This window comes from Acetobacteraceae bacterium (genome assembly GCA_004843345.1).
In the GTDB taxonomy this organism is placed as follows: domain Bacteria; phylum Pseudomonadota; class Alphaproteobacteria; order Acetobacterales; family Acetobacteraceae.
On record CP039460.1, the window covers coordinates 115,344 to 230,686 of the forward strand.

The 115,343-nt window shown below is 41.6% G+C and carries 112 protein-coding genes, 7 tRNA genes, 1 other RNA gene and 1 pseudogene (2 of these 121 cut by a window edge); 61 read left to right on the plus strand and 60 right to left on the minus strand.

Translation table 11 applies throughout. From position 1 onward, the window contains the following. Window positions 1-45, minus strand: a tRNA-Leu gene (locus FAI40_00540); it reaches 40 nt to the left of the window's first position. Window positions 46-314: 269 nt separating this feature from the next. On the opposite strand from FAI40_00540, the gene FAI40_00545 reads away from it, so the two are divergent. Further along, on the plus strand, window positions 315-761 hold the full coding sequence (locus FAI40_00545) for a hypothetical protein (protein ID QCE33950.1): 447 nt from the start codon (window positions 315-317) through the stop codon (window positions 759-761). 83 nt (window positions 762-844) lie between these two features. Then, window positions 845-2,194, plus strand: a complete 1,350-nt coding sequence (locus tag FAI40_00550; protein ID QCE33951.1) for a DEAD/DEAH box helicase — start codon at window positions 845-847, stop codon at window positions 2,192-2,194. On the opposite strand, the gene FAI40_00555 is transcribed toward FAI40_00550, so the two are convergent. The 8 genes from FAI40_00555 to FAI40_00590 form a co-directional block, all read right to left on the minus strand. After that, window positions 2,191-2,535 carry an iron-sulfur cluster assembly accessory protein gene (locus tag FAI40_00555; protein QCE33952.1) on the minus strand — a complete coding sequence of 115 codons (345 nt, stop codon included), beginning with the start codon at window positions 2,533-2,535 and terminating at the stop codon, window positions 2,191-2,193. The two genes, FAI40_00550 and FAI40_00555, sit on opposite strands and share 4 nt — an antisense overlap. A 19-nt stretch (window positions 2,536-2,554) precedes the next feature. After that, window positions 2,555-2,911, minus strand: a complete 357-nt coding sequence (locus FAI40_00560) for an SUF system Fe-S cluster assembly protein (GenBank protein ID QCE33953.1) — start codon at window positions 2,909-2,911, stop codon at window positions 2,555-2,557. Then, window positions 2,908-4,152, minus strand: a complete 1,245-nt coding sequence (locus FAI40_00565) for a cysteine desulfurase (protein QCE33954.1) — start codon at window positions 4,150-4,152, stop codon at window positions 2,908-2,910. The genes FAI40_00560 and FAI40_00565 overlap by 4 nt, the downstream gene beginning before the upstream one ends. Further along, window positions 4,152-5,387, minus strand: coding sequence for a hypothetical protein (locus FAI40_00570; GenBank protein ID QCE33955.1), 1,236 nt, complete (start codon window positions 5,385-5,387; stop codon window positions 4,152-4,154). Before FAI40_00570 ends, FAI40_00565 begins: the two co-directional genes overlap by 1 nt. Continuing rightward, entirely contained in the window at window positions 5,387-6,214 is an 828-nt protein-coding gene (sufC, locus tag FAI40_00575; protein ID QCE33956.1) for a Fe-S cluster assembly ATPase SufC, read from the minus strand. Before sufC ends, FAI40_00570 begins: the two co-directional genes overlap by 1 nt. Further along, window positions 6,211-7,677: a Fe-S cluster assembly protein SufB gene (sufB, locus tag FAI40_00580; GenBank protein QCE33957.1), complete on the minus strand. Its 1,467-nt coding sequence runs from the start codon at window positions 7,675-7,677 to the stop codon at window positions 6,211-6,213. Before sufB ends, sufC begins: the two co-directional genes overlap by 4 nt. Next, window positions 7,674-8,099, minus strand: coding sequence for an SUF system Fe-S cluster assembly regulator (locus FAI40_00585; protein ID QCE33958.1), 426 nt, complete (start codon window positions 8,097-8,099; stop codon window positions 7,674-7,676). The genes sufB and FAI40_00585 overlap by 4 nt, the downstream gene beginning before the upstream one ends. A 173-nt stretch (window positions 8,100-8,272) precedes the next feature. Then, on the minus strand, window positions 8,273-9,409 hold the full coding sequence (locus FAI40_00590) for a DUF445 family protein (protein ID QCE33959.1): 1,137 nt from the start codon (window positions 9,407-9,409) through the stop codon (window positions 8,273-8,275). Window positions 9,410-9,498: 89 nt separating this feature from the next. Between FAI40_00590 and FAI40_00595 the strand changes: the two genes are divergently transcribed. After that, entirely contained in the window at window positions 9,499-12,255 is a 2,757-nt protein-coding gene (locus tag FAI40_00595; protein ID QCE33960.1) for a phosphoenolpyruvate carboxylase, read from the plus strand. Window positions 12,256-12,286: 31 nt separating this feature from the next. Here FAI40_00595 and FAI40_00600 read toward each other — a convergent pair whose 3' ends face one another. The 3 genes from FAI40_00600 to FAI40_00610 form a co-directional block, all read right to left on the minus strand. Next, window positions 12,287-12,883 carry an isochorismatase family protein gene (locus FAI40_00600; GenBank protein ID QCE33961.1) on the minus strand — a complete coding sequence of 199 codons (597 nt, stop codon included), beginning with the start codon at window positions 12,881-12,883 and terminating at the stop codon, window positions 12,287-12,289. Further along, a complete protein-coding gene (locus FAI40_00605; GenBank protein QCE33962.1) occupies window positions 12,870-14,099 on the minus strand; it encodes a pyridoxal phosphate-dependent aminotransferase in 1,230 nt (409 codons plus the stop codon). Before FAI40_00605 ends, FAI40_00600 begins: the two co-directional genes overlap by 14 nt. 80 nt (window positions 14,100-14,179) lie before the next feature. Continuing rightward, window positions 14,180-14,270 (minus strand) — tRNA-Ser (locus FAI40_00610). A gap of 214 nt (window positions 14,271-14,484) precedes the next feature. Here FAI40_00610 and rplU point away from each other — a divergent pair. The 3 genes from rplU (at window position 14,485) to obgE (ending at window position 16,237) form a co-directional block, all read left to right on the plus strand. After that, entirely contained in the window at window positions 14,485-14,799 is a 315-nt protein-coding gene (gene rplU / locus FAI40_00615; protein ID QCE33963.1) for a 50S ribosomal protein L21, read from the plus strand. 31 nt (window positions 14,800-14,830) lie between these two features. Then, window positions 14,831-15,091: a 50S ribosomal protein L27 gene (locus FAI40_00620; GenBank protein QCE33964.1), complete on the plus strand. Its 261-nt coding sequence runs from the start codon at window positions 14,831-14,833 to the stop codon at window positions 15,089-15,091. A 108-nt stretch (window positions 15,092-15,199) separates the two neighbouring features. Beyond that, window positions 15,200-16,237 (plus strand): GTPase ObgE, encoded by a 1,038-nt coding sequence (gene obgE / locus FAI40_00625; protein QCE33965.1) that lies wholly within the window; start codon window positions 15,200-15,202, stop codon window positions 16,235-16,237. Between the two features lie 20 nt (window positions 16,238-16,257). Here the strand turns inward: obgE and FAI40_00630 are convergent, their stop codons facing one another. After that, window positions 16,258-16,530, minus strand: coding sequence for a DUF2312 domain-containing protein (locus FAI40_00630; protein QCE33966.1), 273 nt, complete (start codon window positions 16,528-16,530; stop codon window positions 16,258-16,260). Window positions 16,531-16,701: 171 nt separating this feature from the next. Between FAI40_00630 and zwf the strand changes: the two genes are divergently transcribed. From zwf to FAI40_00760, 26 genes are all read left to right on the plus strand, one after another. Beyond that, entirely contained in the window at window positions 16,702-18,141 is a 1,440-nt protein-coding gene (gene zwf, locus FAI40_00635; protein QCE33967.1) for a glucose-6-phosphate dehydrogenase, read from the plus strand. A gap of 82 nt (window positions 18,142-18,223) precedes the next feature. Beyond that, window positions 18,224-18,608: RNase P RNA component class A (rnpB, locus tag FAI40_00640), an RNA gene on the plus strand. Between the two features lie 233 nt (window positions 18,609-18,841). After that, window positions 18,842-19,318: a division/cell wall cluster transcriptional repressor MraZ gene (gene mraZ, locus FAI40_00645; GenBank protein ID QCE33968.1), complete on the plus strand. Its 477-nt coding sequence runs from the start codon at window positions 18,842-18,844 to the stop codon at window positions 19,316-19,318. Then, window positions 19,312-20,304 (plus strand): 16S rRNA (cytosine(1402)-N(4))-methyltransferase RsmH, encoded by a 993-nt coding sequence (gene rsmH / locus FAI40_00650; protein ID QCE33969.1) that lies wholly within the window; start codon window positions 19,312-19,314, stop codon window positions 20,302-20,304. Before mraZ ends, rsmH begins: the two co-directional genes overlap by 7 nt. Then, window positions 20,301-20,912, plus strand: a complete 612-nt coding sequence (locus FAI40_00655; GenBank protein QCE33970.1) for a hypothetical protein — start codon at window positions 20,301-20,303, stop codon at window positions 20,910-20,912. The genes rsmH and FAI40_00655 overlap by 4 nt, the downstream gene beginning before the upstream one ends. Then, a complete protein-coding gene (locus FAI40_00660) occupies window positions 20,909-22,714 on the plus strand; it encodes a penicillin-binding protein 2 (protein QCE33971.1) in 1,806 nt (601 codons plus the stop codon). Before FAI40_00655 ends, FAI40_00660 begins: the two co-directional genes overlap by 4 nt. A 14-nt stretch (window positions 22,715-22,728) precedes the next feature. Then, window positions 22,729-24,204 (plus strand): UDP-N-acetylmuramoyl-L-alanyl-D-glutamate--2,6-diaminopimelate ligase, encoded by a 1,476-nt coding sequence (locus FAI40_00665; protein QCE33972.1) that lies wholly within the window; start codon window positions 22,729-22,731, stop codon window positions 24,202-24,204. Continuing rightward, the gene (locus FAI40_00670) at window positions 24,204-25,625 is read left to right on the plus strand and encodes a UDP-N-acetylmuramoyl-tripeptide--D-alanyl-D-alanine ligase (protein QCE33973.1); all 1,422 of its coding nucleotides are present in this window, start codon (window positions 24,204-24,206) and stop codon (window positions 25,623-25,625) included. Before FAI40_00665 ends, FAI40_00670 begins: the two co-directional genes overlap by 1 nt. Beyond that, a complete protein-coding gene (locus FAI40_00675) occupies window positions 25,615-26,700 on the plus strand; it encodes a phospho-N-acetylmuramoyl-pentapeptide-transferase (protein ID QCE33974.1) in 1,086 nt (361 codons plus the stop codon). Before FAI40_00670 ends, FAI40_00675 begins: the two co-directional genes overlap by 11 nt. Window positions 26,701-26,732: 32 nt before the next feature. After that, complete coding sequence (gene murD / locus FAI40_00680; protein QCE35699.1) at window positions 26,733-28,109, plus strand: UDP-N-acetylmuramoyl-L-alanine--D-glutamate ligase; 1,377 nt, start codon at window positions 26,733-26,735, stop codon at window positions 28,107-28,109. Between the two features lie 3 nt (window positions 28,110-28,112). Beyond that, complete coding sequence (locus FAI40_00685) at window positions 28,113-29,261, plus strand: cell division protein FtsW (protein QCE33975.1); 1,149 nt, start codon at window positions 28,113-28,115, stop codon at window positions 29,259-29,261. Beyond that, window positions 29,224-30,414, plus strand: a complete 1,191-nt coding sequence (murG, locus tag FAI40_00690; GenBank protein ID QCE33976.1) for an undecaprenyldiphospho-muramoylpentapeptide beta-N-acetylglucosaminyltransferase — start codon at window positions 29,224-29,226, stop codon at window positions 30,412-30,414. Before FAI40_00685 ends, murG begins: the two co-directional genes overlap by 38 nt. A 2-nt stretch (window positions 30,415-30,416) precedes the next feature. Continuing rightward, window positions 30,417-31,883: a UDP-N-acetylmuramate--L-alanine ligase gene (locus tag FAI40_00695; protein ID QCE33977.1), complete on the plus strand. Its 1,467-nt coding sequence runs from the start codon at window positions 30,417-30,419 to the stop codon at window positions 31,881-31,883. Window positions 31,884-31,896: 13 nt separating this feature from the next. Beyond that, window positions 31,897-32,757 carry a UDP-N-acetylmuramate dehydrogenase gene (gene murB / locus FAI40_00700; protein QCE33978.1) on the plus strand — a complete coding sequence of 287 codons (861 nt, stop codon included), beginning with the start codon at window positions 31,897-31,899 and terminating at the stop codon, window positions 32,755-32,757. A gap of 14 nt (window positions 32,758-32,771) precedes the next feature. After that, window positions 32,772-33,731, plus strand: a complete 960-nt coding sequence (locus FAI40_00705; protein ID QCE35700.1) for a D-alanine--D-alanine ligase — start codon at window positions 32,772-32,774, stop codon at window positions 33,729-33,731. A 55-nt stretch (window positions 33,732-33,786) separates the two neighbouring features. Then, window positions 33,787-34,593, plus strand: a complete 807-nt coding sequence (locus FAI40_00710; protein QCE33979.1) for an FtsQ-type POTRA domain-containing protein — start codon at window positions 33,787-33,789, stop codon at window positions 34,591-34,593. A gap of 78 nt (window positions 34,594-34,671) precedes the next feature. Further along, window positions 34,672-36,006 (plus strand): cell division protein FtsA, encoded by a 1,335-nt coding sequence (ftsA, locus tag FAI40_00715; protein ID QCE33980.1) that lies wholly within the window; start codon window positions 34,672-34,674, stop codon window positions 36,004-36,006. A 66-nt stretch (window positions 36,007-36,072) separates the two neighbouring features. Next, a complete protein-coding gene (gene ftsZ, locus FAI40_00720; protein ID QCE33981.1) occupies window positions 36,073-37,527 on the plus strand; it encodes a cell division protein FtsZ in 1,455 nt (484 codons plus the stop codon). Window positions 37,528-37,558: 31 nt separating this feature from the next. Continuing rightward, window positions 37,559-38,002: a hypothetical protein gene (locus tag FAI40_00725; GenBank protein ID QCE33982.1), complete on the plus strand. Its 444-nt coding sequence runs from the start codon at window positions 37,559-37,561 to the stop codon at window positions 38,000-38,002. A gap of 2 nt (window positions 38,003-38,004) precedes the next feature. After that, window positions 38,005-38,565, plus strand: a complete 561-nt coding sequence (locus FAI40_00730; protein ID QCE33983.1) for a hypothetical protein — start codon at window positions 38,005-38,007, stop codon at window positions 38,563-38,565. Window positions 38,566-38,649: 84 nt separating this feature from the next. Next, on the plus strand, window positions 38,650-39,618 hold the full coding sequence (lpxC, locus tag FAI40_00735; protein QCE33984.1) for a UDP-3-O-[3-hydroxymyristoyl] N-acetylglucosamine deacetylase: 969 nt from the start codon (window positions 38,650-38,652) through the stop codon (window positions 39,616-39,618). A 94-nt stretch (window positions 39,619-39,712) separates the two neighbouring features. Beyond that, window positions 39,713-41,293 (plus strand): outer membrane protein assembly factor BamD, encoded by a 1,581-nt coding sequence (locus tag FAI40_00740; GenBank protein ID QCE35701.1) that lies wholly within the window; start codon window positions 39,713-39,715, stop codon window positions 41,291-41,293. A gap of 47 nt (window positions 41,294-41,340) precedes the next feature. Continuing rightward, entirely contained in the window at window positions 41,341-43,083 is a 1,743-nt protein-coding gene (gene recN / locus FAI40_00745) for a DNA repair protein RecN (protein ID QCE33985.1), read from the plus strand. Next, a complete protein-coding gene (gene ligA, locus FAI40_00750; GenBank protein ID QCE33986.1) occupies window positions 43,080-45,203 on the plus strand; it encodes an NAD-dependent DNA ligase LigA in 2,124 nt (707 codons plus the stop codon). Before recN ends, ligA begins: the two co-directional genes overlap by 4 nt. 20 nt (window positions 45,204-45,223) lie before the next feature. Beyond that, entirely contained in the window at window positions 45,224-46,579 is a 1,356-nt protein-coding gene (locus FAI40_00755; GenBank protein ID QCE33987.1) for an HlyC/CorC family transporter, read from the plus strand. Window positions 46,580-46,707: 128 nt separating this feature from the next. Then, on the plus strand, window positions 46,708-47,073 hold the full coding sequence (locus tag FAI40_00760; GenBank protein ID QCE33988.1) for a hypothetical protein: 366 nt from the start codon (window positions 46,708-46,710) through the stop codon (window positions 47,071-47,073). Window positions 47,074-47,127: 54 nt separating this feature from the next. On the opposite strand, the gene FAI40_00765 is transcribed toward FAI40_00760, so the two are convergent. Together FAI40_00765 and FAI40_00770 are read right to left on the minus strand one after the other, a co-directional pair. Next, window positions 47,128-47,415 carry a hypothetical protein gene (locus FAI40_00765; GenBank protein QCE33989.1) on the minus strand — a complete coding sequence of 96 codons (288 nt, stop codon included), beginning with the start codon at window positions 47,413-47,415 and terminating at the stop codon, window positions 47,128-47,130. A 20-nt stretch (window positions 47,416-47,435) separates the two neighbouring features. Further along, on the minus strand, window positions 47,436-47,780 hold the full coding sequence (locus FAI40_00770) for an alkylphosphonate utilization protein (GenBank protein QCE33990.1): 345 nt from the start codon (window positions 47,778-47,780) through the stop codon (window positions 47,436-47,438). A gap of 185 nt (window positions 47,781-47,965) precedes the next feature. On the opposite strand from FAI40_00770, the gene FAI40_00775 reads away from it, so the two are divergent. Continuing rightward, window positions 47,966-48,559 (plus strand): hypothetical protein, encoded by a 594-nt coding sequence (locus FAI40_00775; protein ID QCE33991.1) that lies wholly within the window; start codon window positions 47,966-47,968, stop codon window positions 48,557-48,559. Between the two features lie 54 nt (window positions 48,560-48,613). Here FAI40_00775 and FAI40_00780 read toward each other — a convergent pair. The 10 genes from FAI40_00780 to FAI40_00825 all read right to left on the minus strand — a co-directional run bounded on the left by FAI40_00780 (window position 48,614) and on the right by FAI40_00825 (window position 53,687). Then, window positions 48,614-48,690, minus strand: a tRNA-Arg gene (locus FAI40_00780). 62 nt (window positions 48,691-48,752) lie between these two features. Continuing rightward, window positions 48,753-48,829 (minus strand) — tRNA-Pro (locus FAI40_00785). 102 nt (window positions 48,830-48,931) lie between these two features. Continuing rightward, window positions 48,932-49,008, minus strand: a tRNA-Arg gene (locus FAI40_00790). Between the two features lie 43 nt (window positions 49,009-49,051). Beyond that, window positions 49,052-49,128, minus strand: a tRNA-Pro gene (locus FAI40_00795). 62 nt (window positions 49,129-49,190) lie between these two features. Further along, window positions 49,191-49,679 (minus strand): xanthine phosphoribosyltransferase, encoded by a 489-nt coding sequence (locus tag FAI40_00800; GenBank protein QCE33992.1) that lies wholly within the window; start codon window positions 49,677-49,679, stop codon window positions 49,191-49,193. Between the two features lie 137 nt (window positions 49,680-49,816). Beyond that, the gene (locus FAI40_00805) at window positions 49,817-50,539 is read right to left on the minus strand and encodes a DNA/RNA non-specific endonuclease (protein QCE33993.1); all 723 of its coding nucleotides are present in this window, start codon (window positions 50,537-50,539) and stop codon (window positions 49,817-49,819) included. Then, window positions 50,536-51,432, minus strand: coding sequence for a hypothetical protein (locus tag FAI40_00810; protein QCE33994.1), 897 nt, complete (start codon window positions 51,430-51,432; stop codon window positions 50,536-50,538). The genes FAI40_00805 and FAI40_00810 overlap by 4 nt, the downstream gene beginning before the upstream one ends. Window positions 51,433-51,522: 90 nt before the next feature. Beyond that, entirely contained in the window at window positions 51,523-52,320 is a 798-nt protein-coding gene (locus tag FAI40_00815) for a hypothetical protein (GenBank protein ID QCE33995.1), read from the minus strand. A gap of 18 nt (window positions 52,321-52,338) precedes the next feature. Then, complete coding sequence (locus FAI40_00820) at window positions 52,339-53,058, minus strand: hypothetical protein (protein QCE33996.1); 720 nt, start codon at window positions 53,056-53,058, stop codon at window positions 52,339-52,341. Next, window positions 53,055-53,687 (minus strand): hypothetical protein, encoded by a 633-nt coding sequence (locus tag FAI40_00825; GenBank protein ID QCE33997.1) that lies wholly within the window; start codon window positions 53,685-53,687, stop codon window positions 53,055-53,057. Before FAI40_00825 ends, FAI40_00820 begins: the two co-directional genes overlap by 4 nt. 142 nt (window positions 53,688-53,829) lie before the next feature. On the opposite strand from FAI40_00825, the gene FAI40_00830 reads away from it, so the two are divergent. Further along, a complete protein-coding gene (locus FAI40_00830) occupies window positions 53,830-54,474 on the plus strand; it encodes a hypothetical protein (GenBank protein QCE33998.1) in 645 nt (214 codons plus the stop codon). Window positions 54,475-54,487: 13 nt separating this feature from the next. Here the strand turns inward: FAI40_00830 and msrA are convergent, their stop codons facing one another. The 3 genes from msrA to proB form a co-directional block, all read right to left on the minus strand. Continuing rightward, window positions 54,488-55,027, minus strand: coding sequence for a peptide-methionine (S)-S-oxide reductase MsrA (gene msrA, locus FAI40_00835; protein ID QCE33999.1), 540 nt, complete (start codon window positions 55,025-55,027; stop codon window positions 54,488-54,490). Window positions 55,028-55,120: 93 nt separating this feature from the next. Next, window positions 55,121-56,389 (minus strand): glutamate-5-semialdehyde dehydrogenase, encoded by a 1,269-nt coding sequence (gene proA / locus FAI40_00840; GenBank protein QCE35702.1) that lies wholly within the window; start codon window positions 56,387-56,389, stop codon window positions 55,121-55,123. A gap of 20 nt (window positions 56,390-56,409) precedes the next feature. Continuing rightward, complete coding sequence (gene proB / locus FAI40_00845; protein ID QCE34000.1) at window positions 56,410-57,516, minus strand: glutamate 5-kinase; 1,107 nt, start codon at window positions 57,514-57,516, stop codon at window positions 56,410-56,412. 235 nt (window positions 57,517-57,751) lie between these two features. Here proB and FAI40_00850 point away from each other — a divergent pair, with 235 nt between their 5' ends. Then, window positions 57,752-58,360, plus strand: a complete 609-nt coding sequence (locus FAI40_00850; protein QCE34001.1) for a TerC family protein — start codon at window positions 57,752-57,754, stop codon at window positions 58,358-58,360. Window positions 58,361-58,452: 92 nt separating this feature from the next. Further along, on the plus strand, window positions 58,453-59,076 hold the full coding sequence (locus tag FAI40_00855; protein ID QCE34002.1) for a histidine phosphatase family protein: 624 nt from the start codon (window positions 58,453-58,455) through the stop codon (window positions 59,074-59,076). 67 nt (window positions 59,077-59,143) lie between these two features. Here the strand turns inward: FAI40_00855 and FAI40_00860 are convergent. From FAI40_00860 to FAI40_00885, 6 genes are all read right to left on the minus strand, one after another. Next, a tRNA-Val gene (locus FAI40_00860) sits at window positions 59,144-59,218 on the minus strand. A 133-nt stretch (window positions 59,219-59,351) separates the two neighbouring features. After that, window positions 59,352-61,475 (minus strand): S46 family peptidase, encoded by a 2,124-nt coding sequence (locus FAI40_00865; protein QCE34003.1) that lies wholly within the window; start codon window positions 61,473-61,475, stop codon window positions 59,352-59,354. Between the two features lie 94 nt (window positions 61,476-61,569). Continuing rightward, window positions 61,570-62,034 (minus strand): hypothetical protein, encoded by a 465-nt coding sequence (locus tag FAI40_00870; protein ID QCE34004.1) that lies wholly within the window; start codon window positions 62,032-62,034, stop codon window positions 61,570-61,572. 127 nt (window positions 62,035-62,161) lie between these two features. Beyond that, window positions 62,162-63,163, minus strand: a complete 1,002-nt coding sequence (locus FAI40_00875; protein QCE34005.1) for an energy transducer TonB — start codon at window positions 63,161-63,163, stop codon at window positions 62,162-62,164. 5 nt (window positions 63,164-63,168) lie between these two features. After that, window positions 63,169-65,070 carry a hypothetical protein gene (locus tag FAI40_00880; GenBank protein ID QCE34006.1) on the minus strand — a complete coding sequence of 634 codons (1,902 nt, stop codon included), beginning with the start codon at window positions 65,068-65,070 and terminating at the stop codon, window positions 63,169-63,171. 50 nt (window positions 65,071-65,120) lie between these two features. Then, the gene (locus FAI40_00885; GenBank protein ID QCE34007.1) at window positions 65,121-66,095 is read right to left on the minus strand and encodes a hypothetical protein; all 975 of its coding nucleotides are present in this window, start codon (window positions 66,093-66,095) and stop codon (window positions 65,121-65,123) included. A 32-nt stretch (window positions 66,096-66,127) separates the two neighbouring features. Between FAI40_00885 and FAI40_00890 the strand changes: the two genes are divergently transcribed. Then, window positions 66,128-67,348 carry a DEAD/DEAH box helicase gene (locus tag FAI40_00890; GenBank protein ID QCE34008.1) on the plus strand — a complete coding sequence of 407 codons (1,221 nt, stop codon included), beginning with the start codon at window positions 66,128-66,130 and terminating at the stop codon, window positions 67,346-67,348. Between the two features lie 27 nt (window positions 67,349-67,375). Here FAI40_00890 and FAI40_00895 read toward each other — a convergent pair whose 3' ends face one another. After that, complete coding sequence (locus FAI40_00895; GenBank protein QCE34009.1) at window positions 67,376-68,668, minus strand: serine hydroxymethyltransferase; 1,293 nt, start codon at window positions 68,666-68,668, stop codon at window positions 67,376-67,378. A gap of 203 nt (window positions 68,669-68,871) precedes the next feature. Here FAI40_00895 and FAI40_00900 point away from each other — a divergent pair, with 203 nt between their 5' ends. The 3 genes from FAI40_00900 (at window position 68,872) to FAI40_00910 (ending at window position 70,736) form a co-directional block, all read left to right on the plus strand. Next, the gene (locus FAI40_00900) at window positions 68,872-69,207 is read left to right on the plus strand and encodes a hypothetical protein (protein ID QCE34010.1); all 336 of its coding nucleotides are present in this window, start codon (window positions 68,872-68,874) and stop codon (window positions 69,205-69,207) included. 89 nt (window positions 69,208-69,296) lie between these two features. Continuing rightward, a complete protein-coding gene (hemB, locus tag FAI40_00905) occupies window positions 69,297-70,298 on the plus strand; it encodes a porphobilinogen synthase (GenBank protein QCE34011.1) in 1,002 nt (333 codons plus the stop codon). Between the two features lie 12 nt (window positions 70,299-70,310). Further along, window positions 70,311-70,736, plus strand: coding sequence for a DUF91 domain-containing protein (locus FAI40_00910; GenBank protein ID QCE34012.1), 426 nt, complete (start codon window positions 70,311-70,313; stop codon window positions 70,734-70,736). A gap of 45 nt (window positions 70,737-70,781) precedes the next feature. On the opposite strand, the gene FAI40_00915 is transcribed toward FAI40_00910, so the two are convergent. From FAI40_00915 to FAI40_00940, 6 genes are all read right to left on the minus strand, one after another. Next, entirely contained in the window at window positions 70,782-71,132 is a 351-nt protein-coding gene (locus FAI40_00915) for a hypothetical protein (GenBank protein QCE34013.1), read from the minus strand. Between the two features lie 12 nt (window positions 71,133-71,144). Beyond that, window positions 71,145-71,486, minus strand: coding sequence for a Grx4 family monothiol glutaredoxin (gene grxD / locus FAI40_00920; protein QCE34014.1), 342 nt, complete (start codon window positions 71,484-71,486; stop codon window positions 71,145-71,147). 33 nt (window positions 71,487-71,519) lie between these two features. Further along, a complete protein-coding gene (locus FAI40_00925) occupies window positions 71,520-71,762 on the minus strand; it encodes a BolA family transcriptional regulator (GenBank protein QCE34015.1) in 243 nt (80 codons plus the stop codon). A gap of 23 nt (window positions 71,763-71,785) precedes the next feature. Then, the gene (locus tag FAI40_00930) at window positions 71,786-72,217 is read right to left on the minus strand and encodes a hypothetical protein (GenBank protein ID QCE34016.1); all 432 of its coding nucleotides are present in this window, start codon (window positions 72,215-72,217) and stop codon (window positions 71,786-71,788) included. Between the two features lie 21 nt (window positions 72,218-72,238). Continuing rightward, window positions 72,239-72,976 (minus strand): phosphoribosylaminoimidazolesuccinocarboxamide synthase, encoded by a 738-nt coding sequence (locus FAI40_00935; protein QCE34017.1) that lies wholly within the window; start codon window positions 72,974-72,976, stop codon window positions 72,239-72,241. Between the two features lie 110 nt (window positions 72,977-73,086). Beyond that, window positions 73,087-74,433 (minus strand): adenylosuccinate lyase, encoded by a 1,347-nt coding sequence (locus tag FAI40_00940; protein ID QCE34018.1) that lies wholly within the window; start codon window positions 74,431-74,433, stop codon window positions 73,087-73,089. Between the two features lie 144 nt (window positions 74,434-74,577). Between FAI40_00940 and FAI40_00945 the strand changes: the two genes are divergently transcribed. Next, window positions 74,578-75,174, plus strand: coding sequence for a TerC family protein (locus FAI40_00945; GenBank protein ID QCE34019.1), 597 nt, complete (start codon window positions 74,578-74,580; stop codon window positions 75,172-75,174). Between the two features lie 52 nt (window positions 75,175-75,226). Here FAI40_00945 and FAI40_00950 read toward each other — a convergent pair whose 3' ends face one another. The 7 genes and pseudogenes from FAI40_00950 to FAI40_00980 form a co-directional block, all read right to left on the minus strand. Next, on the minus strand, window positions 75,227-75,664 hold the full coding sequence (locus tag FAI40_00950; protein QCE34020.1) for a type II toxin-antitoxin system RatA family toxin: 438 nt from the start codon (window positions 75,662-75,664) through the stop codon (window positions 75,227-75,229). 59 nt (window positions 75,665-75,723) lie between these two features. After that, complete coding sequence (gene lipA, locus FAI40_00955; GenBank protein QCE34021.1) at window positions 75,724-76,695, minus strand: lipoyl synthase; 972 nt, start codon at window positions 76,693-76,695, stop codon at window positions 75,724-75,726. A gap of 72 nt (window positions 76,696-76,767) precedes the next feature. Further along, complete coding sequence (lpdA, locus tag FAI40_00960; GenBank protein QCE34022.1) at window positions 76,768-78,177, minus strand: dihydrolipoyl dehydrogenase; 1,410 nt, start codon at window positions 78,175-78,177, stop codon at window positions 76,768-76,770. A 59-nt stretch (window positions 78,178-78,236) separates the two neighbouring features. After that, on the minus strand, window positions 78,237-79,484 hold the full coding sequence (locus FAI40_00965) for a pyruvate dehydrogenase complex dihydrolipoamide acetyltransferase (GenBank protein QCE34023.1): 1,248 nt from the start codon (window positions 79,482-79,484) through the stop codon (window positions 78,237-78,239). Window positions 79,485-79,488: 4 nt separating this feature from the next. Further along, a pseudogene (locus FAI40_00970) lies at window positions 79,489-80,460 on the minus strand (pyruvate dehydrogenase complex E1 component subunit beta). Between the two features lie 53 nt (window positions 80,461-80,513). Further along, window positions 80,514-81,536 (minus strand): pyruvate dehydrogenase (acetyl-transferring) E1 component subunit alpha, encoded by a 1,023-nt coding sequence (gene pdhA / locus FAI40_00975; protein ID QCE34024.1) that lies wholly within the window; start codon window positions 81,534-81,536, stop codon window positions 80,514-80,516. Between the two features lie 217 nt (window positions 81,537-81,753). After that, complete coding sequence (locus tag FAI40_00980) at window positions 81,754-83,673, minus strand: hypothetical protein (GenBank protein ID QCE34025.1); 1,920 nt, start codon at window positions 83,671-83,673, stop codon at window positions 81,754-81,756. A gap of 205 nt (window positions 83,674-83,878) precedes the next feature. On the opposite strand from FAI40_00980, the gene tpiA reads away from it, so the two are divergent. The 6 genes from tpiA to FAI40_01010 all read left to right on the plus strand — a co-directional run bounded on the left by tpiA (window position 83,879) and on the right by FAI40_01010 (window position 89,376). Beyond that, window positions 83,879-84,688, plus strand: coding sequence for a triose-phosphate isomerase (tpiA, locus tag FAI40_00985; GenBank protein ID QCE34026.1), 810 nt, complete (start codon window positions 83,879-83,881; stop codon window positions 84,686-84,688). Between the two features lie 53 nt (window positions 84,689-84,741). Continuing rightward, window positions 84,742-85,044: a preprotein translocase subunit SecG gene (secG, locus tag FAI40_00990; GenBank protein QCE34027.1), complete on the plus strand. Its 303-nt coding sequence runs from the start codon at window positions 84,742-84,744 to the stop codon at window positions 85,042-85,044. A 15-nt stretch (window positions 85,045-85,059) separates the two neighbouring features. Continuing rightward, window positions 85,060-86,694, plus strand: coding sequence for a CTP synthase (locus FAI40_00995; GenBank protein QCE34028.1), 1,635 nt, complete (start codon window positions 85,060-85,062; stop codon window positions 86,692-86,694). Continuing rightward, window positions 86,691-87,515 (plus strand): 3-deoxy-8-phosphooctulonate synthase, encoded by an 825-nt coding sequence (locus FAI40_01000; protein ID QCE34029.1) that lies wholly within the window; start codon window positions 86,691-86,693, stop codon window positions 87,513-87,515. The genes FAI40_00995 and FAI40_01000 overlap by 4 nt, the downstream gene beginning before the upstream one ends. A gap of 130 nt (window positions 87,516-87,645) precedes the next feature. Then, window positions 87,646-88,935, plus strand: a complete 1,290-nt coding sequence (locus FAI40_01005; GenBank protein ID QCE34030.1) for a phosphopyruvate hydratase — start codon at window positions 87,646-87,648, stop codon at window positions 88,933-88,935. Between the two features lie 93 nt (window positions 88,936-89,028). After that, window positions 89,029-89,376, plus strand: coding sequence for a septation inhibitor protein (locus tag FAI40_01010; protein ID QCE34031.1), 348 nt, complete (start codon window positions 89,029-89,031; stop codon window positions 89,374-89,376). Between the two features lie 50 nt (window positions 89,377-89,426). Here the strand turns inward: FAI40_01010 and rpmG are convergent, their stop codons facing one another. From rpmG to uvrC, 4 genes are all read right to left on the minus strand, one after another. Further along, window positions 89,427-89,594, minus strand: coding sequence for a 50S ribosomal protein L33 (gene rpmG / locus FAI40_01015; GenBank protein QCE34032.1), 168 nt, complete (start codon window positions 89,592-89,594; stop codon window positions 89,427-89,429). A 151-nt stretch (window positions 89,595-89,745) separates the two neighbouring features. After that, complete coding sequence (locus FAI40_01020; GenBank protein ID QCE34033.1) at window positions 89,746-90,372, minus strand: hypothetical protein; 627 nt, start codon at window positions 90,370-90,372, stop codon at window positions 89,746-89,748. Between the two features lie 29 nt (window positions 90,373-90,401). Further along, a complete protein-coding gene (pgsA, locus tag FAI40_01025; GenBank protein ID QCE34034.1) occupies window positions 90,402-90,995 on the minus strand; it encodes a CDP-diacylglycerol--glycerol-3-phosphate 3-phosphatidyltransferase in 594 nt (197 codons plus the stop codon). After that, entirely contained in the window at window positions 90,995-92,914 is a 1,920-nt protein-coding gene (gene uvrC / locus FAI40_01030) for an excinuclease ABC subunit UvrC (GenBank protein ID QCE34035.1), read from the minus strand. The genes pgsA and uvrC overlap by 1 nt, the downstream gene beginning before the upstream one ends. A gap of 110 nt (window positions 92,915-93,024) precedes the next feature. Here uvrC and xth point away from each other — a divergent pair, with 110 nt between their 5' ends. After that, window positions 93,025-93,822 (plus strand): exodeoxyribonuclease III, encoded by a 798-nt coding sequence (gene xth, locus FAI40_01035; GenBank protein ID QCE35703.1) that lies wholly within the window; start codon window positions 93,025-93,027, stop codon window positions 93,820-93,822. Window positions 93,823-93,853: 31 nt separating this feature from the next. Here xth and FAI40_01040 read toward each other — a convergent pair whose 3' ends face one another. Both FAI40_01040 and guaB read right to left on the minus strand, forming a co-directional pair. After that, complete coding sequence (locus FAI40_01040; GenBank protein QCE34036.1) at window positions 93,854-95,230, minus strand: RsmB/NOP family class I SAM-dependent RNA methyltransferase; 1,377 nt, start codon at window positions 95,228-95,230, stop codon at window positions 93,854-93,856. A 50-nt stretch (window positions 95,231-95,280) separates the two neighbouring features. Beyond that, entirely contained in the window at window positions 95,281-96,756 is a 1,476-nt protein-coding gene (guaB, locus tag FAI40_01045; GenBank protein QCE34037.1) for an IMP dehydrogenase, read from the minus strand. A gap of 300 nt (window positions 96,757-97,056) precedes the next feature. Between guaB and FAI40_01050 the strand changes: the two genes are divergently transcribed. Next, on the plus strand, window positions 97,057-97,452 hold the full coding sequence (locus FAI40_01050; GenBank protein ID QCE34038.1) for a hypothetical protein: 396 nt from the start codon (window positions 97,057-97,059) through the stop codon (window positions 97,450-97,452). Window positions 97,453-97,555: 103 nt separating this feature from the next. Beyond that, a complete protein-coding gene (locus FAI40_01055; GenBank protein ID QCE34039.1) occupies window positions 97,556-98,101 on the plus strand; it encodes a hypothetical protein in 546 nt (181 codons plus the stop codon). Window positions 98,102-98,160: 59 nt separating this feature from the next. Here FAI40_01055 and glk read toward each other — a convergent pair whose 3' ends face one another. Both glk and FAI40_01065 read right to left on the minus strand, forming a co-directional pair. Beyond that, window positions 98,161-99,165, minus strand: coding sequence for a glucokinase (gene glk / locus FAI40_01060; GenBank protein ID QCE34040.1), 1,005 nt, complete (start codon window positions 99,163-99,165; stop codon window positions 98,161-98,163). Window positions 99,166-99,228: 63 nt separating this feature from the next. Further along, window positions 99,229-100,035 carry an SDR family NAD(P)-dependent oxidoreductase gene (locus FAI40_01065; protein QCE34041.1) on the minus strand — a complete coding sequence of 269 codons (807 nt, stop codon included), beginning with the start codon at window positions 100,033-100,035 and terminating at the stop codon, window positions 99,229-99,231. Between the two features lie 156 nt (window positions 100,036-100,191). On the opposite strand from FAI40_01065, the gene FAI40_01070 reads away from it, so the two are divergent. Next, the gene (locus FAI40_01070; protein QCE35704.1) at window positions 100,192-101,337 is read left to right on the plus strand and encodes a hypothetical protein; all 1,146 of its coding nucleotides are present in this window, start codon (window positions 100,192-100,194) and stop codon (window positions 101,335-101,337) included. Between the two features lie 26 nt (window positions 101,338-101,363). Here the strand turns inward: FAI40_01070 and thiL are convergent, their stop codons facing one another. Beyond that, a complete protein-coding gene (gene thiL / locus FAI40_01075) occupies window positions 101,364-102,341 on the minus strand; it encodes a thiamine-phosphate kinase (GenBank protein QCE34042.1) in 978 nt (325 codons plus the stop codon). 32 nt (window positions 102,342-102,373) lie between these two features. Next, a complete protein-coding gene (gene nusB / locus FAI40_01080) occupies window positions 102,374-102,865 on the minus strand; it encodes a transcription antitermination factor NusB (GenBank protein QCE34043.1) in 492 nt (163 codons plus the stop codon). 129 nt (window positions 102,866-102,994) lie between these two features. On the opposite strand from nusB, the gene FAI40_01085 reads away from it, so the two are divergent. Beyond that, on the plus strand, window positions 102,995-103,600 hold the full coding sequence (locus tag FAI40_01085) for a hypothetical protein (GenBank protein QCE34044.1): 606 nt from the start codon (window positions 102,995-102,997) through the stop codon (window positions 103,598-103,600). Window positions 103,601-103,610: 10 nt separating this feature from the next. Here the strand turns inward: FAI40_01085 and FAI40_01090 are convergent, their stop codons facing one another. Beyond that, window positions 103,611-104,567: a Gfo/Idh/MocA family oxidoreductase gene (locus FAI40_01090; GenBank protein ID QCE34045.1), complete on the minus strand. Its 957-nt coding sequence runs from the start codon at window positions 104,565-104,567 to the stop codon at window positions 103,611-103,613. A gap of 165 nt (window positions 104,568-104,732) precedes the next feature. Between FAI40_01090 and secD the strand changes: the two genes are divergently transcribed. Next, on the plus strand, window positions 104,733-106,271 hold the full coding sequence (gene secD / locus FAI40_01095; protein ID QCE34046.1) for a protein translocase subunit SecD: 1,539 nt from the start codon (window positions 104,733-104,735) through the stop codon (window positions 106,269-106,271). A gap of 8 nt (window positions 106,272-106,279) precedes the next feature. Next, window positions 106,280-107,209 (plus strand): protein translocase subunit SecF, encoded by a 930-nt coding sequence (gene secF / locus FAI40_01100; protein QCE34047.1) that lies wholly within the window; start codon window positions 106,280-106,282, stop codon window positions 107,207-107,209. A 39-nt stretch (window positions 107,210-107,248) separates the two neighbouring features. Here secF and FAI40_01105 read toward each other — a convergent pair whose 3' ends face one another. Then, a complete protein-coding gene (locus FAI40_01105; GenBank protein QCE34048.1) occupies window positions 107,249-107,581 on the minus strand; it encodes a hypothetical protein in 333 nt (110 codons plus the stop codon). Between the two features lie 188 nt (window positions 107,582-107,769). Here FAI40_01105 and FAI40_01110 point away from each other — a divergent pair, with 188 nt between their 5' ends. The 7 genes from FAI40_01110 to FAI40_01140 all read left to right on the plus strand — a co-directional run. Next, window positions 107,770-108,000, plus strand: coding sequence for a 50S ribosomal protein L31 (locus FAI40_01110; GenBank protein ID QCE34049.1), 231 nt, complete (start codon window positions 107,770-107,772; stop codon window positions 107,998-108,000). 33 nt (window positions 108,001-108,033) lie between these two features. Beyond that, entirely contained in the window at window positions 108,034-108,618 is a 585-nt protein-coding gene (locus FAI40_01115; GenBank protein QCE34050.1) for a DUF1013 domain-containing protein, read from the plus strand. Window positions 108,619-108,718: 100 nt separating this feature from the next. Continuing rightward, on the plus strand, window positions 108,719-110,908 hold the full coding sequence (locus FAI40_01120) for a DNA helicase II (GenBank protein QCE34051.1): 2,190 nt from the start codon (window positions 108,719-108,721) through the stop codon (window positions 110,906-110,908). A 28-nt stretch (window positions 110,909-110,936) separates the two neighbouring features. Continuing rightward, window positions 110,937-111,845, plus strand: a complete 909-nt coding sequence (locus FAI40_01125) for a 50S ribosomal protein L11 methyltransferase (protein ID QCE34052.1) — start codon at window positions 110,937-110,939, stop codon at window positions 111,843-111,845. A 118-nt stretch (window positions 111,846-111,963) separates the two neighbouring features. Then, on the plus strand, window positions 111,964-112,416 hold the full coding sequence (locus FAI40_01130; GenBank protein ID QCE34053.1) for a DUF805 domain-containing protein: 453 nt from the start codon (window positions 111,964-111,966) through the stop codon (window positions 112,414-112,416). 574 nt (window positions 112,417-112,990) lie between these two features. Continuing rightward, window positions 112,991-114,769 (plus strand): aminopeptidase P family protein, encoded by a 1,779-nt coding sequence (locus tag FAI40_01135; GenBank protein QCE34054.1) that lies wholly within the window; start codon window positions 112,991-112,993, stop codon window positions 114,767-114,769. Between the two features lie 5 nt (window positions 114,770-114,774). Further along, a protein-coding gene (locus tag FAI40_01140) for a hypothetical protein (GenBank protein QCE34055.1) crosses the window boundary here: on the plus strand, window positions 114,775-115,343 show its 5' portion. 1 nt of this gene lie beyond the right edge of the window; 569 of the gene's 570 nt are visible here — the first part of the coding sequence; its start codon is at window positions 114,775-114,777; the stop codon is cut by the window's right edge — 2 of its three bases fall inside, at window positions 115,342-115,343.

The following is a 115,343-nucleotide window of genomic DNA, read 5'->3' on the forward strand; positions in this document are numbered from 1 at the left end:
ACCAGAACCTAAATCTGGCGTGTCTACCAATTTCACCACATCCGCTTAAATCATTAATGCGTACTGAAGCATTCTTCCCGAAGAGAGATAGCTGTTTCAGAAAAAAAGCACAACCCTAAACTAAAGAAAAATATTTGCATAATGAAATATTTTCTGCATCAAACTTCATCAAAACCCTTCATTTGTCAAATAAAAAAAGTTATAGTCAACCATACAATCAGGCTAGATACTATAATTTGCATTTGCTGAATCTATACTATCATAAGTTCACTCTGGATTATTATAACTTACTAAGTAGAGAGATATTGACAATTATGATCACAGGAACTCTGTGGAGCATCGCCTTAGGAACTCACCTCCTTTGCATGGCTTATTGGATTGGCGGAGGATTAGTCGTTTGGCGCTCAGATCTTCTGTCAGAGCGATCCCTTTCTGGCGTTCAGAGTCTCTCTTTAAGATTTCAAAATTATGCGCGTTATTATAGAACCCTTTGGCACGTTATGCCTCTTTCTGCCCTGACAGGTATTGCTCTAGGGATTCGCTTGGGAGAGCCTCTTCCTGCAATCTATCACCTCATGACACTTTGTTGGATTGTCATGACGGCTCTATTTTGTTGGGTTTACTTTTCTCCCTTAAGAGAATTAAAACGTGCCCTTCAGATGAAGCCTGCTTCTCTCCTCCGCATACGTAAGGCAACTCTATTGATGATTTTTGTAGGAATCATTGCCACTTGCGCCGGCGCGTTTCGGGAACTAATTTAAAATTTGGAAAATATTACGATTTCTCAGTTTATAGCTTGGGCTATGTAGCGTAATTTGTTTCAAGCTAGGACACTATCTATTACATGACTAATTTTCACGCCCTTGGCCTAAAACCAGAATTATTAAAAGCACTAGATGATTTAGGACATTCGGTACCTACGCCAATCCAAAACCTTACTATTCCACATTTTTTAAACGGAAAAGATGTTTTAGGCATTGCGCAAACAGGAACAGGCAAAACAGCAGCATTTGTTTTGCCTATGCTTGATAATCTAGCATCTGGCAGGGCTCGGGCACGTATGCCCCGTGCGCTTATTTTAGAACCTACACGTGAATTAGCGTTACAGGTCTCTCAAAATCTAACTCAATATGGAAAATATCTTTCTCTCTCACATGCGCTCCTTATTGGTGGTGAATCCATGGGAACTCAGAAAGAGATTCTTGCGAAAGGGGTCGATATTGTTGTTGCAACACCAGGGCGTTTATTAGACCTTTTCGAACGAGGGGCTCTGCTGTTAACACAAAGCAATCTTCTTATTGTCGATGAAGCTGACCGTATGTTGGATATGGGCTTCATCCCTGATATCGAAAAAATTGTACGCTTTCTTCCTAAAACAAGACAAACCATTTTTCTCTCAGCAACCATGACACAAGCTATTCGAGAAATTGCGGGAAATTTTTTAAATAACCCAGAGGAAATTACAGTAACACCTCCTTCCTCAAAAGCCACCACTATTGAGGAAACCGCTTATCTTTTATCAAATAAGAGTGCAAAAACACGTTTCTTACGGCATCTCCTTGAAACGGACAAACCCACTGCTGCTCTTGTTTTCTGTAATCAAAAAAAAGAAGTTACGAACTTACACCGACTTCTCCAGAAGCATGGCTTTTCTGTTGGTGCATTACATGGTGATTTATCACAAGACCTCCGCTTTAAGACCTTAGAGCAGTTTAGGAATGGTGAAATTCCTCTTCTCATTTGCTCGGATGTTGCAGCGCGCGGAATTGATGTCGATGAATTATCTCATGTGTACAATTATGATCTGCCTCGCAATCCAGAGGACTATGTTCATAGAATTGGACGAACGGGAAGAGCAGGACGAAAAGGCTGGGCTAAAAATCTGCTTTGTAAGCAAGATACGCCTCTTTTAGAAGAAATTAATAAACTGACTCAAAAAGAGATCACACTCATTGACCAGCAACCTGAAGCGCAAAAAGAAGCACCTATCTCTCAAGAGAAAGAGATAATGAATGAACCTTCCCAGACCGCTTCTCGGAAATTCTCAAAAAAACCACACAACAGAAAGAGCGTACCCCCTTCAACTCTGAGTGAAGAAAATACGCCCTCCTTTTTAAGAGCAGAACAAAGTTTTAAATCTTTTAATCTAGAAGATGAAACGCTTCCTGCATTTTTGAAAATATCCGCTCTTTAAGCTGAAAAACTCTTACCACAACCACAACGGCCTTTTTCATTCGGATTTTCAAAAACGAAGCCCGATTCAAGGAGGCCTTTTCGATAATCCATCAAAGTGCCAGCGACATATAAAAAAGCAGCTGGATCTACCAAGAATTTTACCCCGTGACTAAAAAAAGTCTCATCTCCATCTTCTGGAGCTTCTACAAAATCTAACTGATAAGAATGGCCTGAACATCCTTTTGAATTTACAGACAAACGAAGCGTTCTTCCTTTTTCTTCATTTTCATATAAGTATTTTAATCTGTCCGCTGCAGCTTGAGTCAGACTGAAAAGCTCTGTCTTCGATTCCTCTGACATTTTTATATCCTCATTCCATTTAAAATAAATTTAACGCTAATCGGGCGGCATCACTCAGGCGGCTCATGTCCCAAGGAGGATCCCAAATGAGTTTAACCTCAACCTCTTTAACATTTTCAACCGTCTCAACCGCTTCCTTTACCATTTCTGGTAATTCTTGAGCACTTGGGCAATTCGGAGCCGTCAAAGACATCTCCACAACGACTTTTCCATCATCATGAAGATCAATCGCATAAATTAAGCCCAAATCATACACATTAACAGGAATTTCAGGATCATAGACCTCTGAAATAGCCTCAATAACAGCGTCTTCATTTATATAAGAAGAAGATTTTACATCAGCATCTGACGTTACAGAATTCTCCTGAGAAGTCATGCGAGGATATTCCTTATTTTTACCAAGGAATCTGCAAGTGCATCAATTTCCCCAGGCAGTGTATAAGCGCCAAAACTTGCACGGACACTCCCTTGAATACCTAGGCGATGCATCAATGGCTCTGCACAATGTTGCCCTGCTCTAACCGCAATTCCAGATTGATCCAACAAAAGAGAAATATCATGGGGATGAGCGCCTTCTATCAAGAAGGACAAGACAGGACCTCTTTTTGCAGGCTTCCCTAAAATACGAAGCCCCTCAATCTCTTCCAATTTCTTCGTTGCATAATTCAAAAGCTTCTCTTCAAAAGAGAAACGATCTTTCATCTCATTCTGAGAAACAAAACGTAGCGCAGCACCTAGACCAATAACCTCTAAAATGGCAGGCGTCCCGGCCTCAAAACGATGCGGTGCATCCGCCCAAGTCGCTTTCTCAAAGCTAACATTTCGAATCATATCTCCCCCCCCCATAAAGGGTGGTAAAGACTGCATCAGATCGTATTTTCCCCAAAGAACACCAACGCCCGTTGGTCCATAAATTTTATGTCCAGTAAAAGTAAGAAAATCCGCTCCAATCTCATCGACATTCAAAGAATTATGAACAATTGATTGAGACGCATCAAAACAAATTTTTGCACCTGCTTGATGAGCAATTTCTGAAAGTTGGCGTGCAGGCGTTAATGTCCCCAAAACATTTGACATATGCGTAACGGAAGCTAAGGCAACTTTTCCATCAGAAAAAAGCTTCTTATAAGCCTCAATATCAATATCCCCATCATCGGTAATTGGCGCTACCCGAATTTCAATATTTTTACGATCTCGCAGCATCAGCCAGGGAACAATATTTGCATGATGCTCTAATTCTGTAATAACGATAGCCTGTCCTGGGGAAAGCGTCTCGCCAAAGCAATGTGCTAGCAAATTGAAGGCTTCTGTACTATTGCGCGTAAACACAATTTCACGAGAATCTTTACTTCCTAAAAATTCAGCTACCTGCTCTCTTACAGCCTCAAACGCTGCGCTTGTCCGCTCACTCATCTGGTATAATCCACGATGAATATTCGCATAACAATGACGCCCCATTTCCTGCATGATATCTAAAACCATTTCTGGCTTCTGAGCTGATGCGGCACTGTCCAAAAAAACAAAAGGATGATTGTTTATTTCCTGAGATAAAATTGGAAAAAAATTCCTAATTTTATGTACATTTTCAATTTCTTCAGTCGAAAATTCTGTAAACATTAAAGGTCTCTTTTCTCTTCCGTACCAAAGATCTCTTCGTCTCCACCTCCCAAAAATGGAAAGACATGCGCTTGAGCCCAGAAACGTATCTTTTCATCAGAAATACGATCTAGAACTTCATTCACAAAAGAGAATAATAAAAGACGTTTTGCTCCCCCAAGGGAAACACCTCTGGATCGAATATAAAAAATATCCTGATCATCCAAAGCACCAACCGTCGCTCCGTGGCTACATTTCACATCATCCGCAAAAATCTCAAGCTCTGGCTTTACATCAAAAATCCCTTTATCTGATAACAGCAATGCATCTGATTTTTGATGCGCAGAACTCTTATTTCCTCGTTTTGAAATTGCAGATTTTCCTTGAAAAATTGCATGGCCATTACCAGAAACAAGCGTTTTTAAAGATTGCTGTGATTCTGTGTGATTTGCTTCGTGCGCAATAGAAACATTAAAATCCACAAGCTGATTTTTGCCAGAAAGCTGTAAACCATTTGTTTCTAAAAAAGCATTTTCAGCTTTTAATTCTGCCCGCACCACTTCTCTTGCGAAAGCACTGCCTTTTGCCAAAAGAGTAAAACTCACACGAGCAGATTTTTCTAAAGAAAAATCTGTCAGAGATAAAGAGGCAGCCTCAGATGCATTTAATTGAGCCTTTGTCCAAAAAAGAGTAGAGGATTTTTCACACTTAACCTCGACAAGTGCATTTTCTAAAAATTCCCCATCTCCAACATGCACTTCGCACACGGAAAGCTTCTGCCCCTCTATTGTTTGCAAGACAACAGAAGGATGAAAAGAAACACTTTTACCTTCGTTTAAAAAAAGCAACTGGAGTTCGCTTAAATCCACACGAGAAGAAACTTTTAATAAAAGCTGTTCTTTCCTAAAAACATCGTTCAATCTTTCTTCAAAAGAAAAGCTCTTCTCCGATACCCTTTCCTCTTTTTTAACCTTCCAATCTCCACCATCCTCTAAAAAAGAAAGAGAAGAAATAAAGTACCCGTTAGCAAAAACCATACGATTTTTAACTTCTGGTAAATCCAACAAAAAGATTTTTTCAGCAATACTTTCTTCTTCCGGATAGACTGGTTCTGCCCATGCTTTTTTATCTAAAGAAGACAAAGATGCGTAATGATAGGCTTCTTCTTTTTTTGTTGGCCACGCATTTCCAAGCAACTCTGCTTTTTTACCAGCTCTTAGTCTAAGCTTACGCCAATTTTCTGAAAAATCATTCATTATCGGGCTTCCAAGAAGGATTTGTAACCATCTTTCTGAATGCGCTCTGCTAACTCTATTCCCCCCGAATGTACAATTTTTCCTTTGACCAAAATATGCACTTTCTTGGGTTGAGTATATTCCAATAAAGCATGATGATGCGTAACAATTAGAGCCGAGAATTTTGGACTTTTCAGCTTATTAATACCATCAGCAATAATTTTCAAAGCATCCACGTCAAGACCACTATCAGTCTCGTCCAAAATTGCAAACGTTGGCTGAAGCAAACGCATCTGCAAAACCTCATTACGTTTTCTTTCTCCACCAGAAAAACCAGCATTTACACCACGCTTAAGCATGTCAGGAGACATTCCAAGATTTTTCATCTCCTTGCGGACTAATTTCAAAAAATCAACTGGCGCTATTTCTGGTTCACCACGCTCTTTTCGAACGGCATTGACAGCGGCGCGTAAAAAAGAAGCATTGCTAACACCTGGCAATTCAATCGGCGACTGAAATGCCATGAATAATCCCGCAGCCACCCTCTTTTCTGGAGGCAGTGAAAAGAGATCCACATCTCCGAGAGATGCCTTTCCCTCTAACAGTTCATAGCGCGGGCTTCCTGCCAAAACATTTGAAAGCGTTGATTTTCCAGAACCATTTGGCCCCATAAGCACATGAACCTCACCAGCAGGAACATGCAAATTAATCTCTTGTAAAATAATGCGATCTTGGGGATTTTCTTCATCAACATCTGCAATAAAAGAAGCCTTGATCTTTTCAAGAACTAAATCTCCTTGTGCAGGAAATACAAGATTATCCGTAGTGAGGTTTACTTTTTCGCTCATCCGACGCTTCCTTCTAAACTTAGCTGTAATAACTTTTGCGCCTCAACAGCAAACTCCATTGGTAACTCCTGCAAAACTTCACGGCAAAAACCATTCACGATAAGCCCAATGGCTTCCTCTTCTGAAAAACCTCTTGCTCGACAATAAAACAACTGTTCGTCTGAAATTTTAGAAGTGGTCGCCTCGTGTTCTACCTGCGCCTTCTGATTCCGCCCTTCTATATAAGGAACTGTATGTGCACCACAATTTGAACCCACCAGTAAAGAATCACATTGCGTGAAATTACGTGCGCCATCAGCACGCCTATCCATCCGGACACGTCCTCTATACGTGCTATCCGAATGCCCCGCAGAAATCGTCTTCGCAATGATCGTGGATCGACTTCTAGGGCCTAAATGAATCATCTTGGTTCCCGTATCTGCCTGCTGATAACGGTTAGTCACGGCAACAGAATAAAATTCTCCACGACTCTCCTCACCTGCTAAAATACAAGATGGATATTTCCAAGTAATAGCAGATCCTGTCTCTACTTGTGTCCAGGAAATACGGGAGCGTTTTCCTTTAGCTAAGGCTCTTTTGGTCACAAAATTATAGATACCTCCCTTGCCATTCTCATCGCCTGGATACCAATTTTGTACTGTTGAGTATTTTATAAAAGCATCATCATGCGCCACAAGCTCTACCACAGCTGCATGAAGTTGATTTTCATCTCTTTGCGGTGCGGTACAACCTTCCAAATAAGAAACCTGCGCTCGTTCCTCCGCAATAATAAGGGTTCGCTCAAATTGTCCTGTATTTCGTGCATTAATTCTAAAATAGGTTGAAAGCTCCATCGGACATTTCACACCTTTGGGAATGTAGACAAAAGAGCCATCCGTAAAAACAGCAGAATTTAAGGCACTAAAGAAGTTGTCTCCTTGAGGCACAACTTTTCCAAGATATTGCCTGACAAGCTCAGGATAATCTTGAATAGCTTTAGAAATTGGACAAAAAATAACCCCTGCTTTTTTAAGCTCTTCCTGAAAAGTAGTTGCCACTGAAACACTATCAAACACGGCATCAACAGCAACTTTAGGACGATCTCCAGCACCCTCTACGCCTGCTAAAAGCTCTCTTTCTTTTAAGGGAATCCCTAACTTTTCATACGTACGCAAGAGTTCTGGATCAACTTCCTCTAAAGATTTTGGCGCCTTCTTCTCCTTGGGTTTCGCGAAATAATGGATATCTTGATAGTCTATCGGCTTATATTTAAGACGTGCCCAATGAGGCTCTGTCATTTGTTGCCACAGATGAAATGCTTTTAAACGCCATTCAAGCATCCATTCTGGTTCTTTTTTACTTTTAGAAATAAAAGTAATTGTTTCTTCATTAAGACCTTTAGGGGCATAATCAGTCTCTATCTTTGTCTCAAAACCCCACTCATACGAATCTTTCTTAGCCGTGAACTGCTCTGAAGAACTCATGATGCTGACCTCTCAAATGCAAAACAAGCATCCTTCGTCAACTCTTCCAAGCTAACTTCTGAAAATAAATTGAGCATTTTCTGATTCAAAACATCCCAACAACCATTTAGAGGGCAAACCTGCTCCCTAGGGCATGCGCCCCCCCGACAACACGAAACCAGATTAATCGGACCGTCAATAATTTTAATAACATCTTTGACTGAAATCTCTTTTAACGGCGCTGACAAAAGATAACCGCCACAAGCACCACGGCGGGATTCAATCAAGCCGCCAGCAGCCAATTCTTTAAGCAACTTTGCTGTTGTTGGTAAAGAAATAGAGGCATCTACAGCAAGCTCTGCGCCCGTTGTCATTTCCCCTCTTTTGGAAAGAATTACCAAAATAACGATAGCATAATCTACAAGTTTAGAGGGTCTTAGCATTAGTTAAGTTTTTTCCAATAAAAATATTTAAAGTTCAATTCTATGTTCTATGAACAACCTTCTTCTTAACACAAAAGAAAATAAAATTCTTTAGCTCTCGAATAAGATTTTCAAAAAATACTAAAATAGTACTATTTAAAAAGAAAGCAAACAATGTCTGCCAGAAAATACTATCAGTTCAACAAAATTTTAACAGATAAAATAAGTCCCTCGATAAAAGAAGAAGTTAAAAAACCAACAATAGCGCCGTTCACTCGAATATACGCCAAATCGTTCCCCACGGCATTCTCTAAGCGGGTTGAAATATCCTCTCCGCTCCATTTTTGCATAACCGATTGCAGAAAAAGAAACGCATCCTCCCTTAACTTAGGAAGATAGTTCATTACGGTCTCTGAAATATACTGGTCAATAACCTTCTCAAAATGGAATAGATCAACAAATTCTTCCATTTTAGTTTCAAGGGAGAGTAGCTTTTTTTCTTTCAAAGAGGGGGCTAAAAACAAGCCTTTCGCTTTATGATCCTTCTCACCTTGCTGTTGAAAAGAAGCCAAGAAATCTTTTCTTTTCTGAGAAAACTGTTCCGAAAAAACAAAATCATTAAAATTGAATTTTTCCAATTCTTTCTCCAAAGCCTCGACAACACGTCTGCCGATAGAGCTACCTACTGCCCATCCAATGAGAGATCCTCCTTGTTCTTTAACACGTTGCTCCACATAAGAAACGATTTTATGACGATGTTTTTGCACATTGAATTTAATCAGTTTTGCAATGAGTACAGCATTTTCTTGCGTAAAAAGCACCTCTTCCAAAAAATACTTTTTAGCTAAAAAAGAACTTTTATCCTTACCTTCAAATAAATGAGACAAATTACTGGAAGATTCTTTAGAAAATAAAAGCTGAAAAAATTTTTGATGAATCTTTTTAGAAAGATTTAGTTTTTGAACAATAGAGAGAACTTCCGTTTCATTCAAAAACTCCCTAACCACAAAATGTGCAATATTGTCAGCAATTTTATCCTTGTTTTTAGCAATAATATTCGTGTGAGGAAAAGGAAGACCAAGGGGTGACCTGAATAATGCTGTAACAGCATACCAATCCGCAAGAGCACCTCCCAATCCACCAAGCGTTCCACCCTGAAAAACATATAAAAGAAGCGCTAAAAAATGATTTTTAGGGACAGGTAAACAAAAAGAAAAAATGGCAAGAACTGCTAAAAAAATCAGTAAAAAATTTGCAAAAAATTTTGGGGTTAATTTCTGCATACAATAAAGTACCGCCCTCGCTTTACATATTTTAGATTTTAATTTCATCAAGCGAACAGATGCTTAATCTAAAAAAATCTGCTAAAATCCTCTGTAGCATTTAATAATGTCACCTTATCCATTAAATTTTTCCGTTGATGAAAACTATGAACTTACCTGATCTTAAACAAGCACTGCTAACCTCCTCTAATTTCACAGAGGCTTGCAATCTTTCTTTTGAGACACTTCAATCCCCTAATGGCATAGAAAATATTGCTGCACTTATTCGAGATTTACGAGACCAACAAAAAAAGATCAGAGCAAAGAAACTTCATTTTTATAGCAAAAACAAATCGATAAAACAGGAGGAAAGAGTTCTTCTCCTAAGGGATACAGCCGCTTTTCTTCTAAACAACACAACGTCTTTAGAGCAGCTTGAGAGTGCAAGGGCCTCTGCTGTTTTTACGGCACACCCAACCTTTGCTCTTAAAGACGAAGTCTATGAAGAACTCACAGCTCTCGCAGATAACCCAGATCAAAAAACGGCACATCGAGAAAGTGACCGCCGAAGTGCCCCTCCTACGCTACACGAGGAAGAGCGACTTTCATTAACAGCCATTTCCAGAGGAAGAGATGCACTTGATCTCTTAAACCTAAATCTTATTCAACAAGCAAAAACACATTCATCCTCGAAAGAAGAATTTTTACCTTCTCCCCTTCTTTTTGCAACATGGGTTGGCTTTGATATTGATGGACGAAACGATATTAGATGGTGGGATGCCCTTAGCTATCGGCTTCTTCTAAAACGCGCACAGCTCGAAAGACTCTTAAAACAAATCACATCTCTCGAAACAGACGTCGAAGAAAAACAAAGTTTTATCCTTCGCTTGGATGAAGCTTTGGTCGCATTGGACAAACAGATTTCAGCATGCCCAAAAACCAAAAATGCCGAGACGCCGTCCTTAGACGAAATTCAATTATTTTCAAAAGCGCTTACAGACGTAACAGAAAAAAGCCTTCTTAAAGCGAGAGACTTAACGCCTTTCTTTGATGCCCTTTCTAAAAAACTTCCCAGAGAAAAGAGTGAAGAGCTACAAAGCTGGAAGGCTGCTTTCCTCTCTCATGGCCTTGGGCTTGGCTTAATGCAGGCTAGAATTAACGCAGCTCAACTTTATAATATCGCACGCACACGTTTGGGACTCTCAGACGATCCTACCATCCCTTCTCATAGACGTGTTCTCATTGATCATATCAATCATGCGCTAAAAGACCTTTCGCCTGTTGCTATCAATCTTGGCTCCATCCTTGGCGAACCAAGTGCAGCAGCCAGAATGATGATGACAATGGCTCAAATTTTAAAACATATTGATCAAGATTCCCCCATTCGCTTCCTTATCGCAGAAACAGAAAGTGGCTACACACTTCTTGCCGCTCTGTGGCTTGCACGCTTTTTTGGAGTTGACGATCGTAAGATTGAAATTTCACCTTTATTTGAAACAGAAACAGCTCTCGAGAATGGCGGTGCGATTCTAGAAGAGGCCTTTAAATCTCCACATTGGCGCAATTATATCGAAAAAAACGGCAAACTTTGTCTTCAGTTTGGATATTCTGACTCTGGACGATACGTTGGACAACTTGCGGCAACCCCACTAACAGCCCGCTTAAAGTTAAAATCAGCCGAACTTCTAGAAGAATATAAACTTGGCAAAACTGAACTTGTCTTTTTTGACACGCACGGTGAAAGTATTGGTCGTGGAGCGCATCCTAAATCGTTACATGATCGTTTGAACTACTTCACCCCACCTTCTTTAAAACAAAAATGGGGAGAGACTGAGATCAAAATTCGGACAGAGAATGCTTTTCAAGGTGCTGATGGGTATCTTCTTTTTGGCTCTCCGCAGCTTGCGGCAGACGCTGTCTCAACCATTGTAAGCTTCGCTTATCCACCTATATCTAAAAATCCAAAAGAAATCCTTGATCCTATTGAAAAGAATGGCTCTATTATTGGAGACTTTTTTGAAACAATCGCACGGAGCATGGCTGATCTTATAAAAGATCCTGGATATGCTGCCCTCTTAGGAACTTTTGGAAATTCTCTTATTGATGCAACAGGCTCCCGAGCTGCCTCTCGTCAAGGAAATAAAGCCCCTAAAATTAATTCTCCTCGACAGCTTAGAGCCATTCCAAATAACGCTATTTTGCTTCAGCTTGGTTGGTGGGCGAATATTATTCACGGCTTAGGCTCTGCTGTGCAACGTCACCCTGAAGCTTTTCAAGAGTTTCAGGAAAAATCACCACGCTTCCGCCTTCTGATTGATTTTGCAGAACAAGCGCTTGCGCATTCAGACCTCGATGTTCTAAGGGGCATCACGACATTGCTTAATCCTGGCCTATGGTTAGAATATGCCGAAAATTCAAAAGATGGAAAACGTCGCAACCAATTCTTAGAAATTGCGAGTGGACTTGAAAAACTTAACGTGTGGAAAGATGCCTCAGCAACCTTTAGGCGCTTGCAAAGAGATTATATCTCTCTTGATAGCGCTGTTGAGAATATTCCTCATATGGCGAAAGAAGAAAAAATTCTCCACGCTGTCCGTATTGCCTTAATTAAAGAAATTTGGCTTTTAGGAACACAAGTTCCATATTTTGGACCTCAAGATGGACTCTCTCGTGAAAGTGTAACAGAAAGAACGCTTTTACTCGACATTCAGTCTCTCCTTAAGAATCTAAGATCTTTATTTCCAAAACTGCCTATAAAAAATACGCATCTTGACTTTGGTGAGGACGGAGAAGTTACAAACAGCCAAGGCTTTCTAAAAGAGAATCAAACAATTCTTGATCCTATGGAGAAATGCTTCAATCTTCTACGTGAATGCGGTGTTGCCATACAGCATGCAAATGGCGCATTTGGCTAAAACCTTCATTTAACAAATCAATAAGGGATGGTTATAAAATGACCGCCCCTTTTGATTCTAATTTTTTATGAATTTTTGCAGTTTCTTCTTCAAAGATTGGCCGAATAAGATCTTTCAGAACAAAGACATTAAATTTATTCCGAAGGGCATCTAGAACTGTTTCTTTAACGCAATACTCTAAAGCAATTCCACAAATAAACAGATCTGAAATTTGTTTTTCATTTAATCTGTCCAAAAGCTCTGTCTGTTGTCCAGGTGCATTATAAAAAGCAGAATAGCTATCCGACTCTTTTAATCTTCCCTTACGAATAACAAAATCAAATTTTTCCTTTTTTAAAAGAGAAGGAAATTCAAATCCCTGCGAGTTCTCAACACAATGAACAGGCCACCCACTTACACCATTATTTTCAAAAGAAACATGATCTTTCGGATGAGCATCTTTGGAGGCTATTTTAAGTGCAAAACGAGGAGAGATAAGCGCTTCGTTAATCAATGGAATAATTTCACTACTTTTAGGAACAGGCAATGCTCCCCAAGGCATAAAATCATTTTGCATATCCACAACGAGTAAAGCGCTATTCGAAGACATAACCAACCTCTGTGTTTTTAGATTTTTACTTTTTAGCATGCTTTTTTCGGTATGTTTCTAAAAAACTAGAAATACGTCCAATCGCAACTCTTAAATCAGCCTCGTGTGGAAGAAAAACAATTCGGAAATGATCTGGCTTATGCCAATTAAATCCCGTTCCTTGAACAAGCATGACCTTGGTAGCCTCTAACAATTCTAAAAAGAACTTACGATCATCCTCAATCGGATACACTTCAGGATCAAGTTTCGGAAACATATACAAGGCAGCATGCGGCTTGACACACTCAACACCGGGAATATCCAAAATCAACTCATAAGCAAGATCACGCTGACGACGCAAACGCCCTCCCTCACCAACTAAATCTTGAATGCTCTGATAGCCACCTAAGGCCGTTTGAATCGCCCACTGCCCTGGTACATTTGAGCAAAGCCGCATATTTGAAAGCATATTCAAGCCTTCAATATAATCCCTAGCCGCTTTTTTATTCCCTGACACAATCATCCAACCAGCACGATAGCCACAAGCTCTGTATGATTTTGAAAGCGAATTGAATGTCAGTGTTAAAACATCTGTAGAGAGAGAGGCTAAAGAAATATGAGTCAAACCGTCAAAGAGAACTTTGTCATAGACCTCATCTGAAAAAATCACGAGGTTAAACTCTCGTGCTATTTTCACGATTTCCTGCAAAATAGACACAGGATATAAAACTCCCGTTGGATTGTTGGGGTTGATAACAACAATCCCCTTTGTCCGTTTTGTAATTTTAGAACGAATATCTTCTAAATCAGGAATCCAACCTTTTTCTTCATCACAAAGATAATGGACAGGATTTCCACCAGAAAGGCTCGTAACAGCTGTCCATAAAGGATAATCTGGCATTGGAATGAGAAGTTCGTCTCCCTCATCCAAAAGGGCGTTTGTTGCGATTGCAATTAAATCAGACGCCCCATTCCCAATATAAATATCATCCAAAACAACATCTTGAATATTTTTCTGTTGCGAATAATGCATTACTGCCTTACGGGCTGCAAAAATTCCCTTGCTATCAGAATAACCTGCTGAATTTGGAAGATTGCGTATCATATCCAGCTGGATTTCCTCAGGCACTTCAAATCCAAAAGGCGCTAGATTACCAATATTAAGCTTGATAAGGCGTTGCCCCTCCTCTTCCATCTGCTTGGCCCGATCCATAATCGGCCCACGAATATCATAAAGCACATGTGACAGTTTGGAGGATTTTTTAATCGGCTTCATAAAGATTCTAGCCTTATTTCTAACTCAAAAACTTCAAATAAAAGGTTTAAGGAAAAACAAATCAATTTATTCAAAGATATTGGCGGAGAGAGAGGGATTCGAACCCTCGGTACCCCAAAGAGGCACAACGGTTTTCGAGACCGCCCCATTCGACCGCTCTGGCATCTCTCCGCAATGAGGGTCTATTTCCCTTTCTTCTTAGCGTTCTCCACTTTAGAAATCAAAAGGTTTTGCTCTAATCTTGACCTTTTTATTAAAAAAAAATAAAATTCATCTAAATACTGCTAAATTCTCTATTCATGAGCTTTTTGGCCAATAATCAAAAGAAGAAAGTTAAAGGTTTATTCATTAACCCTTTCTTTCCCTTAATTTTTAAGGAAATTTTATGTTTGCAGTTATCCGCACGGGTGGAAAACAATATCGCGTTCAGCCTGGTGATGTTGTTAAAATTGAGAAAATTGAAGGTGAAGCTGGCGATACAGTCACATTAACCGATGTGCTTATGGCAGGTGAAGGTTCAGACCTTAAAATTGGTGCTCCTGTCCTTGAAGGTGCTTCTGTTACAGCGGAAGTTCTCGGGCAAGATCGTTTAAAGAAAATTATTGTTTTCAAAAAACGTCGTCGTCAAAATAGCCGTCGCAAAAATGGTCACCGTCAACACACAACTGTGTTGAAAATCAAAGACATCAAAGTCAGCTAATTCATTTAGGTAATTTTAAGGAGTTCCCCTCATGGCACAAAAAAAAGCAGGTGGTTCAAGTCGTAACGGACGCGATAGCGCTGGTAAACGACTAGGCGTTAAAAAATTTGGCGGTCAAGTCGTCGTTGCTGGCAACATCATTGTTCGTCAACGTGGCACAAAAATTGCTGCTGGCAAAAATGTTGGCGTTGGCAAAGACCACACGCTATTTGCGTTAGTTGATGGGCAAGTCGCTTTCCAACGCAAAAAAGAAGGTAAGGTTCACGCTTCTGTTATCACAGCAGCTGCCTAAAACTTTCAAAGCAGTTTTTTAAACCGGTCTTCCTTACGTTCTCACGTTTAAAGACCGGTTTTTTATTCTCCCCCCTACCAAAACGAACTCCTGTCTGGAAAATTTCCAATGAAATTCTTAGATCAAGCAAAAATTTATGTCCGTTCTGGTGATGGCGGAGATGGTGTTGTCGGTTTTCGTCGTGAAAAATATATCGAATATGGCGGCCCCGACGGCGGAGATGGCGGCCGTGGCGGCGATATTATCTTTAAGGCTGTTTCAAACCTAAACACCCTCATTGATTTTCGTTATACACAGCACTTTAAAGCACGCAAAGGCGGTAATGGTGCTGGATCAGACCGCACAGGAAAAGCCGCTGAAGATATTGTTATTAAAGTTCCCGTTGGCACACAAATTCTCGACGAAGACCGCAAAACAGTTCTGGCAGATTTTACAGAACCAGATCAAACACTTCTCCTCTGTCGTGGTGGAGATGGCGGTCATGGGAATGCACATTTCAAATCCAGCACAAACCGTGCACCACGCCGTGCGGATAAAGGTTATCCTGGAGAAGAAATGTGGGTATGGCTTCGCCTTAAACTCTTAGCAGATGTCGGTTTAGTTGGCCTTCCGAATGCTGGAAAATCGACTCTTCTTTCAGCTTCCTCACGTGCTAAACCAAAAATTGCAGATTATCCCTTTACCACACTTCACCCTCAACTTGGTCTCGTCCGGACAGACATCAATAAAAGCTTTGTTATGGCAGATATTCCTGGACTTATTGAAGGTGCTAGTGAAGGAAACGGTCTTGGTGACAGATTTTTAGGACATGTTGAACGCTGTGCTATTTTAGTCCATCTCATTGATGCCACCGCCCCCAATCCTATAGAAAGCTGGAAACTCATTCGCAATGAATTAAATGCCTATGACAATTCTCTTTCTAAAAAAGAAGAAATTGTCGTTCTTAATAAATGCGATGCAATCTTAGAAGAAGAACTTAAAGAAATTCAAGAAGAACTCGAAAAAGCAACTAAACAGAAAATTTACACAATTTCAGCCGCAACAGGTCTTAACGTCCAACCTCTACTCTATAAACTTCAAAGAAAAGTTGATGTATTCAAGGAAAATGAACAAACCATCATTATAAATATGAAAGAGGGGGAATAACCCCCCTTTTCTTTGAGAGATTACATACCAAGGGCGTGGCGATAAACATCAAGTATATTCTCTTGCTCTTCAATCTCTGCTGGAGGCTGTTTACGCATCCGAATAATGGTTCGAATCGCCTTAACGTCGAATCCTTCTGACTTTGCTTCTGCAAAAATATCCTTAATATCTTCAGCTAAAGATTTTTTTTCTTCTTCAAGGCGCTCAACACGTTCAATAATGGAACGTAAACGATCTACGGCAATCCCCCCTACATCTGCTTTCTGCTCTTCGCCACCATTCAGCACATCCATAATTTTTTACTCCAACACATAATAAAATTATTATTTTCTCTATTAGCAGAAAAAAGCATTATCTGTTACCTTGCCTGCAGGTAAAGCATAAAACATTCAAACTAAAAATTTCTGATAAGAAGGATTCGACCAACTTATCATCTTCCACTTTTAATAATTTGGGATTTACTTATGACACTGCTTCCTCCTGCGTCTCCCTTCGATATCGTTATTTTTGGCGGAACTGGAGATCTTGCTTTAAGAAAACTTCTTCCAGCGTTCTTCCGTCAGCTTCAAGATAACAACATTCCAAAAAATTCCCGCATCATCTGTGCATCCCGCGCTGAAATGACAACGGAGCAGTACCGATCAGACGTATCAAAGGCACTTGCTAAATTTTACCCTGCTTCTTCCCATAACGAAAATACACTTAAATCTTTTCTAAAACTTATCACTTACGTTGTTCTTGATGTTGTTGATTCTAAAAATCAAGGCTGGCAAGAATTTGTAAATCTTTTTTCGAAAACCTCTGCAGAAAAAACAAGAATTTTTTATTTTTCAACAGCGCCAGCTCTTTTTGCTCCCATTAGCGAAAATCTATCACTGCATAAATTAATCACGCCAGCAAGTCGTGCAATTATGGAAAAGCCAATTGGCAGAGACCGTGAAAGCGCAAATGCAATTAATGATGCTGTTGGTAAATATTTTCCAGAGGACTGTATTTTCCGTATTGATCACTATCTCGGAAAAGAATCCACTCAAAACATTCTTCAATTCCGTTTTTCTAATCCACTTATTGATGCTATCTGGTGCGGAAAATATATTAAAAATATTGAAATTACAGCAAGTGAGACTGTTGGACTTGAATCTCGTGCCACATATTATGACACCTCTGGTGCGGCAAGGGATATGATCCAAAACCACCTTCTCCAGCTTTTATCACTGTGTACGATGGAGCGTCCAAAATCACTCCAAGGTGACGACATCCGTAATGAAAAAATCGCAGTTCTTAAGGCTCTCCATCCTCTGAGCCCAAGCGAAATCAAAACAAACTCCATTCGGGGGCAATATATCGAAGGAACTGCCGAAGGTCAGGCAGCCCCAGCTTATGCGACAGAACTCGGTAAAAAAAGCCAAACAGAAACATTTGCGGCTATTCGCAGTACAATCGACCTTCCTCGCTGGAAAGGCACAACGTTTTGCTTAAAAACTGGCAAACGCATGAATGAGAAAAGGACAGATATCAAAATCACATTCCATAATGATGTAGATCTCTTCCCTAATGCGCCTAAAAATAAAATGATGTTGGATCTTCAAGAAACGAATGACATTACGCTTCAGCTTAATGTCCGTTCCATCGGATTCTCTCAAAATCATGATGGACTACGTCCTCTTACACTTGAAGGAAGCTACTCCCCCCCAGCTGGTGTAAGGACACCAAGTTCTTACGAGACACTTATCATGTCTGCCATTCATGGCGACAGAAGCCTATTTGTCCACCGTGAGGAAGTTGATGCCGCTTGGAAATGGATTGAGCCCATTTTGAATTCTTGGGAAGTCAATGTTCCAGCCCTACTTTATTATCCAGCTGGTAGTTCTATTCCTCGTTTTGCTGATTCAAATGACGCTTAAAACGTTCTAAAATAGACTAGAAAAAGGGATTTTGCAGGTTTTTGCTTGTAAAATCCTTTTTTTTCTCTAAATAGGATAGTGGCCAGATAGTTGAGTGACTGCTGTAGAGTTTATAACTTTATAGAGGAAAGTCCGGGCTCCACAGGAATACGACGCCGGTTAACAGCCGGCAGAGGCAACTCTAGGGATAGTGCCACAGAAAACAAACCGTCTGTTTTTTAGTTTCAGATAAGGGTGAAACGTTGCGGTAAGAGCGCAACGCGACTCTGGTAACAGAGTTGGCAGGGTAAACCCCGTCGGGTGCAAGACCTAATAGGAAAGATAAATCTCCATTATGAGAGATTGAGGGTATTCCTGCTCTTCTTTCGGGTTGGTCGCGTGAGAATGGTCGCAATACCATTCCAAGATGAATAGTCACTTCATCCTCATAGGGTGAACAAAACCCGGCTTATAGACTATCTGGCTTTTTTTCAAGAATGATTCTTTTTTACAACAGTAACTTATGAGAGCGCAATAATAGCGCTTTTCTGTTATCGCATTCTATTTTCTTAGAAAAGGAAGGACATTTTTTAGCTGTTTTCTGCATATTAGAGCCCATTCTTGGTTTGACTTCCCATAAAATCCCATGTTATCCCAATAAAGGCGGTGGGATCGTAAGCAATGGGTGCTTACGCACGGGCTTAAAAAGGCTCTTAACGGTATGTTTCTTGGAACGCATTGCAACCGATTTGACGCAAAAGGACGGATTTCTATTCCGGCTCCCTTTCGTGCCGTCCTGAAGAAATATGCTGTCTCTGGCCAGTCCTTAATGATCTTACGCCCCTCACATATTCATCCTTGCATCGAAGTCTGGTCATCAGAACGTTTCCTGTCTCAAACAATGCCTCTCGCTGAATATGATCCCTTCTCCGAAGAACATGAGGATTTATCCACCAGCCTCTATGCTGAAGCTTATCCATTAGATAGTGATAAAGAAGGACGGATTATTATTCCTGAATCACTTCAACGTCATGCACTTCTCGAAAAAGAAGTTGCCTTCATGGGGCTTGGACGCATTTTTCAAATTTGGAATCAGGGCAACGCCCAAAAACGTCAAAAAGAAGCGCACTTAAAAGCAAAAAGCTTAACACTCCGAAATCGAACCTCTCTAAAAGAACAGGAGAGCGCGAGATGCTAAGAAATGCTCTCCAAACAGGACATATTCCAGTTCTGCTCCATGAAGTCCTCGAAGCCATTCCACCTAAAGAAGATGCGCTTTATTTAGATGGCACTTTTGGTGGTGGTGGTTACAGCTATGCGCTTTTAAAACGCTTTTCAACGAGTAATCTTATCGCTATTGATCGTGACCCAACGGCTATCAAACGTGCTGATGAGTTTAAACAGGCATTTCCAAACCGTTTTTTAGCCATTGAGGGCACTTTTGGTGCCATGAAGAACTATTGCACTGATCTTTCTTGGTTCAAGCAAAGCCCTCGAAATGGATTTGATGCTATCGTGCTAGATCTTGGCCTCTCCTCTTTCCAAATTGATGAAGCCGATCGCGGTTTTTCCTTCAAAGAAAATGGTCCTTTGGACATGCGTATGGGCAATAATAAAAAAAGCGCTGAAGATATTATCAATCAGGCCTCAGAAGAGGCATTAGCTGATATTTTTTACTATTATGGAGAAGAGCGTTGCGCAAGACGCATTGCTCGCAAAATTGTTCACATGAGAAATGAAGCTCCAATTAAAGATACTGTGACACTCGCAGAACTTGTTCGCTCATGTCTCCCGCCTTCCAGAAACAAGAAAGACCCTGCCACCCGGAGCTTTCAAGCCCTTCGTATTGCCGTAAATGATGAGCTAAATGAAATTCAAAAAGCACTGGAAGATGCGCCTACAATGCTTGCAGAAGCTGGCATTTTTGCAGTTGTAAGCTTTCATTCTCTTGAAGATCGCCTTGTCAAAAAAGCTTTCAAAAATCTAACCACATCAGAAAAATCACACTCTCGCTATCTACCAATATCGCACTTACCAACAAAAGCATCTCTTTGGGAAATCCCTCAGGGCTATCCTGTTTCTCCTTCTCAAGAAGAAATAAAACTTAATCCTCGTGCACGCAGTTCTCGCTTGCGCATTTTGAAAAAACGTTCAACAACCTCCACAAGAGGACATAAATTATGAATAAAGTTGGCTATTGGTTAACAGGACTTACAAGCGTCTTCTGTTTTTTTTCCCTTTGGAATCTCTACCAAACAAAACAACAGACAAAACTAGTTGAATCTCAAATTGCACAAGTCCAAAAAGAACGTCTTGCTGCGAATTCTCGCACTGCCCTTCTCAAAATGGAATGGGGTGTTTTAAATCAGCCAGATCGCCTTGAAGATTTATCAAAACGTTTCTTGCCCAATCTACGCCCCACAGAAACAGAGCAGTTTGCACAATTAGAACAGGCTGGGAAACGTCTGCCGTCAATATATGAACCAGACACTCTTGGCAGACAAATCATGCTTGCGGGTAAGCATTCTAAAAATGAAGACTCCATAAAGCCGTCGGAGAATATTGCTCTTGCCCGCAATACAATCTCTGCGCCGCCTGCGACAATCGTTAAACACGAAGAAGACGGTGGGTTGGATGCCGCTATTAGTGATTTAGCAAAAAATAACACGCAAGAGCATATACGCTCCCTTCCTGTTTCACACCGTTCACCAGCAAGGGAAGATGAATCATATCACCAACTCCTAACGGCATTTCAACAAGATACATCCCCAAAAATGCCAAATGAACTATGACAAAAAAGCCGTATTCTACCTCTCCTCTTTTTTTAGAGAAAAAACGCCTTCTTGGGGTTTCTTGTGCTTTTTTGACTATATTTTCTGTGCTTTCTTTAAAAACAGCATGGATTTCTCTCTTCTATCCTCTCCCGCCCCCCTCTGAGACAAAAATAAATCCACCTGATTCTTCCCTAGATAACGATCCAAGCTCTGCAGTCTCCTCTCTAAATCTTCCTCATATTCAAAGGGCTTCTGTCACAGATCGAAACGGGCAAACACTCGCGGCCTCCTTGCCAGTTGTGAGTTTATATGCACATCCAGATGAACTGATCGAAATTAAAACAGTTGTTCGCCAACTCAAAGAAATTCTACCTAACCTAGATGTAAAAAAAACAATTTATCATCTTGAGAATAATAGAAAATTTGCTTACATAGCTCGCAATTTAACTCCTAAAGAAGAAGTAAAAGTCAATAACCTAGGAATTCCAGGGCTATATTTTGAAAATAGCGAAAAACGTCATTATCCACTTGGACATGTTGCTGCGCATGTTATTGGAGGCGTAGATATTGACGATCATGGCATTTCAGGGATCGAGAAATATTTTGATGAACGTTTATTAACAGATCGTACGCCTCTGAGACTTTCTCTTGATGTCAGGGTGCAAGAAGTTGTGCGTTCAACCTTGATAGAAGCCATTCACAATTTTAACGCACTTGGTGGCTGTGCCATCGTAATGGACATTCATACAGGCGAAATTATCGCAATGGTCAGTGCGCCCGATTTCGATGCCAATAATCTTAGCAAAACACCGATGGATGTACGGTTCAATCGTGCCGTTACAGGTGCTTATGAACCTGGATCTACTCTAAAGCTTCAAACGGCAGCTATGGCACTTCAATCTGGCAAAGTTCATATTTGGGATCGTTTTTCAACCAGTCCTATTCACATCGGGCGTTTTAAAATCTCTGATTTAAGTACAGATCATTTTGCGCCATATCTCAGCTTTCCTGAAGTGCTTGCACATTCTTCAAACCCAGGTGCCGCACATATTGCGCTAGACGTTGGTGAAGCAGCACAACAAGAATGGTTCCAAAAAATTGGCTTTCTTAGTCGTGTACCCATTGAACTTCCTGAAGCGGCTAGACCACTCTTCCCGCCTCCAGAAAGATGGAAAACAACAACTGTATTAACCGTTGGGTTTGGGCACGGTATTGCAGAACCTCCCCTTTCTATTTTGCGTGGTGTTTCTACACTCGCAAATGGCGGTATACTCGTCACGCCGACATTGATTCCACTAAAGGATAAGCCAAACGCTTCTCAGCCTATTCGTGTTATGTCTCAAAAAACATCTGATATTCTTCGTAAAATTATGCGCCTGGACATTACTCAGGGTACGGGAAGAAAAGCTGAAGCTTTAGGTTACTACCCAGGCGGAAAAACGGGAACAGCCGAAAAAATTGATGCTCACGGCCGCTACATGAAGCACACAAATATTACAGCTTTCGCAGGGGCTTTTCCTATGAATGATCCAAAATATTCCGTCTATATTATGTTGGATGCACCTCAAGGAAATGAATCAACACATGGCTATCAAACAGCTGGTTGGATTGCGGCACCTGTTTTTTCAAAAATCGTATTACGTATTGCGCCAATGCTTGGCATTTATCCAAATTTCACAGATACTGATCAAATAGAACAATCTCTTTCCATCCCGATGCAGCCTTCTGCTCCACAAGGTGTCCGTGCACTTGGCCCAGGATATGATCCCGGAGAAAACCGTCTCGAATTGGAATCTTCTAAAAAAAATCATAATCACTAACCCCATAGCACATCATGCAACTTTCCTCTCTTATTCCTTCCAATCTCCTTCCAGATACCTATAAAAACGTAGAAATTTCTTCAATTTCAAGCGATAGCCGTGAAATCCAAAAAGGAGCACTTTTTTTTGCACTTTCTGGTACAAAACTAGATGGAACTGCCTTTATTCAAGAGGCTATATCAAAGGGTGCTGCTGCCATCGTCAGCGAAAAAGATTTTTTGCCTCAAGAGGACATCCCAATCGTTATTGCAAAAAATGCAGCTTCTTTGCTTGGGATATGTTCTTATAAATTTCAAGCCCCCTTACCCGACCACATTATTGCTATTACAGGGACAAACGGCAAAACAAGTACAGCAGATTTTATTCGACAATTATGGGAACTTAAAAAAGAAAACAGTGCCTCCATTGGAACGCTTGGAATTAAAGCAACAACTGGAGATATTCCCTCTGCTCAAACAACGCCTCCGCCAACTTTACTTGCGAAATATCTCCATCAGCTGAAAAAAACTGGCGTTGAGCATATTGCTCTCGAAGCTTCTTCCCATGGTCTTGTTCAAAATCGTTTAACAGGTCTGACTTTTGAGGCTGCTGGATTCAGTAGTTTCAGTCGAGACCATCTTGACTATCACAAAACAGAAGAAGCTTATCTCAATGCAAAACTCACTCTTTTTAAAGATCTTCTAAAGCCCGGTGCTCCGGTTGCCGCTTCAACGGCCTGTGGAGAAAAAGTGCTAACCACGCTTCAAAAGATTGCAGAAGAAAAAAAATCAGACTTTCGCACAATCGGAAAAAACGGAAATTTCTTTAATATCCTTAAAATCAATCCTCTTGCAGATGGGCAAGAGCTTTTCATTTCTTTCAAAAAGAATAAACCAATTTCCATTCACCTTCCTATTCCTGGTTTATTCCAAGCACAAAATGCCCTTTTAGCAGCAGCCCTCATCTGCCCAAATCATACAACCACACAAGATGCCTATGAACTTTTACAACTTTTCTCCCGATTAAAACCTATTCCTGGCAGAGCAGAATTGGCTGGAAAAACAGAGAACGGTGCAGCTGTTTATATCGACTATGCCCATACACCTGATGCCATAGAACGCATTATAGAATCCCTTCGCCCTCATCTCTCGGAAAAAGGGCGTTTATTCATTCTCTTTGGCGCAGGCGGAAATCGAGATTCTGGAAAACGACCTTTAATGGGAAAAGCTGCAAGCCTAGCAGATATCTCCATTGTAACTGATGATAATCCGCGTTTTGAAGATCCTAAAAGAATTCGAGAAGAAATTCTTTCTGGTTATCCAAAAGCAATCGAAATCGCAGGGCGAAAAGAAGCTATTTCTTATGCTTTAAAACAACTTAAATCTGAAGACATTCTTGTCATTGCTGGAAAAGGACATGAAAAAGGTCAGGAAGTTAATGGTAAAACGCTTCCCTTCGATGATCTTCAGACCGCACGCCAAGAAGGCAAACTTATGCAAGGTAATTTTTAATGTCAACTTTATGGGACAGCGCTTCGTTAAGAGAAGCCACACTTGGTAAACTCAAAGCTGATGTCCATCTTAAAGGCATTTCCATTAACAGCTTAGAAGTTGAAAAAGGAGACCTGTTCATTGCCCTGCGTGGTGGGAAAAGAGATGCACATGAATTTATCTTGCATGCTTTAGAAGCTGGAGCTTCTTGTATTATGGCAGACAATCGCCATTTTTTGGAAAAAAATGGCCTTCTTGAGAATGAAAATATCTTGCTGGTTGAGGACTGTTTTGAAGCTCTCCATAGAATGGCACTTTTTTCACGAAAACGTTTTCAAGGGTATGTCATCGCAGTCACAGGAAGTGTTGGAAAAACAACAACAAAAAATATACTTTTTGAAACCCTTTCCGCTTATGGAAAAACTGTTGTTTCCAAAAAATCTCTTAATAACCATTTAGGAGTTCCGCTTACCCTTATTTCGATACCAGAGGATGCCAAATTTGCTGTCCTTGAAATTGGGATGAATCATCACGGTGAAATTCTTCCGTTAGCACAAATGGTGCAACCTCACATGGGCATTATTACAACCATCAACAAAGCCCATGCTGGAAATATGGGAGGGGAAACTGGAATTGCCTCTGAAAAAGCAACCTTATTTCAAAGCTTACCTAAAGATGGCATTGCGCTTTACGGCGACTTTCCGGAGAAAATAAAAAATATTATTGAAAAATCTATTCCCAAAAACGTTAAAAAATACACCATTGGTAAAAAGAAGGAAAATAATTTTTATCTACACAATGAAAGGCTTTTTTCTGACCAAAGCTATGGTATTCTCGAATATGAAGGACAGTGCTTTAATCTCGAAGTAAATGCCCCTGGCGAGCACCTTCTAGAAGATGCCACTCTAGCCATCAGCGCTATTCTCGCCCTTGATTTAAACCCCTCAGAAGCTTTGAAAGCCCTTCAAAACTTTAAACCGAGCTATGGGAGAGGTGAGAAACATCAGCTTCAAAATAATATCACGCTCATTGACGAGACACACAACGCCTCCCCAGCAAGTGTCCAAGCAGCTATAAAAACCTTATCATTGCAAAAAGCTAACCGAAAAATCGCTATTTTAGGGGATATGCTGGAATTAGGAGAATTCTCTAAATCAGAACATCTCTCTCTTGCACCTCTTCTAAAAAAAGAAAAAATTATCCTTTTTGCCTGTGGTCAAGAAATAAAACCTCTTTTTGATAGCCTACCAATAGAATTCCAAGGTGGATACGCTCCCTCTTCTGACTTACTCATTGCGCCTATTCAAAAATATTTAAAAACTGGAGACTATATTGTTGCAAAAGGAAGCCACAGCATGAAAATTGATAAAATTGTTGAGGCATTGAAACTTTATTTTTCTCTAAATACCAAAGAACAAAGAAACAGCCGCCATGCTATATGAAATTGTCCAAAATTTTTTCCCTCATCATGGCGGTATTGCAAATCTCCTCCATTACATCACCTTCCGTGCAGGGGCGGCCTGCTTAACATCTCTGATCATCGCCCTTTTTGCAGGTCCTTCTTTCATTCTCTTTTTAAAATCTCTTGGCAAACAACCCATCCGAGAGCTTGGACCTGAACGTCACATTTCAGAAAAAGCAGATACCCCCACAATGGGGGGGCTTTTAATCTTATTTTCAGCACCATTAAGTCTCTTTTTTTGGGGAAATCTTCATAATGGCTTTCTTTGGGCGGCTATAATCGCATTCTTAGCTTTTGGACTTATCGGATTTTGGGACGATTTCCTTAAAGTTGCAAAAAAAAATACGAACGGCGTCCCCGGACGTATTCGTCTCTTATGCGAATTTGCTATTGCTGGGGGAATTTCTATTTGGATTGAACTTTTAACACCGCATGAACTTAGGAATGGAGTAGCAATTCCTTTTCTAAAAGATGTCGTCATTCCCTTAGGTACTTTTTTTCCCATCTTTGCAATGGTGTTCATTGCGGGATTTGGCAATGCAGTCAATTTAACCGACGGCCTTGATGGTTTGGCGACTGTTCCAACAATCATTGCAAGTCTGGTTTTTGCAATTATTGCCTATAATATCGGCAATCGTATTTTTGCAAATTATCTCGGCGTTCCCTTCATTCCAGGTACGGGAGAACTCACTGTCTTCTGTGCGGCTCTTATTGGTGCTTGTCTCGGCTTCTTATGGTTCAATGCACCGCCTGCAGAGATTTTTATGGGAGATACTGGATCACTTGCATTAGGTGCCGCCTTAGGAACGATTGCTGTTGCCGTAAAAAATGAGCTCGTTCTATGCCTTGTTGGAGGTATTTTCGTCGTTGAAACACTGTCCGTCATCTTACAGGTTTTTTGGTTCAAACGAACTGGAAAACGCATTTTCCTAATGGCTCCTCTTCATCATCATTTTGAGAAAAAAGGATGGGAAGAGCCCAAAATTGTTATTCGTTTCTGGATTATTGCGCTTGTTTTAGGATTGCTGGGATTAGCAACCTTAAAACTTCGCTAATTATAAAAGACACAAGATTGAAAGATTATAATATGGATACCCTGTTCTCTAAATCCCTTTTTCTGGGAGAAACATATGTTGTTTATGGTTTAGGGAACAGCGGTACCTGTGCAGTTAAAGCACTCTTAGAGATGGGAGCCATAGTCTTTGCGTGGGATGATTCTCCAAATTTTAATTCTCAAAAATGGCAAGAAAATCTCAGTGATAAGACAGATTCAAATCTAACCTTATCACCAATTATCTCTCTCCCGGAAAATGCTAAAGCTCTGATCCTTTCTCCTGGAATTCCACATACCTTTCCAAAGCCGCATCCTGTTGCCTTATTGGCTCGCAAAAAGCAAATCCCTATTCTTTCGGATGTCGAGCTATTCTATCAGGCTGTTCGCAAATCAGGCTCTCAAGCACGCTTCATTGCCATTACTGGAACGAATGGAAAGTCAACTTGCACAGCGCTCTTAGAGCATATTTTATCACAAGAAAATGATGAAGTTATTGCTGGTGGAAACATCGGAAAATCTGTCTTCTCACTGCCACGTCTCGGAGACCATGGGATATACATTCTTGAAATGTCTTCCTATATGCTAGAGCGTTTAAAAACTTTCAAAGCTGACGCCGCTGCGTGGACCACCTTTTCTCCTGACCATCTTGATCGTCATCAAAATATTGAAGGTTATCGCTTAGCCAAAAGAAATGTTTTTAATAACATGTCTTCCCCATCCATCGCTGTTTTTGGAGAAAAAGCAAACTGGAGCATTGAAGAAACAGAATATTTAAAAACAAAAAATATACGCTCTATGTGGGCCGAGGATTTCCCAGAAAAAGATCTGCCAACTACACCCTATTTACCGGGAAAACATAATCGGCAGAATCTCGCTTTGTGCCTTTTTATCGCACAATATTTTGGCCTTTCAAAAGAAAGTATCGAAAAAGGAGCTCGCACATTTGAAGGTCTTCCACATCGTTTAAAATGTATTGAGAAAATCAATGATATTCTTTTTGTAAATGACAGCAAGGCCACAAATTTCGAAGCGGCTCTTCCTGCACTTACCGCTTGGGAAAATATTTATTGGATTTTAGGTGGAATTGCCAAAGCCAACGGTATTGAGGGTGTTGAAAAAGTCGCTTCACATATTAAACATGCTTTTGTAATTGGGTGTGACGCCGAAAAACTCGCAATGACTTTGCAAAAAGCAGGAATTGCCCATACTTTTTCAAAAACCTTGGAAAAAGCCGTAGAAGCTGCCTACATAAAAGCAAAAGAAAATGGCAATGGAACTGTTTTACTCTCTCCTGCTTGCGCTAGTCAGGATCAATTTCGTAATTTTGAAGAGAGAGGTAATATTTTTACAAAAATTTGTGTAAAAATAAAAAAATCTCTTGAAATAACAGCGTCGCAGGATAATCACTAACAGATGGGCAAACTGACAAAATACTTTCAAAATTGGTGGACAAGAGACGTCGATTATTGGTCTCTTGCCTGTATCTTTGTCATTACATGCTTTGGCTATATCTTGATGCTTGCAGCAAGCCCCGCGGTTGCTATTCGCATTGGAGCACCTGCCCATCTTTTCATCATCAAGCAAACAGGTTTTCTGATTGCTGGGTGGATTTTAATGATATCTGTCGCTCTCCTTCCCCCTCGTATTGTCTTAAAATGTGCCTTTGTTGGGACTGCTTTAGGTATTCTGGCGACAGCTTACACACTCTTTCATGGAATGGATATTAAAGGCGCACGCCGATGGATTGATCTCCCAATCATGTCTATCCAGCCTTCTGAATTTTTAAAACCTTGTTTTGCTGTGACGTTAGGTTGGATTCTAAGTCTCTGCAAACCGACCTCATCTTTCCATGTTCAGTTAAAATGTTGGGGAATGGCAGGCGGCTTATTTTTACTCATCGCTTGTTTGTTAGTCGCACAGCCAGACATTGGAATGTTATGCGTTATCGCAGGTATTTTAGCTATTGAATTCTTTATTGATGGCATCTCCCTTGCTTTTTGCGGAATAATCACCGCAACAGGTGCTTTTTTTCTCTTTCTTGCTTTCGAACTTCTTCCCCATGTTCATTCAAGAATAGAACGATTTATACATCCTAAAAACGGCGACCATTACCAAGTCGATATGTCTTTGCGCGCTATCAGGAACGGCGGAGCCTGGGGAATGGGGCCTGGTGAAGGCGAAGTCAAAAATCTGCTCCCAGATGCCCATGCCGATTTTATCTTTGCTGTTGCCGGGGAGGAATTTGGCCTCATTCTTTGCCTCATTCTCATCTCCCTATTTGCCTTTTTAATTATTAGAATTCTTCTTTCACTCATTAAGAAAGAGCAAAAATGGGAAATTTTAACCGCAGCTGGACTTATTTCTGGATTTGGCTTTCAAGCTTGCGTAAACATAGCGTCAACAATTAACCTCATTCCAACCAAGGGAATGACTCTTCCCTTTATTTCTTATGGTGGCAGTTCTGTTCTTTCCGTAGGACTGACTTTAGGAATGCTTTTATCCATAGCAAGAAGACCCATCATCATTGATGCGTTTTCAGGAACTCCATCAGAGAGGAACTAATACTGTGACATCTCATTCCTCCTCCCACAATATCATCCTTGCAGCAGGTGGCACTGGTGGACATCTTTTCCCGGCTATGAGCCTTGGAAAAACCCTCGAAGAAAAGGGATACACCCCCATATTCCTCATTGATAAAAGAGCAGAGGTGAAATTTCAGGAAAAAAATGCTTCAGACTGGTCTTTTTTTGTTATCAAGTCCGGTGGAATTGTCGGGAAAAATTTGTTTACCCGAATGAAAGGCGCTTTGCAGCTTCTATTGGGAACAATACAAGCGGCTTTCATCCTAAGACGTTTAAAGCCTGACGCTGTTATCGGTTTCGGGGGGTATCCTTCTCTTCCACCCCTTTTAGCAGCACGACTTCCCTTCTTCAAAAAGACAATCCCACTTGTACATGAAGGAAACGCCGTTGCTGGAACAGCTAATCGCCTGTTAGCTCGATTAGGAGCTAGGGTTTGCCTTTCTTTTCCAGAAACGAAAGGATTTTCTGATAATGCGGCTTCTGAGTATATCGGAATGCCTATACGCCCTGAGCTAGATGACCTTTCTAACAGATACCCTTATATCCCTCCTTCAACAACTGGTGAAATTCATCTCCTTATCGTTGGAGGATCCTTAGGCGCTTCTGTTTTTTCAACGCTTATTCCACAAGCACTTGAGGCTTTACCGAATGAAATCAGAAGTAAAATTTATATCTCTCAGCAAGCGAGCGAAGATTTCATTCCTCAACTTACAGAAAAATATAATAAGCTTGGCATTCATATCAAAAAAATCGTTCCTTTTTTCCACGATATGATTGAGCAAATCTCTGAAGCCCATCTTCTCATCAGTCGCTCTGGCGGAGGCACTGTTGCCGAAGTCATTGCGGCAGATCGGCCCGCAATCTTCATCCCTTTACCCACAGCTGCCGCAGATGAACAAACTGTAAATGCTAACTTTTTAGTAAAAAATCAGGCAGCATGGCTTATACCGCAGAGAGAACTTTCCGAAAATCCGCAGCAGCTCACAGTGCTCCTCAAAGAGATTTTTGAAAATACTCAAATTCTCGCTCAAACAGCAGACCATTTAAAGATACTTGCTGCCCCAAAAGCAACCGAACGGTTTACAGATTACATCATCTCTCTTATTTCACATTCCTCCAATCCATCTGAGTAAAAATGACTTCTCTTTTTTCTTCCTCCAATCAAACAGATTCCTCACAACTGTTCGGACGTCCATCCCTTCCTTTTTCTGTCGGCATTCTCCATTTTGTTGGTATTGGCGGTATCGGGATGTCTGGTATTGCAGAAGCTTTTCATCTCCTAGGCTATCAAGTCCAAGGAAGTGATCAAAAAGAAAATGCGAATACACAAAGGCTTCAAAAATTGGGTATTTCTGTTTTTATTGGCCATAAAGAAGAACATGTTGAAAATGCAGATGTCATCGTCGTCTCAACGGCAATTCCTTTAGACAATCCTGAAATAAAAAAAGCACGCACACGTCTGCTTCCCATCGTCAGAAGAGCTGAAATGCTCGCAGAACTCATGCGTTTACGCTGGTCTATTGCCGTTGGTGGCACACATGGAAAAACAACGACAACCAGCCTGATTGCGTCCGTTCTAGAAGAGGGAAATCTTGACCCTACCGTTATTAATGGCGGCATTATCGAAGCATACGGCACAAATACCCGAATGGGGAAAGGCAATTGGATGGTCGCCGAAGCAGATGAAAGTGACGGCTCTTTTCTTCGCCTTCCTGCCGTCGTTGCTGTTGTCACCAATATGGATCCTGAGCATTTAGATCATTGGGGAAGCGCCGAAGCTATGGAAGCAGGCTATGACCAGTTTGTCTCCAACCTGCCTTTTTATGGTTTTGCAGTTCTGTGCATAGACCATCCAAATGTCCAAAAAATGATTCCACGCCTCTCTGACCGCCGGATTATCACCTATGGCTTTAGTCCGAATGCTGACATTCAAGGGCAAAATATCAAAGCAGACACATACGGCTGTACGTTTGACGTTATCGTAAAACCGCGTGATGGCTCAAGCCCCCGAAACATCGGCCCGCTTCACTTAAATATGCTTGGAAAACATAATGTGCTCAATGCCTTAGCTGCGGTTACCGTGGCCATGGAAATGGACATAGATCCAACAGTTTTGCAAAAATCATTTGAGAAATTCAAGGGCGTTCAGCGTCGCTTTACACGGATAGGCAATTGGAATGGCGCTGAAATTATCGATGACTATGCACATCATCCAATCGAAATTCAGGCTGTTCTTGAAGCGGCAGAACAAGCTGGGGCAAAAAGAATTATCACCGTTATCCAGCCTCACCGATATTCTCGATTAAAAGAACTTTTTAATGATTTCTGCGCATGCCTGATGAAATCAGATATTGTCATGATTAGTGATGTCTATGCCGCAGGGGAAACACCCATTAAAGGTGCAGGAAGAGATGAACTCGCAGAAGCCTTAAAAACGCAGGGACACCGCCATGTCATCACCTTTTCCTCTCAGGAAGAATTACCGGCGCTTATCGCTAAAGAAGCACAGGAAGGCGATTACATTATGTGTCTAGGGGCTGGAACAATCACCAAATGGGCACATGACCTCCCAAATCAATTAAAACATCTTGCCTCGAAATAAGAGAGAAATTCTAATGAGTGGTAAAATAATTGAAAATTTTCCTCTCGGAAAAAGAAGCTGGTTCGCAACTGGCGGAAATGCTGAGAAACTTTTTGTTCCAGAAACACTTGAAAATCTTCAGGAATACCTATCAAGCACCTCACAGCCTCCTATTATTTTGGGTGCGCTTTCAAATACGCTGATACGTGATGGCGGTATTAAAGAAACGGTTATTCGCCTCGGAGGCGATTTTAGAAGCTATTCTTTTGAAGAAGAAAGTATCATCGTCGGTGCGGCTTGCCTTGATATGACGCTTGCAACCGCAGCAGCCGCTGAACAAAGAACTGGTCTTGAATTCCTTTCAGGTATTCCTGGCAGTCTCGGCGGTGCGATTGCAATGAATTCTGGCGCTTTTGGCAGTGAAATAGCGAACATTCTGGACTGGGTTGAAGTCGTTTTACCAACTGGAGAATCTTTGCGCCTTTTGGCACACGAGATTGGCCTTTCCTACCGTAGCTCAAAATTACCTGAAGGGGCCATTGTCACAAAAATGCGCCTTCATGCTCCTCGTGGGAATCCAGAAGAAATTTCTGAAAAAATGAAAGAAATTAAATTACATCGAAAAACAGCCCAACCTACCAAGGTCAAAACTGGCGGATCAACTTTTAGGAACCCAGAGGGGCATAGCGCTTGGAAATTAATTGATGATGCAGGTTGTCGTGGCAAGCGGCGTGGCGGTGCCATGATAAGCGAAAAGCATTGTAATTTTCTAATTAATCTTGGAGATGCAACAGCTCAAGACCTTGAGTTTTTAGGAGACGAGGTTCAAGACCTTGTTAAAAAACAATCAGGCATTCTTCTACACTGGGAAATTAAAAGAATAGGTCAACGATGACAAACCCTCAGCCAATCCATATTGTTATCCTCTCTGGCGGCAACAGCAGCGAAAGGGAGATCAGCTTATCCAGCGGTAAGGCTGTATCAAAAGCACTTTTAAGTGAAGGCTTTAAAGTTACCTTTCTTGATCCTGCCTGCTCTCTTTTTGAATTAGTCCAACAGCTTCAAACGCTCAAACCAACCGCTATTTTCAATGCCCTGCACGGAGGAGATGGTGAAAATGGAGTCATTCAAGGGCTGCTTGATCTCTCCGGCACTCCCTACACGCATTCGGGAGTTTTAGCTTCCTCCACCTGCATGGATAAAAAAATTTGCCGAGATATCCTTATCGCAAATGACCTTCCTGTACCGCCAGGACGCCTCCTTTCACAAGAAGAGCTTGCAGAAAAAGCACCTTTCAATTCAGGCTATGTCATCAAACCTGTTGCGGACGGTTCGTCTGTTGGTGTTTCTATCTTTCAAAAAGATGATGCTGTAAAACGAAAAAAAATTGCAGCAGAATGGAATTATAACTCTGCGATTTTGGCAGAAGCCTTTATTCCAGGCCTTGAATTAACAGTGGGGGTTCTTGACAAAAAAGCGCTCGAAGTTACAGAAATACGCCCCCAAAAAGAAGGCGATTTCTATAGCTTTGACGCAAAATATCTCCCTGGAGGCTCACAGCACCTCCTGCCTGCGCCTATTCCTTCCGATGTTCGGGAAAAAGCTTTTGAATTCGCCCTCAAGGCACACAGTGTCTTAAATTGCGCAGGTGCAAGCAGAACAGATTTCCGTTTTGATCCAGAAACAAACACACTGGCTATCTTAGAAGTGAATACACAACCGGGCTTAACGGATACTTCTCTATTGCCAGAGCAGGCAAAATTCGCAGGGATTAGCTTTCCAGAACTTTGCAAATGGATGATTACCGACTGCTTAAACCGTTTTAAATCACTTCCAAAAAATTTTCAAAAACAGCCAATCTTTAACTAAAACTCGAAATCATGCCCTCTTTCATTCAAAACAATCATTGCAAGGAACTTTATAAATGAAGCAATGGCGCACGAAACTTGCGATAGTTGTTTTGATTATTGTTGGCTGTGTTCTCTGTTGGCTTGAAGACCCAGCTTTAAAAAATATCGGTAAGCAAGGGACAACAAATTTAATAGAAAATTTTTACACCATCACGGATACAATCAATCCTAAAATTGAAAATGTTGAAATCCAAGGACGTCATCTAACAGAAAAAAATGATATTTTTGAGGCTCTTTCACCGCCTTCAGAAAAAGAATTTCGGAGTTTCTCTGTGTCAAGAGCAAGAGAACGACTTTTAAAATTGCCTTTTGTTGAAAATGCTGTTGTTCAAAGAGCGCCTTTCAGCAGAAGTGTAACCGTCACACTCTCTGAGCATTCCCCCATTGCTGTTTGGCAAACGAAAAAACAACTCTTGTTAGTCGATACGGATGGGACAACTCTTGTGCCTCAAGAAGATTCACGGGTAGACCGCATTTTACAACAAATGCCCCTCATTGTTGGAGATGATGCAAACCTCGCAGCAACAAGCTTTATTCCTCTTTTCAACGCTGCCACAGATCTGAAAGAAAAAACGACTGCCCTTGTGCGTATTGGAAAAAGACGCTGGGACGTCATTTTAAAAACAGGCCAAACGATTAAATTGCCAGAGACAAAGGAATCCGCAGCGCTTAAAAGATTTTCCTTTGCAGAAAAACAGCTAAAACTAACCGAACGCCCTATCTCTGTCATTGACTTAAGATTGCCAGATAGAATTGTCCTAAGAATCCCAGATAAAGCAGAACAAGAAAAAATAATAAAAGAATCCCTTAGCCTTGAATAAATAGCAGTGCGTCAATAAGATAACGCTCAAGTCTTCCGCAGATATTTTTTGAGAACTTAAAGTCTAACAATCGCACTCATGAATCAGTCCTTCTCTCCGTTTGCTTCTCAATCCAGAACAAAATTAGCTGAAAATGCTGGTGGTTGGACTTTTCTAAAGAAACGAAAAATCCAAGCGGCAATTGATATTGGCTCGAACAAAATTGCCTGCCTTATTGGACGTGCCTCCTCTAAGGATAGAGATGTAATCGAGATTCTTGGTTGTGGCTGGGTTAAGGCCGAGGGTGTTATTGCCGGCGATATTGTAAATGTTCCAGTCGCCAAAAAAGCGATTCTAGCCGCCTATCAAGAGGCCGTCAGGCAGGCAGGCGCTGCACCTAAACGAAAAGAAGTTGCCGTAAATCTCTCTTGTGGGGATCCTTATTCTCACTATATTTCCACTTCTGCTCTTTTAGGAGGAGAAGAAGTTTCCAATCGAGAGATTAAACAACTCTTAGATGCTGCCAGAAAAAAATGTAATCAGCATAAAGATAGACTTGTCCGCTTATTCCCCATTTCTTACAAAGTTGATGGTAAGAGGGAAATTGAGACACCTATAGGGCAGCCATGCCACACACTTGATGCAACCTTTTTGGCGGTCATTACCTCTGACCAACCTTATCGCACACTCAATAAAATTCTTGAACAAAGCAATATCTACCCTGCGCCATACCTTCCCTCGGCTTTTGCCTCTGGACTAGCCTCTTTGCGGCAACAAGAACGTCAATCGGACACTTTACTCATTGATTTAGGGGCAGGCACGACTTCTTGGGTCTTTTTTTCACAAAATAAACCAAAGGGCCTAGGACAAGTTCAATGGGGTGGAAATTATATTACCAAAGCCCTTGAAGATGAATTTGGCATTCATTTTGCTGCGGCTGAAAAGCTCAAAACACGTTACGGCTGCCCTAAATTCGGTCTTGAAGACGAAACACTCGTTGAGTTACCTAGAGGCTCAAATAAACCAAATGATTGCGTCAAACGTTCTGAGATTTCCTCTTTGATTCTGGTCTGCTTAAGAAGAATTCTTTCTTTAGTTATCAAGGATATTGCCTGCCTGCCGGGTCTAAGTAAAAAAAATGCGCCGCCGCCATGGCGAAAAGTGGTTATTACAGGGGGGGCTTCGTTGCTTGAAGGAATCGAAGACGAGGTGAATGATCTTTTTAACGTCCCTTGCCGACTGGGAGGGACCGAGAATACGCAAGGTATTCCAAAAAAAATGCTTCGCTTTTCACCGTCTTTCTCTTGCGCCGCAGGCCTCTTAGCTTGGAGACTTGGCGTCGATAGAAATTTTGGCCATATTGGTTTACAAGGAATACAACGAGATGATGGAATAATAGAACGAATTCTTCGCTTTATTCAAAACGTAGAATAGGCCAATATAGCTTACAAACAGAGTGAATCTGTATTTTTTCAGTTTTTTGCACTAAGAGTTTCAATTATGAGTCTTGAACTTCAACCCCCTTCCACCTCCTATGGAGATAATCATTCATCAATCGGAGGACTTCGTGCCGATGCCGCTCGTATTGTTGTGATGGGCGTCGGTGGCGGTGGCGGAAACTCTGTCGGCTTTATGGTGGATCAAGGAATTCAAGGGGCTGAGTTTGTCATCGCCAATACGGATATGCAGGTTCTCCTGAAATCCAGCGTCAAAGAACATATTCAGCTAGGCCCCCATGAAACACGTGGGCTTGGTGCTGGTGGAAAACCTGAAGTTGGAGAGTTGGCCTCTCGGGAAGTTGAAGACGATATTGCCAAACGCCTCAAAGGAGTCGATTTGCTCTTTCTCACCGCAGGAATGGGCGGTGGAACGGGAACTGGCGCGACCCCTGTTATTGCCAGTATTGCAAAAAAACTGAATGTTCTAACCACAGCTATTGTTACAAAGCCTTTTGCTTGGGAAGGTAAACAAAAAGCTAAAATGGCAGAAGCCGGTATCAAACGCCTCCGCGAAAATGTTGATACGCTTATCGTTGTGCCAAATGAAAATCTCGAAAAAGTAGATCCCAACAATAAGGACCTTACGATTGAAGAAGGTTTTCAGATGTCCAATCAGGTGCTTCTCGACAGTATCCGTAGTGTTACGGATATTCGTCAGAAAGTTGGTTTGATCAATATCGACTTTAAGGATTTAGAGACCATCCTTCAAAATGGAGGTGTTGGTCTTGTTGGAACAGGCCGAAGCTTTCCAGATGATCCAACAGAGGACCGTGCAATTCTTGCTGCAGAACGTGCTATCAATAACCCTCTTCTGGAACGTAGCAATATCCAAGGGGCACAAAATCTTCTCGTTCACGTGAGATCTCGCAAGGGGGATTTACGCCTAAAAGAAAATACAAAGGCAATGGATTACGTTCAAGAAGCTGTCAAAGGTGACCTTCAAGGAAAGTTCATTTACGGTATTTTTGAAACGGATGAAGTCGAAGAAGGCTGCATTGAAATTTCAATTATTGCAACAGGACTTGATGCTGGTGAGCTAGATGCGCCGATACAGCCTACCGAAGAAAAGGAATATAATTCCTCTTATGCAGGACTGCGTTCAAACAGCTATGCACCGACACAGCGTCCCGCAGCGCCTGCGCATACACCAAGTAGCTACCCTACTCCTTCAAAACCTCATTATGAGCAACCACATCAAGCTCCCGTGCGTCCAGCTGAACGGCCTATGCCTATTCCCGAACCGCCAAAAGTTGAGGAAAGCCCCTCAAGAGGTTTCTGGGGGATTTTCAGAAAGCCACGCCAGCAGGCACCTGCACCGGCGCATCCTGTAAAAACAGATAATTCTGCATTACCACAGCGTCCAAGACGGGACATTAATGATGTTAAAGATTCTGAAACACAAGAGGCAAAAATGCCTGATTATCTTTCCAATCTTCCTGACTCTTCAAGGAATTAGTCCCTCTTCTTTTCGTTAGAAAGTTCTTCTCTTGTCTAAGCGCATTTCTCCTGACAACATTCGTGCATTTTCCGCTGCGTTAAAATGTCTTTGTGAAACGGAGAAATGCCTTATTTCTATCGATATTAAGGATTTAGAAACCATCATAAATGATGGTGGAATTGGTTTCTTTGGCGTTGGACAGAGTTTACCTGATGATCCAAGAGAAGAACGGACTATTCTAGCGGCAGAACGTGCGCTGGACACTTCCATTCTTGAGCGCCGAGATCTTCACGGTGCCCGAAACCTTATTGTGCTTGTCAGAGCCCGTAAGGGAGATTTACGCCTCAAAGAGAACACTAGAGCGTTAGATTATATTCAAGATTCTTTCAAAGAAGAGATTCAAGGAAAATTCGTTTACAGTATCGTTGAAACGGATGATGTCGAAGAAAATTGCGTCGAGATTGCCATTCTCGCAAGCTTTGGTCAGAAGTAAAAATGCCTCCTCTTACACTTTCACCGCCTCCTTCAGGTTTAACAAACCAAACATTCGTCGATACTGAAGCTCTTCATCACGCTACGGATATTTTTACTTTGGATTTCCTGCGTGATATCTGTCAGACCTCTGATGAATCTCTTCTAAAACAGATTCAAAATGTCATCCTAAGTCATTATTCACGATCTAGCTCTTTTGGCGTTAACTTTAGAAAAGACCTAGATGAAGTTCTTATTATGGGAGGAAAGATAGGCTTTTTTGTTGGACAAAGCCTACCTGATGATCCAACAGAAGACCGTGCAATTCTTGCTGCAGAACGTGCGTTAAATACTCCATTACTTGAACACCGCACTATTCATGGCGCTCAAGGAATCATTATTCTTACAAAATTTCGTAAGGGGGATGATTATATACGCTTAAAAGAGCTCATCAGAGCAAGGGATTATATAGAAGAAGATGCTGTCAAAAATGACATTCAGCGGCAAGGTATTTTTCAGATTCTGGAAATGGATGAGATTGAAAAAGGTTGCATTGAAATTTCAATTATCGCCACTTTTTCATAAAAACGAAAACACATAACAAAACTTGACGTAGAGATTAAAAATACCCGATTATTTATACCGCAAAATCTGCTGATATTTCTCTCTATGGCCAAGCTTAAAAATTTATTTGGAGAACCACCTTTTTATATGCCCTTTCCCTCTTCCCCTAATCTGCCATCCTCTTTTCAATCCACCATTGAAAAAGGATTTTCTTTTAGTGGCGAGTCTCTCCATTCCGGACAAAAATGTGAAGTTTCTTTAGCACCTAGCAAAGAAAATACGGGCATAAGATTCTATAATACGGATTATCCGGAACACGGTTTTTTCTCTCTGAGCCCTGCCTGTTTACTGCCAGGAAATTTAGCAACCATCATTGCACATCCAGAGCATCCAGAGGCACGCATCTCCACAACCGAGCATTTTCTTGCGGCTCTCCGTGCGTTTGAGCTTGATAATCTCGATATCACAGTTTCTGGTGGTGAAATCCCTATTCAAGATGGGTGTGCCGCATTCTTTTCTCAAAAACTCGCTCAAGCGGGACGCAAAGAACTTCCAGCTAAAAGAAAATGGATCAAAATTTTACAGGAAGTTCACATTGCCCATGAGGGGGCTGAAACGGCTCTTTTCCCCTCTGAATATCCACAATTTCAGATTGAGATTGATTTTCCAGCGCCTGCAATTGGAAAACAAGGAATGTCCTGCTTTCTCGATGCTGATTTTTTTACAAAAGAAATTGCGCCAGCACGAACCTTTGTGAATGCAGATCAGTTAGAACAATTACGCCAGATGGGGCTTATCAAAGGCGGAACGCTTGATAATGCTTTGGTCGTTGATGGGGATAAAATCGTAAATCCAGAGGGCACACGTTATCCAAACGAATTTGCACGCCACAAATTACTTGATGCGATTGGAGATCTTTATTGTGCAGGTCTTCCGATTCTAGGGCGGTTTTCTGGAAAAAAAAGCGGGCATAATATTAACCGCATGCTTCTCCAAAAGCTTTTTTCAGATTCTCATAATTATGAGATAGTGGAAGCTCCTCCGCTTTATCTGCCCTCTTCTCTTAAAGACTAATTGTGTGTCGGTAAAAAGTTTCATTCTGTTTCCCTCTGATTGGTTTTGTTCCCAAAAAAAACCTTTCCGTCCGGCTCTTTTTCTTTTTTCTGCTATGACGGCCATCTCTCTTGCAGGATGTGCCGAAGACGCCAAGGAAACAGCTAGAGAAACTTTTGCAACACATCATTTAGATGCTGAGGCACTCTACAATTACGGCATTGATGCGCTTCGTGGCGGTCGTTACAAACTCGCCAGTACACAATTTGAACAACTTCAAAAAGACTACCCTTATTCTGGTTATGTTGCGAATGCAGAGCTAATGGAGGGCTATGCCTATTATCTGCATGGAGACTACCCCCAATCTGTTCAACAGCTAGAACGCTATCTGCAACTTCATCCAACGAGTGCAGATGCGGCCTATGCCTTCTATCTTCGTTCTCTTTGCTATTATGAGCAAATTGCCCCTGTGAGCCGAGATCAGCTCGGAACAGCAGAAGCCATGGAAGCGCTTCAAGAAGTGGTCACACGTTTCCCTGAAACCTCTTATGCTCGAGATGCACAGCTTAAAATTGATCTTTGCCGAGATCATCTAGCAGGAAAAGAGCTTATGGTTGGACGTTATTATCAGCATCAAAAACAATATCAGGCGGCACTTGGCCGTTATCAGCGTGTTGTGCAAGATTTCCAAACAACAAACCATGTTCCCGAAGCGCTTGAGCGTTTGGTTGAAGTTAACCTCAACCTCGGCCTTTTGGGAGAGGCGCAAATGGCTGGGGCTGTTCTTGGCTATAACTATCCTGGCAGTGTCTGGTACAAAGATGCCTATGCCCATCTGAAACATCAAAAAGACCTTCTCCCCCCAGCAGATGCCAATAAAAAACCAACAGCACCAAGTAATGGCGGATTACAGGTTTCTGAAAGTATTGCTGCGACAAGTCTAGCCCCCATCACCTCTGGTGCACCTTCTACACCGGGTAAACGGCCACCTCTTAACTTGCCAGGCACAAGACCTATTGCAGAAAGCTATGCACCTGACGGCGGATTATTTACAATTCTGGGAGACGGCCTCTCAGATGGTCTCGACTGGTTCTTCGATTTAGCGCCCCCACCTCCAGGATCCGCCGAAGCAGCGCAAAATGCTGCCTGGGATGCGGCACATAAACCAAAACCTAAAGAAAAACGCCGTCAACCGGGTGTCCTCATTCCAACACATCCAGAAAACAAACTTGTACCAAGTGGTAATCAAGAAATTATCCGCAAACCGAAAATGACTGATTCTGCCGAAAATACACCGCAAACAGGCGATAACTCTCAAACACCTGTACCTTTTGCAAATGCTGGCCAGTCTGAGAATCTGCCTCCACCACCTGCGCCACCTTCCTACCCAACTCAAAATGGAGAAACCTCTTTGGCAGAAGGGAGTACACAGCCGCCTATGCCGTTCCAGCCACAAGAACCAGCAACAGCGACCCACCCTATTCATTCCGAAAACCTAGATGCTATCCCAGCTTCGAAAGTCCCCGGGCAATATGAAGACCTGCCACTTCCACCAGCACCGCCTTCGTATCCCAATGACGACACCGCAAGTACATTAGCAAGCGGAAATTCATGGGCACAGATGATTTCACCAGATGAACAAACTGCACATCAAACGCTTTCAAAAACGAAGAAAAAAGCTGTACAAAAAAAATAAGATTAAACGCTAGTCATACACGCCTTAGAACAGGTAAAATCTAAAGAATGCTTTCCTGTCTTTCTGTCCGTAATATTTTGCTCATTGAATCGCTAGACCTTTCTTTTGAGAAAGGCCTGACGGTGCTTACTGGCGAAACAGGGGCTGGAAAATCAATCCTCTTAGAAACACTTTCCCTTTTAATGGGAGCTCGTGGAAGCGCTTCTTTAATTCGCCCAAAAGCGGATCAAGGCACTGTTTCCGGATCTTTCGAAATTCCTAAGAATCATCCCGTTTGGCAACAATTAAAAGCACACGGTATCTCTGTCTCTGATGAGGAAGATAGCTTTTTAACAATCCGCCGTGTTCTTGAAAAAGATGGCCGTTCCCGCGCTTTTATTGCAGATCAACCTGTCAGCCTAACGCTGTTAAAAGAAATCACTTCCTCCCTAATGGAAATTCAGGCGCAGCATGCCCAAATTCGCTTAATGGATCCTTCTGTTCATTTAGAGTTATTGGATCTTTATGCCGAAAATGAAAAACTCAAAAAATCAGTTAAAACGTTTTGGGAGAAATGGCAGGATATTTTACAGAAAAGAAATCATCATTTAAGTCAAATCGAAAAAATAACACGGGAAAAAGAGTGGCTTGAGCATACAATAGAAAGCCTCGAGCGGCTTTCTCCACAGCCTCAAGAAGAAAAAGAACTCACGGAACTACGTATTTCTCTTCAAAATCAAAATCGACGTGCAGAAGCCATTGCCCAAGCCGAACGGGAATTAAGAGGAAGCGGGAAATATCAAGGCGCTTCTGCGACAATACGCAATACGATGCGCATTATTGAACGCCTTCTGCCAGCAGCTACCCTTCAAGAGATTGAAGATAATCCCACCACTGATAAAGCTGACGATTCTTGGGAAGTCAGAGCGCCAGAAATTCTCTCTGCGCTGGGAGAAGCAGATAATGCCTTAGCAGAGGCTGAAAACCTTCTCAATTTTCTTGGAAATGACCTCATCACAGATACACATCTTTTGGAAGAAACAGAAGAACGCCTTTTTGCCCTCCGTGCAGAAGCCAGAAAACATAATATAACGGTTGAAAATCTGGCTTCCTTCTTAGAAGAACTTCAAACAAAGCTTTCCAGCATTGAGAATGCGCAAACTTATCAGGAAAGCCTAGAAAAAGATCTTTTAGCAGCCCAAAAATCATATCATGAATCGGCAGATAAACTCTCAACCTCACGCGCTAAAGCAGCGCTTGCCCTTGGGAAGACCGTAAATAAAGAGCTTCCCTCTTTAAAACTAGAGAACGCAATTTTCGAAGTGAAGCACACAGATCTTCCAGAGGCAAAATGGGGGCTTAATGGTAAAGACTCCATCGTCTTTACCGTCGCTCCTAATCCAGGCCTTCCAGCTGCGCCCCTTGGGAAAGGTGCTTCTGGTGGAGAACTTTCACGTTTACTGCTTGCCTTGCATGTGACCTTAGCAGAGAAAGAATCTACAGGATGTCTTATTTTTGACGAGGTAGATTCTGGCGCAGGTGGTCCAACGGCTGCGGCTATCGGTAATCGTTTGCATCGTATCGGAATGCAAAGGCAAACGCTTGCTGTAACGCATAGTCCACAAGTTGCAGCCTATGGAGATGCGCATTATCGCATTTCAAAAATTCCAAAAAAAGGTTCTACCAGAACAGAAATCACCCCCCTTTCCTCTGAAGAGCGCCTTGAGGAAATTGCACGCATGCTAGCTGGAGAAACCATTACAATTTCTGCGCGTGAAGCCGCAAAAACGCTTCTTAGGGAATCCTTATGAAATCTATCTCAAAAAAAATAGATCCTCTCATTCTTCAGAAATATAAAAGTCTCGAAAATCAAATTTCAATTTGGAACACAAAATATTATCAAGAAGATGCCCCTCTTGTTTCCGACGCAGAATATGATCAAGCACGCCGTGAACTTGTCCGTCTCGAAGAAAAATATCCCCACTTAAAAACGCCAGATGCCGTTACAAATCAAATTGGCGCGCCCCTTCAAGGACGTTTCCCAAAATATAAGCACAAAATTCCAATGCTTTCTCTTGGAAACGTGTTTAATGCTGAGGAATTTGCAGATTTCATTGAACGTGCGCAACGCTTTTTAGATCTAACACCAGAAGAAGTTTCAACGTTAGAACTTGTGGCCGAGCCAAAAATGGACGGTCTCTCCATAAATCTTATCTATGAAAAGGGCATCCTAACCTCAGCAGCCACCCGTGGAGACGGTACCATGGGAGAAGATGTCACAGCCAATATCAAGGCGCTGCAAATTGTTCCTGAGGAAATTACCTCTCCCTTCCCCGAAATATTGGAAATTCGAGGGGAAATCTATATGAAAAAGTCTGATTTCCTAACCCTAAACCATCAGCAAGAAACCCTTGGTAAAAATATATTTGCGAATACACGAAATGCCGCTGCTGGCTCTTTAAGACAATTAGATCCTTCAATCACAGCTGCACGTCCCCTTTCTATTTTTGCCTATGCGATTGGCGCAGGCCAAGAAAAAATTGAGATTTCGACACAAGAAGAACTTCTTAAAACCCTTGAAAATTGGGGTTTTCCAACAAATCAACTTTCTCAAAAGCTTTCTACGCCGCAAGAAGCCTTATCCTTCGTGAAAACACTGTCTGAAAAACGTCCTTTTTTGGATTATGATATTGATGGCATTGTTTTCAAATTAAATGATCTAACGCTTCAAAAGAGACTCGATTTTGCAGGAAGAGTTCCTCGCTGGGCAACAGCGTGGAAATTCCCAGCGGAACAGTCCATAACACGAATTAAGAAAATTGAAATTCAAGTCGGTAGAACAGGCGCATTAACACCTGTTGCACATTTGGACCCTGTTAATGTTGGTGGTGTGATGGTTTCCAGAGCCACTCTCCATAATGAGGACGAAATCAAACGCTTAGATGTCCGTGAAGGCGACCTCGTCTCCGTACAGCGTGCAGGCGATGTTATTCCTCAAATTCTCTCCCGTATTGAGGAACAAGAAGGACATAACCGAGCTACAGCTTTTGAATTTCCAAAGACTTGCCCCATCTGCCACGCCCATGCCGAACGTCCCGAGGGCGAATCTGTTTGGCGCTGTACTGGTGGGTTGACCTGCCAAGCTCAGGCAGAAGGACGATTGGTTCATTTTGTCTCTCGTAATGCCTTCAATATTGATGGATTGGGAGAGCAATCTATCAAACTCTTCTTTCAACTGGGTTTCCTTTTAAAACCTGATGATGTTTTTCATTTAGAACATAAAAAAGAGGAAATTGCGGCCTTAGAAGGATGGGGAAAACAATCCACAACAAAACTTTTTTCTGCCATTAACCAAAAACGCAAAATCTCTCTCAAACGCTTTATTTACGCTCTAGGAATTCGCCAAATTGGAGAACATAATGCCCGGTTATTAGCCGAACATTATGAAAGCTACTCTCATTGGAAAAAATCCATGCTAAAAGCGGTTCAAGTAGATTCACCTGAACATCTTGAGCTACAATCTATTTTAGGTATTGGCCCTCTCAATGCTCAGGCTCTCGTTGAATTTTTTTCAGAATCACACAATCTCGCTGTCCTGCAAAATCTAGAAGAAGCTATTAAAATCGAAAATGAAGTACCTTCATCACAGCAGGCGCTTTTGGCTGGGAAAACCATTGTTTTTACAGGTTCAATGCAAACAATGACACGAAGTGAAGCTAAAAATACAGCTCAGCGTCTTGGCGCACGTGTCTCTGACAGCGTAACATCAAAAACCACTCTCGTTGTTCTTGGCGAAAAGGCTGGATCAAAAGAAACAAAAGCTCGAAAACTTGGAATTAAGCTTCTTAACGAAAAAGAGTGGCTGAAATTCTTACAAACAGAAAATTTAACACTTCTTGAAACAGAAGAAACAGATACAAAAACTCCTTAAAGGATATAGAAAGCACAAATATGAATTCTTTTTTAAATAATCCTCTTGCTCTAGGCCTTGCTGGGCTATTTGCAATGATTGCGCTTATTGGGCTTTCCATTCTTATTGCGCTTTCTGAAATTTCTTTTGCTGCCGCAAACGCTGTTCATCTCAAGGCCTTAGCTGATACGGGTGATAGAAGAGCGATCAACTTTCTAAAGCTTCGTCAAAATAGCGGTAAAATTCTAACCGTTTTGCAAATCTGTTTAAATGCTGTTGGTGTTTTGGGCGGTATTATTGGCGATGCCATGATTGGTCCTTCTCTCGCTGAAGGAATTGAAAAGCTCGGATTTTCTCATGTACTAAGCTACCAAATTGGCGGCGTAATCGCCTTTATCTTTGTAACAGGTCTATTCGTTTTATTTGCAGACCTTTTGCCAAAACGTATTGCCATGAGCATGCCAGACAAAGTTGCTCTCTCCGTTGGTTGGTTTCCAGCGTGGGCACTCATCGCCTTATACCCTTTTGTCATTGTCTTTTCTCATTTATCTGACTGGCTCTTACGTCTCTTCAAAATACCGGCAACAGCAACCCATCAAGTAACGCCAGAAGATCTTAAAGCTATCCTTATTGAAGGCGTAAACACGGGGGCGCTTTCTACAGATGAGCATCAAATGATTCAAAATGTCTTGGCTCTGCAATATCGTTGCGTCCCATCAGCTATGACACCACGTGATGAAATTATTTACCTAGACGTTCAAAAAAGCCTTGAAAGCCAACGCCCTCTCGTTCAGGCGCATCCTTACTCCCGCTATCCACTTTGTTCTGGCAGTCTCGATAAGGTTTTAGGATCTATTCGTTCTGAAGATGTTTTAGCGGCTGTCGTCGATGAAACGACCCCTCTTGCTGAAAAGGTTGAAAAAACAAAGGGTGGCTTGCGTGCGATGAGAAGAGATGTTCTTTCTCTTCCTGAAAGTTTAAATCTATGGGAAGCTTTAGCGCAATTCGATAAAAATAATACAGGATTTGCACTTATCATAAATGAATATGGCCTTGTTGTTGGTATCATCACCTATAAAGATATTTTAGGCGCACTCACACAAGGACTAGCAAATCCCTTTGAAGAACAAATCATTGTAAAAAGAAATGAAAATTCTTGGCTTGTTGAAGGGGCTGCGCCGACAACAGATGTTGCACAAGAGCTCGAAATTGATCTTTCAGAAGCTGAGGAACTTTTTGAAACAATCGGTGGTTTTGTCACGCATAAGTTACGCCGTACGGCAAGAAAAACAGATCGTGTTGAAGCCAGCGGCTGTCGTTTTGAAGTCGTTGCCGTTGATGGTTTTCGTATTACGCAGCTCTTGGTAACCCGATTATCTGCACCAGAAATTGAATAAATATTGACTTCTTTTTTCCTCGCTTGAAGAAAACTTAAAAGCATAATATGATTCTAAGAATAGTTAACTACATAAAGAACAGGCCTTATTGATATCTGGGCCTGTTGCTTTAAAAAGGGAGGTTTCCTTTGTCTAAATCATTTAAAATTTTTGCTGTTGCTGGCGCTTTTTTACTCGCTGCTCCTCTTGCTTTCGCTGGTAGCGTACACGCTTCTCCAAGTGATCGCGCCCTCAATGAAGGCGATCATGGCAACGCTCTGGTTGGATGTCATGGTGAACATGGGAAGCACATGTTCCTACACAAAGCATTCAAACATGGTTTTCCAATGAATGCACATGGTTGCTACTATGGCAGCCCATTTCCGTTCTCTCTTGGTTCTAAAATCCAGATTAAGCACGGACATTACCTAGAATGCGTTGCATCCAAAAATGCGCCTATCTCTGAGGAAAATCCTCTGCATTGGCAATCAACAAAAGAATTCGTTGCAAAATAATTTAAGCATTTCATGTTAAAAAAAGCCTCCTTATTCAGGAGGCTTTTTTTATAACTATTTTAAGGTAAGATTTGCGCTCTTAGGCTGAGCCTTCTGTACATTTTCCCGATCACTGTCATCCAAAGAAACAGAATGACAAGCAAAATAACTCTGAACGCTCACAATTCTTAAAGCTTGTCCTCTTCCCGAACGCAAATTCTGATTACCGACTTCAGCAACGGCTTCACAGCTTGAAGAGCTGTTAAACCAATGTGGCCCTGGGAGATCATATACCGTTGCAACTTCTCCACCGGTGATATGCGTCAACAAAATTGCTGGCATCAAAATAAACTTCGTGAACATATACGGCCTCTTAAAAAGCGTTAAGCTTTACGGACAAACTCCGATTTCAAATCCATATTCCCAATCCCTGGAACTTTACAAGCGATGTCATGCCCATTCCCACCATCTGCAAAACGAATATTTTTAATTTTAGTGCCACCTTTAATAACTTGTGAAGATCCTTTAATTTTTAAATCTTTAATGACAGTAACTGTATCACCATCGTTTAAAATATTTCCAACGGAATCCTTCACAACCCCCTCCGCTTCTTCAGAAGATATAAGGTCTGGATTCCATTCATGTGCACATTCTGGACAAATCCATAGCCCTGATCCATCTGGATAAGCGTGTTTAGAAGCACATTTTGGACAAACAGGATCTGTCATAATTATTTCCTTATTAAATTCATTAGAGGGCTTAGAAATAGCACAAGAGAGAGTGAAAGTCCTCTGCTCCTCCCCTGATGCAAAGAATTTATTTGTAATTATTTACAAAAAACGAAACACTTTGATACCGCCCTCTAATTGACATAAACTGAGAAAAATTCTTTTCACCCTTTGATAGGCACTTCATGAAATCTTTCTTCAAAATTTTTGCGCTTGGACTTATCCCTGCATTTCTGACATCCGCCTGCTCTACCTTTAAAACAGAAACGAGAAAAGTACCTCCTTCCGCCAATTGGCAACAAGCCGCAACACATTCTATTGCTTCCTCTTTGCCAGACAGCGGAAATCTTGTCCTTTCTCTGCCACAGCCTCTTTCTGAAAAATCATTTATTACAGCGAAAGAGCCTTGGTCAGGCTATTTTAGTCAAGTTGAGGTTCATAAAATCAATTCAATAACATCAGTCCCCTACACTTGCTTTGTTTCAACAAAAGAACAGCCGCCTATTAAAGAAATTGCACGCTATAACGTTACACCGCCAACCTTATCGCTTTTTTATACAATTATGCCGAAAGCATACCTCTATAATAAGGCTTATAGTAAATCCTCTATTTGGGATATTTTTGGACATGCTAGAGAAGATGATAGCGAAAGCAATGACTCCAAACATAATGAAACCACCGCACAGGCTAAAATCGCAATGTTCCCAGAAACAACAGTAAAAGGGGAAACAGGCTTACCAAAAACCTATTTTGCCTGTATTGCTGGAAAAATTACTTAATTTCTACCAAAGAGATATGCTTTTAAAAGTGTATCTCTTTTAACTTTTAAGAAATGGTGCGCCCTGGTGGATTCGAACCACCGACCCACAGCTTAGAAGGCTGTTGCTCTATCCTGCTGAGCTAAGGGCGCTCATAGGCAAGATATCAATCCTGCAAAATACAAGGTTTTCTAAAAATAGAAATCATCACAAATGGTCGGGGCGAGAGGATTCGAACCTCCGGCCCTCTGCTCCCAAAGCAGATGCGCTACCAGGCTGCGCTACGCCCCGAACTCCCCCTCTTCTAGTCCTTCTTAAGACATCAGGCAAGTATTTTTTATACTTTCAACAAAGAAATAAAAAGTTAAGAATAGCTATACGGATTTTAGGAGATGGTGCGCCCTGGTGGATTCGAACCACCGACCCACAGCTTAGAAGGCTGTTGCTCTATCCTGCTGAGCTAAGGGCGCTCATAAACAAAAAGATTCCTAAAACTAGGAATCTTTCAAAAAATGGTCGGGGCGAGAGGATTCGAACCTCCGGCCCTCTGCTCCCAAAGCAGATGCGCTACCAGGCTGCGCTACGCCCCGAACTCCCCCTCTTCTAGTCCTTCTTAAGACATCAGGCAAGTATTTTTTATGATCTAAAAATTTTAATCAATTTTTGAAAGCGGCGGTACAAAACTTGGAGCCGTATCCCACGGGAACAAGACCCAAGTATCCTGTGGGACTTCTGTAATAAAATAATCTGTTAACTCGCGCCCATCAGGTTTTGCATACAAGCAAGCAAAAGTGGCCTTAGGAAGCTTTTCACGAACAAATTGAGCTGTTACACCAGAATCAACCAAATCATCCACCAAGATCCATCCTTCACCATCGGCACACTCAAGAGGCGCTTTTAATGTTCTTGGTTCTCCACGTGTCCCTGCTTCCTGAGCATAGGTTGCAACACAAATTGTATCAATAACACGGCATCCCATTTCTCTTGCTAAAATAGCTGTTGGGATCAATCCTCCTCGTGTAATGGCAATCAAACCTTTAATTTTTGGATAAGCACTCATCAGCCTCTCAGAAAGTGTGCGCGCATCTCTGTGAAACTGATCCCAACTAATCGTTAAATATTTTACGTCTTTTGAGCCCATTATCTTGTCTTATCCCCAAGCCTGTATAAAATTATTCCCCCACATTAGGAGTTACTTCATAACTTAATTTAGAAAAAATCTAAACAACTCTCTTTAAAGATACTTCTAATGCGTTTTTAACGTTATCTCTTAAAACCTTAGTCTTTCTTCCGAATAAGGGCTGGAAAGGGTTGAACTCCTGTTAGCCTATTAAGCTGAGAAAGAGTCATTCTTCTACAAAAGGCAGGCGTGCTGTTTTCACACATCAATGCCCACGCTTCATGCTCTTCAGGCAAATAAATTGCCTTCCACATTGCAGAAGCAATCTTGATTCTGCCCTCTCCAATCATCCCCATAGAATGCAAAAAGCCTGCTCCCGTTACAACGTAGGCTTCACCATCCTTTATCACAACAGAACGTGTTTTCTGCTCAATATGTTCCCAAGGCCCAGAATTCATTTTAGCATCCTGTGGCATAACATTTGTTAGGGCATAGGTCTCTTGGCGAGCTTGCCAGTCTGGCATATCTCCACTTGGTGTCAAATGCCCTCTTACCCAACCTGAATTTCGATAATCACTTAATTTTGCCTCTTTATAAAGAGGAATACGGTGATCTTCATGAAAATTTGCACGGCCATGCAATGCACGGGCTTTTTGAATTTCAGTACGGGTTAAATATTCCGCACTCCAAAGTGGATCCCTAAAGGCGAGATTATAACCAACAGCAAAATCTTCACTGCATAATAAAGTAAAACGCTGAGCAGTTCTTCGTGGCTCATTTCCAAAAAAAAGAGTTGGACAAGTTTTATCTGCTCTTGAGGAAGAAGAAGTAAGCGAAAATAATACAGCAACAAAAGTAAAGAGTTTAAATCTAATCTTCATCCTATTGCCATATTTGCTTGCTGAAATTGTTTTAAACCGCTTTCACTGTCTGACAAAAGCTTAAAATAGGCCTTATCTCCAAGCCCTACGGCTTGCGGTAAAATGTTAGATTGAATTTTTTTCCACAGATCGCCCTCTTGTGAAGACAAAGAATGGGCTTCAACCATTCCTTGAACACATTTTCCTGTTGTCGAAAGATCAAAAAATGACCCATCACTCATCGTAATCCGAATGGGAGCTCCATTACAGGAAAAAGGCTCTCTTTCTGGAACCATGGCAATCATAATATTACCGTGCTGACGTGCCAAAGATGTCGGCATCCGGAAAATTTGAATAAGAACACGGCTGTCTTCCAGCAAACCTTCATAGCTCAAAGTTGGAAAAGCACCGCTTTTTAAATCCGTCGATAAAAACTTCCACTCCGATGAAAAAGTGCGCCACGCACTTGAATCATTGCCAAGTTGAACGCTCGTCTCATTCATACGTTGAAAATCTGCTAACTCTGATTGTTCATCCGAATGCAATACTAAATAATGGCTATTCTGCCGTACACCTGAAGGCAAAGAGCCTTTTTGCACTTCTCTCCAAATTTCATTGGCCTGATCTTGTGTTGAGTGAACCTCTATAATGCCATTATGGCATGCGCCGTCCGTTGAAAACTCAAAAAGTTTACCATCCATCATTGCAACCGTTAAAGGCGCACCATCACATTGAAAAACACCTTGAGAAAGCGAGACAACCAAACCATCTCCATCTTTCACAACGGACGATGGCGCACGATAAATTTTGACGCTGGCTTTTGTGACATCGTCTTGTCCATGCCAACTTAAAAAAGGAATAAGAAGCCCCTCAACCTCACGTTTTCCAAAACTCCAAGGCGATGAAAGAACCATTTGGGCATTTGCTTCTCCTGCAAAACAAAATAAGAGAGCAAAACTAAAAAAAAATTTCCTGCAAAACATTTCTTATCTTCTATCAAAAAATCACGCAAAAGGTAAGAAATTCGTAACTTCAACAGGGGGCTTCCCCCATTCAACATTATTCAAACTATCCTGATTTAAAGCCGTTGCCTGAATATACCAACCTAAAATATCCGCCAATAAAGGCGCATTCCCCTCCGGCAAACAAATATGACGATACCAAGAAAAAATCTCATCCTCTTTTGCCGTTTTAGCATAATGCAACCGAATTGCCTTTTTACCTTGTGAAATCAAAATAGGCACAAATTGAGCTTCCAACATTCCGGAGAGTTTAATGCTTTGTGTTGGATCCGTTACAAAATTATTTTCAACCTCTCCACATTTTGAGATAGAAAGAGGGAGAGATTGCCCATTATTAAACCAGAGTAAAAAAGGTTCTTTTGAAACGGATGGACATGCAAAATTTTTATCTATCAAACGTACATCAATCGCATGCCCGATTCCTTCGGCAAGCAGTGGCATAACTTCCCAACGAATTTTAACATTCTCTGAAATAGACATAATTGCAGGCAACGGATAGGAAACCTGCCCTGCAAAATCATTTACGCCATGTTTCCAAACCGAAAGATCAATCTCAGAAAGAATATTAAATTGTGTCCAAAAAGAGTCATCTAGTTTTTTGGCAGGGAGCACCTGCGCCTCTTTCTGAAATGCTTCTGCCAAACGATGTTTCTCAAGCTTGGATTGAGAACGAGAATAAGACGACCATATACCAAAACTAATTCCCCATGCACAGAAAGTAATACTCGCAAACAGAACCAGTAAAAAGGCAAAATATCCTCTAATTTTCTTAACAGCCAATGGTTAATTCCTTTGCCTTTATTGGGCACTTTGGTGCTTCAGAGCATTCTTTTTATCGTTTTTTAAAGCCTTTTTATCCAATTCTAACATTTTTGAAAGAATATGTTTTTGAAGCGATGTATTTTTTTTAGGATTCGTGACCTTTTGATACCAAAGAAAATCCTCCGTTCCTGCTAAAGTTTCATTGTAACGTAATCTAAGCGCCACTTTTCCTTGAGAAATCAAAATAGGGAGAGCGCCTGTTTGAATATTGCGAGAAATATTTGCACTCTCCTTTTCATCGCTCAGTACGGCAAAAACAGGATGCGTTGCCCATTTAACATGTGAAAAACCAACAGATGTGCCATTATCAAACCAAAGACGGATCGGTTTGTTTCCTTGAATCTGAAAGTCTCCATGATTCAAAAAAAGAACGACCTGCTGTCCTATGCCCTCTTTCAAAAGTGGCATTACCTGAAAAACGATCAATGGATAATCATCTGAAAAATCCAAAGATGGCAACTCAAAGCCTATTTGTGAAGCAAAATCATTCGCCTTTTCGCGTTTCCAACTCAATTCTTTTGAACGAAAAATCTCAAATTTCTTCCAAAAATGAGAATCTAACGCTGTCACGGCGTCTTTTTTAAAAATCTCAGAGTCTGAAGGAGGCATTAAAGAAGGCTGTTTTGCCTCCGCTAAAGAACAAAACATGCCTGAAAAAAGAAAGAAAAACGCAGAAAATTTTCTAACAAAATTCATTTTGTTTCTCTGACAGAAGTCGATTTAACAAGACTTCTATACCAATTAATGGCTGTAATTTCTTTAGGTGCTAAAAGACTTCTCACAAGAATAGCCTGCTTCGCCTGAGAAAGAATCACAGGAAATCCTCCATGGCTGATCACTTCTATCAATTTTTTATCCTCTGAAGAGGAGGTTTTCTGAACGAGTAAATTTTTCTCATTACAAATGGGACGTTCAAAATCAATATATTCTTGATTTGTGAACCATAGACGCAAAGGATCTCCATCACATTGGAAAAAATCACTGCTCACTTCAAGAGAGACCGTTTGTGAGGGCGCTAAGGGATCTTGGGACAGAAGAAAAAAAGTTAGATTTGCGCCCTGATCAGAATGCCATGCAAAAGCTGGAATATTAGAATGACCTCCTGACATTTTTTGGGACGTTTTTTCCCATACGCCTGTCAGCTGGGCAAAAATATTCATTTGCCGCCATGGACTATTTTCAGGAATAAGCTTGTCGTAAGACTGATCCGATTTCGGAGGAAGAGGCACTGTCGGCTTTATTTCAACGCCTCGGCTAACAGAAGGTAGACAAAAGCAAATAGAAAGAGAAATCCCAAAAGCACTTTTAAAGAGTGTCTTTAACATAAGATAAACGTAGCCCTTCCTTCATCAACATTCTAAAAATTGAATTGTTTTATGTTTAGCTATTTCTTGGCAAGCGACAAAATATTAACTTATATGCCACTGATTAAATTTTTACCTTACCTTTTTTCATAAGTGTATTTTTATGTCTTTCATTTCTTCTTATTCTTGGCAAAAGCGTTTAACGCTAGGCATCACTTCTGCCGTATTTTCTCTGTCTTTAGCTGGCTGCACCATCCCTGATGAAGAGAAAGACCCTGGCGCAGCACATAATGCCTATTTCAAAAGTCCAGAATTTTTGGCTCTTGTAAATGATTCCGTTGGAAAAGAACATGGTGTTCCCGCCGCTGTTATCCGTGTCAACAAGTTAGGATCTGTCAGCCTTAGCCGTCTCAGTGAAATTGGCATTAACTTTGAAGGGAATCCTGCTGAAATGATGAGCCGCTATGCCGAGCTTGAGTTTCAAGGAGACAGCCATCAAGGCGGCGTTCTTGCTGAAGTCGAAGCCGGCGTTGGTCACGGCCCTATTATTTACTGGATTTCAAACGCTGATATTCTCGCCCACCTCTCAAAGATAGACGAAAACGCACCAGATGCAGAAAAAGGAAAGGAAAAAGCAAAGGCCAACTTCGGAAATACAGCCCTTTCCACTTGCGTTGCAAGAATTACCGCACAAGGATTTGAGGAAGAATATCCTTTTGAGGCTTGGCATTATTGCGAAGATCCCAACACCCCAAAAGATCTAACGCCAACTGTAAACGGTCTTTCCCGAAAATTAGGCCTTCAATAAGAATCTCTTTTCTTTAGGGATTTTTTAAACGATCCCTAAAGAGCTTGCGCGCCTTCATCACTTTTGGCGCAACAACCGCACTGCAATATTGATTTTCTGGATTCCGTGCAAAGTAATCCTCATGATATGCCTCTGCTGGCCAAAATTCTGCCTCACTCTGAATCTCTGTGACAACAGGATTTTCCCATATTTCCTGTTTTTCAAGATCGTTTATGACTTTTTGAGCCATTTCTTGTTGTGCTTTATCTCCAAAAATAACAGAGCGGTACTGCGTTCCAATATCCTCTCCCTGACGGTTCAGCTGGGTAGGATCATGAATAGTAAAGAAAACGCCTAACAACGTCTCTGTCGAAATTTCTGCTTGATTATAGACAACTTTCACAACTTCAGCATGTCCCGTTTGCCCTGTACAAACCTCTTTATAGGAGGGATTTTTTGATACACCGCCAGCAAAACCAGATTGAACCGAAACAATTCCTCTCAAATCCTTTAAAATCGCCTCAACACACCAAAAACAGCCTGCGCCTAATAAAATAGAATGAAATTTTGTCATAAATCCTTAGTCTCACAAGAAAAATTTACTCCCTCCTATATAGGAAGGAATTCCCATTTTCTAAAGGAGCATTCATCTCTTAGAGAAAAACATTTAAGAACGACTTAAATAATCCCCAAAAGCAATCCACTTATAAGTCGTTAAAGCCTCTAATCCCATCGGGCCTCTCGCATGAAGCTTCTGCGTGCTAACAGCAACTTCCGCCCCTAAGCCAAACTGTCCACCATCTGAAAAACGGGTACTGACATTCACATAAACGGCTGCGGAATCAACTTCCTGCGTAAAACGTTCTGCATTTTGGATCGATTGCGTCAAAATGGCGTCTGAATGCTGTGTCCCGTAATGACGGATATGTGCAAGTGCTTCTTCAAAATTTTCAACAATTTTGACATTCAAATCCAAAGAAAGAAATTCATTCTTATAGTCTTCTTCTGTCACTAAAATTGTCTTTTCAGGAAGCGCATCGCTCTTAGCTAAATATGGCAAAATATTTTTATCCAAGTGCAACGTCACACCAATTTTCTGCATTCTATTGCATAAAATCGGCAAAAACTCTTTTGCAACCTTCTGATGAATCAAGAGTGTTTCTAAGGAATTACAAGCGCTCGGACGCTGTTTTTTGGCATTTTCAATAACAGGCAAAGATTTCTTTAAATCAGCTGTTTCATCCATATAAATATGGCAGACTCCAATCCCACCTGTGATAACAGGAATTGTAGACTGTTCTCGGCATAATTTATGCAAACCTGCGCCGCCACGTGGAATAAGCATATCCACATATTGATCCAAACGCAGCAGTTCCGAAACAAATTTACGATCTGGATTATCTATCGCCTGTACAGAAGACGCTGGCAAACCAAAATCAGAAAGTGCTTTTTGAATCACAGAAACCATTTCAGCATTCGTACGATAGGTTTCCTTACCGCCGCGCAAAATAACGGCATTTCCTGTCTTTAAGCACAAAGATGCGACATCCACTGTGACATTAGGTCGTGCCTCATAAATGACGCCAACGACACCAAGAGGCACACGGCGGCGCTCAATTTTCAAGCCTGAATCAAGATTTTTGCCATCTATGACTTCACCAACAGGATCTGCCAAACGCGAGACCTGGCGTACATCATTTGCAATGGCGGAAAGGCGCTCTTTATCCAAACGCAAACGGTCTTTCAAAGCTTCCGAAAGGCCATTCTGATCGGCATCTGCCATATCCTTCTCATTTGCATTCAAAATAAGAGAAGCATTTTTTTCTAACGCATCCGCAATCGCTAAAAGAACCTGATTTTTCTCCGCACTGCTAAGCGTTGCTAACTTCCAAGAAGCCTCTTTCGCCGCTTTTCCCATGGCGTTTAAGTCAATCATTTGCGACATTTCCGAATTCCTTAACTTAAAATCATATCATCACGGTGGATGGCAACCGTTCCGTAATCATATCCCAAAATCTCTTTGATTTCCTTAGAATGTTTTCCTGCAATTTTCCTGAGCGCATCACTCGTATAGCAACTCACACCATGCGCAATATCTTTCCCAGAAGCACTCCGAATGCGCACAACAACGCCTCTCGAAAAATCACCTTTTACAGAGACAATGCCTTTTGGCAGCAAAGATTTTCCATGCTTTAAAACGGCCTCAATTGCGCCGTCATCCACTTGAATATCTCCCGCAGGCGGAGGGCCAAAAAGCCATCTTTTCCGGCTTTCAACAGGCACTTCCGGAATATGGAAACGTGTTCCAACAGGCCGTCCGGCAACAACATTGCCAATCACCCCAACCTTACTCCCAGAGGCAATAATGACCTCCACGCCAGATCGGATAGCAACCTGTGCGGCTTGAATTTTTGTACTCATACCGCCTGTTCCCAAGCCTGAAATGCTGTCTCCCGCAATTTGACGGAGCTTATCATCCACCTTATCGACTTCTTGAATTAAGGTTGCCTCTGGATTAGTGCGGGGATCGGCAGAGAATAGTCCTTCTTGATCCGTCAAAAGAAGAAGCTTATCGGCATCCGCTAAAATCGCAACGAGCGAAGAAAGATTATCATTATCACCGACTTTAATTTCTTCGGTCGCAACGGCATCATTTTCGTTAATCACAGGGATAATGCCATTTTCAAGCAAAGCATGAAGCGTATCTCTCGCATTTAAAAAACGCTCACGGTCCTCCATATCTGCACGGGTCAAAAGCATCTGACCAATATTAATGTCATAGATGGAAAATAATTTTTCCCAAAATCCCATCAAACGGATTTGTCCGACCGCTGCAAAAAGGCGCTTATTACTAAATTTCTTTTTTAACTCAACATTTTTCAGAAGATCACGACCCGCAGCCACACCTCCAGAAGTCACAATAACAATACGGTGACCTGCTTTATGCAAAGGGGCGCATTCACGCACTATTTCCAAAATATGAGCATAGTTAAGACAAGAAGATCCGCCTGTAAGGACAGAAGTTCCTAATTTAATTACAAGAGTCTGCTTGCCTTTTTGCATAAATCCCCAAAAATCTTCAAAATAAAAGTGGTGCGCAATATAATAGCTGAAAAGAATAAGAAAAGCATCTTGTAATCTTAAAAGAGATGATTTTCCTCCAGAGATAAAACAACAATCTCTCAGAATAACAAAAAACCTTTTGCATTAGACAAATATTCTTAACTCCCGTGCTTCATACACAACAAATCTATGCTATGAATGGCCGCTTTGATATTTTGATAAAATTAAGATTATTATGCTTGCTCATCTGTTAACAAATTCTGGAATTTTGCTGGAAACAGCCTTTATTGACCTTTCTCTTGCGGGGGATAATGCAATCCTCCTCGCAATGGTTGTCCGTCATATTCCAGAAAAAGACAGAAAATCTGCCTTGATTTTCGGAGCAGGTTTTGGCGCTTTTGTCCGCTGTGTTTTATCCTTTCTCCTTGTTCAGCTCCTGCGTTTTCCTGGCATCTCTTTAATTGGCGCTGTCTTGCTGCTTTGGGTTTGCTATACGCTCTATAAGGAAATTATTTCAGACGCTGAAACCGAAGATATGACGCCTGCGACATCCAAAAAAGATGCTATTTTTAAAATCATTGTTGCAGACGTTTCTATGAGCATCGACAATGTCCTTGGTGTTGCTGGCGCAACCTCTAACCACCCTGTCATCATGATTTTAGGGCTTATTCTAAGTGTTATTCTCATTATTCTTGCAACAGAGAAAATTACTAAGCTCTTAAATAAATATAAGTGGCTGAGCTGGATGGGACTCATCGTTATTTTATTTGTCTCATGCCAGATGTTCTATCATGGAACACTTCAAGTTTTACCTTATCTGCATAACTATTTCAGTTTCTCTTAAACGCTTTTTTTCTGCATTGATTTTAAAAAATTATGATAATTTAAAGGACATTTATTTTCATACAGACTGAAAAAAACGTAAGGGGAAAATTTATGAGCGTTCCTGTAAAACTAATCCAAAAAGAATTTTGGTATAGCCGGCATGGGCAGACCGCAGCGAATATTCATAAATTAGCCAATGGGCGTGTCGATGATCCTCTTACAGAGTTAGGAGAGACACAGGCAAAACAAGCTGGCGTTGCGCTCTCCGCTTATTTTAAAGACTCCGAGCATCCTTTTGAACGGATTGTCGCCTCCCCCCTAATCCGTGCAACAAAAACGGCTCAGCTTATTCAAGCGGAAATTCAAAAACGAACCTCTGTTTTACTGCCCTTAACAATCGATGAATCCCTTATTGAAGCCAATTTTGGAGAATATGAAGGCAAAAAACTGGAAGCTTGGTATGAGAACTGGCTTTTAGGAAAAGTTTTTCCAGAAAAAGGCGAAAGTTTCCAAGACCTTCAACAACGTGCAGGAGAAGCAGTTAATAAAATCAATCAACTTTCAGGCACATCTCTCATCGTAGCCCATGGCACTTTTTTTCGTGCCCTACGTTCGCTCATGGGATTAGACATCAGCCTTCACATTAAAAATGCAACGCCGATGAAAATCACTCCGCCTTCAAAAGAGGATAAAGGCTGGACTCTCTTCTCGCCAGAACTTCCCGTTAATTCCTAAAAATTTAGGCACACGAGAAATAGGCCAAGAACGCAATCTTCTTATAATTTATTAGGAGACGTGGAGATGGTGGACGCAACAGGGATTGAACCTGTGACCCCTGCCGTGTGAAGGCAGTGCTCTACCGCTGAGCTATGCGTCCTTACGCTCGAATTTCATCAAGAGCAGATAAAGTGCTTTTACCAGCTCACACAAGACTCAACAAGAGGTTTTTAAACAAAAAGGATACACCGAAATGTATCCTTTCTTGTCAGAATATTCTTTCGAAAAACTTATCATTGTTTTCCGTTTTCCAATTCTTTTACCAAACGGGCCTCACCGTAAACTTTGTTCAAAGCCTCCGCAATGGCGGCGGTATCCACAGAAACTGCCCGATTGACCTTCCCATCATAATAATAGTCGCCAACCAGCCCCTCAATATTTCCATCGAAAATCAGACCGACAGCGTCCCCCTTCTTATCAATCAAAGGCGATCCTGAATTACCGCCAATAATATCATTGGTTGAAACCAAGTTTACAGGAACAGAAGCGGTTAATTTTGATTCTGCCTTAACCCAAGAATCTGGCAGTTTGAAAGGCTCTTCACCTGTTGCATGGCGGTAGAGATTTTCAATATTAGTGAAGGGGGCAATCTCTTTGCCGTGCGCATTTGTCCAGCCTTTGACCTGCCCATAAGACAGACGTGGGGAGAAAGTGGCATCAGGATAGAGATTGCCATCTTGTTTCAAGCTCTTGGCCTGTTCAAAACGTGCTTTTCCAACGACTTCCCCAACTTTACGCAATGGAATTTCAACCTGATTGCGGTAATTGGTTTTAAAGTTATGATATGCAGGATAAATCCGTTTTGCATACGCAATTAAAGGATCTTTGGAGTCATCAATCGCTTTTTGTCCGCCCTCATAAAGTGCCTTACGATTTTTGGCGTCTCCGAGTTTCGTACCCTTAATCAGTCTTGCTGCCAATTTATCAGGATTTTCTTTCCCTAAAAGTAAAACTGGCAAATCAGCATTTGGCCCTAAAATCTGACGTCCGTAGGTTAAATCAAGCGCAAGATTGGCGGTTTCAAAATCAGAGTAGAAAGGTTTTTCTGCCAAAAGATTGGCTTCCAATGCGGGCAATTCACTGTCATGGAAACCGGCATCACGCTCTGCATCTGGTTTTTGACGCTGGTCAGCACTTTCAACCAAGGCCAAAGCCTCGTGCAATGCGCCACTTCTGGTTGTTACAGCCCAGATAAAGGCTTCATCACCAATTTTTTTCTGAACTGAAATAATTTTTTCAATCTCATCGAACGGCTTACCGTAAGCTTTTACACGCTCTGGAGAAGCCTTCATCCATTTTTCAAGAGAGGCATCTTGCTTTTCCCTGCTTTGAATAAATTGACTATCCGTCAAGGCATTACGTGTGCCAGAGATGGCTTTGAGAGAATTAAGCATGAAAAAGAGCGTATCCTGTGATTGAACACGATGTTCTGCGCTTTCATTGCCATACTGCCAAAGCATGCCCTCTTTCAAATTAAGATAATTCAGCAAGCGTGGATTATTCAAATCACGCTCTAAAATCAGCTGAGAGGCGGTATATTCACGCTGTGTCCGTCCCGGATTTCCAGAAGTAAAGACAAGGTCGCCTTCTTTTGGCCCATTTACATCAAATTTTAAAAATTCTGTATGGACAGGCTTTCCGTCCTCATAGGCACGCATAAAGGAATAATCGAGATCATACCGTGGATAGGTGAAATTATCAGGATCGCCCCCGAAATTCGCAATCGCCTGCTCCGGCGCAGTCACAATACGAATATCGTTATAACGGCGATAACGGTATAAAGCAGTCTTTCCCCCATGAAAAAGCGTCACAACATCACAACGCCATTTTGCCTTGTCTTCACCGACACATTCTTTGGTCACCTGCGCCTTATAGGCCTCTAACGCCTTATTATAAGCGTCCCCTTCTTTCCCTGCCGTAATTTGGCTGACTTTATCCGAAATATCCGTGATCTTATCGAGACGATCCACTTCTAGACCAGGGCATTGGCGTTCTTCTGCATTGCTTTTCGCAGAAAATCCATTTGTGTAATAATCATGTTTTTTATCGGAAATATCGCTTAGGCAAGGCACAGCGCAATGATGGTTTGTCATCACCAGCCCATCGCCAGAAACAAAAGACGCCGAGCAGCCCATGGAAAGACGTGCAGAAGACTTTGTTAAATGCTCAATCCAAGCCTGATCAGGCTCAAAGCCATATTTTGCCTTAATTTGGCTAATCGGAAGATGATCAAATGTCCACATCCCCTCTTCGGCATGGGCGGTTGAAAACGCCCCAAAAATCCCAGTGGACAAAAAGGATGCGCCCAAAAGACTTGCAAAAAACCGCCGCTTAGGTGAACGGGACAAAATAGACATTCACATTTCCCCTCATAATTTTATTTAATGATACCAGGCAACCAATCTGGCAAATAAACATCATAAGGGGAAGATAATAATGCATTTATTATTTTTAAATCGAAAACTCTTCACCCAGAACCCAATATTTTCTTTTAATCTCAGCAGTACCATAGTTAGAAGATTTACCGCATATCTTTTCTTGAAAGGCTTTATACTCGTTATCTATCTGATCATAATCCGCATCTCCTTCAACTATTGGATAAATTTTTGGATCAATTTCTAATAGTAGTCCTTTAAGTTTTGGCGTCGTCTCTCTTCCATCAGACCCATCTATTGCTTTCTGCTTCCGATGAAATGCCAAAGTATTTGGTTTATTATTGCGGTAATAACCAACAAATTTGGATGGCGTCCAAAAATAGTCTTCTCCAATCCTACTTTTTATAATCCAAATAGCGTCCCAAACCCTATCTTTGTACTCTTTTTCGTCTTCAGCAGTGCGTCTTAACCCAACAAAAGTATGAAATGCTCTGATGTTTTCAATAATCTCTTCTTTATTTTGAACAAGTCTTTTTGACATTCTAAAGCTCCATGTTAATTTTAATAAAGTACAAAAAAACGCTCTCCTACGGCTCATAATACCATGATAAATAAAAGAGACGCTACTTTAGCTCACAGGGAATAGTCATCACGAGAAAAAGCTTTTATTAATGCCTAACAAGTAAATAATTAACTTGAATATCTATATCAAAATGATCGCCCTTCATATCTTCAGGAACATCTGGCAGTTTTTGATCTTTGAAAATGCTGACAGTCGCCATATCCAGCGTGCCATATCCAGAAGAGCCTTTGATAAAGACCTGCTGGACATTGCCTTTGCGGTCAAGGCGGACATGTACAGCACTCGCCCCTTCCATTTCCTGACGCACGGCATCATCTGGGTAAGAAATATGCTCACGAATCCAAGTATCCAGCTCCGCACCATAACCAGAACTAACGCCTTTAATCGTTGTACTGCTGATGTAAGGTGTGCCCAATTTTCCATTTCCACTAAATGGTCCCATCCGTCCATAATCAATAGCACCTTTATTACCGCCTTTTTGCCCTTTTTTATGGCGCATATCAGACGGATCGCCATCAAAACTAACATCGCTTAAACTGGCAAAAGGATTATTTGCGCTTTTTGAATTGCTGAGTTTGGAAGTATTAGGTTTTACTTCTATTTTACCTACTGCAATTTGACTCTCTTTTTCTGAGCAAGGAACAAAGGTTAAATATCTCCAGCGTGAAAACTCTTTATCCATTGCACCAGAAACAATCGTACACGTATTTCTATATTCTCCTTCATCAGAGTTCTTCCATTTGGTCACTACACTCATTTTCTTCCAAGATAACTGGCGTCCCTTAAAATCCTTTATTCCATCTAGTAATGGAACATAGGAGCTTTCGACAATTTCCCAGCCAAGATTAGATTTTATACCTAAAGAAGATAGGAAATCAGTAGCTTCTTGCACTTCGTTTTGATCTGAACTTTTATTGTTTTGTGTTTTCACGATCCAAGCAGCTCTGTTTAATTTTTCTTTAAAATCACCAAACAAAGCTAAGTCGATAGGACTATTAGAATGCAAAACAGAACTAACAATCGCAGCAGTAGCGTATGAGGGAGGCAAAGCGAATAGCAATATTGTCCCTATAATTTTTAGTTTCATTTGAATCAAAACCCAAACATGTGGTCTAAAGAGAAACGATCTCCTAAACCCATAATACCATGATAACCAAAAAGGCGGACTGTTTTATCTCGGATAAGGACGTATCCGCCTTCGCCAGCTTCTTTTAATTTTTCACCGAAAATTTCATGTGGTTTAATCAGAAAAGAGCCGTTTGGTTGAAGGTGAATTTCTTTTTTTGCAATTTCTTTTCCGGCCTCATTGATTAAAATCAATTTTGTTTCAGAAGGGAAATTTTCTGCGCTGGAAGTCTTTGAGCAAGGGTAAATCAGCCAACAGAAACTCTTTAGACTTTCTTTTTCTGTTTCATAGCCAATTTTTAAGAAAATGCGTGTGCTAAGTCCCGGGGCTGATCCTGCGTAAGATTGCGGTTCATTCCGCCAGACCATCTGCGTATTATAAATATGTCCGCCAAAGCTTGTTTCCGCCATGTGGCCTGTTTTTTTATGTTTAAAGCGAATTGTCGCATGCAGCCAGCCATCTGGCGCTCCACCCTCTTTCAAATCATAAAAAAGGTTGCCATGCCCTGCCTCTTTTGCCCATTCGTGCAAGGGAAATGCTTCTTTAAAATCTCTGGGTAAATTTCCTAAAAAATGTACAGAATTCTCTTTTCCGTTTTCATTATAAAGTGCAACGCTTAAAGGAAGTGTTTTTACTTTTTCAGACATAGGATTGGGCTGAAGCCATGTTTCATATTCATCTGGATTTAAAATTGGAAAGGGTAAAATAAAGCCTCTTCCGACCTCTTTGAGGGGCGTTCCGATTTCTTCTGCTGGTATTAAATCTGAACGCTCAACGTTTAAATGCGCAATGCGTGTTTTTTCGCCCTTCACAATTTCATAACGGGGGCGCACAACATAATTTCCCCCCATCATTTCAAACTGGGCTGGCCATTTCATCTCTGGGAATAAAGCGCCAACATCCAATGCTTTTGTCGCATAAGGCGCAATCTCATGCGGTAAACACCTCATCTCCTCTCGATGGCCCATTGGACAAAATCCAATACCGTCTTTAGGAATTGGCATTGCATGGCTGTTTTGTATCCAAACAATCAATTTTTCATCTTTTTCAGGAGCTGGCAAAGAGGAAAAATAACGTGAGGGCCAGCTATTAGCATCATGAGTAACAGAAAGGGACGGATTCTCACCCTTCCCCCAAACATCAAGGGCATATTTTAAAACATCGTGCCCAGCGCCTCCCTGTACATGGATAAAAATCTGACCTGTAAAATCTGGCAGATTAAAACGTGTTTTGATTTCACGGCTATCAATGATAACGCCTGCATCTTTTCCCTTTGGCGTTTCAATCCAATCTTGTAAAACCTGTCCTTTTTCATCGAATAAACGGCACCAATAGGCAATTTTCTGTCCGCCATAGCCTGTCCAGTAATTCGCCGTTGTGAGGCGTGTATGAAAGGCTTCATTTTCTCTAAAAAAAGCGAAATTCGTTACAAAATTGCATTTATCTAAATAAGAACGCCCTGCCCGTGTAAATTCCCTCGGCAGACGGGCCTTTCCTAAATCATAAAATTCCCACTCTTTTAAAAAATTTCCTAAGCGGTCTTTCACTTTTTCGCCATCAAAGGAAAGTACAAGCAAGGGCTTTTTAGGAAAGTGCTTCATCTCAAGCAAAGAGTGTAACTTTCCGCCCTGTCCATCTTCTTTCCCGATCTGATCCACTTCCTGTGTGAAAATTTTAGAAGGGGAAAAGGTGGGATAAAGGGCTTTTAAATCTTCAAAATAACCATGCGGATCAAAAAGATAAAATTCTTTTCCTTGAAAGAAGGCTTCCAGCTCAAAAAGCGCTTTTGCCGCTAGCGGATGGGTTAAAGCCTTATATAAAACATTGCCGTTGCCGCCTTTGGCGCTAAAAGTCTGAAGGTTTAGCATGGTTCATTTCCCAAAACAGATAAATGCTTTCCATCAGCACATTCTTCGCCTTAAAGCAGAAACCGTTTTTGAATTTCAGCGACCGCTTTATCTCCACTGTCGAGTGGCTGAAATTCGCCTAGTTTCATATCGGACGTGAAAGCTTGCGCCCGCCCTGTACTAAACAGGAATTTATGAAATTTTTCCAGTTTTTTAGAATGCCCTTTTAGAGAAAAAATTCCCAAAGCGGCTTTCGTTGCGGCCGCCTCAGACAACATGGAAACGCTGTCCTCTGTTACACATAAAACATCACAACAAGCCAAAACCCCCTTATAGGGATTTTCTCCTTCTCCTTTCCAAAATGTTACAGGCAGGTTTTGAAGATGTTCCTCTAAAATTCTGAGAATAAACTCTGGTGTTCTGCGAGAAGCGACAATAATGGCATAGGCTGATTTTTTTGTTAAAAACGCCCTGATTTCTTGAGAGAGCCTCTCTGCACATTCCCTGTCAAAAATATGCCGTCCATTATTTCCCCCAAGCAAAACGCCCAAAAAAGGTGTCTTCCTTTCTTGATTAAGCTTATTTTGCCAGTTCAAAAATTCTTGTTTCAAAACAGCCCCGGTAATGCCGTGCAAAGCCATTGGCAGAGATAAAATATTCTGACCGCTGATTTCATCATGGTCTCCCGATAAAATCAGGGCATATTTTTTAAAATTCCTTCGGGGATTTTGAATCTGAATGATAGGCAAATCGTATTTATCTGCCAGCATCAACCCTATCCACCCACCAAAGCCCCCAATAGAAAGGACAATATCCGTCTCTTTATCTAAAACAGGCAACCGCTTTTTAAAAAAGATTTTTACCAGCCAAAACGGCATTAAGCGCAAGGCCTGCATCGTTAATCTGGAAAAGTTTCGATAAACAGGATAGAATCGCCCCTCCCAGCCTAAGCGCTCAACCAATCCAAAAAGCTGCGCCTGCATTCCTACAAAATCTTCGCCGATTAAGGCGGCTTTCCGGATTTTATTTTTTCGCATTCTGCCCATAACTTTACGCTCTAAAAAACATCTTCGAATTTATGACTGAACAAAACGCTCAAAAAAACGATAACGGCCCCTCCTCCTTCAGAGGCTTTAACCTTTCTCCCACTCTTATAGAGATTTTGGAAAAAAATAAATTTGAACGCCCTTCCAAAACACAAGCAAAACTGCTTCCTTCTCTTTTAAAAAATTCCCGTGCTTTACTCCAAGCACCAACAGGAACAGGTAAAACCCTTACCTTTCTCTTACCTGGCATTGAACATCTCCTCCATTTTTATACGCAGGATTTCCAAGCGTATCAGGGGGATGCTCCATTATTTCTTATTATTTCCCCCACAAGAGAACTGGTTCGCCAAACAGGTGCAATGTTAAAAAAACTCTGTAAAGAGTTGAATTTTAACGTGCTTATTTCCTTTGCAGGCAGTCATGATCCAGAAGATTTTTCGCCTGCTGATGCAGATATTATTGTCGCAACGCCAGGACGTATTTTAACCCTTTTAGAAAAAGGCATTATTCCTAGCACACGCCTCTCTTTCGTGGCCTTTGATGAGGCTGACCGCCTTTTCTCACCTGAATTTATCGAAGAGACGCATCTTCTAAACAGTTTTTTCCCTGAAAATATCTCGCTTTTTCTTATTTCAGCTACTTTTGCACCTGAAATTAAGCAGGAAATCAAAAATTGCTTTGGAGAAATGCCCCTTTTCACACTCCAAGACGCAAATCCTGAAAAAAAACTGCCGCCAATCCGCCAACAGGCCGTTATCTTAGGGAGTATCAAAGAAAAGCTTCCCCTTATTCTGACGCAGGCAGAGCAAAGCCAACTTCCCAAAGGAACAGTCCTTTTTGCAAACACACGAAAAGAAACCGAACTCTTATTTAAAGAACTCCGTAAAATCGCACCGCAAAACGCTCAGCCTGTTCTTCTACATGGGGGGCTAACGGAAGGTCAGCGCAAAAGCGCAATGCGCACTTTTGAAGAAGGGAAATCGCATTGGCTTATCACCACAGATGTGACCGCAAGAGGACTTAATCTTTCAAAAGTCACCCTCATTCTCAATTACGATCTTCCAAAAACAACAGATGCCTATATCCACCGCATTGGCCGTACAGGACGTGCCGGCAAAAGGGGCGAAAGCATTTCTTTTATCGCCCCAGAAGACCGTAAAATTTTACTCGAACTGGAACGCAAACTCGGACAACATATCCGTGCAATCACACCTGCACAATTCTCAAAAGAAATGAAGAAGCTTGCAAATTAAGCTTCTTCATCTTTATTTCAGAAATTTTTATCCCCAAGGCCTGCTGTAAATTGGAAATTTGCGTGTGAGATCAGAAACCTCTCTACGGACTTTTTCCACCACAGAAGATTTATGGCGTCCTTGCGTTAAAACCTCATCAATCCAATGAGCAATCTGTTTAAATTCTGTGGTTCCGAATCCCCTTGTCGTGGCCGCAGGACTTCCCAAACGAACCCCAGACGTCACCATAGGTTTTTGAGGATCAAACGGAATAGCATTTTTATTAACCGTTAACCCTGCACGGCCAAGAAGTTCTTCAGCCTCTTTTCCTGTAATGTCTTTAGGGCGTAAATCAACAAGTAAAAGATGGGTATCTGTTCCACCTGTTACGAGATCAAAGCCTGCCTGCGATAAACCTTCAGCCAAAGCATTCGCATTTGCCAAAACCTGTTTCTGATACGCTCCGAAAGAGGGCTTTAACGCCTCTCCAAAAGTTGCCGCTTTGCCAGCAATGGCTTGAAGCAAAGGACCACCTTGTAACCCTGGGAAAACAGCCGAATTCATCTTTTTTGCAATATCCGCATGATTGGTCAAAATAATTCCGCCCCTCGCACCCCGTAAGGTCTTATGCGTTGTGGAGGTCACAATATCGGCATATTCCAATGGATTAGGATAAAGCCCTGCGGCGACTAAGCCTGCAAAATGCGCCATATCCACCATGAAAAAAGCGCCTACCTCATCTGCAATTTTACGGAAGCGTTTAAAATCAATAATGCGTGCATAAGCTGACCCGCCTGCGATAATCAGCTTAGGGCGCTCTGTTCGAGCCTTTTCTTCCATCTCATCATAATCAAGTGTGCCGTCTTCCTTCTTAACGCCGTAACTCACGGCCTCAAACCATTTTCCTGAGAAATTGGGTTTAGCCCCATGGGTAAGATGCCCCCCTGCTGGCAAAGACATTCCCAAAACCTTCTCCCCTGGATTCAGGGTAACCATGTAAGCGGCCATATTCGCAGCAGAACCGCAATGCGGCTGAACATTCACATAACCAGCCTTAAACAGTTTCTTGAGACGTTCTCTTGCTAAATTTTCTAACAGATCCGCACATTCGCAACCGCCATAATAACGTCTCTCTGGCAGTCCTTCGGCATATTTATTGGTAAAAACAGATCCTTGCGCCTCTAATACAGCCCTAGAAACCATATTTTCCGAAGCAATCAGCTCAATGCCGTCCTGCTGACGGTACAGTTCCTGCAAAATAATATCGCTTAATTCGGAATCCTCTGCCCTCAAAGAACCTTCAAAAAATGTTTGACAATCAAGATGGGAGGAATGAGGCATGAATCAATTTATCCTTTAAAATAATAGTCCTAGCCAAAGCAGAGAGTTGAATATTTAAAATCCACCGCTCCTTGCTACGATCTACGATAAAATATCTCCAAAAATAGCTTAACATCGTCAACTCTTAATTTGGAAATATTTCTGTGAAAGCAAAAAAATGCTGTCAAGCGACCTTTTTATTTCTATCTCTAACATCCTGCGACATGTTTCTTTCTGATCATGTACAAGGCGTAAACGGAAATTTCTTTTACGTGGGAGGACCCAATTGCGTTCGTTATAGTACATATAGCTCAAATAATCCTCAAACAATTTCCTGTTTTAATTCAAAAAAACAATTTACTGGCAATAGACCTGCCTTAACAGCAATGGAAGTTCAGGTTGCTTTGCAAAGAGAAGCTATGGCTCACGAACAAGCACAGCAAAATATGAATTCACTAAATAGAAGCCTAGCAATTCAAAATCAGGGTTTAGCTATTGAAAATGGTTTAAGCATGCAAGGAATAGCAATTGGTAATGGATTAGCAGCTGGGCGATATTAATTTATAAACTTTTAAACTTAAGCTATAAGAAAAAAGGCTCATTAAAGGTCTCTGTTGAGCTTTACACAAAATAATCGTGAGTTTTTCTTATGGCACTTTCCTACTCTCCTTCCTTCCCCCTTTCCCGCCCACGTCGAACACGTCAAAACCCTTCCATTCGGGCGATGGTGTCGGAAAATCATTTGAGCCCAAAAGACCTCATTTGGCCTATTTTCATCACTGAAGGTAAAGCAGAGAAAACAGCCGTCCCGTCAATGCCGGGTGTGAACCGCCTTTCCATAGATCTTGCCGTAGCCGCAGCGAAAGAGGCAATTTCTCTTGGCGTTTCCACGATAGCCCTCTTCCCAGCAACACCGGCGCACTTACTTGATGAAAAAGGATCTGAATCGCTCAATCCAGACAATCTTGTTTGCCAAGCAACAAGAGCGCTGAAAGACGCTTGTCCTGATCTCACGCTTATCGGAGATGTCGCCCTAGATCCCTATACTTCTCATGGCCATGATGGAATCGTTAGAGATGGCTATATCCAAAATGACGAAACAGTCGAAATTCTTATCAAGCAATCTATTAACCAAGCGAAAGCGGGGATGGATATCATTGCCCCCTCTGACATGATGGATGGCCGTATCGGTGCAATCCGCAAAGGCTTAGACGAAGCAGGATTAGAGCTAACCTGTATCATGTCTTATGCGGCCAAATATGCCTCTGCTTTTTATGGGCCATTCCGTCAGGCTGTCGGTGCAGGCAACAGACTTTGCAGTGGAAAAGAAACCTATCAAATGGATTCTGCAAACTCGGACGAAGCCTTACGGGAAGTTGGTTTTGATCTGCAAGAAGGTGCAGATATGATCATGGTAAAACCTGGTATGCCTTATTTGGACATTATTCGGCGTGTTCGGGACAATTTCAATGTGCCCCTCTTTGCCTATCAAGTTTCTGGAGAATATGCCATGCTGGCTGCCGCTTTTGAAAATGGCTGGCTTAACCGAGAAAAATCTATCCTTGAAAGCCTGCTTGCGTTTAAACGTGCAGGCTGTAACGGTATTTTAACTTATTTTGCACCTGAAGCCGCCCGTCTCCTTCAAAAATAGAAAGAGCTTGTCATGTTCGGTTTTTTATCTCGCTTTTTTTCCAAAAAAGTACCCCATCCTTCTTCTTTTCAAGTTCAAAATAGAAGAGATGCTTATGATGCTGGAATCGAAGCCGAGATAAAAGCCGAGACACTTTTGAAAAAAATGGGATTTAAAATTCTTGCACGGCGTTTTAAAACGAATCTTGGAGAAATTGATCTCCTCGTTGCGAATTCAAAACTCCTCATTGCGGTGGAAGTAAAGAAACGCAAGACACTCGACGAAGGAAAGCTTGCATTGCGGCCACGTCAATGTCGTCGAATTGCGAATGCCTTGAAAATCGGACTTGCACAAAATCCATCATGGGAACGTGAAAATATACGTTTTGATCTCATCGCCTTTAATAATGAGGGCACTTTTTGTCATGTTCCAAATATTATTCACGAATATGAAATCTAAAAAAAGTCCTTCTAATATTAGAAGGACTTTCTATAAAGACTGAAATCAACCCCGACGCAAATTATCAAGCTGATTAAGTAAATGAGACCCACTCTTACGATAGACAGCCCGCTTAATCGTTGCCGAGTGCCCTAATTTCTTAGGGTGATATGCAACCTGATGAATGCCTGCAGGTTTGAAAGAACGTTTAGGCGTTTTGGAAGCTTTAAAAGAAGAAGCCTTTTTAGGTGCATAGTAGACCTGAACAGAATCGCTAATCAAAGCCGAAAATGTTAATTTTTCAGCTTCTGATTTATCCAAAATCCGAGCTGCGAAAGCAGACGTCCCACACATAAGAGCCGTACTGCCGCCAATTGCAGAAATTAAGAGGAAAGATAGAACAGATCTCTTCAGCATAACAAAATCCTTTTAAGCTTCAGAAGGATTAAGAGAGATTCCTTTCTCCTCTAAAAGCGTTTTGAGCTCCCCGTTCTGATACATCTCAATCAGAATATCACACCCACCGACGAACTCACCTTTAACATAAAGCTGTGGAATCGTTGGCCAATTCGTAAAATCTTTGATTCCCTGCCGGATCGCATCGTCTTCGAGTACGTTGAATGTCTCAAATTCAACACCTAAACGCAATAGGATTTGTACGACTTTAGAAGAAAATCCACATTGTGGAAAATTCTTAGAGCCTTTCATAAAAAGCATAACAGGATTTTCCGAAATCAGTTTCTCAATAACAGGGAAAGCAACGTTTGACATATAATACCTTAATTCGTTTTAAATTTAATAAACTTACGCTTCTTCTGGTGGGAGATAGGTCTTCAATGCCATCGCATGTAACTCTCCTCCCATTTTTCCATCTAGAGCAGCATAAACAAGCTGGTGTTGCGCAATTCGACTCTTTCCCTTGAACGCCGAACTGCACACTTCACAGCTATAATGATCCCCATCGCCAGCCAAATCCCGAATCAGAACCTCGGCATCAGGCAAAGCGGCTTTAATCATTCTTACAATTTCATCTTCATGCATTGCCATGAAAATAATCCCCCCATTTAAAATTATTGTGCTTTTTGGGCTTCTGTTTCTGGTTTCTCAGCCGCTGCCCCCTGACATGGATAACTCCCATGAAGCGCAAGATAAACGGCTTTGCCAGCAGGTGCCTTACCCGTTTCAGGGTGGGCTTTTAACCATGCGGACACCAAGCCCCTCATCTGCCCAAGGCTTTGTGCCGGTGGAACGCAAAAAGCCTCAGGGACAGCTTGACGCGTCACTTTTTCATCATATTTCGCAGCCCAAACCTCGCTATCTGCGACACCCGATAGATAAGCATCGCAAATAGGAAACTGCTTTGGCGTACTGCACAAATGATTCAGCGTTTCACCATTTATTTTTGAAATACGCTGCGCAGAGGCCTGTGGAGAGGAAAAGAAAAAACAGGCTGCTGGTAGCAAACTTGCTAAAAGAACAGACTTTTTAATTGAAAACTTCATACAATCTTTACCTCAATAAACCTAACAACTTCCTCCTTTTAAAGGAGAAAATGCTGAAGAAAACAAGTTTAATCTATTTGCAACAGCCTGATAATAGGCTTCCGATCGGTTTTGGTAAAAAAGATTTTCCCCCATCACCAAGTCACAATTATCAGCAGAAATCTCATCGGCAATCACCAGTGAAAAATCCTCCTCGTCCCATAGCCTTCCAAAACGAAAACGCACCGCTGCCAAATTAATTCCCTCAGCAAAAAAAACACCAGATAAAAAATAATTTGCCCTCAATGCCATCAACTTCATATCTTCAAGCTCATGCGGACAAATCCAATCAAAAAGCGATAGATGCTCCTCATTTACCAAAACACTTTCTCCATCTTCTGAAAGATAGCGATATTCGACCAAGGCTCTTGGTAAAAATGCCCCTTCAAGAAGATTAAAATGCTTGGCGAAGGCGCCATAAGCCATGTTTCTAATTTTAATTTCTAAAGGAATAGCTTCTGTTTCTTGAATAAGCTGCTCTCGCATATTCAAGCGCTTAATGAATTGATTATCAACACCCATGCGCTGTAAACCAGACATTAAAAACTCACTTAGACGATTGTTGATAACGCCACGTCCCGAAATAACCTCTTCCCCAACGGCATCTTTGGATGGAAATTCATCTTTAAAATATTGAATCAATGTGCCTGGTTCAGGGCCAGCAAATAAAATCTTACCGTTTCCCTCAAATACAGGGCGCCGTCTCAAAATTGGACTCACCCAATCCTCCTATCTATTTTTGAAGAGACACTCTAGAGAAAAAATATCTATAAACATAGAGAGGCGAAGACTATATCACCTCTCTTTAGGAAAACGATGCGAAACAGCAACTAAAAAAGACGATTAAAAATTTCATCTACGGCTTTGTAATGCGCCTCTGAGGAAAAAACGTTTTCTAAGGCTTTCTGAAATCTGTCAGACTGTAATTGAGGATGTTTTTTTAAGCGTGTTTCAAAACGATTGGATAATTGATCCAAAGAGGACTTTTGTCCTCCTAAGCCATTCCACGTTTCCATTGCAGCCTCTTGTACAATTTTATAAGCATCTTCACGAGAAAGACCACTTTCTGCTAAGGCTAAAAGCGCCTGCCCAGAATGATAAAGCCCGCCTTGACTCTCTAAATTTACAAACATTTTTTCAGGATAAATTTGTAACTTTTTAATTACAGACGCCACGCGAACCAAGGCAAAATCTAGCGCTTGTGTCGCATCGGGACAAATATTTCTCTCAACAGAGGAATGACTAATATCCCTTTCATGCCACAGGACAACATCTTCAAGAGCAGGCGTCACCGTTGAGCGTACCAAACGTGCCAATCCTGTTAAATTTTCTGACAAGACAGGGTTACGTTTATGCGGCATTGCAGAGCTTCCCTTTTGTCCTTTATGAAAAAACTCTTCTGCTTCCGAAACCTCAGAGCGTTGCAAGTGGCGAACTTCCACCGCCAAACGCTCAATTGAAGAAGCGATAACGCCTAACGTGCAAAAAAATGCCGCATGGCGATCTCTTGGAATGATCTGCGTTGAGACCGTCTCAGGCTGTAGAGAAAGACGTTTTGCTACCAGTTTTTCAATCTCTGTTCCGATATGGGCGTATGTCCCAACAGCTCCAGAGATGGCACAAACAGAGATTTCCTTACGCGCTTGTATCAAGCGGTCACGATTGCGCTTAAATTCCGCATAATATCCTGCCAATTTGAGGCCAAATGTCGTTGGCTCTGCATGAATTCCATGGCTGCGCCCAATTGTCTTTGTATATTTATGTTCTTCGGCTCTTAGGCGCAGTGCTTCTAACAGCGCCTCAATATCCTTCAAAAGCAAATCCGTAGCTCTTGTTAATTGAACCGAAAGAGTCGTATCTAAAATATCAGAAGAAGTTAAGCCCAAATGAACAAAACGGCTATTTTCACCAACCCGTCGGCCTAGCCATGTCAAAAATGCAATAACATCATGCCGCGTTTCCCGTTCAATTTCGGCAATTTCTTGCAGATCCTCATTGCTAAATTTTTGGATTGCCTCTTGCCCTTTTTGACGCACAGCAAGCGCTGCTTCCATTGGAATCCGTTTACGCTCAGCCATTGCCTCACAAACAAGTGCTTCGATTTCAAACCAAATTGCAAAACGGCTTTCGTCTGACCAAATTTTTGACATTTCTGGGCGGGTGTAACGTGGAATCATTTAAAAAAATAACTTTCTTTTAAAAATAAAAATTGCTTAAATTTTACAAAGACACTTCTTACAATGGATAATAAAGAGATAAACAGCTAAAGAATATATAGAAAGCCATTATTACATTTTACTCATAACAAGTCAGTCAATTCTGTGGATCACGCTCAAATTTTACATAATTTAATCCTTGTCGCAGAGGTTCTGCTCTTAGATTTATCTTTGGCTGGAGACAATGCTATTGTTATTGGAATGGCTGTGAAGGCTCTTCCTGAAGGGCAAAGACGTCCTGCTATTTATGCGGGAATTGGTCTAGGCGCTATTCTGCGAATTTGCCTAGCCCTCATTGCGATTGAACTTCTAACCTATCCAATCGTTTCTTTTTTAGGAGGGATTGCCCTTATTTGGATTTGTTGGGGCATTGGACGCGATCTCATAAAGAAACAAGATGACAGCGATGAGATTCCTGATTCGGATAACGTTCTAGATGCTATTCTTAAAATCGTTATTGCCGATCTATCCATGAGTATTGATAATGTCATTGGTGTTTCAGGAGCTGCTGAAGGACACCCCATTATCTTAACCATTGGCCTAGCGGTTAGCGTTTTGCTGATGGCTGTTGGCGCTGAATTAATCGCGAAAATTTTAGATCGCTATCCATGGCTTGGCTGGGGCGCACTCTTATTGATTGCAAATATAGCAATCCAGCTTCTCTGGCGGTCTGTTCCTCTGTTAATGAACTACTTCTTATGAGAAAATAAAAAAAGCCCTTCAAAATGAAGGGCTTTTGAGTAGACAGATTGATTTATCTCTTACCGTATTTTTCTTCAGCTCTGTTTAAAAAAGCATCTATCATCTTACGGCTATTTTCAGCAAACAAACCACCAGCCATTTTTCCTAGAATAATAGAACGAAATTCAAAATCTACCTGACACTCAACAAAACACCCTCCCTCAGGAAGAGGCTTTAGTTTCCATTCACTTCTCAAATTTTTAAATGGGCCATCTTGAGATATCGAAAGAACACTTTCATTTGGAAAGAGATAAACATGACTTTCATAAGATTCCTTTAAAAAGCCACTCCCCACCGTCATTTTTCCAAGAAATTCATTTTCTTTAATAGGTTTTACAGTTGATTCAAGACACCAAGGCAAAAAATCTGGATAAGCCGCAACATCTGCAATAAGTGCAAAAAACTCCTCAACACTATATGGGATAACCTTACTTTCTTTTACCGTTGCCATTATTTTACTTTCTTATCAAAATAAAAACTCAATTAAAGAGCTCTAAAAGCCTCTTATCGCTATCTTCGGCTTAAAATGCGCTCCTGACGTTCTTTTTGCAACTGTGCAAAATCTTTTCCAGCATGATACGAGGATCTTGTCAAAGGAGAGCAGCTTGCCAATAAAAAGCCCTTTCTTTTTGCGATTAAAGCCTGTTTCTCAAACCATTCTGGCGTTTTAAACTCTTTTACAGGCGCATGGCGTAAAGTTGGCTGCAAATATTGCCCCATTGTTAAAAAATCAACATCAGCACAACGCATATCATCTAAAATTTGAGAAATTTCCTCATCATTTTCACCCAAACCGACCATAATCCCAGATTTTGTAAAAACGGAAGGATTCAATTCCTTGGCTTTTTGAAGCACCCTTAAAGAATGGTAATATCGCGCTCCAGGCCGAATAGAAGGATATAACCTCGGAACGCACTCAATATTATGGTTAAAAACATCTGGAGAAGCCTCCATGAGACTCTCCAAAGCGCCTTCTTTTCGCAAAAAATCTGGCGTCAGCACTTCAATTGTTGTCTGAGGGCTAATTTTTCTAACGGCCTCAATAACCTCTGCAAAATGCCTTGCCCCACCATCTGGCAGATCATCCCTATCAACCGAAGTAATAACAACATGGCTAAGCTTCATCTCAGCCGTCATTTTGGCAACTTCTTCTGGCTCTTTTTCATTTAAAGGCAGAGGTTTGCCTGTAATAACATTGCAAAAAGCACAAGCTCTTGTGCAGATCTCCCCCATAATCATGAACGTTGCCTGCCCAGAATTCCAACATTCACCAATATTAGGACAAGCCGCCTCTTCGCAAACGGTTGAGAGAGTGCGCTTACGCATATCTTTAACGAGACGCTCGTATCCTGCGCCAACCGGCGCACGAACCCTGAGCCAATCTGGCTTTTTAGGAGAGGGTTGTAAAGGATTACGCATCTTTTCTGGATGACGAACTTTTTCTTGCTTGCCATCATGCCGCACTATAATACGCCGTGTCATGCGAAAAACCTAACTTTGACTTCTCTTTTGTCTTTCTCTAGCTCCCCTTGCAGAGAGCTAGAGAATAGTTTTTTAAATATGGAGCGCTTCACCCATTGAACCAAGGGTGGCTTCCAGCATTGCTTCGGACATTGTTGGATGAGGGAAAACAGTTGATGATGCTTCTGCTTCTGTTAACTCCCCTGTTTTCATCAAGCAAAAACCTTGAATCATTTCGGTCACTTCAGCACCAATCATATGTGCGCCAAGCAACTCTCCGGTAGCCTCATCATAAATGACTTTCACCATGCCTTCGGTCTCTCCCATTGCAACCGCTTTCCCGTTTGCAAGGAATGGGAAACGTCCAACGTTAAGATGGTATCCAGCCTCTTTCGCAGCCTTTTCAGTTAAGCCAATAGAAGCAACTTGTGGCGTTGAATAGATACATCCTGGAATGTTTGTTTTTTCAAGTATCTGTGGCATACGTCCAGCAATTTTTTCCACCGTAATAACAGCTTCACGGCTTGCCTTATGCGCTAAACAGGGTGGCCCTGATAAATCACCAATCGCATAGATTCCTGGTTCATTTGTGCAGCCAAATTCATCTACTTGAACAAAACTACGATCTGTCTGAACAGAAGTGTTCTCCAAGCCGATATTTTCGATATTGCCTTGAACACCAATCGCCATAATCAAACGATCCGCCTCCAATGCCACAGGCTTACCATTTGCGAGTGCTTTGACTGTTAAGCTGTCTTCATGCTTTTCAACAGATTCAATGCGCGTCCCTGTCTGAATTTTAATCCCACGTTTCTCAAGCTCACGTTGAAGAACCTTAACAACCTCTTCATCTTCATTCGGAAGAATTTGATCAAGCGCCTCAATAATTGTCACATCGGCTCCGAGATCCCGATAGAAAGAAGCAAATTCAATCCCGATAGCCCCAGCACCGGCAACAAGAAGTTGTTTAGGGAAAGATTTTGGTGTCATTGCCTCGCGTGCACCCCAAATTAACTTTCCATCTGGCTCTAGGCCTGAAAGATATCTCGCTCGTGCACCTGTCGCTAAAACAACGTGAGATGCCTTAATTTCTATTGTTTCTTTATCTGCATTTTTAATGACGCTCACATGTTGAAGCTCTGCTTTTCTACCCAAAAGCTTTGCTTCTCCATCGAAAACTTCAATTTTACCTTTACGTAAAAGCCCTTTAATTCCGTTTTCCATCCGGTTAGCAACACCTCTGGAGCGTGCGACAATTTTAGCTAAATCAAAATCTGGTTTTTCAACAGAAATCCCAAACTCTTCTAATGCAAATAATTGACGGTAAAGACTTCCCGAACGCAGAAGTGTTTTTGTTGGAATACACCCCCAATTTAAACAGACTCCCCCTAACTCTGCACGTTCGACCAATCCAACCTTCATGCCAAGTTGTGCTGCTCTCAACGCAGCGACATACCCGCCAGGGCCACCACCAATAACCAAAATATCAAAAAAATCTTGCATCTTTTATCCCTCAGTCCAGAGGGGAGAAAAATCTCCCCAGCAATCCATTTAGCTAAATATTAAAGAACCAAAGAATGCGGATTCTCTAAGAATTTTTTAAAGACATTCAGCCATTGTGCCGCGACAGCGCCATCAACAGCCCTATGATCAACGGCAACACTGACAGACATCACCGTAGCAACACCTAGCTGTCCATCCTCTTTTACAACAGGACATTTCTGGCCTGCACCTACTGCTAAAATACCTGCCTGTGGTGGGTTGATAATGGATGTAAACTGCTTCACGCCGAACATACCAAGATTTGAAATAGAAAAGCCGCCGCCTTGATATTCTTCAAAAGAAAGCTTGCTGACACGAGCGCGAGCAACAAGATCTTTGACTTCTGCGCTAATTTGACGAAGAGATTTCTTATCTGCCTGACGAATAATCGGTGTAATTAAACCATCTGTTACGGAGACAACGACAGAAATATCAACATTACCTAAACGCCGCATATGATTTTCTTCGAAAACCACATTCATACCAGGCTCTTTTTTCAAAGCGAGGGCTGCCGCTTTAATAATCATATCATTAACAGAAATTTTAAAGCCCTCTTCCTCTCCCATAAGGTTGAGTTCTTTTCTAAGCGCCATGAGCTTATCAAGCTCAATATCTGCAAAAACATAGAAATGAGGCGCATCCTGTTTCGAAGCGACCAAACGACGTGCGATAACCTTTCGCATTAAGGAATGTGGCACCATATCGTCTTCCAAAGAAGCAAAAGAAGGCGCTGTCTGTATCTGTGCTTTAGGGGAATGTTTTGGTGCTTGTGCAGATTTCAAATGCGTCTCAACATCACGGCGCACGATACGGCCATTTGGCCCTGTCCCGCTTAAATCAGAAAGCGCAACGTCCTTTTCCTTCGCAATACGTCTTGCTAAGGGCGATGCAAAAATACGGTCTTTTACTTCAACCTGTTGCGAAACAGCCTGTTCTTTTGAAACAGAAGAAAATTTTTTTTCTTCTAACTTTTCAACTGCTGGCGCTTTTGCCACTGCAAGAGAAGATGCTTCTGGAATTTCTTCACCTTCTTCGATGACGATCGCAATCGGTGTTTTAATCGCGACCTCTTCTGTTCCTTCGGCAACAAGAATTTTACCAAGAATCCCTTCTTCGAGGGCTTCAACCTCCATGACCGCTTTATCGGTTTCAATCTCGGCAACAATATCGCCGATCTCAATACGGTCCCCCTCTTTTTTCAACCAGCGCGTCAAATTACCTACTGTCATCGTTGGTGAAAGCGCTGGCAAAAGAATTTCATGTGCCATTATTTTATCCTTTTATCTGAGCTTTAACAGCTGCAACGAGCTCTTCAACCGTTGGAAGGGCCAATTTTTCTAAGTTTGCCGCATACGGCAAAGGAACGTCTTTTCCTGTGACACGAACAGGTGGCGCATCAAGCCAATCAAAAACCTCATCACATGCCAAGGCACTAATTTCCGAACCAATTCCCGCAAATGGCCAGCCCTCTTCGACTGTCACAACATGAGCCGTTTTTCGGATACTTTTTAAAATGGTTTCTGTATCGAGTGGGCGCAACGTACGTAAATTAATAACTTCAGCATCAATCCCTTCTTTTGCAAGAATCTCAGCTGCTTCTAAAGCCCAAGAAACGGCAATCGAATATGCGACAATCGTAACGTCTTTACCTTCTCTTTCAATTTTTGCTTTTCCAATTGGTAAAATAAAATCCTCATCTTCAGGAATTGGAAAACTTTTCCCGTAAAGAATTTCATTTTCAAGAAAAACAACAGGATTGGGATCTCTGATAGCCGCACGAAGGAGTCCCTTAGCATCTTCAGCAGACCACGGCGCAATGACTTTTAACCCTGGAATATGAGCATACCAGCTTGCAAAACATTGAGAATGCTGAGCGCCTACGCGCGCAGCCGCACCATTAGGCCCACGAAAAACGATTGGGCATGAGATCTGCCCACCTGACATATAACGCGTTTTTGCCGCAGAATTGATAATCTGATCCATGGCCTGCATTGAAAAGTTCATCGTCATGAACTCAACAATCGGTTTTAAACCTGTCATAGCGGCACCAACAGCCATACCTGTAAAACCATGTTCTGTTATCGGCGTATCAAACACACGCCTATCTCCAAATTCCTCCAAAAGTCCACGGCTTACTTTATAGGCACCTTGGTATTCAGCAACCTCTTCACCTAACAAAAAAACATCCTTATCACGGCGCATTTCAGCTGCCATTGCATCACGCAAAGCATCCCGTACTGTAATCATCACTTTACCTGCTGGAAGTTCTTCTGAACCATTTGTTACTGCTTCTGACATCAGACTGTTTCTCCTTCTTCTGCAATCACATCTGTCCAAAGTTCAGAAGGATCTGGCTGAGGGCTTTTTTCTGCAAAATCAGCCGCTTTCGCAACTTCTCCTCGAATTTGCGCTTCTAGCTCTTTAAAGAAGCTTTCAGAAACACCTTCATCAAAAAGTGACTGTTTCAATGCTTCTAATGGATCACGGGTTTTCCTAACTTCATCCACTTCTGATCTGGAACGATACCGAGCCGGATCTGACATCGAATGCCCACGATAACGATATGTATCCATTTCTAACAGGAATGGGCCTTGCCCAGATCGGCAATGCTCAATAGCTTCAGAAGCAGCTTCAAAGACGGTCTCCACTTTCATACCGTCAGCTTTCTTTCCTGGAATCCCCCATGGGCGGCCATTTTGAGAAAGATCTTTAGAAGCGCATGAGCGAGATTGGCTTGTTCCCATCCCATAACGGTTATTTTCAATCACGAAAACGATCGGGAGCTTTAAAAGTGCTGCAAGGTTAAAACATTCATATACCTGACCTTGGTTAGAGGCCCCTTCTCCCATATAAGCCACAGCGACTGTATTATCCTGACGATACATACTTGCAAAGGCTAGACCTGTCCCAATTGAGATCTGAGCCCCAACGATTCCATGACCTCCATAAAATTCTTCTTTACGGGAGAACATGTGCATAGAACCTCCCTTACCATGAGAATATCCATCTGCACGACCAGTCAACTCGGCCATAATCCGACCTGGATCCATGCCAGCTACCAGCATTTGACCATGATCACGATAAGAAGTAACGGAACGATCACCTTCTTTCATCGCCAAGCTAATGCCTACGGCTATGGCTTCCTGTCCACTATATAAATGGCAAAAACCATGAATCTCTCCCATCCCGTAAAGATGCGCTGTTTTTTCCTCAAAACGGCGGACTAAAAGCATTTTCCGATAAGCTTCTTTTTTCTCTTCTAAGCTTAAGGCAAATTTATGCTGAGAATCCTTCCCCTTAACTGGCGAGTTTTTAATCATTATGCTGCCTTTCCTAAACAAACCGTTCTCTTTACGGAGCACTTTCCCATCCCGTATTCCCCTTCCTAAATATTCCTCTGTTAAATCTCAAAGAATGTATTTGGGATACAATATCCACACAAAATAGAGCAAACGCTCCCTTCTTGCCCAGCTGTGAAAGCATTCTCAAGCAAAAAATTATAAAAAAGTATTTCTATAATCTTAAAACTCTAAAAAATTAACGCACGAACCGAGTGATAATCTCCTGATAGGCCTTAACATTAAAGTTTTTTGTTTTGTACTTTCCAACGTAAAGCCTCCCCAAATTTTCAATAATATCATTGTGCAAAGATGCGGTTGCTTTCTCTCGTAACTCTAGAGACATTTTATCTCTTTCTTGAGCTTCCATTGGAATCACTTGTGTTATTTTTGAAACCCAAAAACTTTCGCCATCCTGCACCATCACAGCCTTATTTGATTCTCCCAATAAGATGCGATTCGACAAAACAGCTGGTAGCTTAGACTCCTGCTTCATACGAGAAACAGAAACATCTCCATGGTATTCTCCACCTTTTATAGCAGATTCTTCTAAACTTTTCTTCAAAGGATCAACTTGAGCTTTCTGAAGAAGCTTTGCGACTTCTACCTCTGTTTGATGTGAAGCAACCTCTTCACGCCATTTTTGCAGAATCTCTTCTTTAATTTCTTGAAAAGATTGCAAACGAGCTGGCGAAGTTTCATCCACAGAAATCGCATAAGCTTGATCTCCATCGACCACAGCCTGAGGTAATTCGCCTTGAGTTTTACTAAAGGCCTCTTTCAAAATTTTAGTCTGCAAAGCCGCATTCCCAGGAAGAACAACCTCTCTATCTGCTGGCGTTTTTCCCTCTGCATTAACAGTAGCTGAAAAAATTTCGATCCCTAAATCCGATGGCAATTTTTTCAAATCCCCCGTACCAGCAACAGCCTCCTCAAAAGCACCTAATTTTTGGTGAAAAGCATCCGAAATACCAGCTGACTGCACCTCTTTCAACAGTTCTGGACGCACCTCCTCAAAAGAGCGGTTCACAGGTGGGTAAACCTTATCGACGAAAACAATAGCCCACTGCCCCTCTGAAGCGACCACAGGGCCTGTCAGCACACCTGTTCCTGCTGCAAAAATGGCTTCAGCAAGTACATCTGAAGGGACATCAGACTTTCTTGCTTTTTCTAAGGATGCAGGCACAGCTTGCGAACATTTTCCTGAAAAATCTGCCCAAGATATTTCTTTTTGCCAAAGAGCTTTACAGTCTTTTGCTTGATTTTCATCAGAAAACATTAAGACATTTACATCACGCGTTTCAGGTGCGTTGTATAGATGCTGGCGCTCTTCATAAAGGTGTTTTAACGAATCATCAGAAACCTTTATCGAACGGGAAACACTTTCCTGCGTCAAAACAGCAACCGTAATGTGACGATATTCTGGCAAACGAAACAAGGCTGCATGATTTAGATAAAAACGTTTTAATTGTGCTTCACTTGGCTGCTCTGTAACATCAGATGCTTTTTTAAACGGAATACGTACAGCATCAACTTTATATGTATTTCCAAAATAATTGCTCAAATAAGTTGAGACATTATGAGAACTTTCTAAAGAATTTCCCAGCCCTTCCAAAACGGCCTTACCATAAAGCTCCTGCCGAACCTGATTAATCAAACCTTCTCTTGTCTGTCCACTCGCTTGCAGAAGCATATTCATTTTTGCGGGATCGAATTTTTTATCTTCCCCTTGAAAGGCAGTATCCGAAAAAACCTGCTCCCGCACTCTTTCGTCGCTCACAATAAATCCTGCCGACTTAGCTTCTTGCATAGCGGCCAGACTGCCAACCATGGACGAGAGCGTCACTTGTGCAACTTGCGACACACCCTCCTGACTATACACCCATTTTGCGCTTGAAAATCTCTCAGCAAGAACCCTCAGCCTCATATCTAAAAGACGTTCGAAATCTAAAGTTTTAACCTCTTCTTTCCCAATAGAGACAAGAATATCGCCCGAGGGTTTTGAAGATAAATTAAAAATACTATCTCCTCCCCAAACCACGAAGGCAAAGAAGGTTAGCAACGCCATCAAACGCCCCAACCAAGAATCTACAAATAAGTGCCGCAGAGCCGTAATCATCAATGAAACTCAATCAGTCATGTCATTTAAAAATATCTATACATATACAAAGTTACATAAAGAAAAAGGAACCCCCTGCCTTTTCACAGAAAAATAAGATATATTTCTATCAAAAGACATGATGACCTGCACAACTGGGAAGTAATGCCCAAACAAGTTCTCTTCGTATGTAAAATACGCACATCTGACAAGGATTCCCCTGTTCATGCCCGCCTCTGTTCATACCGCATTACCGCCGCATTACATAATCGGAAACTGGAAAATGAATGGCACACGCCATGAAGCAGAAAAAGTTACAAAAAAAATAATCCACGAAATCAAAGAAATTTATACAGAGAATCTCTCCCCAATTATTTGTCCTCCCTTCACACTTCTTGATAGAATCGGTGCGTTTCTTGCCAAGCAAGAAGACGGGAAATATCATTTTCCTTTAGGGGCTCAAAACTGCTCTTATCCAACAACAGAACCACGGACAGGATCTGTTTCTGCTGAAATGCTTGCTGATTTAGGTGTTTCTTTTGTGATTCTAGGCCATTCAGAACGTCGTAAACATAACAGAGAAACCTGTGCAGAAATTCTCAAAAAAGCGCTTGCTGTACAGGCTGTTGGTCTGAAACCTATCATTTGTATCGGTGAAAATGCGCAAACAAGAGATCAAGGCGAAACAATTTCTTTTCTAAGAAAGCAAATTGAAGATTCTGTGCCAGATCATTTTTCAGGTTTTCTTTCCTATGAGCCTATCTGGGCGATTGGACAGGCAAACTCTGCACCAGTCTCTGCTATTGAAGAAGCTGCTAAAAATATTAAAAATATTTTAATAAAAAAAAATCCGGAAGCAGCACCTGTTGTTTTTTACGGCGGCTCTGTTAATGCCAAGAATGTTTCAAATATTCTAGCACTCAGAGAAATCAATGGGGTCTTGCTTGGACGGGCCAGCTTGGATGCTGAATCTTTCTTAGAAGTCTATCGCAAAGCCGTTACTGCCGTAGCCTTAAAACAGGAAGATCTGACGTAAAGCTTCTCTCCCGCCTCTTGTTTTCTCTCTTTTTTAAGGTATAACCAGCCATAATGACTACAATACTTCTTATCATAAACCTCATTGTTACAGTTGCCTTAATCGGTTTTATCCTCCTTCAGCGCAGTGAGGGTGGCGGTTTGGGAATCGGTGGTGGCGGTGGTGGCGGTTTAATGACTGGCCGAGGCGCTGCAAATCTTCTCACACATACCACGACAATTTTAGCAACTATTTTTATGGTTTTGTGCTTGGCGCTTGCAATGCTTAATAAAGGTGCGGTTAGCCATCAGAAAGACATTCTTTCTGCACCGCCTGCACCAGCAGAACAAAGCACAACTCCATCTAAATCTTCTTAAAAATATCAGAGCCCTATGACACGTTTTATTTTCATCACTGGCGGCGTGGTTTCCTCGCTTGGAAAAGGGATTGCAGCAGCTGCTTTAGGAGCGTTGCTCCAAAGTCGTGGTTATAAAATCCGTATCCGTAAATTAGATCCCTATCTTAATGTGGATCCAGGTACGCTAAGCCCCTATCAGCATGGAGAAGTTTTTGTCACCGATGATGGTGCTGAAACAGACCTTGATCTAGGGCACTATGAGCGTTTCACAGGGCTCAATGCAAAACAAAGTGATAATACAACGACGGGACGCATTTACTCCAATGTCATCGCAAAAGAACGCCGTGGCGACTATCTAGGCGCGACTGTTCAAGTTATTCCACATATTACAGATGCAATTAAAGAAGTCATTTTACATGATACAGAAGATTACGACTTCATTCTTACGGAAATAGGTGGAACGGTTGGAGATATTGAGAGCCAGCCTTTCTTAGAGGCGATCCGCCAATTACGAAATGAAATTGGAATCAAAAATACACTTTGCCTGCACCTCACCCTACTTCCCTATATTCCAAGTGCAGGTGAATTAAAAACAAAGCCAACCCAACATTCTGTCAGAGAATTGCAACATGTCGGGCTTCAACCGCAAATCCTGCTTTGCCGTTGCGATAGACCTATTCCTGATAGCGAACGTCAAAAAATTGCCAATTTCTGCAACGTCTCACCCAGTGCTGTCATAGCTGCCAGAGATGTTGACACCATTTATGCTTGCCCTTCTGCTTATCATGAGCAAGGCCTAGACAATGAAGTTCTAAAATATTTTGGATTGGATACTAAAGCAGAGCCTAATCTTGAAAAATGGGATCACTTCGTTTCTGTCCTTCGTGATGAGACCAAGAAAGTTAAAATTAAAATTGCGGGGAAATATACCTCCCTTCTTGATAGCTATAAATCTCTTTCAGAAGCTTTGCTGCATGCCGGTGTAGCTAACCATCGGAAAGTTGAAATTGTCTGGATCAACGCAGAATCGCTAACAAGCCCCGAAGAATGCGAAAACGAACTTTCTGACGCTGATGGCATCCTTGTTCCTGGTGGCTTTGGCGAAAGAGGCACAGAAGGCAAAATTCAAGCTATTCGATATGCAAGAGAGAAGAACATTCCTCTCTTTGGCATTTGTCTGGGTATGCAATTAAGTGTCATCGAATGCGCTCGCTCACTCGCGGGCATTAAAGACGCTTCTTCTACAGAATTTGACCATGAAAACACGCCGCTCATTGTTGAACTTGAGCAAGCCTATCATGGCAAGGAAAATGCCCCTCAAAATCTTGGTGGAACAATGCGCCTTGGTGCTTATCCTGCAAAGCTAAAGAAAGCATCCCGCATTTCCAAGATTTATGAAACAGAAGAAATTTCTGAGCGTCATCGCCACCGCTGGGAAGTAAATGGCGATTATAAAGAAAAGCTTGAAAAAACAGGACTTGTCTTTAGTGGAATGTCTCCTGATGGATGTCTTGCCGAAGCCGTTGAATATCCTGACCATCCCTGGTTTGTCGCTGTTCAATATCATCCAGAGTTAAAATCCAAACCTTTCGCGCCCCATCCACTTTTTGTAAGCTTCATTAAGGCAGCATCAGAGCATCACACAAAGCACCGTGCTGATTCAAAATGAGTATTTCGATTGGTCAGCTAGAAATTGGGGAGTCTCTCCCCTTTTCTCTCATTGCTGGTCCTTGCCAAATTGAATCACGCCAACATGCTTTAGAAGTTGCTTTTGCGCTTAAGGAAATCACCTCTAAGCTTAATATTGGCTTGATTTATAAGAGCAGCTTTGACAAGGCTAATCGAACTTCCGTTTTTTCAAAACGTGGGCTTGGCTTAATCAAAGGTTTGGATATTCTTAGCGAAATAAAAGAAAAAACAAACTTGCCTGTTTTGACAGATGTTCATTTGCCAGAACAATGCAAGGAAGTCGCCAGCGTTGTTGACGTTCTTCAAATCCCTGCTTTTCTCTGCAGGCAAACAGATCTATTGCTCGAAGCAGGAAAAACAAACAAACCTGTCAATGTAAAAAAAGGCCAGTTTATGGCTCCTTGGCAGATGGGTTCTGTCGTTGAAAAAATCAAATCAACTGGGAATAACCAAACGCTTCTTTGTGAAAGAGGTACTAGCTTCGGCTATGGTAATCTGGTTGTTGACATGCGAAGTCTTTCCATCATGAAAGAAACGGGCGTCCCTATCGTTTTTGACGGCACACACTCTGTTCAAATGCCAGGCGCAAAAGGGAATGAAAGTGGCGGACAGAGAGAGTTTATAGCACCTCTGTCCCGTGCGGCTATGGCGGTGGGACTATCTGCTCTTTTTTTAGAAACCCACCCAGATCCAGATAAAGCGCCAAGTGATGGTGCCTGTATGCTTCCAATAAAAGAGCTTTTTCCTCTTCTTAAAGAGTTACAAGCAATTGATTGTCTTGTAAAAAAAATCTCTCTTTAGAGTATTGATTATCTAATTCTTCTCTATAAAAAAATATCTAGAAAGATTATGCTTCGACTGTCCTTAACTGGTGCATTATGAATCGGTTTCCCAGTTCAGGTTTTATTAGATATATGAAAAGGATAATTTCATGAGCTCAATTATATCCGTAACAGGACGTGAGATCCTTGATAGCCGAGGAAATCCTACAGTAGAAGTTGAAGTTATTTTAGAATCTGGTGTTTCTGGACGCGCAGCCGTTCCTTCAGGTGCCTCCACAGGTAAGCATGAAGCCGTTGAAAAACGTGATGGCGATAAAAAGCGCTTCCATGGTAAAGGCGTTTTACAAGCTGTTGAAGCTATTAATGGTGAAATCGCAGAGAATATTCTTGGACTTGATGCGCTTGATCAAGTTGGTCTCGATCGCACCCTTATCCAATTAGACGGCACACCTAACAAAGCACGTCTAGGGGCTAATGCTATTTTGGGCGTCTCTCTTGCCGTTGCAAAAGCAGCTGCTGAACTTACAGCTCAGCCACTTTTCCGTTATGTTGGCGGTACATTTGCCCATGTCCTTCCTGTCCCAATGATGAACGTCATCAATGGTGGGGAGCATGCTGATAACCCACTTGATTTCCAAGAATTCATGATTCAGCCTGTTGGCGCAAAAACTTTCTCTGATGCGCTTCGTATGGGAGCAGAAATTTTTGCAAGTCTTAAGAATAAACTTAAAGCCGCTGGCCTAAACACCAATGTTGGGGATGAAGGTGGTTTTGCGCCAAATATCGTCTCTCCAAGTGATGTTCTAAACTTCCTGATAGAGGCCATTAAAGATTCTGGCTATGAACCAGGAAAAGATGTGACTTTTGCTTTGGATTGCGCTGCAAGCGAATTTTATAAAGGCGGTCGTTATGTCCTCAATGAGGGTAAAGATTCTCTCACTTCTTCCCAATTGATTGACCTTCTTGAAAAATTAGTTTCTGAATTCCCAATCGCTTCAATCGAAGATGGATTGGCTGAAGATGACTGGGAAGGCTGGAAAGAGCTTACAGACCGTTTGGGTGACAAAGTAAATCTCGTTGGCGATGACCTGTTTGTGACAAATCGTAAACGTCTTGAGGAAGGTCTTGAAAAAGGCGTCGCAAATGCGCTTTTAGTGAAACCAAATCAGATCGGCACATTGACAGAAACACTCGATGCTATTCAACTGGCAACGTCTTCTGCTTACAAATGTGTTCTCAGCCACCGTTCAGGTGAAACAGAAGACACAACCATCGCCGACTTGGCTGTTGCTACAAATTGCGGCCAAATCAAAACGGGTTCTCTTTCTCGCTCTGATCGTGTTGCTAAATACAACCAGCTTCTTCGTATCGAAGAAGAACTTGGGGAAGATGCTGTCTTTGCAGGTCGTGCTATTTTACCTAAAAATTTCAAAGCATAAGCTTTGGAAGCAATTGTGTTTTGATTTTTCTATGGAAAATCATTACAAAGAAACGGCAGAGAAATTCATCTCTGCCGTTTTTTGTGTGTAGAAATGAGAAAATTCTTTACTTTTTTTGCTCACCTTTGCCAAAACCTGCTTCCTGCTTGTTTCTTTCTTCTTTTGGCATTCTATTTTCTTTGGAGCCGAAATGAAGGCTCTCATGGAACAAAGGCGGCTGTTACATACCAGCAACAGCTCGTCGAGGCGAATAAACAGCTTACACAGGCAAAAGAAGACGAAGGCAACTGGCTCAACCACGTTAAATCTTTAGGCTCTAAAGCCCTCGATCCTGATCTTCTCGATGAGAGAAGCCGTATGATGCTAAATCATAGTACAGTAGATGAGATTATTATCCCCTACCCAGCCAGCGCTCCAGGTGGCACAAAGGGGATAAATTAGTTATAAACTAATCATCCCCTTTGTGAAAATCTCAATTTTTAAAAGTAAAATTACTTAATTTTAGCTTCTTTAAAAATGACATGTTTACGAGCCACTGGATCATATTTCTTAAGTTCCATTTTACCCGTAGCGGAACGTGCATTCTTGCGTGTGACGTAAAAATAGCCTGTGTCAGCAGAAGAGACGAGGCGGATTTTAATTACATTCGTTTTGGCCATAATTTTCTTACCTGAATTCTTAATAGAGTCCGAATATTAAAAGATATTAGGCCTCTTAATAAGCCTTTTCATTCGGTTAATGCGTAATTAATGAAGATTTTCTTGCCTGAGGTCAAGTGTTGAGAGAAAAAAGAGCGCTTTTTCAAATATTTTATTTCTTTGCCCCCTTCCCTTTTTTCTTTGCTGTTATCGTTTTCTTTTTTGCCGAGGCTTCGGTTTTTGGCAAGGACGTATCCAAAAATTCTTTTTCAGAAATAACTCTAACCGAACCATCTGGTGCGACCATCGTTACTGTGCCATCTCCATTCGGAATAGAAACAACATGCGAATTTGGTTCCCCAATATATTTAGAAGCAGCATCTGGTAATGGATCCTCCCGATTACCTAGGCGCATATCTTCATCTTCACCAAGAGCCAATTTTCCCCCTGAAGGAAGCTGATTTTCTGGGAAAATTCGACTTAGCTCCGTATCCAAATGTTTTGTTCTTTGACCGTAATTCCGATTAAACTCACTATTTGGATTATCAACATCCATCAAACTTGGAACAGATTCTGGGTGCTCATCCCAAATATTCCCCGACTGCGGAAGAATAGGCTTTGCAACATCAACTTTTTTACCATGCGCTCTTTTAAAATTCTCCCCACCATGTTTTGGCCCATTCTCTTCCCAAGGCCAAAACAAATCTACAAATAAATGTCCGATGCCACCACATCCAGAAAGCAACATCAAAGAAAGAATCGATACTCTTCCCAAAATTTTTGGTGTTATAGAGGGCATCTTTTTACCTGGGTCAAAACGAGAACGCTTTATGACTTTGCCCCCTGTTGACGAAAAATTTGGACGGCATAGCGCAAATAAATAAAACCAGAAATCCACGTTGGAATCACAGCGATCCAAATCAAAACAGCGCCAATCAACGTCACAGGAACCTGTGGCAATCCAAGCCATTTTCCGCCATCCATGCCAACAATGAGAAAGCCAAGCCCCGTCATTTGAACAGCCGTTTTCCATTTTGCGATACGAATGGTAGGAATTTTGGAGCCGACAGCAGAAGCATAGTCACGCAATCCTCCAACCATAATTTCCCGAAAAAGAATTAAAATGCCAGCATATAAAGTCGCATAGTCTTCTAAATGCCCCAATCCTGCAAGCGCCAGCAAAAGACAACCAACCAACAGTTTATCAGCAATTGGATCCATAATGCGTCCCAATTCAGATTGCACTTTTTGACGGCGTGCTAAAGCACCATCGACATAATCCGTAACACAAGACAAGATAAAAATGCCACAGCAAATGACAGACCATAAAGGCGATTTAAGAGCCAATAAAAGGACAATAACAGGAATCGACGCCACTCTTAAAAGCGTTAAAAAATTAGGAAGCATGGTATAACTGCACATTATCGATCTGTTTCACTCTCCTGCTCTGACATATGAAAATATTCATAAATTTCTTGAGACAAACGCTGACTAACACCTGAAACTTGCGCAAGCTCCTCCACGGTTGCTTGGCTGATATTTTTTAAAGACCCAAAACTGCTCATTAATGCACGACGCCGCATATTTCCGACACCTGGAATATCTTGAAGTTTTGAATGTAAAAATGCTTTCCCTCGCCCCTTTCGATGCGTTGTAATTGCAAAACGATGTGCTTCATCCCTTAGACGTTGTAAATAATAAAGGAGCAAATCCTGAGGCGGAAGCTGAAAAGGTGCTTTTCCATCAACAAAAAACCATTCTCTTCCAGCATTCCTATCAGGACCTTTTGCAATTCCCATAACAGGAATATCAGAAATACCCATATTTTTTAAGATTTCTTTTACAGCGCTTACCTGCCCCTTACCACCATCAATAAGCAAAAGATTCGGACGCGTCCAATGATTCCCTTCCCCTTGAAGCTCTTCCTCATTCATCTTTAAAAAACGCCGCTCCATTACCTCTTTCATCATGCCGAAATCATCTCCTGGCGTTGCTTTCTGAATGGCAAATTTTCGATAAGCATTTCGTAAAAAGCCTTCCCTTCCAGCAACAACCATCACGCCATAAGGAGATGTTCCCATAATATGGGAATTATCATAAATTTCGATCCGTTCTGGAATTTCTTTAAGAAGAGCAGCCTCTTGAAGCTGTTTCAGAATTTTTTCCTGCGAAATTTTTTCCGACAAATAGCGTGCAAGTGCTTCTTTTGCATTCATCAACACATAATCAAGAACAGCTTTACGCTCGCCCCGTTGCGGAAAGCGAAAAAATACTTTTTTCCCTCGGCGCATTTCTAACGCTTCAATCAAAAGCGCTTCATCTTCAGGATACTCATTCAGAATAATCTCTCTAGGCGGTAACTTATCTTCGTAAAACTGTCCTAAAAAGGCAGATAAGATCTCAGTGGGCTGTGCCGCCGAATCATGTTCAGGGTAAAAGGCACGATTCCCGTTACTATTTCCGCCACGAATAAAAAAGACCTGAATACAGCTCCGCCCTTTATCTTGATAAAGGGCAATCACATCCGCCTCAACAATACTGGCTGGGTTAATTGCCTTAGAAGAACGTATCTGCCCAAAGGCCCTCAAACGGTCCCGCAGCAAAGCTGCCTTTTCAAAATTAAGATTATCTGACGCCTCTGCCATCTCTTGGCCTAATTTCTGCTGAAGGCTCGCCCCACTTCCAGCTAGAAACGCCTTTGCCTCTTCAACCAGCCCAGCATATTGATCTGGAGTAATTTTATCGACACAAGGCGCAGAGCATCTTTTGATTTGATGCAAAAGGCATGGACGTGTCCGCGACTTTAAAGTCGAATCAGAACAGGTTCGGAGTAAAAAACTCCGTTGCAATACCTGTAATGTTTGCTCTGCAGCCCATGCGCTTGCAAAAGGCCCCCAATAAGTGATTCCTTTTCTCTGTTTTCCCCTTTGGCGCACTAAACGAGGAAAATCAGGATTTTTTCCAGGATCAAGCATAAGCCACGGATAGCTTTTGTCATCCCGAAGCAAAATATTAAATCGAGGCTTCATTCTGCGAATAAAATTTGCTTCTTGTAGAAGTGCCTCTGCCTCATTTGCCGTGACAACAATTTCCATGGAAACGGTCAGAGAAACCATTAAACGGATACGATCCGGCAACGCATTTAAACGTGTATAAGAGGTCACCCTTTTTTTTAAACTCAGCGCTTTTCCGACATATAAAACCTGACCTTTTTCATCCAGCATCCGGTAAACGCCTGGAAGAAAGGGAATGGTTTTTAGCGCATTTTGAATCGCTTCAACACCCTTTATAACGTGATTTTTTTCGTTAGAAGATAAAAAAACAGATTTTTCCATAGACATTTATAATCTGACCAACCATTTCTTTATCAAGAAAATAGATTTTTTAACGATTTTAATTAAAGTGATTCACTGTGGAACAATCAAGCCCCTCTTCAACAGCGCCTCAAAAATTGCGTATTTTGACATGGAATATCAATTCTCTTCGACTTCGTCTTCCCCTTCTTGAAGAGATTGTGAAAAAAGCAAACCCCGACATTGTTTCGCTTCAGGAAACAAAAGTAACTGATTCTCTCTTTCCCCTCGAAGCTGTGCAAAAACTTGGCTTTCCACATTGCCTTTTTAAAGGCATGAAATCCTATAATGGTGTAGCAATCCTCTCTAAACATCCCTTAACGCTTTTAGAAAACTTCCCAGAATGGCAGGGACAACAAGATTGCCGCCATCTTGCTGCCTCTCTTAAAACGAGAACAGGCGCTATTCATCTCCATAATTTTTATATTCCTGCCGGCGGTGACATTCCGAACCCAGAAGAAAATCCAAAATTTGCACATAAACTTGGCTTTCTGGACGAAGTGACAGATTGGTTTTCTAAAAATAAACCTAAAAAATCTGTTTTAATGGGAGATTTAAATGTTGCTCCCCTTCCCGATGATGTCTGGTCTCATAAACAGCTCTTAAAAATTGTTAGCCACACGCCAATCGAAACAGAAAAATGCCTTGCTTGGCAAAAAGAAGGGTTTATGGACGCTATGCGCCTTCATACACCAGAGCCTGAAAAACTCTACACTTGGTGGTCCTACCGCAATAAGGATTGGAAAAAATCTAATCGAGGACGCAGACTAGACCATCTTTGGATCACGCCAGATCTTCAAGACAATCTCAAGAACATGACCATTATGCGTGAAGCCCGTGATTTTGAGCGCCCTTCCGACCATGTGCCCGTTTTTATTGATTTAGACTTAGAGTAGTTCTTAGTAACAGGAGGCTAGAAGCCTCCTGTTATTTCGATTTCCGCTCTAAGAGACAAGCAAAAAAGCCATCCGTTCCATGCTGTGCAGGCGTTAAGCGGATAGATCCTTTTTCCTGAAGTTGTGTTTCAAGAACTTCAGGAAGTTCCAAGGAAATTTTTTCAAAAGGTTTTATTTGAAACTCTGGATGCTGTTTTAGGAAGGCCTCAATCCTGCCTTCATTTTCTTCTTTTAAAATAGAACATGTTGCGTAAAGCAATGTTCCTTCTGGTTTTAAAAGCGAAGAGGCTTTTTCCAAAACTTCCGCTTGTTTGACCATAATTTCCTGCAAATCAATCGGCTGTAAAGTTCTTCTTGCATCTGGATTACGGCGCCAAGTCCCCGTTCCCGTACAAGGTGCATCAATCACAACCAAATCAAAATCACCTTTATGGCGTTTTAGCCATTTATCACCCTCAACGAGTAAATGACGCTCTACATTATGAACACCAGCCCGTCTTAGGCGCTTTACAGCGCCTTTTAAACGAACTTCAGAAACATCACAGGCAACAATATGCCCACGATTTTCCATATTCATCGCCATTGCCATCGTTTTTCCACCAGCCCCCGCGCAATAATCAACAACCCTCTGGCCAGGCTTTGCATCCGCTAGTAAGGCAACGATCTGGCTTCCTTCATCTTGAATCTCCACCATACCATTCTTAAAAAAGTCCAAAGACATGATCGCACTTCTAGAAGGCAGTCTAATGCCCCATGGTGATAGAGGAGAAATTTCAGCTGGAATTTCTTCTTTTTTAAGGGCCTGAAGGACCTCTTCGCGTGTCGCTTTTAAAAGATTCACACGAATGTCTAAAGGAGCCTCTTCCTGCATTGCCAAAATTTCTTTTTCAAGTGCCTCTTCTGAACCAAAAAGCTCTTGAAGTAAGGGCGCTAACCAATCTGGATACTCCCCCTGCACAGCAGCTGGCTGTTCTGGATGCGTAAAAGAGACGCCCTCTAAGCGTTTTAAAAAAATCAATTCGCTCTGTGTTAAATGCGCTGCTGCATATTTTCCCTTATCAAAAGAAGCTTTTAAAGCTTCCAAACTGCCTTCTTCCATAACAGAATAGGCAAGGCAAATCTCACGGGCAGAAAAGAAATTATCATCTCCCTTTTCTTTCTTTGTCAGCAGCAAATCTTGAAGGACAGATTCTCCCTCATATTTTGCCTTTGACAAATGCCAGTTTATACGTCGCCAATGACGCAAAGCCCCCCAGACAATTGCAGAAATAAAACGACGGTCACCACTCCCAATATAACGATTTTGCCGAAAAAACGCGGATGCAACAGCATCAGCAGGGCGTCGCCCTGCTGAACGTATTTCCTGAAGGAGTTCAATAGCCGTTGAAAAACGCGCACCAGGTGTCATCGAAAAATACCCTGCCTTATTTGCAATAAAAGAACTAAATTATACGCCAATTAATAACGATAATTTGGCGATTCACGTGTAATAGAAACATCGTGAACATGACTTTCACGCAAACCGGCATTCGTAATTTGTCTAAAGCGAACACGCTTTTTCAGTTCTGAAAGATCGACCGCACCGACATAACCCATACCAGCACGCAGACCGCCAACCAATTGATGAATCACCTCTCCCATCACGCCCTTATAAGGCACTTGCCCTTCAATCCCCTCCGGAACAAGTTTCAAAGTGTCACGGACATTTCCTTGGAAATAACGATCAGCAGATCCTTTCGCCATTGCGCCAAGAGAGCCCATCCCACGGTAAGATTTATAAGTACGCCCTTGATAAAGGAACGTTTCACCCGGACTTTCCTCACAACCAGCCAGCAAAGAGCCCACCATAACCATATCAGCACCAGCACCCAAAGCTTTAACGATATCACCTGAATTCCGAATACCGCCATCGGCAATTGTTGGGATATTCATTTCTTTACAGGCCGCCGCAACTTCCATCACAGCCGAGAATTGAGGAACACCAACGCCCGCCACAATACGTGTCGTACAAATTGAACCCGGTCCAATACCAACTTTGACACAATCAGCACCCGCTTTAATCAAAGCCAAAGCGCCTTCCGGAACAGCAACATTCCCTGCAACAATTTGTATTTCTGGAAAATGATCTTTTAAATTGGCAACAGAACGAAGAACTCCGGCAGAATGCCCATGGGCCGTATCTACAAACAAAGCGTCTACACCTGCCTCAACCAATTTTTTTGCACGTTCGAACTCAGAATCTCCGACACCAACAGCTGCTGCACAAAGCAAACGACCTTGTGAATCTTTAACAGCTAAAGGATAAGTTTGAGCTTTTTCCATGTCCTTAACCGTAATGAGACCAACGCAGTGGCCTTTTTCATCGGTTACAACCAAACGCTCAATACGTCTTTTTTGCAGTATATCTTTTGCATCAGAAGGGCTCGCTTCAGGAGAAATCGTTGCTAAATTCTGGCTCGTCATTAAATCACGAACCTTCATTTGATCATCTTTAGCAAAGCGCATATCTCTATTGGTAAGAATTCCTACCAAAATTCCATCTTTTTCAATCACTGGCAAACCAGAAATACCACGGGTCGCCATCACCTCTTTAACTTCAGCAAGCGTTTGATCTGGCCCAACCGTAACGGGATCAATCACCATCCCTGCTTCAAAACGCTTCACTCTGCGAACCTCATCCGCCTGCTTGGCTGGTTTTAAATTTTTATGGATAACACCAAGACCACCATTTTGAGCCATTGCGATTGCCATTCTGGATTCTGTCACCGTATCCATTGCGGCAGAAATCAAAGGAATATTCAAAGAAATTTTATTTGTAAGACGAGAATGAACTTTTGCCTGCGAAGGAAGAACTTCAGAAGCCGCAGGCGAAATCAAAACATCATCATAGGCAAGTGCCATTTTAATGGCTGGGTACTCTTCTGAATTTCTCATAATTATACAACCTTTTTCTAAGAACTTCGTACTTAAATAAATTAAAATAACTGATATTACTCTTTCTTAGATTAAATTAAAATTCATCAATAGGCTAAAAAATTGAAAATATCGCTTTAAAAATATGAATTTAGGGGTATTCTATTAGAGAATAATATTATTTTCTCGCTTCTAAATTAACCCTCTTTTCGGATTGGCATTATCCTTATATGTTAAGGCCAAGCTTTGCACCTGTGGGTCAGTTCAGAGGCCAGATTCGTGTTAGCCTTCTTAAAAATCTTCCATCTAGGAGAATATTTCATGCGTCTTTCATACAAGACCCTCGTTGCTGCAGTCACTGCTGCAGCTTTTGTTGTTCCAACTTCTTTTTCTTCGGCTTTCGCTGAAGATGCAGCACAACCAGCTGCAGATCAAGCTGCAGCAACGGCTGATGCCGCTAAAGCTGACGCTGCAAAAACAGATGCAAAAGTTCAAGAAACAGCAGCCAAAGCGCAAGAAACAGCTGCTAAAGCTGATGCAAATGCCGTAAAAGCGGAGGCTTCTGCAGATAAAGCTGACGTTGCTGCTGACACTAAAGATGCTCCAAAAGCTAAAAAAGCCGCTGCTCACCACCGTAAGCACCGCAAATGCAAAAAATGCCATGGCAAGAAACATGCAAATCATGTTGCTCCAAAGGCAGATGCTGCTGCAAAATAATTCTTAAATTATCCATTTAATTTAGAAATTATCTTTAAGGGGTGGCTTGCCACCCCTTATTTTGTTTCCATGACCTTTTTTATTTTGATCTGACGTGAATATTATGAAGCGTAATTTATTCTTATCGTTGCTATGCCTTCCTCTCCTCGCTGGATGTAGCTTATTTTCCTCTAAAGATCAGAAAAATTTCAAAGCAGATTCTCCTCCGCCTCAAACAGAGGCTGACACGAATACACCAACGGAATCTTCAACAACAAATGCAGAGGACTCTCCTAGCAAAAAACCAGTAAAACATATCGCCAAGGAAGAGATTCTCCCTGCACCTGAAGAAATTGTTTCGGGTAACCAGCCACAGCATCATATCAGCCCAGCTTCCGCAATTGACCCCACAGCGATGGAAGATAATGCAAACCCGAGCCGGCTACCAGATGGAAGTATTGCTGCACCTGTTTCAAATGGAGACAGCGGTCCTGCTCTTTCAGCACGACAACAAGAAAGACAAGCTGCAATTAAACTGCGTGATAGCCTAGAACGCATTCAAGACGGGAAAGCCAACAATTCAGAAGAGGATAAACAGCTCTCTGAGCTTCCATCATCACAACGGAAAGCGATGTTGGAACAATTAAACCAAGCGCTTTTAACAAAATAGAAAATAAAAAAACCTCTCATCCTGAAATGGGAGGTTTTTTACTTTTACACAAAGAAAGCTTAAGCCTCTTTCTTAACAGCATAAGCAGCTGCTACCCCAAATAAACCTGGCTCTGGATATGTAATAATTTTAACAGGCAAACTTTTCATAATATCTGAAAAACGTCCCTTTGCCTGGAAACGATCCGCAAAGCCCGATTTTTCCAAATAATTTTGAATACGACGTCCAACACCACCCGCAATCACAAGCGCCTTTGCGCCATGTGCTAGAGCAACATCCCCAGAAATTGCACCTAATGAAAGACAGAAACGCTCCATAGCTTCAACAGCCAATTCATCTTTGCCCTCTATTGCATTCGTCCAAAGAACGCGATCCTCAATTTTTGGCTCAACCTTCACACCTTTGATTTCTGCCAAAGCTGTATAAATATTTACAAGACCAGGACCAGAAACGATACGCTCTGTAGAAACACGGCAAAGGCCTTTTCTGACAATACGCAGAATCTTATCCTCAATCTCATCCTCTGGCGCATATCCAATATGCCCACCTTCTGTTTGAACCACCTTATAGTGCGCCCGATCCATCCGCATTAAAAGGGCAACACCTAAACCAGTCCCCGGCCCAACAATACTAATATTTCCCTTTGAAGGCAGAGGTTCATTTGGACCTGACAGATGATTGAAATGCTCATCTCCCAAATGGGCGACCGCATTCGCAACCGCAGCAAAATCATTGATAATAATAAAATCATCAATATCTAAATTTTTAGCCAGCCGACTTTGATAAATTGTCCAAGGATTGTTTGTCATCTTTAAAATGTCACCCGTGACAGGACAAGCAATCGAAATTGCGACTCTACGGGGAACAGGACGTCCTAAACGCTTGGAAAAATCCTTCCATGCAGAAGCGAGTGAATCATAATCGGCACATTTGAAGATTTCTGGTTCTTCAATTTTTGTCACATGCCCATCACTTATTTGCGCAATAGCAAAACGCGCATGCGTCCCACCCAAATCAACGGCGACAACCTCACCTTGTTGAAAATTTTTTTGGTTTTTAGACATTGAAAACAATTCCCTTAAATCTCATTGAAATTAAAATTCCAAAAATAACAAGGACTCAAATCCTTACTTCTTTTCTGGACGTTGCATAACATGAAAAATGCGTAAAAATTTATGAACCAATGGACGTGGGAAATGAGCATCTAATATGCGAGCAACATGAAATGGCCATGGGAACATCAGCGTAAGTTTACGCTCTTCAATCGCCCTTTTAATCTTTGCAGATGCCTTTTCGACAGTCAGCATGAAAGGACGCCCAACCCCCTTAAGGCGCTGACTCATAGGGGTATCTATAAAACCTGGAATGATCAAAGTGACACTGACATTATGAGGCGACATTGCAGCTGCTAATGCGGTGCTAAAACGGCCGATACCTGCTTTTGTTCCAGAATAAACAGAAGCCTGCGGCAAATCATGGAAAGACGCAACAGAACCGATAAAGGCAATAGCCCCTTTCCGACGGCGTCCCATTCTTTCTGCTGCTTCACAGGCCATAACAACAGGGGTTGTAAAATTAACCTGCGCCATTGCTAAGGCGCTCTCCGCACTTTCAATGAGCTTTCCAGCAGAACGAAGATGCGAAAGGCCAGCAGCAAGAATAGCAACATCAACAGGAAGCTCATCATCTGCCTCTGCAAACGCTTCAATGGCCTTCCCAGAATCCGCAAGATCAATTTGGCGGGTAAAAACAAGAGAGCCTTTCGCTCTTACCTCATCTGCAATCTGAGACAAACGACGACGGTTTCGGCCCCAAAGCGTTATCGCCACGCCAGGTTCCGCATATTGACGAGCCAACTCAGCCCCGATGCCACTAGAACCGCCTGTGATTAAGATGTGACGGCCGATACCTTTTAGATCTTGTGTCAACGTTATGCCTCACTTTATTCCCTAATAATATTAACCCAAAAGCTTTATCTGTGACTCTCACAAAAATCAGACTAGCTTTAGATTGTTTGTAAGCGTATAGCTTAATTCATGCAATCATCCATTTCTACTACCTCAACTTCATCTTTTTCTGATTCTCCAGAAATACATGTTGAAATCGTTTCAGGCAAAAAAGATTTAGATACTTTTATCACTTTGCCAGAGAAGCTTTATGCAGAATATAAAGAATTTGTTCCAGCGCTTAAAATGGAACAAATGGCGCTTTTGCACCCTGAAAAGAACTCTCTTTTCAGACATTGCGACCATCAATACTTTATGGCTTGGGTCGACAAAAAACCTGTTGGGCGTATTGCAGCCATCATAGACAAAGAAGCTCAGAAATATCTAAACAAGAAAATAGGATATTTTGGGGCACTTGACTGCGTCCCTGACCTGAGCGTTGTTAAAGCGCTTTTAAATGCCGTCGAGGAATGGTTAAAAGAGCGCGATATTAAAACGGCTATGGGGCCGCTGACACTGACTTCAAACGGCGAATCTGGTGTGATGGTTTCAGGTCAAGATCAAGACATTATGATAGAGACGCCGTGGCATCCACAAGGCTTAGCCGACATGATTGCCGAGGCGGGCTACCACCAAACAGAGGACCTCCTAAGTTACCGCTTAGAAATCGCATCAGAACAAGTTCAGGACTATAAAGTCCCTTGCAACCTCGAAATTGGATCAGGCCGTCTTAAAGATGTTACTTTAGAAAAAGTTTCTAAAAAACAGATTCAAGAACAAGCTGAAATTTTACGTGAACTTTATAATGATGCTTGGGATGGAACCTATAATTTTGTGCCACTCAAAGATTACGAAATGAAAGATATGCTCCACCGTATGAAGCCTATCATTCACACAAACAATTATGTCCAAATCAATCGCGGAGGTGAAGCTCTTGCGATTGCTCTGATTATACCTAATGTCTATGAGCTTTCTGAAGGTATTGGCTCGAGTCCTTCTCTTTGGGGCTGGATGAAGATTGGTTACAGACTGTTGCGCAAACGCTTTAAATCCGGTCGTGTTATTCTTCTCGGTGTCTCCAAAAAAATTCGTGGAACAGTATTGGGAGCGCTTTTCCCAGGTCTCGCCATTCATGAGCTGATTCGCCGAAGAGGGTTTCCTGGTATGCGTTTTGACTGGGTCGAGTTAGGCTGGATACGCAGTAAGGATACGGCAATGCGAAATCTCATTGAAGATTCGCTCAGCCCTGAACCTTACAAAGTTCATCGGCTTTTTGAAAAAGAACTCTGATAAATAAAAGATTAAGGAGGTTAGAATCAGAAATGATTCCAGCCTCCTTTTTGCTGATATAACTCCTCTTTGCCACAAGCATTTAGAAGAGTGACACCTCCCCCTTCTGCAATTCCGCCAATACGAGACACCTGAATGTGATGTTCAGCTGCCCGTGTTTTCATCTCTAAAACATGTTCTGGCGCAATGGTAAAAAGGAGCTGATAATCATCTCCTCCACTTAAAATAAGATCTGAAAAATCTTTAAAATATTTCTGTGCCTCTGGCAGTAAAGGAATTTTGGAAATATCAAGTAACACCTGAACAGAAGATGCCTCTGACAAGTGGCCTGCATCCTGCAAAAGTCCATCTGAAACATCCATTCCAGAAGAAGCAAGATCTCCAATTAAAAAACCAACAGGTGGCTGCGGTAAAAGATAAAATTTATCAAAAACGGCTTCTAATGCCGTAATTCTCCCCTCTCTACCAGCCAATCCTAAGGCCGCATTCCCAATCGTCCCTGTAACCCAAAGCTCATCTCCTACCTGTGCGCCTTTACGATGCAACAAATGCTCTTTTTCAACTTCCCCCACGATTGTGACGCTTAGAAAAAGATCGCCCTTAATAACCGTTGTATCACCGCCTAACAGAGAAAAATCATAGATTTTTTGATCTAACCTGAGGCCTTCTTGGAAGGCTTTAAACCAAGCCTCTACTTCAAATTTTTCAGGGTTAAAAGCAAGAGAAAGAAAATAACCAGTGGGCTTTGCCCCCATTGCTACCATATCTGAAAGATTTCTGCGCAATAACTTTTGAGCAACGAACTGGGGAGGATCATCCGTAAAAAAATGAACATTTTCTGCCAGATTATCTACTGAAACAACAAATTCTTTCCCCCTTTCAAGATCCGGCAACGCTGCCGCATCATCTCCAAGTTTCCAAGCCGTTTTTCCAGCTAATGGCTCGAAAAAACGGTGAATAAATGAAAATTCTCCGTTTTTTTTCATGCTTTTCGTCTTATTCATTTTTCCTTGGAATAGCTCATTCCTAATATTACTTATTTTCTGCGTAACGCAGCCGTCTCAAGGACGCCATTTGCTAAACGTGCGGCCTCAACACTCAAAAAAGCATGTGTGACATCCATATATTCATTGATCGTGATCGCCGCAGGCAAGCCATCCGATAATTCCGCCAAAGCAGCCCTCAAAATAGCTCTCAAAACGGAATCGATTTGACGTAAAGACCATTCCTTTGGCAAAATTTCTGAAAGTTCTTCGTCTATCTTTTCTTGATTTAAAGCTGCTTTTCGAAAAATTTGTCCTAACAAAAGCATATCAGCCTGAGGAACTTTTCCCTCCTCAAACTGATCCAAATGCCCCCCCCCACGGTGCTGATGAAATTGTAAAAGAATTTGATCAACAGAATCACCTGACTGCTCATACTGAAATAACGCCTGAACAGCGCCTGCCCGTGCTATTGTACGTCTTCTAAATTGATTCCTCGTTTTTTTATTTGTTTTATCATTCGAGACGGAAACAGAATCCGACATAAAAATTCCTTAAATTTTACTTCTTTTACAAAATGGGAGTAACTTCTAGTCTATCTTTTTTACTCCCTTTGGGAAAGCAATAGGCTATAAATAAGAAAAATTCGTCTGCCCCTTTAGGAAAGTGATACAATGACGCTCCTCTCAAAACACCGCGCTCTTCCTCTTGCCCTTATCGCCAGCGCTCCATTCTTTTTTTCAACAAACGTTCAAGCTAAAGCAGAAGATCAAAACGCCAAACTTTCAGCGTCACCAACTTCTGTGGACACCAGCACAACAACAAAAATTCAAAAGGAATCCTATTCTTATCAAAGCCATACGGAAACAAACGCCTCTATTGATCGGGTTGAATTAAAGCAAGCCCTTCTAAGAAAATCGTCCACAGATCTTTTGGAAGGAAGCTTTATTCTCAAAAATACGGCAAATAAAGATTTTCTTCTAAAATCCATTACGTCTGATCAATGTGCGACCGTTGGACAGTTTCAAGACACACAAGCCTTCACGGAAGAAACAGAAGATGCCTCTGGAAATATTTTTAAAAACTTACCTATTCCACGTTTAAATACAATCGCTTTCCCGTTCAGCAGCTTTCATCTTTCTTGCTTACCAAAAGAAAAAGCCTCTTTTGTGAATGGACAAGAAGTTCCCTTTATTTTTCATTTCAAAGAAGGTGATAAAACCTACAATTTTACTTTTCAGACAAACGACGAAACAAATAACGCTCAAGACAAGCAATAAGATTTTTAAATTATCGAATTAGGCGCTCTTTGACCGATTCATCTAAGATTTTTTCTTCGATCCTTTCTGCCATACAGAGCGCCTGAAAAGCTGTTTCGGCATTGTACCCTTTGGTATAAAATTCACCTTCCAAACAAAGCCGTGTGAAATCATCATGCTCTTGCCATAGCAAGTCTATTTTAGGCCATTCAATCTGATGCAAAAATATCTTTTCTCCTACGTTTCTCTTTCTAAAATAACGTAGTTCTTGCCGAACAAAATCTGCTTCTAAAGAGAATTGTGCGTCTTCTATCGAAATTTTTCGCTTACCTTCTTCGACAGCTCTACTTGCAAAAAGAGAAACTTGGCACTTACTTCTAAAGAAAAAACGGGAAAAGATTTCATCCCACAAATCTGTCTTTATCTTTCGGCCTCTCGCTTCTAAACATACGCCTATTTCTCCAAACAAAGAAGCAAGTAATTCAAGATCATGAATCATTAAGTCAAAGGCAATCGAAACATCCTCTCCTCTATTGGCATAAGGTACACAGCGCTCAACCTCAATGATTGACGGCGATGGAATAATTTCTAAAATTTTCTGAACAGGTAAAGAATATGTTAAAAGATGGCCTACTTTAAGAATTCTCTTTTTCTCTTCGGCTAAACGTAACAGCGCCAAGCCTTCTTCATTTTTAACTGCAAGAGGCTTTTCTAAAAAAACATGTTTTCCAGACTCCAATGCCAATTTTGCAAGTTTAAAATGGGTTATTGCGGGGGTCGCAATGACAACTGCCTCAACTTCTTGCAAAAGCTCTCCTAGATTTTCAAAAAAACAAATTGAAAATTCTTCTGCAATAGAAAACGCACGCTCTTTATCAATCTCAGAAAAACCAATGAGCATTTCAAGAGGATGCAACAAGGATTTTTGAATGTGAAATCGTCCAAAATGCCCTGCTCCAACAATACCCACCCGTAAAGGACTCCCCATAAAAACGCTTTTCCTTCTTCTAAGTGTTTTTCTCCCCTCTCTTACACCCTAATTTTAAAAAATACCTTTTTAATTTAAAGACAATTCCGTTGTTAGAGTTGCGCCTTTTGCTAGAAAACGGCATTGTACAGACGCTAAATGTTAAAGGGGACTATTCTTTACGCTATGCTTTATTACACGCGTCTTCGCCTATTAGGGATTCTTGCCGTTTGTTTGGTCGGTATTCTATTCTGCCTTCCAAACGTTATCAAACAGCCCATATCACAGTTGCCTTGGCGTCAAGTCCATCTTGGACTCGACCTTAAAGGGGGATCATACCTTCTGCTGCAATTGGACACGGCATCTCTGGAAAAAGATCAGCTCCACTCTCTTAGGGAACAGTTAAAGCAATCTCTTCTCACAAAAGGTGCTGGTTATGTAAATCTTCTTGTAAATGAAACAACCAATCAAGTTTCATTTTCATTAAGAGCCCCTCAAGAACGTTCTCTTGTCATTGAGACTCTGGATAAACTCATTGCAACGAATGACCACACTTTTGGCTATCAGGAAAATAACGGACGCTTCACCTTATCTTTTATACAAGCCGCTTTTGAAGAAAAAGCGAAAGAAGCTGTAAATCGTGCAATTGAAATTGTTCGCAGACGAATTGATGAAACAGGCGCAATGGATCCAACAATTGCCCGTGAAGGAGACAACCGCATTATGGTTGAACTTCCAGGAGTAAGTGATCCTGAAAGAATTAAAAATTTACTCGGAACAACAGCAAGGCTAACCTTTAGACTTGTTGGTGAGCAAAACGAAACATTCGGAACAACCCTGCTCAAAGATGAGCAGTCAGGGCAGGAAATCCCTATCCGTGACCACATTGCTGTGGATGGTGCTGACCTCACAAACGCAGGCGCCGCCATTGACCAGCAAAGTGGCGGATGGGCTGTCACATTCCAACTCAATAATAAAGGTGCGGACGCCTTTGCTTCCGTCACCCAGTCTAACGTTGGAAAACACTTTGCCATTGTCCTTGACCAGAAAGTCATCGAAGCCCCCCGCATTATGAGTCCTATTACAGGAGGAAACGGCCAAATCACAGGTGGCTTTACCTCCCAAAGCGCTTCCGACTTGGCTCTGCTTCTCCGTGCTGGCGCATTGCCTGCTCCCCTTAAAATTATTGAAGAAAGAAGTATCGGCCCAAGCCTTGGAAAAGCCTCTATTCACGCAGGTATTACCAGCCTTGCCGTTGGTTTCCTATTGGTAACGCTGTTCATGATTGTTTTTTATGGGCAGTTTGGCATTTATGCGGATATTTCGTTACTTGCGAACTTGGGCTTAATGTTAGGAATCTTATCCCTCTTCCAAGCGACATTAACCCTTGCAGGTATGGCTGGTATCCTCTTAACACTCGGTATGGCACTGGATGCCAATATTTTAATTAACGCCCGTATCCGTGAAGAAACCCAACGCGGAAAACCGCCGCTTCAGGCCATTCAAAGTGGCTTTATCCATGCGAGAGCAACTGTTATTGACAGTAACGTCACGGCTTTTTTAGCCCATGTGATGCTCTTCATCTTTGGAGCTGGTCCTGTTCGAAATTTTGCGCTCACGATTACAATCGGTATTGGAACAACCTTGTTTACAACCCTTCTTTTAACACCGCTCCTGATTATGCGCTGGTACGCCCACACTCGCCCTAAAAAGCTTCCGGTCTGAGGTCTGTTATGAGCATTAAACCACTTTTACATTTCTTTGCCCAACAGCCTAATTTCAACTTTATGAAAGGAAGATGGATTGGGCTTGCAACTTCTGCAATCCTTTCAACCCTTTCGATTATTCTGTTTTTTCATCCGGGACTTAAACTAGGTTTGGACTTCCGTGGCGGTGTCATTATCGAAGCACACTCTCCAAAAGCAGAAACACCCGAAGAGATTAGACATATTTTAGAGAAAAAAGGCATTACCGCCTCTGTTCAAAGTTTTGGAACGGACCAGGATTACCGTATCTCCGCAAATATGCCAGAGAAAGAAACTGTTGAAGGCAATAAAACAATTGTTTCGACTATTCAAACAGCTTTAAATGAACACACGGCAGGAACTAAAATCCTAAGAACAGATTCCGTTGGCGCTTCCGTCTCCAAAGAGCTTTTTCGAGATGGCTTATTAGCTCTCTTTCTAAGTCTTGGAATGATCATGATCTATATTTGGATCAGATTTGAACGTGAATTCGCCATTGCGGCTGTGATTACGTTGATTCTTGATCTTACAAAAACAGTCGGTTTTCTGGTAATTACAGGGTTTGAATTCGACTTGATTATGGTGGCGTCACTTCTGACCATTATTGGATATTCAACGAACGATAAAGTTGTCGTTTACGACCGTGTTCGTGAAAATCTCCGAAAATTCAGAACAATGCCCTTAAGCGAAATCCTTAATCTTTCAATCAATGAAACATTAAATAGAACACTAGCCACTTCCAGTACGCTTTTCCTAGCGGCTCTTCCTCTAGCGCTTTTTGGCGGAAGTACACTGACGGCCTTTGCTTGGGTCATGCTCGTTGGTATCGTTATTGGAACTTCATCTTCTATCTTTATTGGCGCTCCACTCCTTCTGCTTATGGGAAGTAAACGGTTAAGACCACATACTAAAGGATAAAAAAGAACCTCAGCTTCCTAAAATAAGCTGGGGTTTTCCTTATGGATGAATGGCTAAGAGATAATCTGTCAGGACATTTTCCATCTTGCCTTCAAAGACTTTATTGACAAGGCTTTGCTTTGCATCCCTATCCGTCTCTAAAAGCAAATGCTCCTGTTCTGCCGAAATTTGCTTCCGTCCAAGAACACTCTGCGTAGCCCCATGCAAAATAAAATAACTATAAAAGCGTGCCTCCGGAGAAGTGGCTCCCAATGCCAAGCGTTGAAAAGGATGCAGGGTACAGCCCAAAAGGAAGACCCCCACGCAGGAAATCGTAAAAAAAACAGTCTTAAACGGAAATCTTGGATGAGACGTAAAATCTTCTTTCTTCATCTCTTCCTTATAGAAGTTTTTGAACAAAAACGCATAATCCTTTTTCTAACGTTTTTATGCTCTAAAAGAGAGCCTCTGCTTTTGGCCTTTTCGATTTCGGAAAAATCGGCTATAAGGAGGGAAAATTGTTCTTCTTTTAGGAAGAAATTTCCAAAAATTAATTACATTTATAACGAAGCAGAGACCTAATGAAGCCAGGCATTCACCCAGATTATCACGAAGTCACCGTTATCATGAGCGATGGCAGTGAATATAAAACACGTTCTTGCTACGGCAAGGAAGGCGACAGCATTCGCCTAGATATTGATCCAACAAGCCATCCTGCATGGACAGGCGTCCACCGTATTATTGACAGCGGGGGAAGAGTTGCTCGTTTTGCAAAACGCTTTGGTTCGCTCGGCGCTCCAAAAAGCAAATAATATCTTTCCTTTCTTTTTTTGAACGGTTCTTTTATGACAGCTCCATTGATGCCCAAAGGCACAGCCGTGTGGTTAGTTGAAAAAACGGCTTTGACTTTTGAACAAATTGCTGATTTCTGCGGTATGCATCCGCTCGAAGTGCAGGCTATTGCGGACGGAGAAGTCGGCAAAGGAATTAACGGGTATGATCCCGTTAAAAACCATCAGCTTCCTGCCTCGGAGATCCAACGTTGCGAAGCAGACACAACAGCCCGTCTCAAAAAAGTAACAACGGAAAATCCTGTTGTTCGTCGGACAAAGGGTGCTCGGTACACACCACTCGCCCGTCGTCATGATCGTCCTGATGCGATTGCCTTTTTGTTAAAGCAATATCCCCATATGGAGGATAAACAAATTGTTAAATTATTAGGAACGACCAAAGACACGATTGAAAAAATCCGCACACGTCAACATTGGAACACCCCTAACATTAAGCCACGTGATCCTGTGATCATGGGTCTATGCACACAAATGGATCTTAATGCGGCGGTCAGTCTTGCAAATGAGAAAACTGCTGAAAAAGAGCAGCCAAATCCGCAAGACGAGCTTCTAAATGAATTGAAAAATTTTGGGTTTTAATCCTTTATTTTCTTTTCTCAATAATTGAGTCTTTCCCCTACTTTCATTTTATGGGGAAAGATGAAATTATTTTAAGACCTTTTTAAAAAAGGAATATTCTATTCTTCTCTCTGACAATACGGCATATTTAGACAAACTTAACCCTGAGCAAAGGGCCGCCGTTGAGCAGACCGAAGGATCTCTCCTGATTCTAGCAGGAGCTGGGACAGGCAAAACAAGTGTTTTAACAACACGTTTTGCCCATCTTCTCCTCAGTGGAAAAGCATACCCTTCTCAAATTCTTGCTGTTACCTTTACAAATAAAGCTGCGCGCGAAATGCGGGAACGCATTGCCCAGATTCTTGACCGGCCTATTGAAGGATTATGGCTTGGGACATTTCATTCTCTTTGTGTTCGCATTTTAAGGCAACATGCAACACTTGTCGGCTTACAACGGGATTTCCTTATTCTAGACAGCGATGATCAGTTGCGTCTTATCAAACAGCTTATGGCAGATATGGGAATCAATCCAAAAGTGATTGCCCCCCAAAAAGCGCTTAATGATATTCAGCTCTGGAAAGACAAGGCACTTACCTATCATAAACTGCGTGCGTCTGAAGAAATTAAACTGGGAGAGCATACACTCTCTGCCCTTTATCAAAGATACCAAGAACGCTTAATTTCACTCAATGCCTGTGATTTTGGAGATTTAATGCTCCATGTAACAGAAATTTTTATCAAATATCCCGAGATTTTAAGCGAATATCAAAGACGTTTCCGCTATATCATGGTCGATGAGTATCAAGACACAAATGCGATACAATATCTTTGGCTGCGTCTTCTTTCTCGCCAAAAAGATGACATTCCTGCTAATCTTGCCTGCGTTGGTGATGATGATCAGTCGATTTATTCTTGGCGTGGCGCTGATATTACAAATATCCTGCGTTTCCAAAAAGATTTTCCAGGGGCAAATATCATTCGTCTTGAACGAAATTACCGTTCCACCCAAACGATTTTAAGCGCAGCTTCTGGCCTTATTGCACATAATCAAGGCCGTCTTGGTAAGGAACTTTGTTCTGGTCTTCCAAAAGAAGATAAAAAAGAAGACCTCATTAAGATTATCCCTGCAGGCGATTCAAATGAAGAAGCAGACTGTATCGCAGAGGAAATCAGAAAAGCACACCGTAAAAAAACGTCTTTCGATGAAATGGCTATCCTGATTCGCGCCAGTTTTCAGGCGCGATCTTTCGAAGATTCTTTCATCCGACAACATATTCCTTATCGGATTATTAGCGGTCAGGGATTTTATGAACGTGCAGAAATTCGGGATTGTATCGCCTATATCCGAACCCTCGTTCAGCCTGCTGATGATCTTGCCTTTGAACGCATCATAAATCTTCCACGCCGAGGCATGGGAAATGTCGCCATTGGCAAATTACGGGAAGAAGCCCAAATTCAAAATATTTCGCTTCAAAATGCCCTTATCCAAAGATGGAAAAATGGCCTTTTAAAAGGAAAAAAAGGCCTTCCACTCATTCAATTTGTTGAAATGATGGAAGAAGGCCGTGAACATCTTAAAACGGATTCTCATGGCCAGCTTATCAAGTGGCTTTTAGAAGAAAGCGGCTATATTGAATATTGGAAAACACAAACAACACCAGATGCGCCTGGAAGATTAGAAAATATTCAGGAACTTCTAAGAGCCATTGATGAATTTCCGACATTAGAAGAATTTTTAGAACATATTGCGCTTGTAATGGATGTCGATGCACTGACAGAAGAGGATGAATATGTCAGCATTATGACCCTTCACGCTGCAAAAGGCTTGGAATTCGATCTCGTATTTTTACCCGGTTGGGAAGAAGGCATTTTCCCCTCTCAACGTTCTTTAGACGAACGAGGCACAGAGGCCTTAGAGGAAGAAAGACGTCTTGCCTATGTTGGACTGACACGGGCTCGAAAAACCGCCATCATTAGCCATGCAGCAAGACGGCGTATTTATGGGAATTGGCAGGATTGCATTCCTTCCCGCTTCATTCGGGAAATCCCCGTAGATTTCACAAATAGTGCAGCGCCGCCTCAGAATCCCTATGCTTTTTCAAAACCTTCAAATGACCGCAAAACCTTTTTTATGCGCTCCACTCCTGATCCCACGACACAAACAACAGGTCTGAAAGTTGGACAAACTATCTCTCATAAACGCTTTGGCGATGGAGTGATTTTAGAAGCACAAGGCAACCAGCTCATAATCCGTTTTGAAGATGGAAAAACACGCTGCCTCATGGCAGACTATGTCACAGCAAAATCATAGCAAATGATTGATTATTGGAAACATTGAAATGACCCACCCCGAAGCGCCTGAAGGTTTTTTAGAAAATATTTCTTTTACCGTTCATGAGAAAGATGCCCCTATTTTTGAAAAGGCACTTCAAACGGTTTGTTTAACGGTCAGTATTTTTGAAGTTGATGAAAAAAATCTAACATGGCGCGTTGAAGGGATTAAAATTCCCCATGAGCGGCAAGAAGAATTAGATTCTGCCCTCGAATTAGCTTCTTTTCTTACAGGTTGCACGCCAGATATTCTTATTGAATATGTCCCGCAGAAAGGATGGCTTGAAAAAGTCGCCCAAGAATTTCCGCCTCTTTTAGCTGGCGAAAAATTTTGTATCAATGGAAGCCATTTATTACCCGAAAAACCAGACCATCCAGAACGTCTTAATCTTTATTTAGATGCTGGCATTGCTTTTGGCTCGGGTCAGCATGAAACCACACGGGGCTGTATCAAAGCGCTTGAAGAAATCGCAAAAACTTATCCTGAAAAATTTCCAGGAAGTATTTTGGACATGGGATGCGGTTCTGGCATTTTAGCCATGGCCGCAGCGAAACTCTGGAACCAACCAGTCCTTGGAATTGATATTGAAGAAGATGCTGTTCGGGTTACAAAAGAAAATGCCGAACGCAATAACATCTCCTCTCTTATTTCAGCCTATCAGGCAGATGGCTGGCAAGCTGGACATGCGCAAAAAAATGCTCCTTACGGCCTTATTTTTGCCAATATTTTAGCAGGGCCTCTTTGTGAAATGGCAGAAGACCTGACAAATGCCTTGGACAATAAGGGCTATGCGATTTTAGCAGGCTTACTCGCTGTACAGGCTGATGAAGTATTAGAAGCCTACCAAAAAACAGGCCTTTCCTTAGAAAAAAGATTTGATGATAATGGCTGGACGATTTTGCTCTTACGAAAGTAAATCTCATTATGAATCAGAAATCACATATAGCTAATTATCTTTCTTATAAACCTATAGAATGGTGGGAGTATTTTGTTACTCATACCGTTAATTTTTCAGGGAGAGATAGCCGTTTACGTTGGTGGAAAAATTTTTCTGCTTTGCATGCATAGCTTTACCTATGCATCTTTTTGCTAACTTTATTATTTACTTCTTAAATGCAGCATCTTCCTCTCACAGCCTCTTTGCCATATGGCTGGCAATAACAACCTTACCGTTTCTTTTATTTTTATTTTGTAGCGAAATCGTCTTTTTAAGCGCCTTTGGAACAAGACGATTACATGATTTAGGTTTATCGGGTTGGTGGCAAATTTTGCCATATTTTTTAAGTATTATTGCTGCAATATCAACTGCTTTGATATATCCAAATTCAGATGCTATTGATGTAGCTTGCTCACCCATTTTCTTACTCGTTTTTTTTCCTTTTCTTCCGTGTATGATAATTTCATTTTTGCCAGGGCAAAAGAACAAGAATATTTACGGATTCCCAGAAAAAGAAATTTTGAAGCAAGAAGCTGCTCCCCGAACCTAATATAACAGCGCCTTATTACTTTCATGCCTGCCAATCTTATTTATCTGTTCATTTTTTAAAAGAAAGAATAATCCTTACAATCTTTCTCAAAAATGGATATTTGCATATTTATTATCCATATGGTGCGGTAGCCTTATTGCTTTCCTTGGTCTATTTTATCTCAAAATTCATGCCTTCTATTTACAAACAGCACCAAAAAGTCTTAACGAAATTTCTAGGGCTGTTACAGCCGATTGTAAGCTTTTGCAAAAATCACAAGGTTTTTCTGAAGTTATCTTTACTGACAAAAAATATACCTGTCAGTGGAAACTTTTTTCGATTGAAAATGCTCCATCCACGAATATAAAAATGGCTGTTTCAAAGAATATAGAGACAAGAAATAACTCCATTTGCCATTTTTGGAAAAACTGGAATCGTCCAGATTTTTCCTACGAATTTACTCTTTATGACAAAAACAAAAATCTTATTTTTCAAGACAAGTGGGATAAGCTATCTTGTAAAGATATTACTTAAAGAGGAATAGAAATTCTGAATTCTGCCTTTCTCTTATAAGATTTAGTTTTAGAGGTTTACAATGACACATTCCCTTCAGCATAAAACTTCTAAAGAAAAACTGGATATGTTACGCAAGCTCATGAATGGGCTTGGCGTTTCAGCCTTTATCCAGCCGCATGATGATGCTTTTTTAGGGGAATATATTCCACCTTCCGCCGAAAGAATTGCTTATATCAGTAATTTCTCTGGAAGTGCAGGAATCGCTGTCATCACGTTGGAAGAAGCCTGCGTTTTTTCAGATGGACGCTATACTGAACAGCTTAAAACTGAAATTTTTTCGGAATGGCAAAGTAAACATATTCTGGAGAATCCTCCACAGGAATGGCTCAAAGAGATTCTGCCTCAAGATGCAAAAATTGCCTATGATCCACGGATTATAACCCTTCCTTCTCTTAAAAAATGGCAAAGGACGGGTTTTGAATTTATTCCTGTTGAGGAAAATCTTATTGATCTGATTTGGAATGACCGTCCTGCCCCCCCTGCAACACAAATTAAACCACATAATTTATCCCTTACAGGTCAAAGCTCTTTAGAAAAACGTCTTGCACTTGGGAAATGTCTAAAAGAAAGTAACCAAGATGCTTTCTTGGCCGCAGATGCTTCAATGATCGCATGGGCACTTAATCTTCGGGCAAATGATTTAGAATATCTCCCCATCGCTTTAGGTTATGCGCTTTTCCATCAAAATGGCGATGCGGAATTTTTTGTTAATCCCGAACGTTTAAACGGAAAAGCCGAAGACGACAAAATAAACATTTTTCCTGAAAATCAGCTTGTTGAGCGCCTTAAACGCTTAAAAGGCAAAAAGATCCGTTTTACTCCTCTCGAAACACCTGTTTTCCTAACCTTAAAAATCTCTGAGGCTGGCGCAGAAGCTATAGAAGGGGCCAATCCCTTTTCACTGCCGAGAGCTTTAAAAAACGAAACAGAAATCTCAGGACAAAAAAAAGCGCAAACCATTGATGCTGTGGCACTCATCCGCTTTCTTTCCTTTGTTAAAAAAGAAGGCGTTGGTTTAACAGAAGTTGAACTCGCAGAAAAATTAGATGCTCTTCGTCTTTCTAATCCTGACTGTACGGGGCTGAGTTTTGCGACCATTTCCGCAGCAGGAAAAAATGCTGCTTTGCCCCATTATCACGCTAAAAAAGAAACAGCCTCTTTTTTAGAGAAAAACCAGATTTATCTTGTTGATAGTGGCGGACAATATGAATTTGGAACAACAGACTGCACGAGAACCCTTTGGAGCGGTCCAAACGCAGCGCCATCAGAAATAAAGGAAGCTTTTACCAAAGTTCTCAAAGGCCATATCAACCTCTCTCGTGCCCGTTTTCCTGAAAATACCGCAGGATACCGTTTAGATTCTCTCGCCCGTGCCCCTCTTTGGGAAGGCGGTTTTGATTATGACCACGGAACAGGCCACGGTGTTGGAAGTTTTCTTTCTGTTCATGAAGGCCCTCATTCAATCTCACCAGCCTCCCGCCCTGTTGGTCTAAAGGCTGGTATGATTATCTCCAACGAGCCGGGCTATTATGAAAATGGCGCTTATGGCATCCGCATTGAAAATCTGATTCTTGCTGTAAAAGATGGTGTAGGAAAAAATGGGAGGGACTATCTTAAATTTGAAACCCTCACCTATGTGCCTATTGATCGAGATTTAATTGAGCCTAAACTGCTTACTGCTGAGGAGTTAAATTGGCTTAATGACTATCATGAGGAGACCCGAAAACGTCTCTCGCCATGGTTAGAAGGTGAAACGCTTGAATGGCTTGAAAAGGCTTGTGCCAAAATTGAAGGATAAAAAAGATGTTACACAGGAAATATCCTTTTCTTTTAGCCCTTTCGTCTGCTTTTGCCCTTTTCCCTATCTCAAGCATGGCTCAAGGCGTTAATCTCAAAACATTATCAGAAACAGTCCTTGATGCAAAAAATGGCGAATGGGTCGCCCTTCATCATTTCAACAGTTCAGGAACAGATAAATGTATTGCCACAAGCAATACATCGAACACCTCCACACTCAGCGTGAATGTCACGTTAGAAAAAAATAAGCCAACGATTCAAATTCATCTTATGAATGCGCATTGGCACTTAAATTCAGGAAAAACAAAAGAAAACGTCATACTCACAGCGGATCACTCTTCTCAAAAACTATCCATGCTTGCGCTAGATCAAAATACGCTTGCTGCTACGATAGAAACTAAAAAGGCAGAAGAACTCCTCGCTACGCTTGAAAAAAATAGCGAAACGACTCTCTTATTTGACTCCAAAACAAAAGAAACAATCCCACTAGAAGGTAGTAACGAAGCCTTTAACAGCCTGCGTGCCTGCAGTATAGAAATGGGCCTCAGCCTTGGTGATGTTTTAAAAAGGAACTA

Excerpts from the sequence above, each read along its gene's own strand:
- FAI40_00950 (QCE34020.1), bottom strand. The coding sequence starts at position 75,664 with ATGGCAACGGTAAAAGAAAGTAAGGTTATCCCATATAGTGTTGAGGAG.
- obgE (QCE33965.1), top strand. The coding sequence starts at position 15,200 with ATGAAATTCTTAGATCAAGCAAAAATTTATGTCCGTTCTGGTGATGGC.
- FAI40_00685 (QCE33975.1), top strand. The coding sequence starts at position 28,113 with ATGGGCAAACTGACAAAATACTTTCAAAATTGGTGGACAAGAGACGTC.
- FAI40_01010 (QCE34031.1), top strand. The coding sequence starts at position 89,029 with ATGAGAAAATTCTTTACTTTTTTTGCTCACCTTTGCCAAAACCTGCTT.
- secF (QCE34047.1), top strand. The coding sequence starts at position 106,280 with ATGAGCATTAAACCACTTTTACATTTCTTTGCCCAACAGCCTAATTTC.
- ftsZ (QCE33981.1), top strand. The coding sequence starts at position 36,073 with ATGAGTCTTGAACTTCAACCCCCTTCCACCTCCTATGGAGATAATCAT.
- ligA (QCE33986.1), top strand. The coding sequence starts at position 43,080 with ATGAAATCTATCTCAAAAAAAATAGATCCTCTCATTCTTCAGAAATAT.
- sufC (QCE33956.1), bottom strand. The coding sequence starts at position 6,214 with ATGAGCGAAAAAGTAAACCTCACTACGGATAATCTTGTATTTCCTGCA.
- FAI40_00850 (QCE34001.1), top strand. The coding sequence starts at position 57,752 with ATGCTTGCTCATCTGTTAACAAATTCTGGAATTTTGCTGGAAACAGCC.
- FAI40_00900 (QCE34010.1), top strand. The coding sequence starts at position 68,872 with ATGTTTCTTTCTGATCATGTACAAGGCGTAAACGGAAATTTCTTTTAC.
- FAI40_01110 (QCE34049.1), top strand. The coding sequence starts at position 107,770 with ATGAAGCCAGGCATTCACCCAGATTATCACGAAGTCACCGTTATCATG.
- FAI40_00675 (QCE33974.1), top strand. The coding sequence starts at position 25,615 with ATGCTATATGAAATTGTCCAAAATTTTTTCCCTCATCATGGCGGTATT.
- sufB (QCE33957.1), bottom strand. The coding sequence starts at position 7,677 with ATGAGTTCTTCAGAGCAGTTCACGGCTAAGAAAGATTCGTATGAGTGG.
- tpiA (QCE34026.1), top strand. The coding sequence starts at position 83,879 with ATGCCCGCCTCTGTTCATACCGCATTACCGCCGCATTACATAATCGGA.
- FAI40_00890 (QCE34008.1), top strand. The coding sequence starts at position 66,128 with ATGACTGAACAAAACGCTCAAAAAAACGATAACGGCCCCTCCTCCTTC.
- guaB (QCE34037.1), bottom strand. The coding sequence starts at position 96,756 with ATGAGAAATTCAGAAGAGTACCCAGCCATTAAAATGGCACTTGCCTAT.
- FAI40_00925 (QCE34015.1), bottom strand. The coding sequence starts at position 71,762 with ATGGCAATGCATGAAGATGAAATTGTAAGAATGATTAAAGCCGCTTTG.
- rpmG (QCE34032.1), bottom strand. The coding sequence starts at position 89,594 with ATGGCCAAAACGAATGTAATTAAAATCCGCCTCGTCTCTTCTGCTGAC.
- FAI40_00940 (QCE34018.1), bottom strand. The coding sequence starts at position 74,433 with ATGATTCCACGTTACACCCGCCCAGAAATGTCAAAAATTTGGTCAGAC.
- hemB (QCE34011.1), top strand. The coding sequence starts at position 69,297 with ATGGCACTTTCCTACTCTCCTTCCTTCCCCCTTTCCCGCCCACGTCGA.
- murB (QCE33978.1), top strand. The coding sequence starts at position 31,897 with ATGAGTGGTAAAATAATTGAAAATTTTCCTCTCGGAAAAAGAAGCTGG.
- FAI40_01005 (QCE34030.1), top strand. The coding sequence starts at position 87,646 with ATGAGCTCAATTATATCCGTAACAGGACGTGAGATCCTTGATAGCCGA.
- FAI40_00550 (QCE33951.1), top strand. The coding sequence starts at position 845 with ATGACTAATTTTCACGCCCTTGGCCTAAAACCAGAATTATTAAAAGCA.
- nusB (QCE34043.1), bottom strand. The coding sequence starts at position 102,865 with ATGTCGGATTCTGTTTCCGTCTCGAATGATAAAACAAATAAAAAAACG.
- FAI40_00885 (QCE34007.1), bottom strand. The coding sequence starts at position 66,095 with ATGGGCAGAATGCGAAAAAATAAAATCCGGAAAGCCGCCTTAATCGGC.
- FAI40_00590 (QCE33959.1), bottom strand. The coding sequence starts at position 9,409 with ATGAAATTAAAATCTAAAATATGTAAAGCGAGGGCGGTACTTTATTGT.
- FAI40_00770 (QCE33990.1), bottom strand. The coding sequence starts at position 47,780 with ATGACAGATCCTGTTTGTCCAAAATGTGCTTCTAAACACGCTTATCCA.
- FAI40_00880 (QCE34006.1), bottom strand. The coding sequence starts at position 65,070 with ATGCTAAACCTTCAGACTTTTAGCGCCAAAGGCGGCAACGGCAATGTT.
- FAI40_01020 (QCE34033.1), bottom strand. The coding sequence starts at position 90,372 with ATGCCCTCTATAACACCAAAAATTTTGGGAAGAGTATCGATTCTTTCT.
- FAI40_00710 (QCE33979.1), top strand. The coding sequence starts at position 33,787 with ATGAAGCAATGGCGCACGAAACTTGCGATAGTTGTTTTGATTATTGTT.
- FAI40_00915 (QCE34013.1), bottom strand. The coding sequence starts at position 71,132 with ATGCTGAAGAGATCTGTTCTATCTTTCCTCTTAATTTCTGCAATTGGC.
- FAI40_01090 (QCE34045.1), bottom strand. The coding sequence starts at position 104,567 with ATGGGGAGTCCTTTACGGGTGGGTATTGTTGGAGCAGGGCATTTTGGA.
- pgsA (QCE34034.1), bottom strand. The coding sequence starts at position 90,995 with ATGTGCAGTTATACCATGCTTCCTAATTTTTTAACGCTTTTAAGAGTG.
- FAI40_01050 (QCE34038.1), top strand. The coding sequence starts at position 97,057 with ATGCGTCTTTCATACAAGACCCTCGTTGCTGCAGTCACTGCTGCAGCT.
- rsmH (QCE33969.1), top strand. The coding sequence starts at position 19,312 with ATGCTAAGAAATGCTCTCCAAACAGGACATATTCCAGTTCTGCTCCAT.
- FAI40_00755 (QCE33987.1), top strand. The coding sequence starts at position 45,224 with ATGAATTCTTTTTTAAATAATCCTCTTGCTCTAGGCCTTGCTGGGCTA.
- ftsA (QCE33980.1), top strand. The coding sequence starts at position 34,672 with ATGAATCAGTCCTTCTCTCCGTTTGCTTCTCAATCCAGAACAAAATTA.
- FAI40_00565 (QCE33954.1), bottom strand. The coding sequence starts at position 4,152 with ATGTTTACAGAATTTTCGACTGAAGAAATTGAAAATGTACATAAAATT.
- proB (QCE34000.1), bottom strand. The coding sequence starts at position 57,516 with ATGCAAAAAGGCAAGCAGACTCTTGTAATTAAATTAGGAACTTCTGTC.
- glk (QCE34040.1), bottom strand. The coding sequence starts at position 99,165 with ATGTCTAAAAACCAAAAAAATTTTCAACAAGGTGAGGTTGTCGCCGTT.
- FAI40_00560 (QCE33953.1), bottom strand. The coding sequence starts at position 2,911 with ATGACTTCTCAGGAGAATTCTGTAACGTCAGATGCTGATGTAAAATCT.
- FAI40_00665 (QCE33972.1), top strand. The coding sequence starts at position 22,729 with ATGCAACTTTCCTCTCTTATTCCTTCCAATCTCCTTCCAGATACCTAT.
- secD (QCE34046.1), top strand. The coding sequence starts at position 104,733 with ATGCTTTATTACACGCGTCTTCGCCTATTAGGGATTCTTGCCGTTTGT.
- FAI40_01040 (QCE34036.1), bottom strand. The coding sequence starts at position 95,230 with ATGACACCTGGTGCGCGTTTTTCAACGGCTATTGAACTCCTTCAGGAA.
- FAI40_00630 (QCE33966.1), bottom strand. The coding sequence starts at position 16,530 with ATGGATGTGCTGAATGGTGGCGAAGAGCAGAAAGCAGATGTAGGGGGG.
- FAI40_00605 (QCE33962.1), bottom strand. The coding sequence starts at position 14,099 with ATGAAGCCGATTAAAAAATCCTCCAAACTGTCACATGTGCTTTATGAT.
- FAI40_00730 (QCE33983.1), top strand. The coding sequence starts at position 38,005 with ATGCCTCCTCTTACACTTTCACCGCCTCCTTCAGGTTTAACAAACCAA.
- FAI40_00875 (QCE34005.1), bottom strand. The coding sequence starts at position 63,163 with ATGAAACTAAAAATTATAGGGACAATATTGCTATTCGCTTTGCCTCCC.
- FAI40_00660 (QCE33971.1), top strand. The coding sequence starts at position 20,909 with ATGACAAAAAAGCCGTATTCTACCTCTCCTCTTTTTTTAGAGAAAAAA.
- grxD (QCE34014.1), bottom strand. The coding sequence starts at position 71,486 with ATGTCAAACGTTGCTTTCCCTGTTATTGAGAAACTGATTTCGGAAAAT.
- murD (QCE35699.1), top strand. The coding sequence starts at position 26,733 with ATGGATACCCTGTTCTCTAAATCCCTTTTTCTGGGAGAAACATATGTT.
- secG (QCE34027.1), top strand. The coding sequence starts at position 84,742 with ATGACTACAATACTTCTTATCATAAACCTCATTGTTACAGTTGCCTTA.
- FAI40_00820 (QCE33996.1), bottom strand. The coding sequence starts at position 53,058 with ATGAATTTTGTTAGAAAATTTTCTGCGTTTTTCTTTCTTTTTTCAGGC.
- lpdA (QCE34022.1), bottom strand. The coding sequence starts at position 78,177 with ATGCAAGATTTTTTTGATATTTTGGTTATTGGTGGTGGCCCTGGCGGG.
- FAI40_01105 (QCE34048.1), bottom strand. The coding sequence starts at position 107,581 with ATGAAGAAAGAAGATTTTACGTCTCATCCAAGATTTCCGTTTAAGACT.
- FAI40_00910 (QCE34012.1), top strand. The coding sequence starts at position 70,311 with ATGTTCGGTTTTTTATCTCGCTTTTTTTCCAAAAAAGTACCCCATCCT.
- msrA (QCE33999.1), bottom strand. The coding sequence starts at position 55,027 with ATGACAAAATTTCATTCTATTTTATTAGGCGCAGGCTGTTTTTGGTGT.
- FAI40_00865 (QCE34003.1), bottom strand. The coding sequence starts at position 61,475 with ATGTCTATTTTGTCCCGTTCACCTAAGCGGCGGTTTTTTGCAAGTCTT.
- FAI40_00775 (QCE33991.1), top strand. The coding sequence starts at position 47,966 with ATGAAATCTTTCTTCAAAATTTTTGCGCTTGGACTTATCCCTGCATTT.
- FAI40_00655 (QCE33970.1), top strand. The coding sequence starts at position 20,301 with ATGAATAAAGTTGGCTATTGGTTAACAGGACTTACAAGCGTCTTCTGT.
- lipA (QCE34021.1), bottom strand. The coding sequence starts at position 76,695 with ATGACACGGCGTATTATAGTGCGGCATGATGGCAAGCAAGAAAAAGTT.
- FAI40_00825 (QCE33997.1), bottom strand. The coding sequence starts at position 53,687 with ATGTTAAAGACACTCTTTAAAAGTGCTTTTGGGATTTCTCTTTCTATT.
- FAI40_00545 (QCE33950.1), top strand. The coding sequence starts at position 315 with ATGATCACAGGAACTCTGTGGAGCATCGCCTTAGGAACTCACCTCCTT.
- FAI40_00555 (QCE33952.1), bottom strand. The coding sequence starts at position 2,535 with ATGTCAGAGGAATCGAAGACAGAGCTTTTCAGTCTGACTCAAGCTGCA.
- mraZ (QCE33968.1), top strand. The coding sequence starts at position 18,842 with ATGTTTCTTGGAACGCATTGCAACCGATTTGACGCAAAAGGACGGATT.
- FAI40_00600 (QCE33961.1), bottom strand. The coding sequence starts at position 12,883 with ATGCTAAAAAGTAAAAATCTAAAAACACAGAGGTTGGTTATGTCTTCG.
- proA (QCE35702.1), bottom strand. The coding sequence starts at position 56,389 with ATGATTGACTTAAACGCCATGGGAAAAGCGGCGAAAGAGGCTTCTTGG.
- recN (QCE33985.1), top strand. The coding sequence starts at position 41,341 with ATGCTTTCCTGTCTTTCTGTCCGTAATATTTTGCTCATTGAATCGCTA.
- FAI40_00595 (QCE33960.1), top strand. The coding sequence starts at position 9,499 with ATGAAAACTATGAACTTACCTGATCTTAAACAAGCACTGCTAACCTCC.
- FAI40_01125 (QCE34052.1), top strand. The coding sequence starts at position 110,937 with ATGACCCACCCCGAAGCGCCTGAAGGTTTTTTAGAAAATATTTCTTTT.
- FAI40_00965 (QCE34023.1), bottom strand. The coding sequence starts at position 79,484 with ATGGCACATGAAATTCTTTTGCCAGCGCTTTCACCAACGATGACAGTA.
- FAI40_00855 (QCE34002.1), top strand. The coding sequence starts at position 58,453 with ATGAGCGTTCCTGTAAAACTAATCCAAAAAGAATTTTGGTATAGCCGG.
- zwf (QCE33967.1), top strand. The coding sequence starts at position 16,702 with ATGACACTGCTTCCTCCTGCGTCTCCCTTCGATATCGTTATTTTTGGC.
- pdhA (QCE34024.1), bottom strand. The coding sequence starts at position 81,536 with ATGATTAAAAACTCGCCAGTTAAGGGGAAGGATTCTCAGCATAAATTT.
- lpxC (QCE33984.1), top strand. The coding sequence starts at position 38,650 with ATGGCCAAGCTTAAAAATTTATTTGGAGAACCACCTTTTTATATGCCC.
- FAI40_00585 (QCE33958.1), bottom strand. The coding sequence starts at position 8,099 with ATGCTAAGACCCTCTAAACTTGTAGATTATGCTATCGTTATTTTGGTA.
- FAI40_01135 (QCE34054.1), top strand. The coding sequence starts at position 112,991 with ATGACACATTCCCTTCAGCATAAAACTTCTAAAGAAAAACTGGATATG.
- FAI40_00740 (QCE35701.1), top strand. The coding sequence starts at position 39,713 with ATGACGGCCATCTCTCTTGCAGGATGTGCCGAAGACGCCAAGGAAACA.
- uvrC (QCE34035.1), bottom strand. The coding sequence starts at position 92,914 with ATGTCTATGGAAAAATCTGTTTTTTTATCTTCTAACGAAAAAAATCAC.
- FAI40_00830 (QCE33998.1), top strand. The coding sequence starts at position 53,830 with ATGTCTTTCATTTCTTCTTATTCTTGGCAAAAGCGTTTAACGCTAGGC.
- FAI40_00930 (QCE34016.1), bottom strand. The coding sequence starts at position 72,217 with ATGAAGTTTTCAATTAAAAAGTCTGTTCTTTTAGCAAGTTTGCTACCA.
- FAI40_00620 (QCE33964.1), top strand. The coding sequence starts at position 14,831 with ATGGCACAAAAAAAAGCAGGTGGTTCAAGTCGTAACGGACGCGATAGC.
- FAI40_00895 (QCE34009.1), bottom strand. The coding sequence starts at position 68,668 with ATGCCTCATTCCTCCCATCTTGATTGTCAAACATTTTTTGAAGGTTCT.
- FAI40_01000 (QCE34029.1), top strand. The coding sequence starts at position 86,691 with ATGAGTATTTCGATTGGTCAGCTAGAAATTGGGGAGTCTCTCCCCTTT.
- FAI40_00570 (QCE33955.1), bottom strand. The coding sequence starts at position 5,387 with ATGAATGATTTTTCAGAAAATTGGCGTAAGCTTAGACTAAGAGCTGGT.
- FAI40_00980 (QCE34025.1), bottom strand. The coding sequence starts at position 83,673 with ATGATTACGGCTCTGCGGCACTTATTTGTAGATTCTTGGTTGGGGCGT.
- FAI40_01115 (QCE34050.1), top strand. The coding sequence starts at position 108,034 with ATGACAGCTCCATTGATGCCCAAAGGCACAGCCGTGTGGTTAGTTGAA.
- FAI40_00695 (QCE33977.1), top strand. The coding sequence starts at position 30,417 with ATGACTTCTCTTTTTTCTTCCTCCAATCAAACAGATTCCTCACAACTG.
- FAI40_01085 (QCE34044.1), top strand. The coding sequence starts at position 102,995 with ATGACGCTCCTCTCAAAACACCGCGCTCTTCCTCTTGCCCTTATCGCC.
- FAI40_00870 (QCE34004.1), bottom strand. The coding sequence starts at position 62,034 with ATGTCAAAAAGACTTGTTCAAAATAAAGAAGAGATTATTGAAAACATC.
- FAI40_00810 (QCE33994.1), bottom strand. The coding sequence starts at position 51,432 with ATGGTTCTTTCATCGCCTTGGAGTTTTGGAAAACGTGAGGTTGAGGGG.
- thiL (QCE34042.1), bottom strand. The coding sequence starts at position 102,341 with ATGAATAAGACGAAAAGCATGAAAAAAAACGGAGAATTTTCATTTATT.
- rplU (QCE33963.1), top strand. The coding sequence starts at position 14,485 with ATGTTTGCAGTTATCCGCACGGGTGGAAAACAATATCGCGTTCAGCCT.
- FAI40_00800 (QCE33992.1), bottom strand. The coding sequence starts at position 49,679 with ATGGGCTCAAAAGACGTAAAATATTTAACGATTAGTTGGGATCAGTTT.
- FAI40_01055 (QCE34039.1), top strand. The coding sequence starts at position 97,556 with ATGAAGCGTAATTTATTCTTATCGTTGCTATGCCTTCCTCTCCTCGCT.
- FAI40_00995 (QCE34028.1), top strand. The coding sequence starts at position 85,060 with ATGACACGTTTTATTTTCATCACTGGCGGCGTGGTTTCCTCGCTTGGA.
- FAI40_00805 (QCE33993.1), bottom strand. The coding sequence starts at position 50,539 with ATGAAGATTAGATTTAAACTCTTTACTTTTGTTGCTGTATTATTTTCG.
- FAI40_00765 (QCE33989.1), bottom strand. The coding sequence starts at position 47,415 with ATGTTCACGAAGTTTATTTTGATGCCAGCAATTTTGTTGACGCATATC.
- FAI40_00670 (QCE33973.1), top strand. The coding sequence starts at position 24,204 with ATGTCAACTTTATGGGACAGCGCTTCGTTAAGAGAAGCCACACTTGGT.